The sequence below is a fragment of the Arthrobacter sp. SLBN-53 genome (assembly GCF_006715585.1).
Taxonomy (GTDB): domain Bacteria; phylum Actinomycetota; class Actinomycetes; order Mycobacteriales; family Mycobacteriaceae; genus Mycobacterium; species Mycobacterium neoaurum_A.
On sequence record NZ_VFNN01000001.1, the window covers coordinates 1 to 113654 of the forward strand.

110 protein-coding genes (1 of these 110 running past the window's edge) are annotated in these 113654 nt (G+C 66.9%); 58 read left to right on the top strand and 52 right to left on the bottom strand.

The genetic code is table 11. From position 1 onward, the window contains the following. Positions 1–234: PD-(D/E)XK nuclease family protein (locus tag FBY28_RS00005; protein ID WP_174241503.1), on the bottom strand; the 234-nt coding region annotated here is incomplete at its 3' end. Between the two features lie 186 nt (positions 235–420). Here FBY28_RS00005 and FBY28_RS00010 point away from each other — a divergent pair. Beyond that, complete coding sequence (locus tag FBY28_RS00010; RefSeq protein ID WP_141863407.1) at positions 421–1275, top strand: tRNA (adenine-N1)-methyltransferase; 855 nt, start codon at positions 421–423, stop codon at positions 1273–1275. Here FBY28_RS00010 and lppK read toward each other — a convergent pair. Then, on the bottom strand, positions 1272–1859 hold the full coding sequence (gene lppK, locus FBY28_RS00015) for a lipoprotein LppK (protein ID WP_141863408.1): 588 nt from the start codon (positions 1857–1859) through the stop codon (positions 1272–1274). The two genes, FBY28_RS00010 and lppK, sit on opposite strands and share 4 nt — an antisense overlap. Before the next feature lie 10 nt (positions 1860–1869). Continuing rightward, entirely contained in the window at positions 1870–2364 is a 495-nt protein-coding gene (locus FBY28_RS00020) for an MTB12 family secreted protein (RefSeq protein WP_141863409.1), read from the bottom strand. Between the two features lie 145 nt (positions 2365–2509). On the opposite strand from FBY28_RS00020, the gene arc reads away from it, so the two are divergent. Continuing rightward, positions 2510–4321 (top strand): proteasome ATPase, encoded by a 1812-nt coding sequence (arc, locus tag FBY28_RS00025; protein ID WP_141863410.1) that lies wholly within the window; start codon positions 2510–2512, stop codon positions 4319–4321. Positions 4322–4342: 21 nt separating this feature from the next. Next, complete coding sequence (locus tag FBY28_RS00030) at positions 4343–4984, top strand: hypothetical protein (RefSeq protein WP_141863411.1); 642 nt, start codon at positions 4343–4345, stop codon at positions 4982–4984. Here the strand turns inward: FBY28_RS00030 and FBY28_RS00035 are convergent. Further along, positions 4939–5841, bottom strand: a complete 903-nt coding sequence (locus tag FBY28_RS00035; protein ID WP_141863412.1) for a LysR family transcriptional regulator — start codon at positions 5839–5841, stop codon at positions 4939–4941. The genes FBY28_RS00030 and FBY28_RS00035 overlap by 46 nt on opposite strands. Positions 5842–5912: 71 nt before the next feature. On the opposite strand from FBY28_RS00035, the gene FBY28_RS00040 reads away from it, so the two are divergent. Further along, positions 5913–6851 (top strand): DMT family transporter, encoded by a 939-nt coding sequence (locus FBY28_RS00040; protein ID WP_141863413.1) that lies wholly within the window; start codon positions 5913–5915, stop codon positions 6849–6851. On the opposite strand, the gene FBY28_RS00045 is transcribed toward FBY28_RS00040, so the two are convergent. Together FBY28_RS00045 and FBY28_RS00050 are read right to left on the bottom strand one after the other, a co-directional pair. Continuing rightward, entirely contained in the window at positions 6817–7107 is a 291-nt protein-coding gene (locus FBY28_RS00045) for a DUF732 domain-containing protein (protein WP_019512918.1), read from the bottom strand. The two genes, FBY28_RS00040 and FBY28_RS00045, sit on opposite strands and share 35 nt — an antisense overlap. 120 nt (positions 7108–7227) lie before the next feature. Beyond that, a complete protein-coding gene (locus FBY28_RS00050; protein WP_216847391.1) occupies positions 7228–8397 on the bottom strand; it encodes a hypothetical protein in 1170 nt (389 codons plus the stop codon). Between the two features lie 48 nt (positions 8398–8445). Here FBY28_RS00050 and FBY28_RS00055 point away from each other — a divergent pair, with 48 nt between their 5' ends. Then, complete coding sequence (locus tag FBY28_RS00055) at positions 8446–9849, top strand: sensor histidine kinase (protein ID WP_141863415.1); 1404 nt, start codon at positions 8446–8448, stop codon at positions 9847–9849. Here FBY28_RS00055 and FBY28_RS00060 read toward each other — a convergent pair. Continuing rightward, a complete protein-coding gene (locus tag FBY28_RS00060) occupies positions 9822–10499 on the bottom strand; it encodes a response regulator transcription factor (RefSeq protein ID WP_141863416.1) in 678 nt (225 codons plus the stop codon). The genes FBY28_RS00055 and FBY28_RS00060 overlap by 28 nt on opposite strands. Before the next feature lie 501 nt (positions 10500–11000). Between FBY28_RS00060 and ectA the strand changes: the two genes are divergently transcribed. From ectA to FBY28_RS00135, 15 genes are all read left to right on the top strand, one after another. Then, positions 11001–11561, top strand: a complete 561-nt coding sequence (ectA, locus tag FBY28_RS00065) for a diaminobutyrate acetyltransferase (RefSeq protein WP_141863417.1) — start codon at positions 11001–11003, stop codon at positions 11559–11561. 86 nt (positions 11562–11647) lie between these two features. Beyond that, complete coding sequence (gene ectB / locus FBY28_RS00070; protein ID WP_286178481.1) at positions 11648–12943, top strand: diaminobutyrate--2-oxoglutarate transaminase; 1296 nt, start codon at positions 11648–11650, stop codon at positions 12941–12943. Positions 12944–12980: 37 nt separating this feature from the next. After that, positions 12981–13403, top strand: coding sequence for an ectoine synthase (locus FBY28_RS00075; protein ID WP_141863418.1), 423 nt, complete (start codon positions 12981–12983; stop codon positions 13401–13403). Further along, positions 13400–14305, top strand: coding sequence for an ectoine hydroxylase (gene thpD / locus FBY28_RS00080; protein ID WP_141863419.1), 906 nt, complete (start codon positions 13400–13402; stop codon positions 14303–14305). Before FBY28_RS00075 ends, thpD begins: the two co-directional genes overlap by 4 nt. A gap of 43 nt (positions 14306–14348) precedes the next feature. After that, the gene (dop, locus tag FBY28_RS00085; protein ID WP_141863420.1) at positions 14349–15857 is read left to right on the top strand and encodes a depupylase/deamidase Dop; all 1509 of its coding nucleotides are present in this window, start codon (positions 14349–14351) and stop codon (positions 15855–15857) included. A gap of 84 nt (positions 15858–15941) precedes the next feature. Further along, positions 15942–16136, top strand: a complete 195-nt coding sequence (locus FBY28_RS00090; protein WP_019512928.1) for a ubiquitin-like protein Pup — start codon at positions 15942–15944, stop codon at positions 16134–16136. Further along, positions 16133–16981, top strand: a complete 849-nt coding sequence (prcB, locus tag FBY28_RS00095; protein ID WP_286177568.1) for a proteasome subunit beta — start codon at positions 16133–16135, stop codon at positions 16979–16981. Before FBY28_RS00090 ends, prcB begins: the two co-directional genes overlap by 4 nt. After that, positions 16981–17784: a proteasome subunit alpha gene (prcA, locus tag FBY28_RS00100; protein ID WP_141863421.1), complete on the top strand. Its 804-nt coding sequence runs from the start codon at positions 16981–16983 to the stop codon at positions 17782–17784. Before prcB ends, prcA begins: the two co-directional genes overlap by 1 nt. 102 nt (positions 17785–17886) lie before the next feature. Next, entirely contained in the window at positions 17887–19245 is a 1359-nt protein-coding gene (gene pafA, locus FBY28_RS00105; protein ID WP_141863422.1) for a Pup--protein ligase, read from the top strand. A 51-nt stretch (positions 19246–19296) separates the two neighbouring features. Then, the gene (locus tag FBY28_RS00110; RefSeq protein ID WP_141863423.1) at positions 19297–20301 is read left to right on the top strand and encodes a helix-turn-helix transcriptional regulator; all 1005 of its coding nucleotides are present in this window, start codon (positions 19297–19299) and stop codon (positions 20299–20301) included. Next, positions 20298–21248: a helix-turn-helix transcriptional regulator gene (locus FBY28_RS00115; protein ID WP_141863424.1), complete on the top strand. Its 951-nt coding sequence runs from the start codon at positions 20298–20300 to the stop codon at positions 21246–21248. The genes FBY28_RS00110 and FBY28_RS00115 overlap by 4 nt, the downstream gene beginning before the upstream one ends. Positions 21249–21269: 21 nt before the next feature. Then, positions 21270–21533, top strand: a complete 264-nt coding sequence (tatA, locus tag FBY28_RS00120; RefSeq protein ID WP_286177570.1) for a Sec-independent protein translocase subunit TatA — start codon at positions 21270–21272, stop codon at positions 21531–21533. Between the two features lie 84 nt (positions 21534–21617). Beyond that, positions 21618–22574 (top strand): twin-arginine translocase subunit TatC, encoded by a 957-nt coding sequence (gene tatC / locus FBY28_RS00125; protein WP_141863425.1) that lies wholly within the window; start codon positions 21618–21620, stop codon positions 22572–22574. Next, positions 22558–25302 (top strand): DEAD/DEAH box helicase, encoded by a 2745-nt coding sequence (locus FBY28_RS00130; protein ID WP_141863426.1) that lies wholly within the window; start codon positions 22558–22560, stop codon positions 25300–25302. The genes tatC and FBY28_RS00130 overlap by 17 nt, the downstream gene beginning before the upstream one ends. A gap of 66 nt (positions 25303–25368) precedes the next feature. After that, positions 25369–26106, top strand: a complete 738-nt coding sequence (locus FBY28_RS00135) for a DUF4333 domain-containing protein (protein ID WP_141863427.1) — start codon at positions 25369–25371, stop codon at positions 26104–26106. Positions 26107–26124: 18 nt separating this feature from the next. On the opposite strand, the gene FBY28_RS00140 is transcribed toward FBY28_RS00135, so the two are convergent. After that, entirely contained in the window at positions 26125–27123 is a 999-nt protein-coding gene (locus FBY28_RS00140) for a 5'-3' exonuclease (RefSeq protein ID WP_141863428.1), read from the bottom strand. 17 nt (positions 27124–27140) lie between these two features. Here FBY28_RS00140 and FBY28_RS00145 point away from each other — a divergent pair, with 17 nt between their 5' ends. Next, a complete protein-coding gene (locus tag FBY28_RS00145; RefSeq protein ID WP_141863429.1) occupies positions 27141–28307 on the top strand; it encodes a M24 family metallopeptidase in 1167 nt (388 codons plus the stop codon). A gap of 15 nt (positions 28308–28322) precedes the next feature. Here the strand turns inward: FBY28_RS00145 and FBY28_RS00150 are convergent, their stop codons facing one another. Continuing rightward, entirely contained in the window at positions 28323–28736 is a 414-nt protein-coding gene (locus FBY28_RS00150; protein WP_141863430.1) for a F420-dependent biliverdin reductase, read from the bottom strand. Positions 28737–28771: 35 nt separating this feature from the next. Between FBY28_RS00150 and dprE2 the strand changes: the two genes are divergently transcribed. The 4 genes from dprE2 to FBY28_RS00170 are packed head-to-tail and all read left to right on the top strand — an operon-like array spanning position 28772 to position 32167. Beyond that, on the top strand, positions 28772–29515 hold the full coding sequence (gene dprE2, locus FBY28_RS00155) for a decaprenylphospho-beta-D-erythro-pentofuranosid-2-ulose 2-reductase (RefSeq protein ID WP_141863431.1): 744 nt from the start codon (positions 28772–28774) through the stop codon (positions 29513–29515). After that, positions 29512–30684, top strand: a complete 1173-nt coding sequence (gene cbiE, locus FBY28_RS00160) for a precorrin-6y C5,15-methyltransferase (decarboxylating) subunit CbiE (protein WP_141863432.1) — start codon at positions 29512–29514, stop codon at positions 30682–30684. The genes dprE2 and cbiE overlap by 4 nt, the downstream gene beginning before the upstream one ends. Further along, on the top strand, positions 30669–31442 hold the full coding sequence (gene cobM / locus FBY28_RS00165) for a precorrin-4 C(11)-methyltransferase (protein WP_286177574.1): 774 nt from the start codon (positions 30669–30671) through the stop codon (positions 31440–31442). Before cbiE ends, cobM begins: the two co-directional genes overlap by 16 nt. Then, the gene (locus tag FBY28_RS00170) at positions 31442–32167 is read left to right on the top strand and encodes a cobalt-precorrin-6A reductase (protein ID WP_141863433.1); all 726 of its coding nucleotides are present in this window, start codon (positions 31442–31444) and stop codon (positions 32165–32167) included. Before cobM ends, FBY28_RS00170 begins: the two co-directional genes overlap by 1 nt. On the opposite strand, the gene FBY28_RS00175 is transcribed toward FBY28_RS00170, so the two are convergent. Genes FBY28_RS00175 through FBY28_RS00195 form a run of 5 tightly spaced genes read right to left on the bottom strand, consistent with a single transcriptional unit; the run spans position 32164 to position 37476 of the window. Next, positions 32164–33213 carry a phosphotransferase family protein gene (locus tag FBY28_RS00175; RefSeq protein ID WP_141863434.1) on the bottom strand — a complete coding sequence of 350 codons (1050 nt, stop codon included), beginning with the start codon at positions 33211–33213 and terminating at the stop codon, positions 32164–32166. The two genes, FBY28_RS00170 and FBY28_RS00175, sit on opposite strands and share 4 nt — an antisense overlap. 31 nt (positions 33214–33244) lie before the next feature. Further along, positions 33245–34723, bottom strand: coding sequence for a precorrin-2 C(20)-methyltransferase (locus FBY28_RS00180; protein WP_141863435.1), 1479 nt, complete (start codon positions 34721–34723; stop codon positions 33245–33247). Beyond that, positions 34720–35346: a precorrin-8X methylmutase gene (locus tag FBY28_RS00185; protein WP_030135479.1), complete on the bottom strand. Its 627-nt coding sequence runs from the start codon at positions 35344–35346 to the stop codon at positions 34720–34722. Before FBY28_RS00185 ends, FBY28_RS00180 begins: the two co-directional genes overlap by 4 nt. A gap of 9 nt (positions 35347–35355) precedes the next feature. Next, entirely contained in the window at positions 35356–36489 is a 1134-nt protein-coding gene (gene cobG, locus FBY28_RS00190) for a precorrin-3B synthase (RefSeq protein WP_141863436.1), read from the bottom strand. Positions 36490–36519: 30 nt separating this feature from the next. Then, the gene (locus FBY28_RS00195; protein ID WP_141863437.1) at positions 36520–37476 is read right to left on the bottom strand and encodes a TauD/TfdA dioxygenase family protein; all 957 of its coding nucleotides are present in this window, start codon (positions 37474–37476) and stop codon (positions 36520–36522) included. Positions 37477–37871: 395 nt separating this feature from the next. Between FBY28_RS00195 and cobN the strand changes: the two genes are divergently transcribed. From cobN to FBY28_RS00215, 4 genes are read left to right on the top strand one after another with little or no spacing between them, the layout of a single operon-like run. Beyond that, positions 37872–41474 (top strand): cobaltochelatase subunit CobN, encoded by a 3603-nt coding sequence (gene cobN, locus FBY28_RS00200; RefSeq protein ID WP_174241505.1) that lies wholly within the window; start codon positions 37872–37874, stop codon positions 41472–41474. 51 nt (positions 41475–41525) lie between these two features. Next, positions 41526–41912, top strand: coding sequence for a PPOX class F420-dependent oxidoreductase (locus FBY28_RS00205; RefSeq protein ID WP_141863439.1), 387 nt, complete (start codon positions 41526–41528; stop codon positions 41910–41912). Then, entirely contained in the window at positions 41912–42808 is an 897-nt protein-coding gene (gene purU, locus FBY28_RS00210; protein ID WP_019512953.1) for a formyltetrahydrofolate deformylase, read from the top strand. The genes FBY28_RS00205 and purU overlap by 1 nt, the downstream gene beginning before the upstream one ends. Before the next feature lie 33 nt (positions 42809–42841). After that, a complete protein-coding gene (locus FBY28_RS00215; RefSeq protein ID WP_141863440.1) occupies positions 42842–43228 on the top strand; it encodes a PPOX class F420-dependent oxidoreductase in 387 nt (128 codons plus the stop codon). A 26-nt stretch (positions 43229–43254) separates the two neighbouring features. Here FBY28_RS00215 and FBY28_RS00220 read toward each other — a convergent pair whose 3' ends face one another. Further along, positions 43255–43875 carry a TetR/AcrR family transcriptional regulator gene (locus FBY28_RS00220; RefSeq protein WP_141863441.1) on the bottom strand — a complete coding sequence of 207 codons (621 nt, stop codon included), beginning with the start codon at positions 43873–43875 and terminating at the stop codon, positions 43255–43257. A gap of 114 nt (positions 43876–43989) precedes the next feature. Between FBY28_RS00220 and FBY28_RS00225 the strand changes: the two genes are divergently transcribed. The 5 genes from FBY28_RS00225 (at position 43990) to FBY28_RS00245 (ending at position 49935) form a co-directional block, all read left to right on the top strand. Next, positions 43990–45162, top strand: coding sequence for an aromatic ring-hydroxylating oxygenase subunit alpha (locus tag FBY28_RS00225; protein ID WP_141863442.1), 1173 nt, complete (start codon positions 43990–43992; stop codon positions 45160–45162). A 96-nt stretch (positions 45163–45258) separates the two neighbouring features. Beyond that, entirely contained in the window at positions 45259–45777 is a 519-nt protein-coding gene (locus FBY28_RS00230) for an FxsA family protein (RefSeq protein ID WP_216847392.1), read from the top strand. A gap of 12 nt (positions 45778–45789) precedes the next feature. Further along, the gene (locus FBY28_RS00235; RefSeq protein ID WP_141863443.1) at positions 45790–47388 is read left to right on the top strand and encodes an amidohydrolase; all 1599 of its coding nucleotides are present in this window, start codon (positions 45790–45792) and stop codon (positions 47386–47388) included. After that, positions 47381–49135: an apolipoprotein N-acyltransferase gene (gene lnt / locus FBY28_RS00240; RefSeq protein ID WP_141863444.1), complete on the top strand. Its 1755-nt coding sequence runs from the start codon at positions 47381–47383 to the stop codon at positions 49133–49135. The genes FBY28_RS00235 and lnt overlap by 8 nt, the downstream gene beginning before the upstream one ends. Continuing rightward, positions 49132–49935, top strand: coding sequence for a polyprenol monophosphomannose synthase (locus tag FBY28_RS00245; RefSeq protein WP_023985785.1), 804 nt, complete (start codon positions 49132–49134; stop codon positions 49933–49935). The genes lnt and FBY28_RS00245 overlap by 4 nt, the downstream gene beginning before the upstream one ends. A gap of 63 nt (positions 49936–49998) precedes the next feature. On the opposite strand, the gene FBY28_RS00250 is transcribed toward FBY28_RS00245, so the two are convergent. Further along, entirely contained in the window at positions 49999–50334 is a 336-nt protein-coding gene (locus tag FBY28_RS00250) for an RNA polymerase-binding protein RbpA (RefSeq protein ID WP_030135466.1), read from the bottom strand. Positions 50335–50478: 144 nt separating this feature from the next. On the opposite strand from FBY28_RS00250, the gene FBY28_RS00255 reads away from it, so the two are divergent. Next, complete coding sequence (locus FBY28_RS00255) at positions 50479–50838, top strand: hypothetical protein (RefSeq protein ID WP_045546509.1); 360 nt, start codon at positions 50479–50481, stop codon at positions 50836–50838. 4 nt (positions 50839–50842) lie between these two features. On the opposite strand, the gene FBY28_RS00260 is transcribed toward FBY28_RS00255, so the two are convergent. Next, positions 50843–51559 carry a hypothetical protein gene (locus FBY28_RS00260; RefSeq protein WP_174241506.1) on the bottom strand — a complete coding sequence of 239 codons (717 nt, stop codon included), beginning with the start codon at positions 51557–51559 and terminating at the stop codon, positions 50843–50845. Positions 51560–51636: 77 nt separating this feature from the next. On the opposite strand from FBY28_RS00260, the gene FBY28_RS00265 reads away from it, so the two are divergent. The 4 genes from FBY28_RS00265 to FBY28_RS00280 all read left to right on the top strand — a co-directional run bounded on the left by FBY28_RS00265 (position 51637) and on the right by FBY28_RS00280 (position 57558). Beyond that, a complete protein-coding gene (locus tag FBY28_RS00265) occupies positions 51637–53148 on the top strand; it encodes a carboxylesterase/lipase family protein (RefSeq protein ID WP_141863445.1) in 1512 nt (503 codons plus the stop codon). 52 nt (positions 53149–53200) lie between these two features. Then, positions 53201–55114, top strand: a complete 1914-nt coding sequence (locus tag FBY28_RS00270) for a primary-amine oxidase (protein WP_141863446.1) — start codon at positions 53201–53203, stop codon at positions 55112–55114. Between the two features lie 42 nt (positions 55115–55156). Then, a complete protein-coding gene (locus FBY28_RS00275; protein WP_141863447.1) occupies positions 55157–57148 on the top strand; it encodes a DUF7064 domain-containing protein in 1992 nt (663 codons plus the stop codon). Between the two features lie 98 nt (positions 57149–57246). Continuing rightward, positions 57247–57558 carry a YnfA family protein gene (locus FBY28_RS00280; protein ID WP_524912037.1) on the top strand — a complete coding sequence of 104 codons (312 nt, stop codon included), beginning with the start codon at positions 57247–57249 and terminating at the stop codon, positions 57556–57558. Between the two features lie 10 nt (positions 57559–57568). Here the strand turns inward: FBY28_RS00280 and FBY28_RS00285 are convergent, their stop codons facing one another. Together FBY28_RS00285 and FBY28_RS00290 are read right to left on the bottom strand one after the other, a co-directional pair. Beyond that, positions 57569–58441 carry an SCO6745 family protein gene (locus FBY28_RS00285; protein WP_141863448.1) on the bottom strand — a complete coding sequence of 291 codons (873 nt, stop codon included), beginning with the start codon at positions 58439–58441 and terminating at the stop codon, positions 57569–57571. A 13-nt stretch (positions 58442–58454) separates the two neighbouring features. Beyond that, positions 58455–59174 carry a FadR/GntR family transcriptional regulator gene (locus tag FBY28_RS00290; protein WP_216847394.1) on the bottom strand — a complete coding sequence of 240 codons (720 nt, stop codon included), beginning with the start codon at positions 59172–59174 and terminating at the stop codon, positions 58455–58457. Positions 59175–59298: 124 nt separating this feature from the next. Here FBY28_RS00290 and FBY28_RS00295 point away from each other — a divergent pair, with 124 nt between their 5' ends. Continuing rightward, on the top strand, positions 59299–59799 hold the full coding sequence (locus FBY28_RS00295) for a gluconokinase (protein ID WP_141863449.1): 501 nt from the start codon (positions 59299–59301) through the stop codon (positions 59797–59799). After that, positions 59799–61187 (top strand): GntP family permease, encoded by a 1389-nt coding sequence (locus FBY28_RS00300; RefSeq protein WP_141863450.1) that lies wholly within the window; start codon positions 59799–59801, stop codon positions 61185–61187. Before FBY28_RS00295 ends, FBY28_RS00300 begins: the two co-directional genes overlap by 1 nt. A gap of 54 nt (positions 61188–61241) precedes the next feature. Here FBY28_RS00300 and FBY28_RS00305 read toward each other — a convergent pair whose 3' ends face one another. After that, positions 61242–61712, bottom strand: a complete 471-nt coding sequence (locus FBY28_RS00305) for an RDD family protein (RefSeq protein ID WP_141863451.1) — start codon at positions 61710–61712, stop codon at positions 61242–61244. Positions 61713–61828: 116 nt separating this feature from the next. Between FBY28_RS00305 and FBY28_RS00310 the strand changes: the two genes are divergently transcribed. Continuing rightward, positions 61829–62488, top strand: coding sequence for a nitroreductase family protein (locus tag FBY28_RS00310; RefSeq protein ID WP_141863452.1), 660 nt, complete (start codon positions 61829–61831; stop codon positions 62486–62488). 42 nt (positions 62489–62530) lie between these two features. Further along, positions 62531–63343 (top strand): acyl-CoA thioesterase domain-containing protein, encoded by an 813-nt coding sequence (locus FBY28_RS00315; protein WP_141863453.1) that lies wholly within the window; start codon positions 62531–62533, stop codon positions 63341–63343. A gap of 30 nt (positions 63344–63373) precedes the next feature. On the opposite strand, the gene FBY28_RS00320 is transcribed toward FBY28_RS00315, so the two are convergent. From FBY28_RS00320 to FBY28_RS00335, 4 genes are read right to left on the bottom strand one after another with little or no spacing between them, the layout of a single operon-like run. Further along, positions 63374–64225, bottom strand: a complete 852-nt coding sequence (locus tag FBY28_RS00320) for an ABC transporter permease (RefSeq protein WP_141863454.1) — start codon at positions 64223–64225, stop codon at positions 63374–63376. Next, the gene (locus tag FBY28_RS00325; RefSeq protein WP_141863455.1) at positions 64222–65097 is read right to left on the bottom strand and encodes an ABC transporter permease; all 876 of its coding nucleotides are present in this window, start codon (positions 65095–65097) and stop codon (positions 64222–64224) included. The genes FBY28_RS00320 and FBY28_RS00325 overlap by 4 nt, the downstream gene beginning before the upstream one ends. Before the next feature lie 48 nt (positions 65098–65145). Next, on the bottom strand, positions 65146–66330 hold the full coding sequence (locus FBY28_RS00330) for a polyamine ABC transporter substrate-binding protein (RefSeq protein ID WP_141863456.1): 1185 nt from the start codon (positions 66328–66330) through the stop codon (positions 65146–65148). Positions 66331–66383: 53 nt separating this feature from the next. Continuing rightward, positions 66384–67508 (bottom strand): ABC transporter ATP-binding protein, encoded by a 1125-nt coding sequence (locus tag FBY28_RS00335; RefSeq protein ID WP_216847395.1) that lies wholly within the window; start codon positions 67506–67508, stop codon positions 66384–66386. Between the two features lie 311 nt (positions 67509–67819). Between FBY28_RS00335 and FBY28_RS00340 the strand changes: the two genes are divergently transcribed. Further along, the gene (locus tag FBY28_RS00340) at positions 67820–69229 is read left to right on the top strand and encodes a purine-cytosine permease family protein (RefSeq protein ID WP_141863458.1); all 1410 of its coding nucleotides are present in this window, start codon (positions 67820–67822) and stop codon (positions 69227–69229) included. Here FBY28_RS00340 and FBY28_RS00345 read toward each other — a convergent pair. Further along, positions 69210–70346, bottom strand: coding sequence for an epoxide hydrolase family protein (locus FBY28_RS00345; protein ID WP_286177579.1), 1137 nt, complete (start codon positions 70344–70346; stop codon positions 69210–69212). The genes FBY28_RS00340 and FBY28_RS00345 overlap by 20 nt on opposite strands. Before the next feature lie 44 nt (positions 70347–70390). Then, on the bottom strand, positions 70391–70999 hold the full coding sequence (locus FBY28_RS00350) for a hypothetical protein (protein WP_216847397.1): 609 nt from the start codon (positions 70997–70999) through the stop codon (positions 70391–70393). Between the two features lie 77 nt (positions 71000–71076). Between FBY28_RS00350 and FBY28_RS00355 the strand changes: the two genes are divergently transcribed. Further along, a complete protein-coding gene (locus FBY28_RS00355; RefSeq protein WP_141863459.1) occupies positions 71077–72528 on the top strand; it encodes an LLM class flavin-dependent oxidoreductase in 1452 nt (483 codons plus the stop codon). Between the two features lie 32 nt (positions 72529–72560). Here FBY28_RS00355 and FBY28_RS00360 read toward each other — a convergent pair whose 3' ends face one another. Genes FBY28_RS00360 through FBY28_RS00370 form a run of 3 tightly spaced genes read right to left on the bottom strand, consistent with a single transcriptional unit; the run spans position 72561 to position 74858 of the window. Beyond that, entirely contained in the window at positions 72561–73112 is a 552-nt protein-coding gene (locus FBY28_RS00360; RefSeq protein ID WP_141863460.1) for a YaeQ family protein, read from the bottom strand. Positions 73113–73140: 28 nt separating this feature from the next. Continuing rightward, positions 73141–73851, bottom strand: coding sequence for a methionine ABC transporter permease (locus FBY28_RS00365; protein ID WP_141863461.1), 711 nt, complete (start codon positions 73849–73851; stop codon positions 73141–73143). After that, a complete protein-coding gene (locus FBY28_RS00370) occupies positions 73848–74858 on the bottom strand; it encodes a methionine ABC transporter ATP-binding protein (RefSeq protein WP_141863462.1) in 1011 nt (336 codons plus the stop codon). Before FBY28_RS00370 ends, FBY28_RS00365 begins: the two co-directional genes overlap by 4 nt. Before the next feature lie 138 nt (positions 74859–74996). Between FBY28_RS00370 and FBY28_RS00375 the strand changes: the two genes are divergently transcribed. Continuing rightward, entirely contained in the window at positions 74997–75911 is a 915-nt protein-coding gene (locus FBY28_RS00375) for a MetQ/NlpA family ABC transporter substrate-binding protein (protein ID WP_141863463.1), read from the top strand. Next, positions 75908–77269, top strand: coding sequence for an LLM class flavin-dependent oxidoreductase (locus tag FBY28_RS00380; protein WP_141863464.1), 1362 nt, complete (start codon positions 75908–75910; stop codon positions 77267–77269). Before FBY28_RS00375 ends, FBY28_RS00380 begins: the two co-directional genes overlap by 4 nt. 44 nt (positions 77270–77313) lie before the next feature. On the opposite strand, the gene FBY28_RS00385 is transcribed toward FBY28_RS00380, so the two are convergent. Beyond that, positions 77314–77739 carry a tautomerase family protein gene (locus FBY28_RS00385; RefSeq protein WP_141863465.1) on the bottom strand — a complete coding sequence of 142 codons (426 nt, stop codon included), beginning with the start codon at positions 77737–77739 and terminating at the stop codon, positions 77314–77316. A 27-nt stretch (positions 77740–77766) separates the two neighbouring features. Beyond that, positions 77767–78468: an SDR family oxidoreductase gene (locus FBY28_RS00390; RefSeq protein ID WP_141863466.1), complete on the bottom strand. Its 702-nt coding sequence runs from the start codon at positions 78466–78468 to the stop codon at positions 77767–77769. Between the two features lie 89 nt (positions 78469–78557). Here FBY28_RS00390 and FBY28_RS00395 point away from each other — a divergent pair, with 89 nt between their 5' ends. After that, positions 78558–79040, top strand: coding sequence for a winged helix-turn-helix transcriptional regulator (locus FBY28_RS00395; RefSeq protein WP_174241507.1), 483 nt, complete (start codon positions 78558–78560; stop codon positions 79038–79040). 9 nt (positions 79041–79049) lie between these two features. After that, the gene (locus FBY28_RS00400; protein WP_141863468.1) at positions 79050–80669 is read left to right on the top strand and encodes an HTTM domain-containing protein; all 1620 of its coding nucleotides are present in this window, start codon (positions 79050–79052) and stop codon (positions 80667–80669) included. On the opposite strand, the gene FBY28_RS00405 is transcribed toward FBY28_RS00400, so the two are convergent. From FBY28_RS00405 to FBY28_RS00445, 9 genes are all read right to left on the bottom strand, one after another. Continuing rightward, the gene (locus tag FBY28_RS00405) at positions 80654–81562 is read right to left on the bottom strand and encodes a universal stress protein (protein ID WP_141863469.1); all 909 of its coding nucleotides are present in this window, start codon (positions 81560–81562) and stop codon (positions 80654–80656) included. The genes FBY28_RS00400 and FBY28_RS00405 overlap by 16 nt on opposite strands. An 80-nt stretch (positions 81563–81642) precedes the next feature. Then, positions 81643–83391: a sensor histidine kinase gene (locus FBY28_RS00410; RefSeq protein ID WP_141863470.1), complete on the bottom strand. Its 1749-nt coding sequence runs from the start codon at positions 83389–83391 to the stop codon at positions 81643–81645. Between the two features lie 32 nt (positions 83392–83423). Further along, complete coding sequence (locus tag FBY28_RS00415) at positions 83424–83813, bottom strand: GatB/YqeY domain-containing protein (protein ID WP_216847398.1); 390 nt, start codon at positions 83811–83813, stop codon at positions 83424–83426. A gap of 11 nt (positions 83814–83824) precedes the next feature. Next, the gene (locus FBY28_RS00420) at positions 83825–84865 is read right to left on the bottom strand and encodes a nitronate monooxygenase (RefSeq protein ID WP_216847399.1); all 1041 of its coding nucleotides are present in this window, start codon (positions 84863–84865) and stop codon (positions 83825–83827) included. A 141-nt stretch (positions 84866–85006) separates the two neighbouring features. Then, the gene (locus tag FBY28_RS00425) at positions 85007–85735 is read right to left on the bottom strand and encodes a cutinase family protein (protein WP_216847400.1); all 729 of its coding nucleotides are present in this window, start codon (positions 85733–85735) and stop codon (positions 85007–85009) included. Positions 85736–85860: 125 nt separating this feature from the next. After that, the gene (locus tag FBY28_RS00430) at positions 85861–87519 is read right to left on the bottom strand and encodes an alkaline phosphatase D family protein (protein ID WP_174241508.1); all 1659 of its coding nucleotides are present in this window, start codon (positions 87517–87519) and stop codon (positions 85861–85863) included. Positions 87520–87581: 62 nt separating this feature from the next. Continuing rightward, positions 87582–88679, bottom strand: coding sequence for a PrpF domain-containing protein (locus FBY28_RS00435; protein WP_174241509.1), 1098 nt, complete (start codon positions 88677–88679; stop codon positions 87582–87584). A gap of 226 nt (positions 88680–88905) precedes the next feature. After that, positions 88906–90270 (bottom strand): SLC13 family permease, encoded by a 1365-nt coding sequence (locus FBY28_RS00440; protein WP_141863473.1) that lies wholly within the window; start codon positions 90268–90270, stop codon positions 88906–88908. Positions 90271–90468: 198 nt separating this feature from the next. Then, on the bottom strand, positions 90469–91407 hold the full coding sequence (locus FBY28_RS00445; RefSeq protein WP_030135427.1) for a LysR family transcriptional regulator: 939 nt from the start codon (positions 91405–91407) through the stop codon (positions 90469–90471). A 217-nt stretch (positions 91408–91624) separates the two neighbouring features. Here FBY28_RS00445 and FBY28_RS00450 point away from each other — a divergent pair, with 217 nt between their 5' ends. From FBY28_RS00450 to FBY28_RS00465, 4 genes are all read left to right on the top strand, one after another. Then, a complete protein-coding gene (locus FBY28_RS00450) occupies positions 91625–92740 on the top strand; it encodes an ABC transporter ATP-binding protein (RefSeq protein ID WP_141863474.1) in 1116 nt (371 codons plus the stop codon). Beyond that, a complete protein-coding gene (locus tag FBY28_RS00455) occupies positions 92737–94503 on the top strand; it encodes an ABC transporter permease (RefSeq protein WP_216847401.1) in 1767 nt (588 codons plus the stop codon). Before FBY28_RS00450 ends, FBY28_RS00455 begins: the two co-directional genes overlap by 4 nt. After that, on the top strand, positions 94500–95609 hold the full coding sequence (locus FBY28_RS00460; protein ID WP_141863475.1) for an ABC transporter substrate-binding protein: 1110 nt from the start codon (positions 94500–94502) through the stop codon (positions 95607–95609). The genes FBY28_RS00455 and FBY28_RS00460 overlap by 4 nt, the downstream gene beginning before the upstream one ends. Positions 95610–95778: 169 nt before the next feature. Next, positions 95779–97101, top strand: coding sequence for a sensor domain-containing phosphodiesterase (locus tag FBY28_RS00465; protein ID WP_141863476.1), 1323 nt, complete (start codon positions 95779–95781; stop codon positions 97099–97101). A gap of 6 nt (positions 97102–97107) precedes the next feature. Here the strand turns inward: FBY28_RS00465 and allB are convergent, their stop codons facing one another. After that, entirely contained in the window at positions 97108–98484 is a 1377-nt protein-coding gene (gene allB / locus FBY28_RS00470) for an allantoinase AllB (RefSeq protein ID WP_141863477.1), read from the bottom strand. A 241-nt stretch (positions 98485–98725) separates the two neighbouring features. On the opposite strand from allB, the gene FBY28_RS00475 reads away from it, so the two are divergent. Both FBY28_RS00475 and FBY28_RS00480 read left to right on the top strand, forming a co-directional pair. Next, complete coding sequence (locus FBY28_RS00475) at positions 98726–100234, top strand: NCS1 family nucleobase:cation symporter-1 (RefSeq protein WP_141863478.1); 1509 nt, start codon at positions 98726–98728, stop codon at positions 100232–100234. A 7-nt stretch (positions 100235–100241) separates the two neighbouring features. Continuing rightward, the gene (locus FBY28_RS00480; protein ID WP_141863479.1) at positions 100242–100964 is read left to right on the top strand and encodes an aspartate/glutamate racemase family protein; all 723 of its coding nucleotides are present in this window, start codon (positions 100242–100244) and stop codon (positions 100962–100964) included. Between the two features lie 54 nt (positions 100965–101018). Here the strand turns inward: FBY28_RS00480 and FBY28_RS00485 are convergent, their stop codons facing one another. Together FBY28_RS00485 and FBY28_RS00490 are read right to left on the bottom strand one after the other, a co-directional pair. Continuing rightward, a complete protein-coding gene (locus tag FBY28_RS00485; RefSeq protein WP_141863480.1) occupies positions 101019–101846 on the bottom strand; it encodes a bifunctional allantoicase/(S)-ureidoglycine aminohydrolase in 828 nt (275 codons plus the stop codon). After that, positions 101843–103120, bottom strand: coding sequence for a DUF6986 family protein (locus tag FBY28_RS00490; protein WP_141863481.1), 1278 nt, complete (start codon positions 103118–103120; stop codon positions 101843–101845). Before FBY28_RS00490 ends, FBY28_RS00485 begins: the two co-directional genes overlap by 4 nt. Positions 103121–103311: 191 nt before the next feature. Between FBY28_RS00490 and FBY28_RS00495 the strand changes: the two genes are divergently transcribed. Then, positions 103312–104073: an IclR family transcriptional regulator gene (locus FBY28_RS00495; RefSeq protein WP_141863482.1), complete on the top strand. Its 762-nt coding sequence runs from the start codon at positions 103312–103314 to the stop codon at positions 104071–104073. Positions 104074–104085: 12 nt separating this feature from the next. Here the strand turns inward: FBY28_RS00495 and FBY28_RS00500 are convergent, their stop codons facing one another. The 4 genes from FBY28_RS00500 to FBY28_RS00515 are packed head-to-tail and all read right to left on the bottom strand — an operon-like array spanning position 104086 to position 107391. Continuing rightward, positions 104086–104319 carry a hypothetical protein gene (locus FBY28_RS00500; protein ID WP_141863483.1) on the bottom strand — a complete coding sequence of 78 codons (234 nt, stop codon included), beginning with the start codon at positions 104317–104319 and terminating at the stop codon, positions 104086–104088. A gap of 60 nt (positions 104320–104379) precedes the next feature. Beyond that, positions 104380–105537, bottom strand: a complete 1158-nt coding sequence (locus tag FBY28_RS00505; RefSeq protein ID WP_141863484.1) for a serine hydrolase domain-containing protein — start codon at positions 105535–105537, stop codon at positions 104380–104382. Positions 105538–105567: 30 nt separating this feature from the next. Then, positions 105568–106161, bottom strand: coding sequence for a TetR/AcrR family transcriptional regulator (locus FBY28_RS00510; RefSeq protein ID WP_141863485.1), 594 nt, complete (start codon positions 106159–106161; stop codon positions 105568–105570). 12 nt (positions 106162–106173) lie between these two features. Then, a complete protein-coding gene (locus tag FBY28_RS00515; RefSeq protein ID WP_141869961.1) occupies positions 106174–107391 on the bottom strand; it encodes an MFS transporter in 1218 nt (405 codons plus the stop codon). Positions 107392–107585: 194 nt separating this feature from the next. Here FBY28_RS00515 and FBY28_RS00520 point away from each other — a divergent pair, with 194 nt between their 5' ends. Then, the gene (locus FBY28_RS00520; RefSeq protein ID WP_141863486.1) at positions 107586–107906 is read left to right on the top strand and encodes a hypothetical protein; all 321 of its coding nucleotides are present in this window, start codon (positions 107586–107588) and stop codon (positions 107904–107906) included. A 33-nt stretch (positions 107907–107939) separates the two neighbouring features. Here the strand turns inward: FBY28_RS00520 and FBY28_RS00525 are convergent, their stop codons facing one another. Genes FBY28_RS00525 through FBY28_RS00540 form a run of 4 tightly spaced genes read right to left on the bottom strand, consistent with a single transcriptional unit; the run spans position 107940 to position 112848 of the window. Further along, a complete protein-coding gene (locus FBY28_RS00525) occupies positions 107940–108524 on the bottom strand; it encodes a carbonic anhydrase (RefSeq protein WP_160145444.1) in 585 nt (194 codons plus the stop codon). A 39-nt stretch (positions 108525–108563) separates the two neighbouring features. After that, the gene (locus FBY28_RS00530) at positions 108564–108884 is read right to left on the bottom strand and encodes a P-II family nitrogen regulator (protein WP_141863488.1); all 321 of its coding nucleotides are present in this window, start codon (positions 108882–108884) and stop codon (positions 108564–108566) included. After that, entirely contained in the window at positions 108881–111427 is a 2547-nt protein-coding gene (locus FBY28_RS00535; protein ID WP_141863489.1) for a DUF2309 domain-containing protein, read from the bottom strand. Before FBY28_RS00535 ends, FBY28_RS00530 begins: the two co-directional genes overlap by 4 nt. After that, on the bottom strand, positions 111424–112848 hold the full coding sequence (locus FBY28_RS00540; RefSeq protein WP_141863490.1) for a proton-conducting transporter transmembrane domain-containing protein: 1425 nt from the start codon (positions 112846–112848) through the stop codon (positions 111424–111426). The genes FBY28_RS00535 and FBY28_RS00540 overlap by 4 nt, the downstream gene beginning before the upstream one ends. Before the next feature lie 161 nt (positions 112849–113009). Here FBY28_RS00540 and FBY28_RS00545 point away from each other — a divergent pair, with 161 nt between their 5' ends. Continuing rightward, on the top strand, positions 113010–113366 hold the full coding sequence (locus tag FBY28_RS00545; RefSeq protein WP_141863491.1) for a helix-turn-helix transcriptional regulator: 357 nt from the start codon (positions 113010–113012) through the stop codon (positions 113364–113366). 27 nt (positions 113367–113393) lie between these two features. Here the strand turns inward: FBY28_RS00545 and FBY28_RS00550 are convergent, their stop codons facing one another. After that, positions 113394–113654 carry the 3' end of an alpha/beta hydrolase gene (locus FBY28_RS00550; protein ID WP_141863492.1) on the bottom strand. 636 nt of this gene lie beyond the right edge of the window, so 261 of the gene's 897 nt are visible here — the last part of the coding sequence; the start codon falls outside the window, past its right edge — the gene reads right to left on this strand; the stop codon is at positions 113394–113396.

Below are 113654 nucleotides of genomic sequence, written 5' to 3' on the forward strand. Positions count from 1 at the left end.
GACCAGTGTCAGGGCGGTGTCGTGGTCGCGCTCGGCGGCCGGCAGGGCGTAGAGGTCCTCGAGTGCGGCGTGCACCACCGACCCCCGTAGCTGGGCCGCGGACACCGGCTCGGGCAGGCGGTCGATGGCTCGGAAGCGGTACAACAATGGGCACTGTTTGAAATCGCCGGCGCGCGATGGGGACAACGCAGGGCGCCGAACGGTTGCCGGTCCTGTCGTGGTGGCGACGCTCATGTCCGGAAGCCTATGTCGGGACCCCGACAATCAGCGCATGTCGGGACCCCGACAATCAGCGCATGTCGGGACCCCGACAATCAGCGCATGTCGGGACCCCGACAATCAGCGCATGTCGGGACCCCGACAATCCCTGGCGCAATCCGTCGGCGGCCGCTCGGGACGCGTCTGGCAGGCTAGGGCCCCGTGGCAATCACTGGTCCGTTCGTCGTTGGCGATCGCGTGCAACTCACCGACGCCAAGGGGCGGCACTACACGATGGTGCTCACCCCCGGTGCGGAGTTCCACACGCATCGCGGTGCGATCCCGCACGATGGTGTGATCGGTCTGCCCGAGGGCAGCGTCGTGAAGTCCACCAACGGTGACCCGTTCCTGGTGCTGCGCCCACTGTTGATCGACTATGTGCTCTCGATGCCGCGTGGCGCCCAGGTGATCTACCCCAAGGACGCCGCGCAGATCGTCCACGAGGGCGATATCTTCCCCGGTGCCAGGGTGCTGGAGGCGGGCGCCGGATCGGGTGCGCTGACGTGTTCGCTGCTGCGCGCGGTCGGGCCGGCCGGTCAGGTGATCTCCTACGAGGTCCGCGACGACCATGCCGTGCATGCCATCCGCAATGTCGAGACCTTCTTCGGCGAGCGGCCGGCCAACTGGGATCTGCGCATCGCAGACCTCAACGACTACCCGGCCGGTGATGAGAAGGCCGAGTCCGATCGAGAGGTCGACCGGGTGGTGCTGGACATGCTCGCGCCGTGGGAGGTGCTCGATACGGTCGCCGGCGCCCTGGTGGCCGGCGGAGTGCTCATCGTCTACGTCGCCACCGTCACGCAGCTGTCCCGGACGGTCGAGGCGCTGCGCGAACAGCAGTGCTGGACCGAGCCGCGGTCGTGGGAGACCATGCAGCGCGGCTGGAACGTCGTCGGTCTGGCGGTGCGGCCGCAGCACAACATGCGTGGGCACACGGCGTTCCTGATATCGGCGCGCAAGCTTGCCCCGGGAACCATCACCCCGACGCTGCTCAAACGGCGCAAGCAACAGGTCTAGCGCGGCGGCGTCTGTGGTGCCGGGGGAAGCGGGTTCTGTGCCTGCAACTCGAGCAGTTGATCGGCGGTGTCCCTGGTCAACTGCCAGGCGCCGTCGTGCAGGGTGAACTGCATCGGGAAGGTGAACGGTGCGGCGCCGGGAATGGGATTGGCAGGCGCGACCGTGACTGTGGCCACGACATCCCCTGGATCCCCGGGCCCGCCCGCGCCGTCCGCCCAGCTCAGATCGGCCGCCTGAAAGGTCAGCGGAGCCAGGCCGGCATCGACGGTGGCCTTGGCGAAACGATCGAGGGCCGCGGCGTCCTCCGGGGTGGCGAATTGCACCAGCGCCACCTTCTGCGCACCGGGAATCGAAGGGTCGGCCAGCTTTCCCAATACCTCGGTGAGCGCCTCCGGTGCCGGCAGCGCCGCCGCGGGCGGCTGGAATGGCATCGAGGATGTGCTGGTGGGGGCGGGCGCCGGGGACTGCGCGTCGGGCCCGCCGCCGGGCTGGTCGGCGCATCCGGACAGCAAGAGCGCCGCCACCGAGGTGACGGCGCTCAATGCCTGCTTCGTGGTGAGGGGCGCACCCCCGTTGCGGCGCATTGCCCTACGGTCAGCCGGCCGCCGAGAGCAGCGACAGCGCGGACTGCTTGGTGACCTGCCAGCCGGTGGGGCTGGGCCCTGCGATGAACGTGACCGGCTGGGTGGCGGTGCCGCCGGTGGCCGCGGTCGCGGTGACGTTGGCGGTGGCGACGGGACCGTTGACGTCGATGTCGGCGACGTTGAAGGTCAGCGGGAACTTGCCCTCGCGTGCCGCGTTGCTGTACGCCCGGTCGGCCGCGATGGACTCGAATCGACCGACGCCGCCCTGGATGTAGGGCGCCTTACCGGCGAACGATCCGGGGCTCGCCAGCGCCGTGAGGGTTTGCGTCAACGGCGCGGCCAGATCAGGGGCGGGTGCCTGCGGCAGCGGGGTACCCCACACCACAGGAACGATTGCCGGCGCGTTGCTCGCCGTCACCGACGACACGCCCGCAGCTGCGGCGGTAACCAGAGCGGCTGCTGCGGCACTGGTCACTACGCCGGTAACGAGGGTTTTGATGAGCACAGTGGTCCTTTCCAACGGGCCAAGTAATCAGTGAGGTTAACAGCGTTGCTGGTGTGTCGAATTCCTAGACCGCACACAAAGGCTGAATCGCCGGTAGCGTTGAGATTGTTACTGCGCCAACATTCGGTGCGGGAGGGAGCGCAACATGACTGATTCCGAGCGTTCGGGCTTGTCCGCCGAGGATGCCGCCGAACTGGAGAGGTTGCGCCGCGAAGCTGCGGCACTTCGTGAACAGCTCGAGCAGGCGGTGGGAGCGGGCAGCGGCCTGCGCAGCGCCCGTGACATCCAGCAACTCGAGGCGCGCATCGATTCGTTGGCCGCGCGCAACGCGAAACTGATGGACACCCTCAAGGAGGCCCGTCAGCAGCTGCTCGCGCTGCGCGAGGAGGTCGATCGTCTCGGTCAGCCGCCCAGCGGGTACGGGGTGTTGTTGGCCACACACGAGGACGAGACCGTCGATGTCTTCACCTCCGGTCGCAAGATGCGGCTGACGCTGTCGCCCAATATCGAGGTCGCCGGGCTGAAACAGGGCCAGACGGTTCGTTTGAACGAGGCATTGACCGTCGTGGAGGCAGGCACGTTCGAGGCTGTCGGCGAGATCAGCACCCTGCGGGAGATCCTGGACGACGGACACCGCGCCCTGGTCGTCGGCCACGCCGACGAGGAGCGCATCGTGTGGCTGGCCGAACCGCTGATCGCCGCCGAGTTCCTGCCCGAGGGCGTCGAGGTCGACGAGACCGACCTCGACGACGGGCAGCCACGCAAGCTGCGCCCAGGTGACTCGCTGCTGGTCGACACCAAGGCCGGTTACGCCTTCGAACGCATCCCCAAGGCCGAGGTGGAGGATCTGGTCCTTGAGGAGGTGCCCGATGTCAGCTACGGCGATATCGGCGGCCTGACCCGCCAGATCGAGCAGATCCGCGATGCCGTCGAGCTACCGTTCCTGCACAAGGACCTCTACCGCGAGTACGCGTTGCGGCCGCCCAAGGGTGTGTTGCTCTACGGCCCGCCCGGGTGCGGTAAGACGCTGATCGCCAAGGCCGTCGCCAATTCGCTGGCCAAGAAGATGGCCGAACTGCGTGGCGAGGAGTCCCGCGAGGCCAAGAGCTACTTCCTCAACATCAAGGGTCCGGAGCTGCTCAACAAGTTCGTCGGTGAGACCGAGCGGCACATCCGGTTGATCTTCCAGCGGGCCCGCGAGAAGGCCTCCGAGGGAACCCCGGTGATCGTGTTCTTCGACGAGATGGACTCGATCTTCCGGACCCGTGGCACGGGAGTGAGCTCGGACGTGGAGACCACGGTCGTGCCTCAGCTGCTCTCGGAGATCGACGGTGTCGAGGGCCTGGAGAATGTCATCGTGATCGGCGCCTCCAACCGTGAGGACATGATCGACCCGGCCATCCTGCGGCCCGGCCGCCTCGACGTCAAGATCAAGATCGAACGGCCCGATGCCGAAGCGGCACAAGACATCTTCAGCAAGTACCTCACCGAGGATCTGCCGGTCAACTCCGATGATCTCGACGAGTTCGGCGGTGACCGTGCGCTGACCATCAAGTCGATGATCGAGAAGGTCGTCGACCGGATGTACGCCGAGATCGACGACAACCGATTCCTGGAGGTCACCTATGCCAATGGTGACAAGGAAGTCATGTACTTCAAGGACTTCAACTCCGGTGCCATGATCCAGAACGTCGTGGACCGGGCCAAGAAGTACGCGATCAAGTCGGTGCTGGAGACGGGGTCGAAGGGTCTGCGCATCCAGCACCTGCTCGACTCGATCGTCGACGAGTTCGCCGAGAACGAGGATCTGCCCAACACCACGAATCCGGACGACTGGGCCAGGATCTCGGGGAAGAAGGGCGAGCGGATCGTCTATATCCGCACGCTCGTCACGGGCAAGAGTTCGTCGGCCAGCCGGGCCATCGATACCGAGTCGAATTTGGGCCAGTACCTGTAGATCGCGGTTTAGGATCCTGCGGTGCAGTCAACCGGTGAGGACGTATTCGGCAAGCGCTACGGCGAGGTCTTGTTGGTCGAGGCAGCCGAGGATGGGCTGCAGGCGACGGTATACAACACCTTCGGGGCCAACGATTGTCCGGCGCAGCTATGGGATGCCCTGGACGCCACCGCGATCGCGGCCGAGCATGGTGTGCTCGCCGCGCATCTGAACGGTCCGAGGTACTGGCTGATGAGCCGCATCGAGAAGGCGCCCGGTGAGGCCATGCCGCGCGCCACGTTCGGCGGCCTGGACATGCTGCGCCAGGCGACGGTCAGACTGTCGGCGATGAACCCATCGCCCTACGGCGAGAATCGGGTTGATCGGCGGGCGGTGTTCGTCTTCGACGCCGGACGCCGCGTGTATGAACTTCGCGATCCCGACGGTCGCCGATGGATCATGCAGACCTACAGCCAGACCGTCGACAAGGAACTGGAGATGGCCGATCTCACCGGCCTGGCGGCGCGGTTGTCCCTGCCCGCGGGCTGGGGCTACCACTCGTATGTCCCCGATACGCCGGTCGTCGTCGACACCACCGGAGCCGAGGCCATCGTCACCCAGGACGACCTGGCCAACACCTACTCGCTGGTCGACACGATCCCCGCTGCGATCGCACGGAGCTGAGCAAGCACCAGTGCGATCGCCGGCCGCGACTCGGCGCCGGCGCGGGTGACGGCCTCGATCCGCCTGGCCAGCCGCACATCGCCGATCGGCACGCGGACCAGATCGCGTGCCAGCGTGACGTAGCGGGGCAGCAGGGCAATACCGATCCGGGCGGCGACGAGTTCTTCGGCAACGCGAAAGTCATTCACTCGTTGAATGATTCGCGGGCTTGAGCCGGTCAGGGTGGCCATCGACTTGAACGCATCGTCGACCATGAGGCCGCCCGCCACGCCGACCCAGTCCTGGCCGGCGAGTTCGGAGAGCTCGACCCGCGGCCGCGTTGCCAGCGAGTGCGTCGGCCACAGCAGCACATCGAGCGGTTCGCGCAGGAGCACCGTCGAGCTGAACCTCGGTCCCCATGAGCTCGTGTCGCGGTCGTCACGGTGCACGACGACGACGTCGAACTCCGTGAGCTGCTGGGGTGCATGGGCCGCCGGAACGTCGATATCACGGCCGAGTACCTCGACACCGTGCGCGCCGGCGTCGCCGATCAACGGCGCCAACAACATCGCGGCACCGGACGGGAAGAACGAAACCGTCACCTGACCGCGTGGTGTGCTGCGGTAGCTGTCCATGTCCGCGTGTGCCCGCTCCAGCGCTGCCAGCACGTGATCTGCATGGCCGACAAGTACCCGTCCGGCATCGGTGAGCCGGACGCGGCGGCCCGCAGGCTCGAGCAGGGTGACGCCGGCTTCGCGCTGCAACGTCTTCAACTGCTGGGAGACCGCCGATGGTGTCATCGACAGCACGTCGGCGACCGCGGCGACCGTGCCGTGGTCGGCGAGCTCGCGCAGCATCCGCAACCGATGCAAATCCATGTAGTAATGCTACTTCTAGCGTTAAGAATATGTAGCTGGACTGCATGGTCACGAGCAGCCACGCTGTCCCGGTGACTCGATACCGTGTCGACCTCGCTCTGCTGGCCGTGGCGGCAGTCTGGGGTTCCAGTTACCTGGCCATCAAGGAATCCGCCGTTCCCACAGGGGTGTTCGGCTTCCTGGCGGTGCGCTTCACCCTTGCCGCCGCCGTGCTGGCCGTGCTGATGGCCCGGAGGCTGCGACGCATCACGCGCGCCGAGCTCGTTTCGGGCTCGCTGTTCGGGGTGATCCTTACCGTCATCTGCATCACCGAGACCTACGGTGTGACCCAGACATCGGCGTCCAACGCCGGACTCATCATGGCGCTCACCGTGGTCGTGACTCCGCTGCTGGCACGCGGCGGAACCCCCGCGCCGTTCTACGTGCCCGCGGCAATGGTGGTGCTGGGGTGTGCGCTGCTCACCCAGTCCGGCGGCTTCACCAAGCCAGGGGCCGGTGATGCTCTGATCGCGCTGGCTGCGGTGGTGCGCGCACTCCACATCACGGTGATGGCGCGACGTCGGGGCATCGTCGATCCGGCGGCGGTGACCCTGATCCAGCTGTGCACCGTGTCGGTACTGACCGCGGTACCGGCGGTGCTGCTCGGTCAGTCCGGTGCGGTGCTGGACATGTCGCTGCGCCAGTGGGCCCTGACCGGGTATCTCGCCATCGCCTGCACGGTGTTCGCGTTCGGGCTGCAGGTCTGGGCGGTACGGCGCAGCTCACCGGCCCGGGTGGCCCTGATGCTCGGCACCGAGCCCGTATGGGCGGTCCTGCTCGCGGTCTGTCTCGCGGGGGAGTCGCTGACACCGGTCGGATTGCTGGGCGCGGCAATGGTTCTCGTGGGCACCCAATGGGGGCGCGCGGTTCAGTCCCGACCCGCCGCACCCGCGCCTGCGCCGCTACCCGCGGGCCCGGGCATGCGTTCGCCGATGCTCAGCAGAGGTGGACGATGGCGGTCTTGTAGATGAAGGTGGCGTCTTCGTGGTTGACGTTCTCGTTGGTGTTCTCGTAGATGGCATCGAGCGTGACCTGCATGGGCACCCCGTTGGCCAGGTCCTTGCAAACCGAGTATCCGAGATCCAGAGCGACATCCTGGGAGGTGTCCCCGTATCCGTATTCGGTCAAAGCGGTGAAATAGCCTGCCTCGTCGGCATAGGCAGGCGCGGCGAATGCGAGCCCGGCTGCGAACAAACCAGCGACGGCGGGCAGCACGAATTTTGCCATGATGATCTTCCCTTCATCCCGCGTTGCGCAGTGATCGACACTCACAGGACGTTCGCCGGTGATGCGCAGCGTGGGGATTCTATGTCCGAGTCTGACAGTATGCAGTGCAAACTCGGAGACTCAGCTGGCAGACTCCATGTCCAGGTAGGCGTCACGGCCGGCGAGGCTGACGGCAACGTCGGCGACCAGAGGATCGAAGAAGCGCTCGCGGTACAGCGGATCGACACTCGTGCTCACCGTGAAATACAGGCCCGAGAGCACCGCGACGAACAGCGAGGTGTGCACCACCGTCTGCGGAATCGGAATATGAACCCCGAACCAGGTTCCCGCGCAGGGGGGTTCGCCGACCGCGCAGGTCTGCTCACCGGCCCACAGGACCGTCACTTCGTAGGGGACCGCGATGATACCCAACGCAAGGAAGAAGGCGAACAGGCCCGCGGTGAACAACACCACCTGGATCGCCTGCGACACCACCATCACGGCCACCACGTTGACCTGTTCGGCGCATGACAGTGGTGTGCGGGTGGGCTGGTGGCCGGCGGGCGGGGCCAGCGGGGTCCCGGCAAGCAGGCTTGCCGGATCGGTTTGCCCGGCCCGATCCTCGCGCAGTGCCTTGACCTCGTCGCGAATCGTCGTGACCATGAACAACAGGGCGATCAGAGCCAGGAAACCAATTGTCTGCCAGAGGCGTTGCCGGGTCATGCGGGCCGCGAGCTGCCACAGCTCACCGGTGAAGTAGACCACCACGGTGAGCATCAGCAGCGGCAGTGCACGGCTCATCAGATTGCCGAGCGCACCGAGCTGGACCCAGGCGAAGCGAAATGCCCATGAGGCGATCGACCCGAACCCCAGGTAGGTCAACCAGATCGCGATGAGCGAGATGAGCACGAAGAGCGGAACTTCGGCGGCAGCCGCGGCGGTCACGCCGTTGACGGTCACGGGCATGACGATGACGAAGATCGCCATGACAAGCCAGGCGCCCGACCGGCGCACCACCTCGCCGAGCGCGGTGTCGCGGCGATGCAGCACATACAGCGCGAAGGGGGCGGCCAGCAGAACCACGGCGATGACGCCGAGGCGCAGCGCGTATCCGTAGTTCGGGTCCGCACCGGTGATCTCGGCGAGCAGCATGGTCACCGCCGTCAACGCCCCCACCGAACTGATCATCGGGGCGGAGCGCTCGATCAATGCACGCGATCGCACCCGCCGGGTGAGCACCAGCGGCAAACCCCTGTGCAGGAACCACTCGTGCACCTGCTCGTCGCTTGCTCGTGGGCTGGACTCGGACACCGCCATATTGTGCGGTATCGGTGGCCGATTGTTTGGCACAGTGGACGCATGAGACCCGTGCTGACCCGCCCCGGCGAATGGGGGATCTCGGCACGGTCGGCATTCGTCGCGGCGAGCGTGGTGCTCGGTGCGCTGGCCGTCACCGCGGTCGTGGTGTCCTGGGTGCTCTACCAATCGATGCTCACCGGCGTCGACAATGCCGCGGCCGCGCGCGTGGCCCGGGTGGCCGCAGCGGTCGCAACCGGTGGCCCGGCCGCACTGGATGCCGAACTGTTGTCGACCGATACCAGGATCTTGTCCGTCCAGGTGATCGACGGCCAGTCCACCGTGGTGCGTCGGTCGCCGGGCGCACCGGATACCCCGTTGATACCCATCGACCAGATCGGTCCCGGCCCGTTGATCGGTATGCCAGAACATGATTCGGCAGTGGGTCAGATCCGGTTCAGTGCCCAGTCGGTGGTGGGCCCCGATGGGGATCGGTACACCGTCGTGGTCGGTGAGGGCAGCCGTGTGGTCATCTCCACGGTGGCCACCGTGGTCGGTGCGCTCGCGGTGGCCGCGCCGGTGGTGATCGGAGTCTCCGCCGCGGCAACGTATCTGTTGGTGCGGCGGTCGATGCGATCGGTGGACGATATCCGGTCCCGGGTCGCCGAGATCACCACCTCCGATCTCACCGGCCGGGTCCCGGTGCCCGAGGGGCGCGACGAGATCGCGGCGCTGGCGGTGACGATGAACGAGATGCTCGCGCGGGTGGAGGCCGGCCACGCCGCCCAGCAGCGCTTCGTCGGCGATGCCTCCCATGAGTTGCGCAGTCCGCTGGCGACGATCATCTCGGCTCTTGAGGTGGCCCAGGCGCACCCGGAACTGCTCGACAGCGAGCTCACCGAGCACACTCTCATGCCGGAGGCGCAACGCATGCGCTCGCTGATCGACGACCTGCTGCTCCTGGCCCGCGCCGACGAGCGGGGGTGGAATTTGCGTCGCGATGATGTCGATCTCGACGACCTGGCCGCCGACGCGGTGCGGCGGATGCGTCGTGAGATCGACGGGTCGACCGATGCGGGAGCGCGTATCGAGGTGCGGTCCATCATCGAGCCGGTGCGCGTCAGCGGCGATCCGGCCGCGCTGGCCAGGGTGTTGCGTAACCTCATCGACAACGCCGCGCGTCACGCCGTCACGTCGGTCGAGGTCGAACTGCGCACCACCGGTGACACCGCGGTGCTCAGTATCGGCGACGACGGGCCGGGGATCCCGCCTGCGGACCGGCAACGGGTGTTCGATCGTTTCGTGCGACTGGACGAGGGGCGCTCGCGGGATGCCGGCGGTACCGGCCTCGGGCTGGCCATCGTCGCCGAGATCGTCGCGGCGCACCGCGGCCGGGTGAGCATCGAGGACCGCCCCGGTGGCGGTACCCGCGCGGTGGTTCAGTTGCCGTCGGCGGCCAACCGGTAGCCGACGCCGCGGATGGTCTCGATCGTGCTGGTGCCGAACGGGATGTCGATTTTTCGTCGGACATAACCGATGTAGACCTCGACGACATTGTCCGGACCGTCGTAGTGCGCGTCCCAGACGTTGTGCAGGATATCGGCTTTGGTGACGGCGACGTTCTTGTTGCGCATCAGGTACTCCAGTAGGCCGAACTCGCGTGGGGTGAGCGAGAGCGCCTTGTCGCCGCGCTGCACCGTGCGCCGACCCGGGTCGACCGACAGCGTTCCGGCGGTCAGCACAGGCGGCTGGTGGGGTGCGGCACGCCGAACGAGAGCCTTCAACCGGGCGACCAACACGATGAAGGAGAACGGTTTGGTGAGGTAGTCGTCGGCACCGAGGTCGAAGGCGTCGGTCTGGTCGTACTCACCATCCTTGGCGGTCAGCATCAGCACCGGGGTCCAGACCGACTTGGCGCGCATCCGGCGCAGCACCTCGTAGCCGTTGAGGCCGGGCAGCATGATGTCGAGCACCACGACGTCGAAGTCGTTCTCGGTGGCCTGCCACAGACCGTCGACGCCATTGGCGGCCTCGACGACGACGAACCCCTCGGCCCGCAGACCGATGGCCAGGGTGGAACTCAGCCGAGGTTCGTCCTCGACGATCAGCACTCTCATAGACCTCTATGTCTACCGGCTTGGTGGTCGGCCCGGAATGCGCGGGGCGCACCGGTCGAGCGCGAGGTCGGCGCGTCACGCGTGCACCGGCCCCCACGCCCCGCTGTCAACGATGAGCATGACGGTGTGGCCACGCGTGGCGCGCCGACGGTCTGGCGCGTCACTCGACGTCTCGACCAGCTGCTTTCTGCTTTGGCTGCAGTCGACGATAGCCGTCGGCCGCGGCATGGGCGGCGGAATCGAACACACTGCCGGCCGACACGATCTGTGCACGTGAGCGCGGTCACAGCATCGAAACCAAGGTCACGATTCGGTAACGACACCCTCTGGTGTGCGGCGCTGGGGATTGTCAGGCTTTCCCCAGGTTGAGGTGATGTCACGGTCGACGCTTCGTGGGTGGTGGTGGTTGATCGCCGCGCAGCCTTCTGATTACGTTCATCTCACCGAAGATACGAAACTCCACAATGATCGATAACTGCTCGGTGGTGACTTTTACTGAATATGAACGGCACGACCAAAACCCCTGTCCCGCAAGACGAAAACGGTGAGATTCTGGCGCCCGTGCTGCGCCGGCCGCGCGGTAGCGATGCCATCGCAATCCGGCGCCTGGTCGCCGAAACCGATGTGCTGGACCTCAATTCGACATACGCGTATCTCTTGCTCGCCACCGACTTCGCCGATACCTCGGTCGTCGCCGAGATCGACGGTCGGGTGACCGGCGTCATCACCGGATACCCGCCGCCGAACCGGCGCGGGGTGTTGTTCGTGTGGCAGGTTGCTGTCGCTCCGGCCATGCAGGGCAGGGGAATCGCCGCCGCGATGCTCGACCATCTGGTGCACCGCGTCGGGCGAGACGGTGGTGGCCATCCGCTCATGGTGGAAGCCACCGTCACCCCCGACAACGCGCCGTCGCGGGCGTTCTTCGCGGCATTTGCCCGACGCCACGGTGTGCCGATGGCGGAGCGGCCGCATTTCACCGCGGCGCAACTCGACCCCGATCTGACGCACGCCGACGAACCGCTGCTGCGCATCGGACCCATCGTCGTCCCGCCCACCATCTGATCACGCGCTCTGCTCCCGCAAAACCGCCGCGCGCCAGGCCATCTCGACGAAGATATTTCGATAATCCATTGGAGGATAGTTTCTTGCTGCTCGAACCAACCCTGCTCCACGACGCCTCAACGCTGAGCGAGGCCGATCTTCCCGCGGTGTACGCGTCGGTGGAATCCGAGGTCCGCAGCTACTGTCGGGCCTGGCCGACCACCCTGGCCACGGCCCGTGACTCCTGGGTCACCGATACCGAGGGGCGCACCTTCCTCGACATGTTCGCCGGAGCGGGTGCGCTGAACTACGGACACAACAATCCGATCCTCAAGCGCGCCTTGCTGGACTACCTCGCCGCGGACGGGATCGTGCACTCGCTGGATATCGCGACGACCGCCAAGCAGCAGTTCCTGGAGACCTTCGAGCGCTTGATCCTCACCCCGCGCGGACTCGACTACAAGGTGCAGTTCCCCGGTCCCACCGGTGCGAACTCGGTCGAGGCGGCCTTGAAGCTGGCCAGGAAGGTCACCGGTCGCGAGTCGATCATCAGCTTCACCAATGCCTTTCACGGGATGACCCTCGGCGCACTGTCGGTCACCGGCAACTCGATGAAGCGCGCTGGTGCGGGCATCCCGCTGGTGCATGCCACCCCGATGCCCTATGACAACTATTTCGGCGGCGTCACCGAGGACTTCGGCTGGTTCGGGCGCGTGCTCGACGACTCCGGTAGCGGCCTGAACAGGCCCGCCGCCGTGATCGTCGAGACCGTCCAGGGGGAGGGCGGACTCAACGTGGCGCGCGTGGAATGGCTACGCGCCCTTGCCGACCTCTGTCGAGACCGCGACATACTGCTGATCGTCGACGATGTGCAGATGGGGTGCGGTCGCACCGGGGAGTTCTTCTCCTTCGAGGCGGCGGGCATCGTGCCCGATATCGTCACGCTGTCGAAATCCATCAGCGGTTACGGACTGCCCATGGCGCTGACGTTGTTGCGTCGCGACCTGGATGTGTGGGCGCCCGGTGAACACAACGGCACGTTCCGCGGACACAACCCGGCCTTCGTGACCGCCGACAAGGCACTCGAAACATATTGGTCGGATCAAGAATTCGCCACCGAGACGGGCCTCAAGGGCGCGATGATGCGCGACGGGCTCGACCGTATCGCGGCGAATCACGACGGTGTGTCGGCCCGCGGCCGCGGCATGGCGCAGGGGCTGCGCTTCGAGGAGGCCGAGGCGGCCGGACGAGTCTGCCGGGCAGCCTTCGACCGCGGTGCCTTGATCGAGACCAGCGGGCCGTCCGATGAGGTCGTCAAACTGCTTCCGCCGCTGACCATGTCGCGCAGCGATCTGGAATCCGGTCTGCAGATCCTCGCCGAATCGGTCACCGCCGCCCTCTGAGAAGAATCCACCGCACCCGCAACGAGGAGTTGATCACATGATCGTACGCACCACCGCCGAGATCACCGGCACCGAACGCGATGTGGCAGCAGGCGCCTGGCGATCCAAGCGGATCATCCTGGCCGGCGACGGCGTCGGGTTCTCCTTCCACGAGACCGTCATCGAATCGGACTCGGTCAGCGAGTTCCACTATCAGCACCACGTCGAGGCAGTCTGGGTGATCGAGGGCCGCGGCACCCTGACCAACCTGGAGACCGGGGAGGATCACCACCTGGGACCGGGAACGATGTATCTGCTCGACGGGCACGAACGGCATCGCGTCACCTGCGCTGACCGGCTACGGATGCTCTGCGTGTTCAATCCGCCGGTGACCGGCTCCGAGGTCCACGACGCCACCGGCGCCTACCCGGCGCCGCAGGAGTCGGCCCAGCAGGTCGCCCGGCAGGTGTTGAAGGCATGAGTTCCGCTGTCCTGCATACCCTGCACGACCCGTACCCGAGCAGGCTGGACCACGCGATCTCGCCCATCGAACGCCAGGATCCCACCGTCTGGTGTGACCGGACGGGCGCCTCGGGACCGCTGAGCCCGGACGACCTCGATCGCTTCGACGAGCGCGGCTACCTGGTCCGCCCCGACACCGTCGGCGCCGAGACGGTGGCTCCGCTCGGTAGCGAGATCGACCGGCTGGCCGCCGATCTGGCCGATGACGACCGGGTGATCCGAGAACCGGGTGGCGCCATCCGGTCGATCTTCGCGCCCCATCTGCTGAGCCCGTTGATCGCCGAGGTGGTGCGCTCGGACACTGTCCTACCGGTGGCCCAGCAGCTGTTGGGCGGCGATGTCTACATCCATCAGGCCCGGATCAACCTGATGCCGGGGTTCACCGGTTCCGGTTTCTACTGGCATTCCGATTTCGAGACCTGGCATGCCGAGGACGGCATGCCCCGCATGCGCGCGGTGTCCTGCTCGATCGCGCTGACGCCCAACTATCCCTACAACGGCTCGTTGATGGTGATCCCGGGATCGCACCACACCTTCTATCCCAGCGTGGGCGCCACGCCCGACAACCACCACGAGAAATCGTTGGTGGCCCAGCAGTTCGGTGTTCCCGACTCCGACACCCTGACCAAGGCCGTCGACGCACACGGCATCGACCAGTTCACCGGCGCGGCCGGTAACGCGCTCTGGTTCGACTGCAATCTGCTGCACGGTTCGGGGTCCAATATCACCCCGCTGCCGAGGTCGAATGTGTTCCTGGTGTTCAACTCCGTGGAGAACCGGCTCGCGGCGCCGTACGCCGCACGGCGGTGCAGGCCCGAACACCTGGCCGCGCGCACCGCGACCGCTCCCATCCGCCGGTAGACGCGCCGACGTCGCGACGGGGCACGTCGCCTAGGCTCTGGTCATGCAACGGATTATCGGAACCGAGGTCGAATACGGCATCTCATCGCCGTCGGACCCCACTGCGAATCCGATCCTGACCTCGACCCAGGCGGTGCTGGCCTACGCTGCGGCGGCCGGGTTGCAGCGGGCCAAGCGCACGCGGTGGGACTACGAGGTGGAATCGCCGCTGCGCGATGCCCGCGGCTTCGACCTGTCCCGCGGCTCCGGCCCGGCGCCCATCGTCGACGCCGATGAGGTCGGTGCGGCCAACATGATCCTGACCAACGGTGCCCGGCTCTACGTCGATCACGCCCACCCGGAGTACTCCGCGCCGGAGGTGACCGATCCGCTGGACGCTGTCATCTGGGACAAGGCCGGCGAACGGGTCATGGAGGCGGCGGCGCGTCATGTGGCCAGCGTGCCCGGGGCGGTGAAGCTGCAGCTCTACAAGAACAATGTGGACGGCAAGGGTGCGTCCTACGGCACGCACGAGAACTATCTGATGTCCCGGCAGACGCCGTTCTCCTCGGTCATCGCCGGATTCACCCCGTTCCTGGTGTCCCGTCAGGTCGTCACCGGCTCCGGTCGGGTGGGGATCGGACCCTCCGGTGACGAGCCGGGCTTCCAGCTGTCCCAGCGTGCGGACTACATCGAGGTCGAGGTCGGCCTGGAGACCACACTCAAGCGTGGCATCATCAACACCCGCGACGAGCCACACGCCGACGCGGACAAGTACCGCCGCCTGCACGTCATCATCGGCGACGCGAACCTTGCCGAGACGTCGACCTATCTCAAGGTCGGCACCAGCTCACTGGTTCTCGACCTCATCGAGGAGGGGCCGGCGCACGGTATCGACCTGTCCGATCTCGCGTTGGCCCGGCCGGTGCACGCGGTCCACGTCATCAGCCGTGATCCCTCGCTACGGGCGACGGTCGCACTCGCCGACGGGCGGGAGTTGACAGCGCTTGCGCTGCAACGCATCTACCTCGACCGGGTGGCCAAACTGGTCGAAGCCCGCGAGCCCGACCCGCGGGCCAGCCATGTCATCGACACCTGGGCGCATGTGCTGGACCTGCTGGAGCGCGATCCGATGGAATGCGCCGAGATCCTGGACTGGCCGGCCAAGCTCCGACTGCTCGAAGGATTCCGCAACCGCGAGAACCTGACGTGGTCCGCGCCGCGCCTGCAGCTGGTGGATCTGCAGTATTCCGACGTCCGTCTGGACAAGGGCCTGTACAACCGCCTGGTGGCCCGCGGGTCGATGCAACGGTTGGTCAGCGAGCAACAGGTGCTCGATGCCGTGGACAATCCGCCCACCGACACCAGGGCATACTTCCGCGGCGAATGTCTGCGCCGGTTCGGTGCCGATATCGCGGCGGCCAGCTGGGACTCGGTGATCTTCGACCTCGGTGGGGATTCGCTGGTGCGCATCCCGACTCTGGAGCCGCTGCGCGGCAGCAAGGCGCACGTGGGTGCGCTGCTGGATTCGGTGGACAGCGCCGCCGAACTGGTCGAGCAGCTCACGACGTGACGGCCGGTAACACCGGCTAACCCGAGTAATACCGGTGCCGACCGGTAATGTGAAAGAACCGGACAGAGCAATCAGGAGGCAGCGATGGCTCAGGAGCAGACCAAGCGTGGCGGTGGCGGCGGTGAGGACGATGACGTCGCCGGCGCATCCGCGGCCGGGCAGGAGCGTCGCGAGAAGCTTGCCGAGGACACCGACGATCTGCTCGACGAGATCGACGATGTCCTCGAGGAGAACGCCGAGGATTTCGTGCGTGCCTATGTCCAAAAGGGCGGCCAGTGACGGCGTGGTCGAATAAGCCGGTTCCCACCAGTCTCGACATCACCAATACGCATCTGAACCTGTCGTCGTTCTCGGATTTTCTGAGTCGGCAGGCACCGCAGCTGCTCCCGGGTGGACGTGACGTGCCCGGCGGACCAGGGACCGAGCTGCCGCACGGCACGACGATCGTCGCGCTGAAGTACCCCGGTGGCGTATTGATAGCCGGTGACCGGCGTGCCACCCAGGGCCACATGATCGCCAGCCGCGATGTCCAAAAGGTGCATATCGCCGACGATTACGCGGCCACCGGGATCGCCGGCACGGCGGCCATCGCGGTCGAGTTCGCCCGGCTCTATGCCGTCGAACTGGAGCATTACGAGAAGGTCGAGGGTGTCCCGCTGACCTTCCGCGGCAAGGTGAACCGGCTGGCCACCATGGTGCGTGGCAACTTGGGTGCCGCGCTGCAGGGCTTCGTGGCGCTACCTCTGCTGGTCGCCTTTGACGTGGATGCCATCGATCCGACACACGCCGGGCGCATCGTCTCCTTCGATGCTGCCGGTGGGTGGAACATCGAGGAGGAGGGCTTCCAGTCGGTGGGCTCGGGTTCGCTGTTCGCGAAGTCCTCGATCAAGAAGCTCTACCCGCAGGTCAGCGATGCCGACTCGGCGTTGATGGCCGCTATCGAGGCGCTCTACGACGCCGCCGACGACGATTCGGCCACCGGTGGCCCGGATCTGGTGCGCGGCATCTACCCGACCGCGGTGCTGATCGGCGCCGACGGAGCTGAGGAAGTGACCGAGGCCCGGATCGCCGATCTGGCCCGACAGGTCATCGACAAGAGGACACGCGCGGGCGGTAACGGCTGATGAGTTTTCCCTATTTCATCTCGCCCGAACAGGCGATGCGTGAGCGTTCCGAGCTTGCACGCAAAGGTATTTCACGCGGACGCAGCGTGGTGGTGCTGACCTACGACAGTGGCGTGCTCTTCGTCGCCGAGAACCCGTCCCGCTCACTGCAGAAGGTCAGCGAGCTCTACGACCGGGTCGGGTTCGCCGCTGTCGGCCGGTTCAACGAATTCGACAAGCTGCGGGTGGCTGGCATCCAGTTCGCCGATACCCGCGGCTATGCCTATGACCGGCGCGATGTGACCGGCAGGCAGCTGGCCAACGTCTACGCCCAGGCACTGGGCACCATCTTCACCGAGCAGGCCAAGCCCTTCGAGGTGGAGCTGTGCGTGGCCGAGGTGGCCCATTTCGGTGAGACGAAAGCTCCTGAGCTGTACCGGATCACCTACGACGGATCGATTGCCGACGAACCGCATTTCGTGGTCATGGGCGGCACCACCGAGCCGATCGCCACGGCGCTGGGGGAGTCCTACACCGAGAACGCCACCCTGGCCGATGCCGTCGAGATCGCGGTGAACGCGCTGCGCGCCGGTGGCAACGGGTCCGAACCGCGGGTGTTGGAGCCGTCGACCATGGAGGTCGCCATCCTCGACACCAACCGGCCCCGCCGGGCGTTCCGGCGGATCACCGGTGCGGCGCTGGAGGCGCTGTTGCCCGGCACCGGCGAGCGCAGCGACGGGAAGACCGGCACCGGCGAGCGCAGCGACGGGGACACCAGCACCGGTGAGCCCGGCGAGAGTCAGTCCGAACAGCCGCCGAGCTAGACCGCGGTCGGCTGGTCTCCACGCGGTCGGCAGGCGAACCCACGACGAATACCGGCCAGCCTTGCCCACCGATACCCGGGCGCACCCCGTAAGCTCGATCGTGTGCAGCGACGGATCATGGGAATCGAGACCGAATTCGGCGTGACCTGCACCTTTCATGGTCATCGCCGACTCAGCCCTGACGAGGTGGCACGCTATCTGTTCCGGCGGGTGGTGTCCTGGGGTCGCAGTTCCAACGTCTTTCTCCGCAACGGAGCCCGGCTGTACCTCGATGTCGGGTCGCATCCGGAGTACGCCACCGCCGAGTGTGACAACCTCGCCCAGCTGGTCACCCACGATCGCGCCGGTGAACGGGTGCTCGAGGACCTACTCATCGACGCCGAGCAGCGCTTGGCCGACGAGGGCATCGGCGGCGACATCTACCTGTTCAAGAACAACACCGACTCGGCCGGGAACTCCTACGGCTGCCACGAGAACTATCTGATCGTGCGCGCCGGCGAGTTCTCCCGCATCTCCGATGTGCTCTTGCCTTTCCTGGTGACCCGACAGCTGATCTGCGGCGCAGGCAAGGTGCTGCAGACCCCCAAGTCGGCCACCTTCTGCCTGTCCCAGCGCGCCGAGCACATCTGGGAGGGCGTCTCGAGTGCGACGACCCGTTCCCGGCCCATCATCAACACCCGTGACGAGCCGCATGCCGACGCCGAGAAGTACCGCAGGCTGCATGTGATCGTCGGCGATTCCAATATGAGCGAGTCGACCACCATGCTGAAGGTCGGTACCGCGTCATTGGTGCTGGAGATGATCGAGGCGGGGGTGGCATTCCGCGACTTCTCGCTGGACAACCCGATCCGCGCCATCCGCGAGGTGAGCCACGATCTGACCGGGCGCCGCCCGGTTCGCCTCGCCGGCGGTAGGCAGGCCAGCGCCTTGGACATCCAGCGCGAGTACTACGGCCGTGCGGTGGAGTATCTGCAGACCCGCGAGCCCAATACCCAGATCGAGCAGGTCGTCGATCTGTGGGGCCGACAGCTCGATGCGGTCGAGAGCCAGGACTTCGCCAAGGTCGACACCGAGATCGATTGGGTGATCAAGCGCAAACTGTTCCAGCGCTACCAGGATCGCTACAACATGGAGCTTTCCGATCCGAAGATCGCACAGCTGGACCTTGCGTATCACGACATCAAGCGTGGACGCGGTGTGTTCGACCTGCTGCAGCGCAAGGGGCTGGCGGCACGGATCACCACCGACGAGGACATCGATGCCGCGGTCAACACTCCGCCGCAGACCACCCGCGCCAAGTTGCGTGGCGAATTCATCAGCGCCGCACAGGAAGCGGGCCGCGACTTCACCGTCGACTGGGTGCACCTCAAACTCAACGACCAGGCGCAGCGCACCGTGCTGTGCAAGGACCCGTTCCGGTCTGTCGACGAACGGGTCAAGCGACTCATCGCCAGCATGTGATGGGCACGTCGCGCACGGTCGCGGCGGGCGGTACCCCCTAAGCTGCTTCAGGTGGCGACGTCCAAGGTCGAGAGACTGATGAACCTGGTGATCGCGCTGCTGTCGACCAGTTCGTATCTGACGGCGGAGAAGATCCGCAAGAACGTGGCCGGGTACTCCGACAGCCCGTCGGACGAGGCGTTTTCGCGGATGTTCGAACGGGACAAGAACGAACTGCGTGATCTGGGCATCCCGCTGGAGACCGGCAAGGTGTCGTCCTTCGACGCCACCGAGGGGTACCGGATCAACCGGCAGGCCTACGCGCTGCCGCCGGTCGAGTTGACGGCGGAGGAGTCGGCCGCGGTGGCGGTCGCGACGCAGCTGTGGCAGTCACCGGAGCTGGTCACGGCCACCCAGAGCGCGCTGCTGAAGCTGCGGGCGGCCGGTGTCGACGTGGACTCCGAGGATGTCGGCGTGGCGATCAGCTCGACGGCGACGCTGCCCGGCCTGCGCGGTTCGGAGGAGGCGCTCGGCGTGCTGCTCGCGGCCACGAACGCGGGGCGGGTGGTGCAGTTCGAGCATCGGCAGAGCCGCAACGATCCCTACCGGACCCGCACGCTGGAGCCCTGGGGGGTGGTGACCCATCGTGGCCGCTGGTACGTCGTCGGCCACGACCGGGATCGCGCCGATACCCGGACGTTCCGGTTGTCACGCATCGGGCCCGGCGCCAAGGCCATCGGGCCCGCGGGTGCGGTCACCGTCCCCAATGGGGTGAACCTACGTGAGATCGTGGCGCGGGCGGTCGCCGATGTCCCGACCGGCGAGCGGGCCAGGGTGTGGATCGCGCAGGGCCGGGCCACGGCGCTGCGCAGGCAGGCCACCGCCGCTCGTCCCATGATGTGGCGCGGTCGGCCGGGTGAGGAGATCACCGTCGATATCGGGATGTTCGACCGCCTCGGCCGTGAGATCGCCAGTTACGGCACCGATGCCGTCGCGCTCGACCCGCCCTCGCTGCGCGAGGATGTGCTGGCCCGGCTGCGCGCCCATGCGGGCGCGCCGAGCGGGGAGGCGGTATGACGACGCAGGTCTCCACCCGGCTGGTCCGGCTGCTGAACATGGTCCCGTACTTCAAGGCCAACCCGCGGGTCACCCGCGATGAGGCGGCAGCGGCGCTGGGCGTCACCCGCAAACAGCTCGACGCCGATCTCGAGCAGCTCTGGCTGTGCGGGCTGCCCGGATACGGCCCCGGTGACCTCATCGATTTCGACTTCACCGGCGACACCATCGAGGTGACCTTCGCCGCCGGTGTCGATCACCCGTTGCGGCTGACCTCGACCGAGGCGACCGGCGTGCTGGTTGCTCTGCGTGCCCTGCTCGATGTGCCGGGAATGGTCGACCCCCAAGCGGCCCGCAGCGCCATCGCCAAGATCGAATCGGCGGCCGGCGCGGCAGCCGCGACGGATACTGTCGCCCCCGCCGAACCCGAGAGCGCATCGGCAACGGCGGTCCGGGAGGCGACCCGCGCCGGTCGGGCGCTGCAACTGGAGTACCACTCGGCTTCCCACGACACCGTCTCCAGCCGCACGGTGGATCCGATCCGCGTCGTGCTGATCAGTGATCGCAGCTATCTGGAGGCCTGGTGCCGCAGCGCCGAGGGGGTGCGGCTGTTCCGATTCGACCGCATCGTCTCGGCGCGGGTTCTCGACGAGTCGTCCAGGCCGCCGGCCCCGGCCGTCGCCGCGGGCCCCGACACCGCACTGTTCGACGCCGATCCGGCGCTGCCCTCGGCGACGCTGTTGATCGACAGGTCGGCGGGGTGGATGTTCGACTATTACCCGCTGCGCGTGCTGACCGAGCTTGCCGACGGTGCCTGCGAGGCGGCCATGACCTACGCTTCGCTGGAATGGATGGCACGTTTCGTCCTGGGCTTCGGGTCCGCGGTGCGCGTGCTGAACCCGCCCGAGCTCGCCGACCGGGTTCGCCAGACTGGCGCAGCGGCGGTGCTCGCGTACGAAGACGAGTAGACTCGACCACAATCTCTGGAGGTGTTTGAATTGGGCGGTCTTCAACCGTGGCACTGGCTCATCGTGATTGCAGCGTTCATCCTGCTTTTCGGTGCCAAGAAGCTCCCGGACGCGGCGCGCTCGCTGGGTAAGTCGATGCGCATCTTCAAGTCCGAGATCAAGGAGATGCAGTCGGACGGCGACAAGCCGAGCACCCCGCTGCCCGAGAGCAGCGGCCCGGTCACCCCGGTCAGCTCGGAGCGGGTCGACACCGCCGAGCAGTCCAGCGACAAACGACCGGCCTAGACAGCTGCAGTACGTCCCACCCGCGGCGCGACGTCGCCATGATGTCGCGGGCGGATCTCGCCTGCACCGACGTTAAGGCTGCCCGTGCCGACCCCCGGAATCTTCTCAAGACTCAACCCGCGCAACGGCCGCATGCCGGGGCGCAAGCGCGCCAACCCCGACGGCACCATGTCGCTGGTCGACCATCTCGCCGAGCTGCGTAATCGGCTCCTGATCGCGGTGGTCGCGGTGCTGCTGACCACCATCATCGGCTTCTTCTGGTACTCCCACGGCGTCTTCGGGTTCCACAGCCTGGGTGAATGGCTGCGTGGACCGTACTGTTCGCTGCCCGAATCGGCCCGGGCGACGATTGCCCCGGACGGGCAGTGCCGGCTGCTGGCGACCGGACCCTTCGACCAGTTCATGCTGCGGTTGAAGGTGGCCTTGACCGCAGGCATCGTGCTGGCCTGCCCGGTCTGGCTCTACCAACTCTGGGCGTTCATCACCCCGGGCCTGTACAAGAAGGAACGTCGCTTCGGGATCGCCTTCGTCACCGTCGGCGGTGTGCTGTTCATCGGCGGGGCCGTGCTGGCCTATGTCGTGCTCTCCACCGCGTTGAGCTTCCTGTTGACGGTCGGCAGCGATGTCCAGGTGACGGCGTTGTCCGGTGAGCAGTACTTCGGGTTCCTGATCAACCTGCTGTTGGTGTTCGGGATCAGTTTCGAGTTCCCGCTGCTCATCATCATGCTGAACCTGATAGGCGTCCTTACCTATGCCCGTCTGAAGGAATGGCGGCGCGGTCTGATCTTCGCGCTGTTCGTGTTCGCCGCCTTCGCCACCCCCGGCTCGGATCCGTTCTCGATGTTGGCGCTGGCGTTGGCGCTGTCGCTGCTGCTGGAGTTCGCCATCCAGATCGCCCGCATCCACGACAGGCGCAAGGCCAGGCGGGAAGCGCTGGCCGACGTGCCCGAGGACGAGGCGGCACCCATCCCCGCGGCCGAGCCGATCGACCGGCCCGCACCCGTGTCCGCGCAGACGTTGATCGATGACGACGCCACCTGAGGCGGGGCCGGAGCTGCGGGCCTTCGCCGCGCAGCTCCCGTTCGGTCTCGACGGATTCCAGGTGCGGGGCTGCGCCGCGCTGGAGAGCGGGCACGGGGTTCTGGTGTGTGCCCCCACCGGAGCGGGCAAGACGGTGGTCGGGGAGTTCGCCGTGCACCTGGCGCTCGCCGCGGGCCGCAAATGCTTCTACACCACCCCGATCAAGGCGCTGAGCAACCAGAAACACGCCGATCTGGTGCGTCGATACGGCCCGGAGAAGATCGGTCTGCTGACCGGTGACCAGTCCGTCAACGGTGACGCCCCCGTCGTGGTGATGACCACCGAAGTGTTGCGCAATATGCTCTATGCCAATTCCGATGCCCTGCATGGTCTTTCGCATGTGGTCATGGACGAGGTGCACTTTCTTGCCGACCGGATGCGTGGCGCGGTGTGGGAGGAGGTGATCCTGCACCTTCCGGAGGAGGTGCGGTTGGTCAGCCTGTCGGCCACGGTGAGCAATGCCGAGGAATTCGGTGGCTGGATCCAGACCGTACGCGGCGACACCACGGTGGTTGTCGACGAACACCGCCCGGTGCCGCTGTCCCAGCACATGATGGTGGGTAAGCGGTTGTTCGACCTGTTCGCGGGTTCGGATCACACCCTGGTCGACAAGGATCTGGTCCGCCACATCGCCCACCGGCGCGAAGCCGACCGACTGACCGACTTCTCCCCGCGCGGTCGCGGTCGCGGTCAGGGCAGGCCGACGTTGAACCGGCCGCCGTCCCGGCCTGATGTCATCACCACGCTCGATGCCGAGGGTCTGCTGCCCGCCATCACCTTCGTCTTCTCGCGGGCGGGCTGTGATGCCGCGGTCAAGCAGTGCCTGCGCTCGCCGCTGCGGTTGACCACCGACGAAGACCGCGCCCGGATCGCCGAGGTCATCGACCGGCGCTGCGCCGACCTGAAGGACTCGGATCTGTCGGTGCTCGGATACTACGAATGGCGCGAGGGTCTGTTGCGCGGGCTGGCCGCACATCACGCCGGCATGCTGCCGGTGTTCCGGCACACCGTGGAGGAGCTCTTCACCGCAGGCTTGACCAAGGCGGTCTTCGCCACCGAGACACTGGCGCTGGGCATCAACATGCCGGCCCGCACCGTGGTGCTCGAGCGTTTGGTCAAGTACAACGGCGAGCAGCATGCTCCGTTGACGCCGGGGGAGTACACGCAGTTGACCGGCCGCGCGGGCCGGCGCGGGATCGACGTCGAGGGCCATGCGGTGGTGTTGTGGCATCCCGACAACGCGGCCGCCGACCCCGCCGAGGTGGCCGGGCTGGCCTCGACGCGCACGTTCCCGCTCAAGAGCTCGTTCACGCCCACCTACAACATGACCATCAACCTGGTCGGACAGCTGGGACCCGATCAGGCGCGCAGGCTGTTGGAGCGATCCTTCGCCCAGTTCCAGGCCAATCGGTCGGTCGTCGGCCTGGTGCGCGGGCTGGCGCGCGGGGAGAAGATGCTGACCGACCTGGCCGCCGAGATGGGGGCCCGGCCGGGAAAGAAGACCGAACCGCCGGTGCTCGAGTACGCCCGCCTGCGTGCAGCGATCTCGGCGCGTGAGCGCGCCCAGTCGAGGGCCTCGAGGATGCAGCGTCGTCGCGCCGCCGATGACGCGTTGACCGCGCTGCGGCGCGGCGACATCATCAACATCACCAACGGGCGCCGCGGCGGGCTGGCCGTCGTGCTGGAACCGGCGCACGACGAGGAGGATCCCCGGCCGCTGGTGCTGACCGAGCACCGCTGGGCCGGGCGCATCTCGTCGGCGGATTACTCCGGTGGCTCCGCGCCCCTGGGGTCGATGCAGCTGCCCAAACGTGTCGAGCACCGCCAGCCCAGGGTGCGCCGCGACCTGGCCTCGGCGCTGCTGTCGGCGGCGGCCGGACTCGACGTGCCGAGCCGGCACCGGGCCGGTCGTGGTGAGCCCGATGTCGACCCCGAACTGGTGATGCTGCGCGATCAGCTGCGCAGGCACCCGCTGCACGGTGCCGGCGACCGCGAGGACCAGGTTCGGTTGGCCGAACGCTATCTGCGTATCGAGCGGGACAACGAACAGATCCGCCAGAAGGTCGCGGCTGCCACCAACTCGTTGGCCCGCACCTTCGACAGGATCCTGGTCCTGCTGTGCGAACGCGGTTTCGTCGACCGCACCGGCGACACGCCCAAGGTCACCGAGGACGGCCGGCTGCTGGCGCGGATCTACAGCGAGAGCGACCTTTTGGTGGCCGAGTGTCTACGCCGCGGGGTGTGGGACGGGCTCGGCCCCGCGGAGTTGGCCGGTGTTCTCTCGGCTGTGCAGTTCGAATCCCGCGGCGACGGGTCGGGGCCGCAGGGCATGAGCATCCCGACCGCGAACCTGCGCAAGGCGCTGGCAGCGACCCGACGGCTGTCGGCCGATATCCGCAGTGATGAACAGCGCCAACGCATCACGGCCAGCCGCGAGCCCGACGACGGCTTCGTCGCGGCGATCCACCAGTGGGCCACCACCGGTGATCTGGCCTCCGCACTGGCCGCCTCCGATGTCAACGGCAACGGATCGGTGTTGTCCGCCGGTGATTTCGTGCGGTGGTGCCGGCAGGTGCTCGATCTGCTCGACCAGGTTCGGATCACCGCACCTGAACCGGCCCTGCGGGCATCGGCGAAACGCGCCATCAACGACATTCGACGCGGCGTCGTTGCAGTTGATGCAGGGTAGTGTGACGGCGTGGATCCGCGGCGGCGGGCCACGCAGACCAGTACGAGCTCGGATCAAGGAGACACGATGAGCGGACCGCAGGGATCTGACCCCACGCAGGCGTGGTCGGGTCAGCCGCCGCAGTCCGGCGGAAACCCGCCCTCCGGTGACCAACCCGCCTGGCAGCCGCCTCCCACCCCGGAACAACCCGGCCAGGACGCGCCGGCCTGGGGCCAACCGTCGGCTTACCCGCCACCGCAGGGTTATCCGCAGTATCAGCAGCCCGGGCAGCCCGCTTACGGTCAGCCGCAGCAGTACCCGCAGCCCGATCAGTACGGCCAGCAGCCCACGGGATACGCACCGCAGGGCTACCCGCAGCAGTACGGTCAGCCCTACGGCCAGCAGCCCCAGTACGGGCAGCCCGGCCAGTACGACCCCCAGCAGCAGTACCCGCCCTACGGCCAGCCCGGTTCCGAGGAGGGGTCGAAGAAGTCGCTGGCCGTCATCGGCAGCGTCCTCGGCGGTCTCGCGCTGGTGGTCGTCATCGCCGTGCTGGTGCTCGGATTCTGGAAGCCCGGATTCTTCGTGACCACCACACTGGATGTGGACGCCGCCCAGACCGGCGTGCAGCAGATCCTCACCGACGAGGCCAACGGGTACGGCGCCAAGAACGTCAAGGACGTCACCTGCAACGGCGGTGTCAGCCCCGAGGTGCGCAAGGGTGACACCTTCACCTGCCAGGTCAGTATCGACGGCACCAAGCGCCAGGTGACCGTGACCTTCCAGGACGACAACGGCACCTATGAGGTCGGCCGCCCGAAGTAGTCCTTCGGGCGGGGACGTCTAGGAGGGCAGCTTGTCCAGCGCCTTCTGCAATCGCGCGACCGAGGACTGCACTCCGAACTCCTCGGCCAGCGCGACCACCCGCGCCGGGTCGGCGGCGGCCAGCGGCAGCGCGTCACTGTCCCCGGACAGCGTCACCGGGGCATCGAGGGCCACCCGGACCACGGGCTCGGCGGCAACGATGTAGTCCGAGGCTGCCAGCAGCTTCTTGCGTTGTGCCGTCGGCACACTCGACGACGGATCCGCCGCCGCGGTGATGATGGACTCCAGAGATCCGTGCTGGGCCAACAACGTCGCGGCCGTCTTCTCACCGATACCGGCCACGCCGGGCAATCCGTCGGAGGGGTCACCGCGCAGCAGCGCCAGTTCGGCGTAGGCGGGCCCGGCCCGGTCGACCGGCACGTGATAGGTCTCGGCGACCTCGGCAGGCCCGAACAGCACCGCCTTGGCCAAGCCGCGACCGATATAGAAGACCCGCACCGGCACCGGTTCGTCGCGTACCAGCTGGAGCAGGTCGCGGTCTCCGCTGACCACCACCACCGGGTCCTGCTTCTCGGCGGCGGCCAGCGTGCCAAGCACATCGTCGGCCTCGTATCCCGGGGCACCGGCGGTGGCGATCCCGAACGCGTCGAGCATCGCCATGATCATGTCGACCTGCGGTGTCAGGTCGTCGGGAACCTCCTCGACGTCGGGGGTGCCCGCCGGCAGCGCCTCCTCGACGCGGTGCGCCTTGTACGACGGGATGCGGTCCACTCGCCACTGCGGACGCCAGTCGAGGTCCAGGCACACCACCAGCCGACCAGGCCGGTGCGTGCCGACCAGCGCGGCGATGTTGTCGATGAACCCGCGCAACGCGTTGACCGGGCGTCCGTCCGGGGCGGTGATCGAGGACGGCACCCCGAAGAAGGATCGGAACCACATGCTGGCACCGTCGAGGAGCAGGACGGGGCGATCCCCCTGGGCGAGCGTCGCGGCACGGTGAGATCCGGAATCGGGCATCGCACTAGCCTATGGGTATGGCCACCGCCGGGGACACCGCCCGTTTCAGCACCGATGTCTACGCCCACCGTCTGCGGGAAGCCGCCGCGGGAGCCGCCGCGGCCGGACTCTCCGGTCTGATCATCACGCCCGGCTACGACCTGCGGTATCTGACCGGATCACGGGCGCAGACCTTCGAACGGCTGACCGCGCTGGTACTGCCCGCCGACGGGTCGACGCCCACGGTGATGGTGCCGCGCCTGGAGCTGGCTGCGCTGCGCGAGTCCGCTGTCCCCGAACTCGGTGTGACGGTACGGGACTGGGTCGACGGTGAGGACCCCTACGCGTTGGTGGCCGCGGCTCTCGGGGCGGGCAGTGGGACGGGCGCAGTGACGGGTGACCAACCGGCGACGGCTGTCACCGACTCGATGCCCGCTCTGCACCTGTTGCCGCTGGCCGACATCCTCGGCCGGGTGCCGGTGCTGGCCACCGATGTGTTGCGTCGGCTGCGGATGATCAAGGATGAGAGCGAGATCGAGGCGCTGCGCAAGGCCGGCGCGGCCATCGACCGGGTGCACGCCCGCGTACCGGGTTTCCTGGTGCCCGGTCGGACCGAGGCCGAGGTGGCCGCCGATATCGCCGAAGCCATTGTCGTCGAGGGGCATTCGGAGGTGGCATTCATCATCGTCGGCTCCGGGCCCAACGGTGCCGACCCGCACCACGAATGCTCCGATCGGGTGCTGTGCGCCGGCGATATCGTCGTCGTCGACATCGGCGGGCCGTATGCGCCAGGCTACAATTCCGATTCCACCCGCACCTACAGCCTCGGTGAGCCCGATGCCGAGGTGGCCCGGCAGTACGCGGTGCTGCAGCGCGCGCAGGCCGCCGCGGTCGCCGCGGTGCGTCCGGGCATCAGCGCCGAGTCGGTCGACGCCGTCGCCCGCGATGTGCTGGCCGCCGAGGGCCTTGCCGAGGTGTTCGTGCACCGCACCGGTCACGGCATCGGTCTGTCGGTGCACGAGGAGCCCTACATCGTCACGGGCAACGAGATCACCCTGGAGCCCGGTATGGCGTTTTCGGTGGAGCCCGGCATCTACTTCGCAGGGAAGTGGGGAGCCCGCATCGAGGACATCGTGATCGTCACCGATGACGGGGTCGAGTCGGTGAACAACCGGCCGCACGAGCTCGTCATCGTGCCGGTGTAGTTCCCGGCGCGGTGCTCAGCTCTCGCTGCGATCCAGCAGAGTCGACGAGCCGAGCACCCGTTGGATGTGCACCGTGATGACCACTCGGCGCGGATTGACCCGTGGGGTGCGGTAGCGCTGCGCGTAGCGCAACTCGGCATCCCGGACATCGTCGGGATCACCGCTGACGGTGGCCGTACCCTCCAGCGACAACCAGCGTGCACCGTCGACCTGACTCAGCACGGCGACGCCGCGTTCCTTGGCGTTGACGGCCTTCTGGGATCCCCCGGTGGTGATGACACGCGCCAGATGGGTCGTCGGGTCGAAGGTGAACCCGACCGCCACCACATGCGGTGAGTTGTCGCTTCGCAGGGTGGTCAGCATGGCCAGATGACGCTCGGTCAGGAATGCCAGTGCGTCATTGGTCAGTCGTGTCGTTGCCTTACCCATCGGGGTCCACGCTAGCGCAGGACATAATCACAGCCATGAAGGACACGGGGCTCGTCGTGATTTTCGGCGGGCGCAGCGAGATCGGTCTCGAGATCGCCACGCGATTGGCGCCCGCCAGGACGGTGGTGCTGGCCGCCCGGCGGTCGGCCACCCTGACCGCCGAGGCCGATGCGGTGCGGGCGGCGGGGGCGGCGCAGGTGCACACCGTCGAGTTCGATGCCGACGATCTCGGCTCGCATTCCGACCTCGTCGCATCGTTGGTCGCCGAGCACGGGCCCATCGACGTGGCGGTGCTGGCTTTCGGCATCCTCGGCGATCAACGCCGCGCCGAAAGCGATTCCGCGCACGCGGTGCAGATCGCCCATACCGATTACGTCGCCCAGGTCGGTCTGTTGACCGAACTCGCCACCGCCATGCGCGCGGCCGGTGCGGGGACCATCCTGACCTTTTCCTCGATCGCCGGTGTCCGGGTGCGTCGCGCGAACTACGTCTACGGTTCGGCCAAGGCCGGGCTGGACGGCTTCTGCTCCGGCCTGGCGCAGGCATTGCGCGGTTCGGGAGTCAGGCTGCTGGTCATCCGTCCAGGGTTCGTCATCGGCCGGATGACCGAGGGGATGGCACCGGCACCGTTCTCCAGCACCCCGGCGCAGGTCGCCGATGTCGCGGTCCGCGCGCTGGCCGGCCGGCGCGCGCGGGTCTGGGTGCCCTGGCAGGTGGGCGGTATCGCGGCGGTGTTCCGCCTACTTCCCGGCCCGATCTGGCGGAGGCTGCCACGATGAGCGCGCGCATCGTGGTGGTCGGCATCGGTGCCGATGGGATGGCCGGGCTCTCGCCCGCATCGACGGCCGAGCTGCGCAGCGCCACAGTCGTTTACGGCTCCGTGCGGCAGCTCGACATGCTCGATTCGAGCATCGGCGCCCAACGCAGACAGTGGCCCTCACCCCTGTTGGACGCGTTGCCCACGATGTTCGACGGTCCGGGCACCGTGCACGTGATCGCCTCGGGCGACCCGATGCTGCACGGCATCGGGGCGACGTTGATCCGGGTGTTCGGCACCGATGCCGTCCGAGTTCTGCCCCACGTGTCGTCGGTGACGCTGGCCTGCGCCCGGCTCGGCTGGCCTGTGCACGAGACCGAGGTGATCAGTCTGGTCACCGCGGACCCGGTGACCGCGGTCCGCCGGGGTGGCCAGGCGGTGGTGCTCAGCCGCGACGCAGGCACACCCGCCACGCTGGCCCGGCTGTTGACCGAATCCGGCCGCGGCGACTCCGAATTCACCGTGCTGGAAAATCTCGGCGGCGCGGACGAACGCATCACCCGGAGTACGGCGGGCACCTTCTGCGCGCGGGTCGGCGACCTCAATGTGATCGCCGTGCGTTATCTGCCCGATGTGCGGCGCGCACACGCGCTGCCCGACGAATCGTTCGCCCATGATGGGCAGATCACCAAGCAGTCCATCCGGGCGGTCACGCTGGCCACGCTCGGGCCGCGGCCCGGTGAGCTGCTCTGGGATGTGGGATCGGGATCGGGGAGCGTCGCGGTCGAATGGTGCCGCAGCGCGCCGGGATGCCGGGCGGTGTCCTTCGAACGTGATGCCGACCGACGCAACCGGATCGCGATGAACGCCGGCGCATTCGGGGTGCGGATCGACGTGCGGTCCGCGGCTCCGGAGCCCTTCGGTGACGTGGCACCCCCGGCGGCGGTCTTCGTCGGTGGCGGCGTGACACAGCCAGGACTCATCGAGGCGTGTGTCGACCGATTACCGCGCCAGGGCAGGCTGGTGGTCAATGCCGTCACGGTGGAGTCCGAAGCCGCGCTGGCACAGTGGTACGCACAGAAGGGTGGCGAGTTGCGACGTTTTCAGCACTATCAGGGCGGGCCGGTGGGCGGGTTCACCGCATGGCGCCCGGTCCTGCCGGTCACCCAGTGGGCGTGGGTGAAACCGTGACCGTGTACTTCATCGGGGCCGGCCCAGGGGCGGCCGACCTGATCACTGTGCGCGGGCAGCGGCTGCTCGGCCGGAGCCCGGTATGCCTGTACGCCGGCTCGATCATGCCGCCGGACCTGTTGGCGTTGTGTCCCGCGGGTGCGCGGGTGATCGACACCGGGCCGTTGACGCTGGATCAGATCATCGACGAGATCGCCGCCGCCGACGGTGCGGGCCACGATGTGGCCCGGCTGCATTCGGGCGATCCGTCGCTGTACTCCGCCATGGCCGAACAGTGCCGCAGGCTGGATGCACTCGGCATCGGCTACGAGGTCGTGCCGGGGGTGCCCGCGTTCGCCGCCGCCGCCGCGGCGCTCGGGCGGGAGTTGACGGTGCCCGGGGTGGCGCAGACGGTCACCTTGAGTCGGGTCGCCACGCTGTCGACCGCCATGCCCGAGGGTGAGTCGCTGGCCGCGTTGTCGGCGCCCGGTGCCACCCTGGTGCTCCATCTGGCCGCCGCCCAGGCCGAGACCATCGTCACCGAGCTCACCGGACCCGGCGCCGGGTACACCGCCGAAACGCCATGTGCGGTGGTGGCGTACGCCAGCTGGCCGGCCGAGCAGGTGGTGCGCTGCGCGCTCGGCGAGCTGGCCGAGCAGTTGCGTGCGGCAGGCATCACCAAGACCGCGGTGATCATCGTCGGAGATGTCCTCGGTGCGCAGGGGTTCACCGACAGCTACCTGTACTCGACGGGGCGGCGGCGGGGGAGTCGGCACTAGTGCGGGTTCTGTTGCTCGGTGGGACCGGGGAGGCCAGGGACCTGGCTGCGCGACTGCATCCCGGGATCACGGTCATCAGCTCGTTGGCCGGCCGGGTGCCCGACCCCGCGTTGCCGGTGGGCGAGGTGCGCATCGGCGGATTCGGCGGCGCGGACGGATTGGCCGACTGGCTGACCGCCAACGCCATCACCGCCGTCGTGGACGCCACCCATCCGTTCGCCGCCACCATCACCGCGAATGCCGCGCGCGCCGCGGCACGGGTGGGTGTGCCGCATGTGGTTCTGGCCCGCCCGGCGTGGCCGCACGGTGACGCCATCGTGGTGCCGACCGACACCGCGGCGGCGCAGACGGTGTCCTCGCACGGATACCGGCGGGTGTTCCTGACCACCGGACGGTCGGGGACCGCAGCCTTCCGCGGTGTCGACGCGTGGTTCCTGATCCGCGCGGTCACCCCGCCCGAACCCGAACTGCTTCCAGACCGGCACCGGCTGGTGCTCTCGCGTGGGCCCTACCATCTCGCCGACGAACTGAAGCTGTTGCGCGAGAACGGGATCGATGCGCTGGTCACCAAGAACAGCGGCGGTGCGATGACGCAGGCCAAACTCGATGCCGCCGGGCAGGCGGGAGTGCCGGTGATCATGGTCGACCGCCCGGCCCTGCCCGACGGGGTGGCCAGTGTGCACACCGTCGACGCGGCGGTCGAGTGGGTGCGGAGCCGGCGCTAGATCAGCTCCAGGGTGTCCAGTTCGCGGATGGCGCGGCAGGACCGTTGGGCCATGGCCAACATCATCTCGTCGCCGCGGTCGGTGGTCGTCGCGAAGGCGACCCCGAACGCGATGATCAGCGGTGCCTGCAGCATGCCCAGACGGTAATCACGCCAACAGGTTTCGACGTCGTACTCGGTCACCCCGAGCCCGGTCAGGGCGGCATGGTATTCGGCGACCAGATCCTGCTCGGAGGCCGCGCGCACCTCGGGGTCCAGGCTGGTTCCGGTGAAGTACGCCAGATCGCGGGCGGGCAGTCCCACCGCGAGGGTCTGCCAGTCGACGATCGTCACAGTCGAGCGGGCGGCATCGAAGAGCATGTTGTCCAGTCGGTAGTCGCCGTGCAACAGCCCGAACCTGTGCGGTTCGGTCAGCAGCCACGGCGTCACCATCGACAGCGCCGCCGCCATGGTGGCGCGATCATCGGCGGTCATCCGGTCCCCGAGCCGTTCCAGGGTGGCCTCGGCGGCCATCGTGGCGATATCGCCCATGCCCGCGGCCATCGCGTCGTCGGGCTTGGGCATCGGGATCCCCGGCAACCCCGTCAGCTCGGGATTGCACCAGGTCGGCGCGTGCAGGCCGGCCAGCGCGCGCACCCCCAGCGCGGCCTCGGCCGCACTGCAGCCGGCGATCTGGTCACCCTGTTCGGCCGGTGCCAGATCCGCCAGCAGGAGGACGAAATCGCCGCCGTCGGGGCTGATTTCGCAGTGGTAGTGGCGCGGGACCGGTACCCGTACCCGGTCGGCGATCCCGGTGTAGAACGCATGCTCGGACCGATAGCCCAGGGCCACCCGATCGCGGACGGCATCGTCCTGTGCGGACAACTTGACGGCAAAGGTGTCCGGCAGCTCGGCGGCATCGGCGGCATCGGCGTAGCCCAGTTGCACGCGGTAGGTCGCACCGGTCTGGCCCGTGCCGATCGGGGTGATGTCGACACTGTGGACGGGGGTGCCGAGCACACCGGTCAGCCAGTCCGCCGTCACGTCATCGGGAGTACGCGGGATCACCAGCGAAAACTAGACGTGATGCCAGGGGCTGTCAACGATGCTCGGCCGAGGTCAGCTCCGGGTAGGTGCGCGGGGTGAACACGATGTCACCGTGCACCCGGGTCTGCGAGGATCCGATGATCAGCAGACATCGCATGTCGACCTCATCGGGGTTCAACTCCCCGAGTGTCACCACCCGCACGTTTTCCTGCGGTCCGGCCACATCCCGTCCGATCACCACCGGCGTGTCGGGGGACCGGTGCTCGAGCAGCAGCTCCCGCATGGCGCCGACCTGCCATGTCCGCGTCTTCGACGCCGGGTTGTACACCGCGATGGCCAGATCGGCGGCGGCGGCCGCGCTGATCCGCTTGGCGATGATGTCCCACGGCTTGAGCCGGTCGGACAGCGAGATCACGGCATAGTCGTGTCCGAGCGGCGCACCGACGCGGCTGGCCACCGCGTTGGCCGCGGTCATCGCCGGGATCACCCGGACCGGGACGTCGGGCCAGTGCACGGCCTCCTCCAGGACCGCGGTGGCCATCGCGAAGACGCCGGGGTCTCCCGAGGACACCACCACCACCGAGCGGCCCTGGCTGGCGAGCTCACAGGCCAGCCGAGCCCGCGCGGGCTCGTCGGTGTTGTCGCTGGCGTGTCGGGTCTGTCCGGTGCGGACACCGACCCGGTCCAGATACGGGAAGTAACCGATCAGGTCGGTGGCCGCGGCCAGCTCGCGGCGCGCCTGCGGAGTGATCCAGTCCAGGTCGCCGGGACCGAGTCCCACCACCGCCACGCTGCCGCCGCGGCGCGCCACCGCTGCCTCGCCGGGGAGCATCACGATGGAGAAATAGGGCACCGAGTCCGCATCGACGTCGGCGGCGGCAAGCACCCGCTCCTGATCGGTGCTGGCCCGCTCCACGTAGAAAGCGCGATCGAGGCGGCCGGTTTCCGAGAGTGCCTGCCGCACTTCGGGATAAGACTTACCCAACTTCATGATCACCGCGGCGTCGGTATCGGCCAGTCGGCGGGCCAGCTCGGCGCCGGGCAGGGTTCCCGGCAGGATGGTCAGCACCTCGTCGCCCTGCACCAGCGGCATACCGTTGGCGGCCGAGGCCGCGCTGACCGAGGTGACACCGGGCACGATCACGGCACGGAACTGTTCGGTCAACCGGGTGTGCATGTGCATATAGGAGCTGTAGAACAGCGGATCGCCCTCGGCCAGCAGGGCGACATCGCGACCAGCGCGCAGATGGGCGGCGATGCGCTCGGCCGATTCGGCGTAGAAGTCCTCCATGGCGCCGTCGTAGCCACCGGGATGCTCGGTGGTCTCGGTGGTCACCGGATACACCAGGTGCTCTTCGATCTGCCCCGCACGCAGATAGGGCTCGGCGATCCGGCGGGCGATACTGCGGCCGTGCCTGGCGCTGTGATAGGCCACCACGTCCGCCTCGCCGATCACCCGGGCCGCCTTGACCGTCACCAGCTCGGGGTCACCGGGACCCAATCCCACACCGTAGAGCGTTCCTTGACTCATTCGCGTTCACTCGCAATCGCATTCACCGCTGCCGCCGCCATCGCACTCCCGCCACGACGGCCTGTCACCACCAAATAGTCCATCCCGCGCGGGCGGGCTATCAGCTCATCCTTGGACTGCGCGGACCCGACGAAGCCGACCGGTCCGCCGAGTACCGCCGCCGGGACGGCTGCGCCGTCGTCGAGAAGCTCGAGCAGGCGGAACAGGGCCGTCGGTGCGTTACCGATCGCGAGCACGGCGCCATCGAGGCGATCGGCCCAGATGTCCACGCCCGCGGCCGAGCGTGTGCTGCCCAGCCGCGCCGCCACCTCAGGAGCGCGGGGATCGGCGACCAGCGATATCACCTCGTTGTCGGCGGGCAGGCGAGACCGGGTGATACCGGCCGCCACCATCGACGAGTCGCACAGCACCGGCGCGCCCGCGGCGAGCGCCGCGCTCGCCCTGGCCACGACATCGGGGCTGAAGGCCACGTGATCGGTGACATCGGTCTGCCCGCAGGTGTGGATCAGGCGGACGACAACCCGGGCGACATCATCGGGAAAGCGCGCCAGATCGGCTTCGGCACGGATCGTCGCGAAGGACTCACGGTAGATCTCCGCGGCGTCGCGGATGTATTCGAGCACCCGCTCACCCTACGTGTGACGCGGTCGGTATCCGTCTGCGGAGGCAACCAACACCTGGGCGCCCGCCGGCGCACCGCATCCGCGCTCGCAGCCCACGAAGTGCCGATGGGCGCCCGACGGTGCAGCGGGACCGGAGTTGACCGCGGCGAGCGCATCTGCGCGGACATCGGTCCTGGAGCGCTCACAGCCGGGGCTACCTGCGCAGGCGCTGACGGTCAGCCACGGTGAGGCCTCGTCGAAGACCAGCCCCAGCGGCGCGAGCACCCGAAGCGCGGTGTCTGCGACCTCCTCCCGCAGATCGCAGACCAGAATCGAACGCCACGGCGTCACCACCAGCGGTGCGCTGATGGCCGCCACGAATTCCGCGGTGCGGGCGGGCAGCACGCCGAGGGGCACGACAGCCGCCAGCGTGACGCGTGGATCAGCCCCGGTCTGTTCGATCCAGCCCACCGGGCCGCGGGTGGTATCGCCGACGAGCAGTCGTTGCCCGGGCGGCACCGATACCTGATATCCAGCGGTCAACGCCGAGGGGTTGTCGAGTTCGGCCACCCGCCAACGCTTTCCGCGATCCCGCTGGAATCGCGAGGCGATCTCGATGACGGTGGGTATCGCGTTGCCGGGGGACAGTCGCACACCGGTGTCCGAACCGGCCAGCAACAGTGCGACACCATCGTCGGTGACCTGCAGGCCCACATCGGTGTGCAGTCCGCTGACATCGCCGCGGCCATCGTCGATGGAGAACCAGAACCGGCCGGGCAGCTGGGACAGTGCGGCATCGGCCTGTAACGCGGCGTCGAGTTCGCGGACCCACTCGCGCACATCGGCCAGCCCACCGGACCTGCCGGACAGGGGGGAGGAGACGATGTTGCGGACTCGCTCGTGCGTCGGCGCGGGCAACAGGCCGGCGCCGGCGATGGCATCGGCAACGCGCGCCGTGTCGGTGACCGCGCGGATCTGCATGCTGCCGCGCGACGTGAGCTCCAGCGCACCGTTACCGCATTCGATGGCCAGATGCGCGAGCGTCTCCAGCGCCGCGGCGTCGAGATAGCCGCCGGGCAGCCGCACCCGGACCAGGGCGCCGTCGGCGGCCTGATGCACCTGCAGGGCGCCGGGGCAGGCATCCTGATCGCGGGTTCGGCTCACCCGTCCACCGTACTGCCCGGCGCCCGATGCTCAGCTGGCCAGCGGAACGGGGGCGATCACCGCCGAGTACTTCCCGGCGTCACCGGCGATGACCCGGCTGGACGCGCCGTTGACGTCGACGGGCACATCCCCGGCCAGCGTGACCCGGCTCAGTCGGCGGAACTGGTCGTCATAGTCGGCGACCGCATAGTGTTGTGTCGCCCGGTTGTCCCAGATGGCCAGGTCGCCGGGAGCCCAGTTCCACCGGACGGTGTTCTCCAACTTGGTGATTCGTGCCTGCAGCAGATCGAATAGGGCGGCCGACTCCGTCGCGCCCAGCCCGACCAGTCGCTTGACGAAGTGGCCGAGCAGCAGGACCCGCTCGCCGGTTTCCGGGTGCACGCGCACCACCGGGTGCTCGGTCTCGAAGTACTCGGACTCGAACTCGGCCCGGTGTTCGCGCACGGTATCGGCCAGCACCTCGTGCCGGTAGTCACCGGCCGGGTGGTCGGCGGTGTAGTCATAGCGGTTGGTGTGCACCGCCCAGAGGTTCTCGGCCAGTATTCGCAGCGGTCCCGGCAGCCCGGCGTAGGCGGTGGCCGTATTGGCCCAGACCGTGGTCCCGCCGTAGTCGGGCAGGGTGACGGCCCGCAGCAGCGAGGCCTTCGGGATGCGATCGACGAACGTCACGTCGGTGTGCCAGCTGTTGGCCTTGTCGTAGCGCGAGTCGATGGGCAGCACCCTGGTGCCCCGGGACAACACCGTCGGATGCGCTGCGGTGGTGGTACCCAACCGCTGCGCGAACGCCAGTTGGCCCTCGTCGTCGAGATGGTGCTGGCCGCGGAAGAAGATCACCTTGTGCTCCAGCAGCGCGGTGTTGATGGCCGTGAGGGTGACCGCGTCGAGGTCGTCGGCAAGGTGCACACCGTCCACACGGGCGCCGATGTGCGCGCCGAGCTTGAGGACACGTAGCGGGCGCTGCGGGAGCGATGGGTCGGAAAGTGTCATAGGAGTATTGGGCCAGCTCGACCCAGCGCTGCCCACGGTTTTGCCGATGGCGATCAAAAGGCCGATATGCGCAGCTCAGGGACCCGTAGCCGAGATGATTGTGTGGTGGGTCACATCAAGATCGACGCTGTCGGCTCACGCACAGATCGCACTTTTGCCATTGCCGCGGGGTTACGTTCTCGGTACCAACTGGTACCAGCCGGTACCCCTACCGAAAGGAGGCGACACATGGCGTCATTGATTGCCATCGGACTGGGCGTTGCCCTCGTCGTCGCCGCCATCGCAACTCCCTACCGGGGCTCCTGGTACGCCCGCTGGGGCGGCTGAGAGAGTACCGGGGGAGGAAACACCGGGCGCGCCCCACGCCGGGGGTGCGGTGGGGCAGGATTGAGCGGGTGCCGACCGTACTGCTGCTCTCCACGTCCGATACCGACCTGATCACCGCGCGGGCCAGCGGAGTCCGGTACCGCTGGGCCAACCCCTCCCGGCTGCTGCAGGATGAACTCGACCGGGAGCTGGCCGAGCTGCTGGCGGGCGTCGACATCGTCGTGGTGCGAATCCTCGGCGGCTACCGCGCCTGGCAGGACGGCATCGATGTGCTGGTCGCCAGCGGCGTGCCGACCGTGGTGCTCTCCGGCGAACAGGCACCCGATGCCGAGCTCATGCGATATTCGACGGTGCCGGCGGGGGTCGCACTGGAGGCGCATGTCTACCTGGCGCAGGGCGGGGTCGAGAATCTGCGCGGGCTGCACGCCTTCCTGTCCGACACACTGATGATGACGGGCCAGGGGTTCGACCCACCCGTGCAGATCCCGACCTGGGGCGTCCTGGAACGCACCGGGGCGGCGCGGCCCGACGCTCCCACCGTTGCCGTGCTGTACTACCGGGCCCAGCACCTGGCGGGCAACACCGGCTATATCGATGCACTGTGTGCGGCCATCGAGACGGCCGGCGGCCGGGCGTTGCCGGTGTACTGCGCTTCCCTGCGCACCGCCGAGGCCGATCTGCTGGAACTGCTCGGCACCGCCGACACGCTGATCACCACGGTGCTCGCCGCAGGTGGTGCGACCCCGGCGACCGTCACCGCCGGCGGCGCCGATGACGGCTGGAACGTGGCCCACCTGGCGGCGCTGGACGTCCCGATCCTGCAGGGACTGTGCCTGACGAGCTCGCGTGCCACCTGGTCGGCCAACGACGACGGACTCTCGCCGCTCGATGTCGCGACCCAGGTGGCCGTGCCCGAATTCGACGGGCGCATCATCACCGTGCCGTTCTCGTTCAAGGAGATCGATGACGAGGGCCTGATCACCTACAACGCCGATCCCGAACGGTGCGCCCGGGTGGCAGGCCTTGCCGTGCGCCACGCCCGCCTGCGCCGCATCCCCGCCGCGGAGAAACAGGTCGCCCTGGTCTTCTCGGCCTATCCGACCAAACACGCCAGGATCGGCAACGCCGTGGGGCTGGACACTCCGGCCAGTGCGATCGCGCTGCTGCGTGCGCTGCGTGAACACGGCGTCGACATCGGCGAGGTGCCCGGCGTCGACGCCGGAGATGGTGACGCCCTGATCCACGCGCTGATCGAACGGGGTGGCCAGGACCCCGACTGGCTCACCGAAGAGACGCTGGCGCTCAACCCCATCCGGGTCAGCGCGGCCGAGTACCGGCGTTGGTTTGCGACCCTGCCCAGCGAACTCGCCGACCCCATGGTCGAGCACTGGGGTCCGCCGCCGGGCGAACTGTTCGTCGACCGCACCCACAACCCGGACGGCGATATCGTCATCGCGGCCATGCGCTCGGGCAATGTGGTGATCCTGGTTCAGCCGCCGCGCGGGTTCGGCGAGAACCCGGTGGCGATCTACCATGACCCCGACCTGCCGCCGAGCCACCACTACCTGGCCGCCTACCGCTGGCTCGACGGCCAATTCTCTACCGGACCCTCGTCATTCAAGGCCGATGTGGTCATCCACCTCGGCAAGCACGGCAACCTCGAATGGCTTCCCGGTAAGACGCTGGGGATGAGCAGCGCATGCGGGACCGACGCGGCGCTCGGCGATCTGCCGCTGGTCTACCCGTTCCTGGTCAACGACCCGGGCGAGGGCACCCAGGCCAAGCGGCGGGCGCATGCGACCCTGGTCGACCATCTGATCCCGCCGATGGCGCGCGCCGAAACCTACGGAGATATCGCGCGTCTGGAACAGCTGCTCGACGAGCATTCCAACGTTTCCGCGCTGGACCCGGCCAAGCTGCCTGCCATCCGCCAGCAGATCTGGACCCTGATGCGCGCGGCGAAGATGGATCACGACCTGGGCCTGGAGGATCGGCCCGACGAGGACTCCTTCGACGACATGCTGCTGCACGTCGACGGCTGGTTGTGCGAGATCAAGGACGTCCAGATTCGCGACGGCCTGCACATCCTGGGTCTCGCCCCGGAGGGGGACTCCGAACTGGACCTGGTGTTGGCGATCCTGCGGGCCCGCCAGTTGTTCGGTGGTGAGCAGACCGTGCCCGGCCTGCGCCAGGCACTCGGGCTCGCCGAGGATGGCGCCGACGAACGCCACGCCGTCGATGCCGCCGAGGACGCGGCGCGGCAGTTGGTCGCCGGGCTGCAGAAGACCGGGTGGGATGCCGGCGCCGTCGACGAGCTGACCGACGACCCGGTGGTGGCCCAGATCCTGCGGTTCGCGGCCACCGAGGTGGTACCGCGGTTGCGCGCCACCTCCGGTGAGATCGACGCGGTGCTCAGGGCGATCGACGGCCATTACATCCCGGCGGGACCCTCGGGATCCCCGCTGCGCGGCCTGGTGAACGTGCTGCCCACCGGGCGCAACTTCTACTCGGTCGATCCCAAGGCCGTGCCGTCTCGGCTTGCCTGGGAAACCGGTGTGGCGCTGGCCGATTCACTGGTGGAGCGGTACCGCACCGACCACGGCGAGTGGCCGAAGTCGGTCGGGCTCTCGGTGTGGGGCACCTCGGCCATGCGGACCTCCGGTGACGATATCGCCGAGGTGCTCGCGCTGCTCGGCGTCCGGCCGATCTGGGACGACGCATCACGGCGCGTCGTCGATCTGGAGGTCATCACACCGGCGGAGCTCGGCAGGCCCCGCATCGATGTGACGGTGCGCATCTCGGGATTCTTCCGCGACGCCTTCCCGCATGTGGTGACGATGCTCGACGACGCGGTGGCTCTGGTGGCCGCGCTCGACGAGGACCCGCAGGACAATTACGTGCGCGCCCACGCGCTGGCCGACCTGGCCGAGCACGGTGACCAACGGCGCAGCACGACAAGGATTTTCGGATCCAAGCCGGGAACCTACGGGGCGGGCCTGTTGCAGCTGATCGACAGCCGCAATTGGCGCGACGATGCCGATCTCGCCGAGGTGTACACCGCCTGGGGCGGATTCGCCTACGGCCGCGGCCTCGACGGCGCCCCGGCGTCGGAGGACATGAACCGCGCCTACCGACGGATCGTGGTGGCGGCCAAGAACACCGACACCCGCGAACACGATATCGCCGACTCCGATGACTACTTCCAGTACCACGGCGGCATGATCGCCACCGTACGGTCGCTCACCGGCAAGGACCCGGCGGCCTATATCGGCGACAACACCCGGCCCGACGCCGTGCGCACCCGCACGCTCTCCGAGGAGACCACCCGCGTGTTCCGCGCGCGTGTGGTCAATCCGCGCTGGATCAACGCGATGCGCAGGCATGGTTACAAGGGCGCGTTCGAGATGGCGGCGACCGTCGATTACCTGTTCGGCTACGACGCGACCGCGCATGTGATGTCGGACTGGATGTACGAGCAGCTCAGCCAGACCTACGTGCTGGACGCCGAGAACCGGAAGTTCATGAACGAGTCCAACCCGTGGGCACTGCACGGGATGGCGGAACGCCTGCTGGAGGCGGCGGGCCGGGGCATGTGGGCCCAGCCCGAGACGGCGACCCTCGACGGACTCAAGCAGGTGCTGCTGGAGACCGAGGGTGAGCTGGAAGGCTGAGCGGGCCGACGTCGGGCGGCGCAATCCATACCGCGCACTAGGATTGCGCACATGGCTCTCACCTTCGCCGATGTCGCCAAGGCCGACTATGTGCTGCTGACCACCTTCACCAAGGACGGACGGGGAAAGCCGACCGCGGTCTGGGCGGTGCCCGACGGGGATCGACTGCTGGTGGTGACCCAGGCAGGTTCGTGGAAGGTCAAGCGGATCCGCAACACCCCGCGGGTGACGGTGGCCGTCTGCGACCGTCGTGGCAATCCGAAGAGTGAACCGGTCGAGGCGGTGGCGGCCATCCTGGACGAGGCGGCACTGCGCCGCACCTATGACGGGATCGGGCGGCGCTACGGCATCGTCGGCAAGCTTTTCGGGCTGTTCTCCAAACTCCGTGGCGGGATGAAGAACAATGTCGCGCTGGAGTTGCGCGCGGCCGACTCCTGATGACCTCGAATTATCCGACGGGCACGTCGAAGTCCGCCCGGCACAAGGACATCGGCAGGCTCGTGTTGCGATGTCCGGATCGGGCCGGAATCGTCGCCGCGGTCTCGACCTTTCTCACCGAGGCCGGCGCGAACATCATCTCCCTCGACCAGCATTCCACCGAGGCCGAGGGTGGCACCTTCCTGCAGCGCACCGTGTTCCACCTTCCGGGACTCGCCGCTGCCCGGCCGGAACTGGAGGCCCGGTTCGCCGAGCGGATCGCACCCGAGTTCGATATCGATCACCGGTTCACCGATGCCGCCACCCCCAAGCGGGTGGCCATCTTCGCTTCGACGGCCGACCACTGCCTGCTCGACCTGCTCTGGCGCAATCGTCGCGGTGAACTCGACATGTCGGTGGTCATGGTCATCGCCAATCACCCCGACCTGGCCGACCAGGTGCGCCCGTTCGGGGTGCCCTTCGTCTACATCCCCGCGACGCGTGACACGCGCGCCGAGGCCGAGGCCCGGCAGCTGGAACTGCTCAAGGGCAACGTCGACCTCGTTGTGCTGGCGCGCTATATGCAGATCGTCACGCCCGGGTTCCTGAATCAGATCGGCTGCCCGCTGATCAACATCCACCACTCGTTCCTGCCGGCGTTCATCGGCGCCAACACCTATCGACGGGCCAAGGAGCGCGGTGTGAAATTGGTCGGCGCCACCGCCCACTACGTGACCGAGGACCTCGACGAAGGCCCCATCATCGAGCAGGACGTGGTGCGCGTCGACCACACCCACACCGTCGAGGACCTGGTACGCCTCGGGGCAGATGTCGAGCGCGCGGTGTTGTCCAGGGCGGTGCTGTGGCATTGCCAGGACCGGGTCGTCCGCCACCACGGTGAGACCGTCATCTTCTGAGAATCCGACGTCCCGCCGTGGTGAACTGTTGCCATGGCTCCGACATTCGATGATGTCTACCGCGAGAAATACCTGCTGCTGACCACGTTCACCAAGGACGGCAGGCCCAAGCCCACGCCGGTGTGGGGTGTGCCGCACGAGGGCAAGCTGTTGATCAGCACCGATGACGGATCGTGGAAGACCAAGCGGATCAAGAACACGCCGCGGGTGACCATCCAGAAATGCGGAGTCCTCGGCAAGGTCAAGGGTGAGCCCGTCGAGGCCGTCGCCCGAAACCTCCCGAAATCCGAGACCCGCAGGGTGTTCGACATGGTGACCCGGCGGTACTGGTGGCACGCCTGGTGGTGGATTCCGCAGGCGCTGATCCGCGGCGGGGTGGACAAGGTGCACGCCGCCATCGAGGTCAGCCCGGTGGTCTAGCGTCGCGGTCTATCGGGGCTTGGGTGTCAACGGGCGGGGCTGCGATCCGCACTGGATGCCGCGAGCACGGCGGGGGCGACCCACCGGTGCAGGAATCCGCGAAGCTCGGCGCCGCGCCGGCTCTGGCCCTCGGGATCAAGGATGAACGACTGCAGTACGCGCAGCATGAACTCGATGAGTTCGTCGAAGCTGGCTGCGGTGAAACCCGAAGCGGCCCAGTCGACGTCGAAACGCTCCAGGATCGACCGCCCGAACGCGATCGCCACATCGGCGGTGACGCCCACGGCGAACGCGCTGGCCCGCCCGGGATGCATGACCAGCCCGAGGTACCGATCGTGGGGTAGTTGTTCGAGGGTGTAGGCGATGCCCTCCACGACCGCGACGGTCGGGTCGTCGATCGCGTGCAGATCCGCGGCGAGGCGGTCGAGGAAACCGCCGACGGAGACCAACGCGGTCGCCTGCAGCAGCGAATCCTGGGTCGCGAAATAGCGGTAGACCGTCTGGCGTGTGATTCCCAGGGCAGTCGCGACATCGGAGATGGTGACCGACCCGCGCTCGTCGATGCAGGCGCGGGCGGCGTCGATGATCCGGCGTGCGGCCTCGTCGTCGTCGGCGGGGATGTCACCGCCCCATCCGTGTCTGCGCATGCAGGCATCGTGCCATCCCGACGCGCACAGGAAAGAGCTTCATCGTTGAATCAGAAGTGGAATCAGAAGTGGATCCAGACCATACAAATGATCTCTAATGTATGTTCTGATCTCATGGCCGCATCGAACGGAACGCCGGTGAGCAACCGGGACGAGGAACTGACCCGCCGCGCCCTCGCGCACGCCATCGGCAAGACCACCGATATGGCCGAGCGTGAGCTGCGGGTGCCGCTGCACTACTACCGCGACCCCAAGGTCACCGAGGTCGAGGAGTCTCAGATCTTGCGCAGGGTGCCGCTGGCCATCGTGCCGAGCGCGCAGATCGCAGGCGTCAACGACTATGTCGTGCGGTCCGTGCTCGGCGATTCGCTGCTGGTCACCCGCGACCGGCGCGGCCGCAGCCACGTCTTCCTCAACTACTGCAGGCACCGCGGGGCGATGCCGGCATGCGGGTCGGGCAACGCGTCCCGTTTCGTCTGCCCGTACCACGCCTGGAGCTACCGCAACACCGGCGAACTGTTCGTCGTCCCCGGCCAGGCCGGATTCGATTCGATGGACAAGGCCGACTACGGATTGGTCGAACTGCCCAGCCAGGAGCGGCACGGCTTCATCTGGGCCGTGCTGACCGCGGACGCCGATATCGATGTCGACACCCACCTCGGGACGCTCGGCCCCGAGCTCGAACTGCTGGATTACGCCTCCTACGGCTATCACGGCGAGAAGGAATTCCAATCCCAGGTGTCCTGGAAGGGCGCGCTGGAGGCGTTCGCCGAGGGGTATCACTTCCCGTTCGTGCACGGCGAGAGCGTCATCGGCCAGAACACACTGGCCAACACCGGTGTCTACGACGAGTTCGGTAGGCATCATCGAATCGGCTTCCCGTTCAAATGGATTCGCAACCTCGCCGACGACCCGTCGGGGTCGTGGGATCCGCACATGAACATGGGGGTGATCTACTGGATCTATCCGAACCTGATCCTGGCCAACAGCCCGGTCGGCGTCGAGATCATCGATATGCTGCCCGCCGGTGAACCGACCCGGTGCACCGTGCGGCACAGCTGGATGAGTCGGGTGCCCGCCGAGAACGACGAGATGCGCGCCGCCTACGACCTGATCTTCGAGGGCGTGCACGCGGCCGTGCGGGACGAGGATTTCGTCATGCTCCCGCAGTGCGGTGAGGGTGTTCGCCGCGGACAGCACGATCACATGATCATCGGCCGCAACGAGATCGGTGTGCAGCACATGATCACGGTGTTCGCCGCCGAGCTGGGCATCGCTTTGACCTGATCGCCTTGACCTGACCGGGCCTTGACCTGATCGCCTTGACCTGACCGGACAGTGGCGATCCAGGAACCCGCATGGCACCCCATACGTTGACCGGACATGGCAATGCGGATGTTCCTGATCTACGTCCTGGTCGAACTGGCCGTGGTGGTCGGGCTGGTCTCCGCCATCGGGTTCGGCTGGACGGTGCTGGCGATCATGGTCACCTTCGTGGTCGGCCTGGTGCTGGCCGGCTCCCAGGTCGCCCGCCACCTCGCCCGACTGCAATCCGCGCTGAACTCGCGGTCGGCCTCGGGTGCGCTGGCCACCGACAGCGCACTGGTGGCCCTCGGGGCGGTGCTGGTCGTGATCCCCGGCCTGGCCAGCTCGCTGCTCGGCGCGTTGCTGTTGCTGCCGCCGACCCGCCGCATCGCCCGACCGGTCGCCATCGGGCTTGTCGGTCGCAAGCTCGCCGCGACCCCGGTCGTGACGGTCTACCCGGGCGGTTTCGGCCGCGGGCAGCGGCCCGCTCCCGACTACGTCGAGGGCGAGGTCATCGATGTCGTCGACGTCGACGGATCGCCGTCGATGCGGCCCGATCCGACCGCACTGGAGCATCGGGTCATCCGTAACGATTAACGTGTCACCTTCGTGACGACACTGTTGATCAACGGCCGGGTGCACAGTCCCGCCGCACCCGACGCCACCGCGATCGCCTTCGGTGACGGACCGGACGGTGCGGTGATGTGGCTGGGCGCCGACGACACCGCGCGTGCGGAGTTCCCCGACGCCGAGGTGGTCGATCTGGAGGGCGCCTTCGTCGCCCCGGCCTTCGTCGACAGTCACGTGCACCTGACCGCGACCGGCCTCAGTCTGACCGGGCTGGATCTGAGGCAGGCCACCTCGCGGGCACACTGCCTGTCCCTGCTCGCCGAACACGCCGCCGCGCATCCCGACGGCATCATCTGGGGTTCCGGCTGGGACGAATCGGCCTGGCCCGATCGCACGCCACCGAGCACCGACGAGATCGACGGCATCGTCGGTAACCGGCCCGCCTACCTCAGCCGTGTCGACGTGCACTCCGCGGTGACCTCCAGCGCGCTGCGGTCCGCCGCCACCGACCTCGGTTCGGCCGCGGGCTTCGATCCACAGCGTCCGCTGACCGCCGCCGCCCACCACCTCGTCCGAGCCGCCGCGCGTCAGATGCTGACACCCCGGCAACGGCGCGACGCCCAGCACGCCGCGCTCGACGCGGCCGCCGCGCGCGGCATCGCCGCCGTCCACGAGTGTGGTGGCCCCGATATCGGCGGCCGCGAGGACTGGGATTCGGTGCGCTCACTCGAGCACGGCGTACAGATCACCGGCTACTGGGGTGAGGCGGTGGACAGTGCGGCCGCCGCCCGCGAGCTGATGGCGTCCACCGGCGCCGCGGGGTTGGCGGGCGACCTGTTCGTCGACGGCGCGCTGGGATCGCGCACGGCATGGCTGCACCAGCCCTACACCGATGCCGGTCATACCTGCGGCAATCGCTACCTCGACAGCGACCAGATCGCAGCCCACCTGCATGCCTGCACCGAGGCCGGCATCCCGGCGGGGTTCCACGTCATCGGTGACGCGGCGGTGAGCGCGGTCACCGCCGCGGTGCGGCAGACCGCCGAGCGGTTCGGCGGTCCCGCCGTGGCCCGCTGCGGCCATCGGCTCGAGCATCTGGAGATGGTCACCGCCGAGCAGGCAGCCGACCTCGGGCGCTGGGGGGTGATCGCCAGTGTCCAGCCCGCCTTCGATGCGCTCTGGGGTGGTCCCGAGGGCATGTACGCGCAGCGCCTCGGCGCCGAACGCGCGGCGTTGCTGAATCCGTTCGCGCTGTTAGCATCCCAAGGCGTGCCCCTCGCCTTCGGCTCCGACAGTCCGGTGACTGGCCTGGATCCGTGGGAGACCGTCCGCGCGGCGGTCCGGCACCGCACGCCGGGCAGCGGAATCTCCGCCCGCGCGGCGTTCTCGGCGGCCACCCGCGGAGCATGGCGGGCCGGGGGAGCACGCGACGGTGTCACCGGAACACTGGTTCCGGGTGCCCCCGCCAGCTACGCCATCTGGGAGACGGGCCCACTGGAGATCAGCACCCCCGCCAACGATGCCGCCGCTCGGTGGTCGACCGATCCACGTTCCCGGGTGCCCGCGCTGCCGAATCTGGACGGAGCGCTGCCCCGCTGCCTGCGGACGGTGCATCGAGGCGCGGTGCTGCATGGGTGACGGCGCGCCCGGCCGGTTCGCGCGCTACGCCCACACCGTGCGGCAAGCGCTGACCGCGCGCTGGGCCCGATTGCTGGTATCGGTCGCCGGCGGTGTGTTGCTGTACCTGAGTTTTCCGCCCTTCGGCTGGTGGTGGACCGCGTTCCCGGCGCTGGCACTGCTCGGTTGGGTACTGACCCGAGCCCAGACGACGCGCGCCGGCGGATTCGGCTACGGGCTGTTGTTCGGACTGGCGTTCGCCCTGCCGTTGCTTCCGTGGATAGGGCTTTTCGTCGGTACCGGGCCGTGGCTGGCGCTGGCGCTGTTGGAGGCACTGTTCCCGGCGCTGTTCGGTCTGCTCGCGGTGCTGGTGCGGGGACTGCCCGGTTGGCCGGTGTGGTTCGCCGCGGAGTGGGCCGTCGGGGAGTGGCTCAAATCGACGGTGCCCTTCGGCGGGTTCCCGTGGGGTGTTGTCGGTTTCGGGCAGACCGATGGCCCGTTGCTGCCGCTCGCGCAGGTGGGCGGGGCGCCACTGGTGTCGGTGGCCACCGCGCTCGTGGGGTTCAGCCTCACGGCGCTGACGCTGGAGATCGTGCTCTGGTGGCGTCACAGCCATCCGAACCGCCCCCGGCGCGCCGGGGGCGTCGATGCGGCCCGCCCGGAAGCGGTGCTGCCCGGCATGTGCATCTGCGTGGTGCTGCTGGCCACCGCGCTGGTCTGGCCATCGGTCCGGCAATCCGGTGTCGGCGCGGGTGATCACCCCGCGGTGACAGTGGCCGCGATCCAGGGCAACGTGCCGCGTCTCGGCCTGGACTTCAACGCCCAGCGACGCGCGGTACTGGACAATCACGTGGCCCAGACACTGCGGCTGGCCGATGAGGTGCGTGCCGGCCGGGCACCCCAGCCCATGGTCGTCATCTGGCCGGAGAACTCCTCGGATATCGACCCGCTGCGCAACACCGACGCCTCGGCGGCGATCTCGGAGGCCGCCCGTGCGATCGGGGCCCCGATCCTGGTCGGCACCGTCCTGGCCGCGCCCGATTACACGCCCACCCAGCCGGTGACCACCAACTCGGTACTGGTCTGGGATCAGGACAACGGGCCGCAGGACCGCCACGACAAGCGCATCGTGCAACCCTTCGGTGAGTACCTGCCCTGGCGCGGCTTCTTCCGAAAGTTCTCGTCCTATGCCGACCGCGCCGGCTATTTCGTCCCCGGCACCGACAACGGTGTCGTGCAGGCGGCCGGAATACCGATCGGTGTCGCCACCTGCTGGGAGGTGATCTTCGACCGAGCGGTCCGCGAATCCGTCCTCGGCGGCGCGCAGTTCCTCGCGGTGCCGAGCAACAACGCGACCTTCGACGAGACCATGAGCCGCCAACAATTGGCATTCGCCCGCCTGCGGGCTGTCGAACACGACCGCTATGTGGTCGTCGCGGGAACCACCGGTATCAGTGCCGTGATAGCACCCGACGGCCAGGTGGTGGCACGCACGGAGTGGTTCGAACCCGCGTATCTGGATTCCGTGGTGAAGCTGCGGTCCGATATCACCTTCGCCACCCGCTGGGGTCCGGTGGTGCAGGCGGTGCTGGTGGGCATCGGCCTGGCCGCTGTGCTCGCCGCGATGCTGCATAATCGGAGATTCGCAAGCGGGAGACAGCCCGCTGCCGGCAACACCGGAGACCGACGGCGGGAGGCCGACGTCGACGCGTCCGGGCAGGTGCGGGAGCAATCCGCCCAGAGCAGTGAGGATGAGACGAGAGCATGAGCACGACCGATAACCAGGAGCAGGACTCCGGCTATCCCGCTTCTCCCAGTCGGCGGACGCTGGTGATCATCCCCACCTACAACGAGCGCGAGAACCTGCCGCTGATCGCGGCGAGGGTGCGCGCCGCCACACCGCACGTCCACATCCTCGTCGTCGATGACGGCAGCCCCGACGGCACCGGCCAGCTCGCCGACGAACTGGCCCTGGCCGATCCGGATCGGGTGCACGTGATGCACCGCGTCAGCAAGGACGGACTCGGTGCGGCCTACCTTGCGGGATTCGCCTGGGGCCTCGGCCGTGGATACTCGGTCCTTGTCGAGATGGACGCCGACGGCAGCCACGCACCGGAAGAACTCGGCACGCTGCTGGACGCGGTGGACGCCGGCGCGGACCTGGTTATCGGTTCGCGCTACGTGCCCGGCGGCGCCATCCGCAACTGGCCGCGGCGGCGGTTCGTGCTGTCCAAGACCGCCAACACCTATGCCAGGGTGCTGCTCGGGGTGAACATCAACGACATCACCGCCGGCTACCGCGCCTACCGCCGTGAGGTACTGGAGAAGATCGACCTCTCGGCCGTCGACTCCAAGGGCTACTGCTTCCAGATCGATCTGAGCTGGCGCGCCATCAACGCAGGATTCAAGGTCGTCGAGGTCCCGATCACGTTTACCGAGCGCGAGCTCGGGGTGTCGAAGATGAGCGGATCCAATATCCGCGAGGCGATGGTCAAGGTGGCCGAATGGGGTCTGCGCGGGCGGATCGACCGGGCCCGCGGTGTCACCAGCAAGCCGGCACAGCTTTAGCGGACCGGCGCAGCTCTAGCGGGCCGGCGCAGCTCTAGGGGACTGCGCCGGCCGCGGTGGCTGTCAGCCGCGACGCTTGGTCTTGATGATGTCGAGGCGCTCCTTGAGCAGTTCCTCGAGTTCTTCTACCGAACGGCGCTCCAGCAGCATGTCCCAGTGCGTACGGGGCGGCTTGACCTTCTTGGGCTCCGGAACGTCACCGTCGATCAGGGTGCCTTCCATGCCGTTCTTGCACGGCCAGGTGCCAGGGATCTCCGCGTCATCGGCGAACGGAACCTCGAATTCCTCGCCGTTGTCGGTGCGGTAGCGCGCGACCTGACGCGGTGCCAGGTCGTGGTTGCGATCGGTTTCGTAGCTCACGGCACCGAGGCGGCTGCCCCGCAGGACTCGATCAGCCATCGTCAACTCTCCTTAGACACGCGCAATTGTTCCGCAGGATCAACGCAGCAGATACCCGTTAGGTTCCCCCGCGTCCTCCGACTCGACTGATCAGGATACGGCAGATACTGCGATCACCCGGCCAGGCCGTCTACAGTCGCCCCCGTGACTTCAGCTACGCCGGGCAGTTCGGCCACCCGCAGGCGGGCGCGGCCCCAACCGTGCCGCTGGTGTGGCCGTGAGGTGCCCGACGCCGGGATGGGCCGCCGCCGCCAGTACTGCAGGCAATCCTGTCGCCAGCGGGCCTATGAACAACGCGCGCAGGTCAAGGGCACCTCGGTGGCTCCGGACGCGGTGGTGCTGTCGGCAGAGGAAGCGGCCGATCTGTCCGACCGGCTCTACCAACTGCGATGTGCCGCCGAAGATGTCACCACCGCGGTCGAGGAGGGTGCCACGGCCGCCGAGCTGCTGGCGCTGTGCCAGGACCTGCTCGGGGCGGCGAAGGCCGCCGACGGCTGGCGCTGATCGGTCAGCAGGACAACCGGATACCGATGCCCGGCGGCGGGCGATCCTCGGCAAGGCAACCGAACCCGGTGATGCCATCGGCGGCCATCCGCACCGCCGAACGCTGGGCGTAGTTCACGCACACCAGCGCGGCGGTGTCGGCGCGACACCGCATGTCGCCGAACGTCAACGATTCCCCGACGGGTAGGGCGGCACCCGCGCCGTCCCGGAATGGACCGGGGTCGCCGCGAACCGACCCGATCTCCACCGCCGAGCCGTCGAAGTCGACCCAATCGCCCCGCCACACCGTGATCGCATCGGGTGGTCGCGGCGGCGGATCGTCGAGGTCGACGAGGCACGCCAGGGCCCCGGCTCGATACCCGGAGGTGCTGACGCAGTTGGTGACCGCTGTGGTGAACGCCACCCCGTCGACGGCCGCGGTGACCCCGGCACGGGCCATCGTGGCGTACCGGTCGGCGGGTGCGGCGGTACCCGCTTCGACCCAGCCGATGACCTCGGTGAGGTCGGCCCCGGCCGGAGGAACACCCAGCTTCCTCGACGTGCTGGTCGTCGGCGCGGTCGAGCCGGTGGTCGTCGTCGATGAGGTGGTTCGCGGCGAGGATTGGGCGGATCCTGTGGTCTTCGGTGCGACGGTCAGTGGGGTCCGGCCGGTATCCACGCCGTGACCCGCCGAACACCCCGCCACCAGCACAGATGTCGCCGCCACCAACATCCATCGCATGCGGTCAGGGTAGCTGGCGGCGTGCCGGGGGCCCGCAAGACACGGAATGGACCCGGTTTTTCGATAACGTCGGCATCATGCACCAGCAGACGATCCGGGCCCGCATCAGCACGGGCACCGTCGAAGGCTTCACCAAAGACGGTGTGCACCGCTGGCGGTCCATCCCATATGCGAAGGCCCCGGTGGGCCCGTTGCGATTCCGGGCGCCCGTACCTGCCGACCCCTGGCCAGGGGTGCGGTACTGCCACGGGTTCACCTACTGCGCGCCGCAACAGAAGATGTACACCCTGCTCGGCGTTGGTAAGTACCAGCCGATGAGCGAGGATTGCCTGACGCTGAACGTGGTGGCACCCGAGCATCCGGACAGCGACGAACCGCTGCCGGTGATGTTCTTCATCCACGGCGGCGGTTACATCCTGGGCAGCTCGGCCACACCGATCTACGACGGTGTCGCGCTGGCCAAGCGAGGCTGCGTGTACGTGTCGGTGAACTACCGGCTCGGCCCGCTGGGGTGTCTGGATCTCTCGTCGCTGTCCACCCCGGAACATCCCATCGACGACAATCTCTTCCTGCGCGATCTGGTGCTGGCGCTGCAGTGGGTCCGGGACAACGCCGCGGTGTTCGGCGGCGATCCGGACAACGTGACGATCTTCGGTGAGAGCGCCGGGGCGCACGCCGTCGCAACGCTGATGGCCACACCGGCGGCCGCGGGCCTTTTCCGTCAGGCCATCGCCGAGAGCCCCGCCAGTGGCATGGCGGGCAGTGCCGAGGTGGCTGCGGCGTTCGCCGACGATTACGCGGCCCTGCTCGGTGTACGCCCGTCCGAGGGGGCGGCCGCGGTGATGGCGGCCAAGCCGGCACAGCTGATCGACGCCATGGACCGGTTGATGGTCGACGGGATGAAGGCCATGCGCGGCGCGTTCCCGGTGGGGCCGACGCACGGCACGAAGATGCTTCCGAAGGACCCGGTGGTGGCGATGCGCGACGGTGACGCGCATCAGGTGCCGCTCATCGTGGGTACCAATGCCGACGAGGGCAAGCTGTTCACCCGCTTCCTGCAATTGCTGCCGACCACCGCGCCGGCGATCGAGATGTTGCTCGCCGACAGCGATATCGAGGTCCGCGAGCGGATCACCAGTGCTTATCCCGGTTATCCGAGCCCCTCGGCGTGTGTGCGCTTGGGCGGGGACTTCGCGTTCGGGACCGCGGCCTGGCAGATCGCCGAGGCGCACGGTGCACACTGCCCGACCTACGTCTATCGCTACGACTACGCACCCCGTACCTTTCGGTGGTCCGGTCTCGGAGCGACACATGCCACCGAGCTGTTCGCCGTATTCGACATCTACCGAACGCGTTTCGGGTCGCTGCTGACAGCGGCCGGGGACCGCGCGTCGGCCGCCCGGGTGAGCAGGGATGTCCAGCGGCGATGGGGGGAGTTCAGCCGCTCCGGTAGACCCGGTGAGGGCTGGCCGCGCTATGACGAGGACATGCGGGCCGTTCTGGTGTTCGACCGGCAGACCAGGCTCGAGTACGACCCGCACTCCGGCCGCCGCCAGGCGTGGGAGGGTTTCACACTCGCCGCTCAATAGCGATTGGCGACAACTGCGTGCGCGGCGGCGCCGGGTGTGATTGCGTGTGCCGATGACACATCCGCTTGACCCGCTGGGCCACGACGAATTCAATGCTGTCGCCGCGATCTTGGGGCGCGTTCACGGTGTCGGGGAGGGCTGGCGATTCGCGTCGATCGAGCTGGTCGAACCCGACAAGGCCGAGCTGCGCGATTTCGAAGCCGGGGGAGCGCGACCCGCGCGGCGTGCGCAGGCGGTGTGCCTGAACCGGGCCGCCAACAGCACGCATCGGGCCGTCGTCGCACTCGATGAGGGCCGGGTGGAATCCTTCGACCTCGTTCCCGGCGTGCAGCCGAACTTCACCGTCGACGAGTTCAACGAATGCGACGAGCTGCTGCGCACCAACCCCGATCTGCTCGCGGCGCTGGCCCGCCGGGGCATCCACGACGTCGACCTGGTGTTCTTCGATACCTGGACCTACGGGGAGGCCGTCGCCCCTGCGGAATTCGCAGACCGCCGGCTGGGCTGGTCGGACACCTGGCTCAAGGACGGGCCAGGCATGAACCCGTATGCCCACCTGATCAGCGGTCTGCACTGCGTGATCGACGTCAACGCGATGGAGGTGCTGCGCGTCGAGGACGGCGAGCACATCGAGATCCCGCCGGTGATGGGTGAGTACGCGCCGCGGCACATCCCGGAACGACTTCGCGCAGCACAGCACCGGGAGCCGTTGGCGCCCTTGCACATCACCCAGCCCGACGGACCGTCCTTCAGCCTGGACGGAAACCTGTTGAGGTGGCAGAACTGGTCACTGCGCGTCGGTTTCAACTATCGCGAGGGCATGGTGCTGCACTCGGTGCGCTACCGCGACGGGGACCGCGAACGTTCGGTGGCCCACCGGTTGTCCTTTGCCGAGATGGTGGTTCCCTACCGGGACCCCTCGGCCGATCACTACCGGCGCACGGCATTCGACATCGGCGAGTGGGGGCTGGGTTTCATGACCACCTCGCTGACGCTGGGCTGCGACTGCCTCGGCGAGATCAGATATCTGGACGCGGTCCTGCACAACAGCAAGGGCGAGCCGTACACCATCGACAACGCCATCTGCATCCACGAGGAAGACAATGCGGTGCTGTGGAAGCACGTCGACCACCACGCCGGTGCCGAGGTACGCCGCATGCGCCGGCTGACGGTCTCGTTCCACGTCACCGTCGCCAACTACGAATACCTCGTGTATTGGCGGCTGTATCAGGACGGCAACATCGAATGTGAGGTGCGTGCCACCGGCATCATGGTGACCACGCCGTTGCCCGCCGGCGCGGCCAGCCCCAACGGCACCCTCGTCGACGAGCGCACCTATGCGCCGTTCCACCAGCATTTCCTGGTGGCGCGGCTGGACCTGGACGTCGACGGACCCGACAACACGGTCTACATGTCCGAGTCCTTTGCCGAACCCATCGGTCCGGACAACCCGCACGGGTTGTCGCTGGTGACCCGAAATGTCGCGTTGCGCACCGAGGAGGAAGGCAAGCAGGACGTCGACTTCGGCACCCAGCGCGGCTGGAAGGTCGTCAACACCAATGTCCGCAATGGGCTGGGCACCCATCCTTCGTACAAGCTGGTGCCGACCGGGGCGATACCGGCGATGTTCGACCCGTCGGCTCCGGTGTTGCAGCGGGCCAATGTCATCGGGCACGCATTGTGGGTGACACCCAACCGGGCCGACGAGCGGTGGCCGGCAGGTGAATTCGTCAATCAGTCGGCAATGGACACCGGCCTGGGTGAATGGACCAAGGCGAACCGATCGATCGAGAACACCGATGTGGTGCTGTGGTACGTCTTCGGTATCCACCACATCACCCGGCCGGAGGACTGGCCGGTCATGCCGGTGGACGTCGTGTCGTTCTGGCTGAAGCCGTTCGGTTTCTTCGATCGCAACCCGGCTTTGGATGTGCCCCCGACACCGGCCGAATGCCATCAGAGTTGACACCTGTCATATGTGATCGGGGCCACTGCTAGGTTCAGCTGTGTGCAGAGTCAACTCATCGAGCGCCCGACCGATCTGACCGACGAATGGCTCACCGACGCCCTCGGCGTCGGCACCGTGACCGGACACGAATTCGAGCGCATCGGCACCGGACAGATGAGCGAGTGCTACCGCGTCACGCTGCGCTACGCCGACGGTGTGCGGGGGCCGGCCAGCGTGATACTCAAGGTCGCCGCGGCGGACCCGAACAGCAGGCAGACCGGGCTGGCGCTCGGCCTCTACGAGCGTGAGGTGCGGTTCTACGCGGAGATCGCGCCGGGTCTGATAGGGGATGGGACCGGCCCGTTCGCGCCGTGTCACCACCATGCCTACGACGCCGAAACCGGTGCCTTCGACCTGCTGTTGGGCGACGCGTCCCCGGCGACGGTGGGCGACGAGATCCGGGGCGCAACAGTCGAGCAGGCGATGCTGGCGCTCTCCGAGCTGGGCCGCGTGCACGGCCCGCTGCTCGGTGATGACGGCCTGGCCGGTGCCGAATGGCTCCACCGAGATGCCCCGGTGACGCAGGCGCTGCTGGCCACGCTGTGGGCAGGATTCGCCGAACGGTTCGCCGATCGCATCGACCCGCAGCACCGGATGGTGTGTGAACGTCTGGTCGCCGCCTTCGACGGTTACCTCGCCGACGAGGCATCCACGCTGCAGGGTTTGGTGCACGGCGACTATCGGCTGGACAACATGCTCTTCGGCGGACCGGGTTCCGAGCGTCCGCTGACGGTGGTGGACTGGCAGACCGTCACCAGGGGACCGACGCAGACCGATGTGGCCTACTTCCTGGGTTGCGCACTGCCCAATGATCGACGCCGCGCCCACTACGACGAGCTGCTGCGCGCCTATCACGAGGCGTTGGGCACCGAATCTGCGTTGTCGCTCGACGATGTCCGCGCCGGCGTCCGGCGGTCCAGTTTCTTCGGGGTGATGATGGCCATCGTCTCCTCGATGCTCGTCGAGCGCACCGAGCGCGGTGACGAGATGTTCATGACGATGCTCGACCGGCACTGCACCCATGTGCTGGACACCGGCGCGCTGGACCTGCTTCCCAGCGCAGAGCCGGCCGAACCGCTGCGCCCCGAGCCGGCCGACGAAGGGCCGCACCCACCTTCAGAGGATGCCCTGTGGAGCGAGAGCTGGTACTTCGATTTCGTCGATGCCGCACAGGGATTGGGTGGCTGGGTGCGGTTGGGCCTGATACCCAATCAGCAGACGGCCTGGATTCAGGCGTTCCTGTGCGGACCGGGCCTGCCCACCATCGTGATCGATGACCAGGCTGCCGCCCTGCCCGCCGATCCCGGTGCCGTGCACACCGATCAGGTGACGCTGGAGCTCTCGGCGACCGTGCCGCTGCAGACCTATCGGCTCACCCTGCAAGGACGTGCGCAGGCCTACGACGACCCGGCGGTGCTGTTGCAACCCGGGCACGGTCCCGGGCGTGCGGTGGACATCGCATTCGATCTCGAGTTCACGTCGCTCAGCACGCCCTACCGGTACCGGATCACCCCCCGGTACGAGATCGCCTGCGCGGTATCGGGTTCGGTGTCCGCCGACGGTCGAATCCATGATCTGACCGGTGTGCCCGGCCAGCGGGATCACTCCTGGGGCGTACGGGATTGGTGGACGATGGACTGGGTGTGGAGTGCGGTGCATCTCGACGACGGCACCCACATTCACGGGCTGGATCTGCGGGTGCCCGGCATGGGACCGATCGGCATCGGCTACGTCCAGCGCGAAGGCGAGCCGTTGATCGAGCTCGGCGGTGTGGTCGCCACCGAGGAGTTCGGCGCGGACGATCTGCCGATCTCGACCACCCTGACGCTGTCGCCGACAGGAATCGAGGCGGCGGCCACGATCGTGGGGCAGGCACCGGTGCTGTTGACCGCCGCCGACGGCCGGATCAGCAGGTTCCCGCGAGCCTGGGCGACGGTGCGGACGGCCGATGGCCGCAGCGGCGTCGGCTGGTTGGAGTGGAACCGCAACTGAACCCGGCGAGCGTGCGTGTGTGCGGGGGACACGCCGACGGGCTACCGCATTTCGCGCACGCTCACGGCAGGGTAGTGGCCGTGTTGGTGCTCAAATCGATGGTGTTGTTCGTCCTCGCCGCGGTCCTGGAGATCGGTGGCGCGTGGTTGGTGTGGCAGGGAGTGCGCGAGCATCGCGGCTGGCTGTTCGTCGGCGCGGGGGTGATCGCGCTGGGCGCATACGGTTTTGTCGCGGCGTTCCAACCTGACGCCAACTTCGGGCGGGTACTGGCGGCCTACGGCGGGGTGTTCGTCGCGGGATCGTTGGTGTGGGGCATGGTCGCCGACGGTTTCCGGCCGGATCGCTGGGACATCTCGGGCGCGCTGGTATGCCTGGTCGGGGTCGGCCTGATCATGTACGCGCCGCGCTGACCGATCCGGATCAGTAGGCGTCGTTGTCCAGATCGGCGCGGTCGAGTCCCATCGGCGTCGCGGCGGGGACATCGCCGCCGTCGATCACCAGCCTGGTCAACGGGGTCAGCGCGCGAAACAGCGTGCCGAGGTCGGTCTCGCCGAGGACGTCGAAGGCCGGCAGCGCCAACCGGTCGGTGGCGTCCTCGATCTCGGCCTTGAGATCACGTCCGGCGTCCGTGAGCGCGCCGGTACCGTCAAGCAGACCGCGCGCGGCGAGCCGGTCGATCTGCTCCTGCCAGAGTGCCTCGTCGTAATCGCGGCTGCGTTTGATCATCTCGGCCGGAACCCGGCCCGCCGCCGCGTGCAGCACGTTGGATTCACGGCCGCTGATGCCGAGAACCTGGAGCACTGCAACGTGTCCGTCCCCGCGGTGTTCCCGCAGCAAGGTCGCGGCGTGCCACAACTGGGCCAGCGGTTCCTCCGGCCAGGGCAGTGCCAGGTTCGCCGCGAACAACGGCCGGCCGCCCGGAGTGGCGCTGCGCGCCGCGGCGCCCAGCAGCTCTGCCGCGGTGTCGATCCCTTCTGCCAGGCCATACCTGCGCAGGGCCGCGACCGCGGCGTTCTCCCGGGCGGCCAGGACCGTGTGCGGTGCCGCGATCTCCCAGGCTGCCGGCAGGGCCTTGGCCACCCGGTGTGCGGCGAAGTTGTAGAAGACCGCGGTGACGACCTCGGGGGACACCGGTCCCAACGGGGCGGAGCGGGCGGCGAAGTAACCGCTCCAGAATCCGCGGAAACCGAGACCGTCGAGGGCGGCGCGGGCCTCCGGTGCGAAGTAGGTGACGGCGTGCACGGGTTCGAGACGGTCGAACAGTCGGCGGGCGACGGTCGTGGATCTGCTCACCCTTGAGAGTCAATCACCTCACCGGATCGTCGGCGACGGCCGCACTGGCCTCGTCGATGATGGCGCGCATGGCGCGTTCGGCGCCGTCGGCGTCGCGCAGTCGGATGGCGCGAGCGACCTCGTCGTGCAGCGCGATCGCTTCGGGCTCGGGTGCCGCGGGCATCATGCCGTGGTGGGTGCGCCCGGTGAGGACCTCGGCGACCACCGCGTTGAGCGCCCGGAACATCTCGTTTCCACTGGCTTCCAGAAGTGTCCGGTGAAACACCTTGTCCGCCTGGAGATATGAATCCAAGTCACCGGACCGGCCGTGCATCACCATGTCCGAGACCGCCGCGGCCATGATGCGGCAGTGGTGTGGATCGGCACGCTGGGCGGCCAGCGCGGCGGCGGCGGGTTCGAAGCCACGACGCAACTCCGACAGCGACACCAGCTGTGCGGCTCGATCGCCGGAGTCCAGCCGCCAGCGGATCAACCTGGGATCGAAGACGTTCCAGTGTTCGGGGGACTGGATGGTGATGCCCACCCGGCGCCGGGAGGCGACCATTCCCATGGACTCGAGCACGCGGACGGCCTCGCGCGCCACGCTGCGAGACACGCCGTGCTCGGCGCTGACCCGTTCGAGGTTTATCACCTGTCCGGCGGGGTATGCGCCCGACACCACAGCGGTGCCGAGCGCGGTCAGCACATTCTCGTGCAAAGCGCTGACTGCGCTGACCTTGGACGAGGCAACCACCGATACATCCTGTCATAGGCCCATCGCGGGACATAAGAACGGATTCTTCTCGTTATCTGCTTGCAATAGTCAGACGATTGATGCACCCTATGTGAGGCCAGACACAGCAAGATCGGTAGGGGACATGACGGCACCAATCGTGGTGATGGGCGTTTCGGGATCGGGTAAATCGACGGTCGGCGCCGCACTCGCGCAGCGCCTGCGGGTGCCCTTCGCCGACGCAGACGATTTCCATCCGCCGGCGAACATCGCCAAGATGACCGCCGGTGAGCCCCTCGACGACACCGACCGCCATCCCTGGCTGGAGGCGCTCGGTGACTGGCTGGAAGAGCGGTGCGGCACCGGCGGGGTGATGAGCTGCTCGGCGCTCAAGCATCGTTACCGCGACCAACTGCGCAACCACTGCCCGAGCGTGCGGTTCTTACACCTCAGTGGCACACCGGAGGTCATCGGAGCCCGACAGGCCAGCAGGCCCGGACACTTCATGCCCGCATCGTTGCTGGCCTCCCAGTTCGACACCCTGGAACCACTCACCGCGGATGAGCGCGGCGAGACCATCGACGTCGGCCAGAGCATCGATTCCATCGTCGACGAGTACATTTCCCGCACCGGACTGGAGGCCTGATGAACACCCTGCTGGCGGACGCACCGAAACTCGTCGAACCCGTCGCCTCCACCCCACACCTGATGCTGGCCTTCCTTGCCGGTATCGCGGTCATCGTCGTGCTCATCACCGTGGTGAAGCTGAACCCGTTCCTGGGCCTGATCTTCGGCGCGGTGACGGTCGGGGCGGTGGCCGGCGAGGAATTCGCCACGGTACTGACCTCGTTCTCCAACGGGTTCGGCAAGACCGCGGCCAGTGTCGGCATCCTCATCGCCCTCGGTGCCATGTTCGCCAAACTGCTCGCCGACTCCGGTGGCGCCGACCAGATCGTCGACACCATCATCGGCCGGTCGTCACCGCGCATGTTGCCATGGGCCATGGCCCTGGTCGGCGCGATCATCGGGCTGCCGATGTTCTTCGAGATCGGCCTGGTGCTGCTGATGCCGGTCATCTACCTGGTGGCCCGCCGGTCCGGGCTATCGCTGATCACCGTCGGAATTCCGGCGCTGGCCGGGCTTTCGGCCATGCACGGATTCGTTCCCCCGCACCCCGGCCCGCTGGCGGCCATCGGCTACCTCGGAGCCGACCTCGGTCTGACCCTGGCCCTCGGTGTCGCCGTGGCCATCCCGACGATCGTCGTCGCGGGCCCGCTGTTCGGCAAGCTCGCCGGCAAATGGGTCGTGGTCGGCGCACCGGACACCTTCGACGCCGACGAATCCGCCGATCGCGATCAGCGTCGTCGGCCGTCCTTCGCGGTAACGCTGTTCAGCGTGCTGTTGCCGGTCGTGTTGATGCTGGGTAAGGCGTTGGTGGACATCTTCATCGCCGACGAGGGCCAGTGGTTCCGGCAGATCTTCGACATCCTCGGTACCCCGCTGATCGCACTGTTGATCGCGGTCATCGTCGGGATGGTGACGCTGGGGCGCGGCGGCGGGATGAGCCGGGCCGAGATCACCAAGTGCGTCGAATCCGGGCTGCCGCCGGTTGCCGGCATCATCCTCATCGTGGCCGCCGGCGGCGGCTTCAAGGAGGTGCTGGTCGACACCGGAATCGGTACCGCCCTGAAGAATCTCGCAGAGGGCACCAACATCTCGGTGGTGCTGCTGGCCTGGGGTCTTGCGGTGGCGATCAGGCTTGCCACCGGATCGGCAACGGTTGCCACGATCACCGCATCGTCGTTGATGATCGGATTGATCGAGGGAATGAGCTCGGGCGAGGTGTCTCTGGTGGTGCTGGCGGTCGGCGCAGGTTCGCTGTTCTTCTCGCACGTCAACGACGCCGGCTTCTGGCTGGTGAAGGAGTACTTCAAACTCAGCGTGGGACAGACCATCAAGTCCTGGTCGATCATGGAGACCGTGCTGTCGGTCTGCGGCTTGGCGGTGGTCTTGATCCTCGACCTGTTCATCTGACCCCGGTACGACGAAAGCGCCGGAATCCGAGTGGATTCGGGCGCTTTCGTCTTGTCAGTTCTTGACGACCTGGGTGCCGCCGGCGAGCTCGTCGTGCTTGCCCTGCTTGGTGGCGCTGCTGTTGATGGTCACCGCGATCACCAGGATCGCTATCACGCCGAGCAGCCCGCCGATCAACGGAATGATCGGTAGCAACGTGAAGGCGTTGCGGATGGCCGATTGCCGCAATGTCGGCTTGCCGCCGTCGCCTGCGCCGTGCACGCTCAGGCCGAGCACCTTCTTGCCCGGCGTCCAGCCCTGGGTCACCTCGAAGACGACGTAATAGATGAATGTCAGCAGCCCGGTGAACAGACCGGTCACCCAGATGCTGTCCAGCGAGTCGGTGACGAAGGCCAGCAGAACCGAGACGATGGCGATCAGGATGCCGTCGATGACCCGCGCGAGCCATCGCGCGAGCAGGCCGCCGGGAACGCGACCGGACGCGGCGTAGTTGGTCGATAGGGGGTCGAATCCTCCTGTGGTCATGTCGGTGAACCTACTCGGTTCCGCCCTCGTGTGTGCCGCGCGCGCACATCCGCCGTGTCTGCGCCCGACCGCCGTACTCCGGCCTCCGGTCAGCGAGCGCAGGCTAGGGTGCGCAGATGGCCACAGCGAGCAGTGATATCTGGGAGGTGCTGTCGACGGCGCGGACGATCCGCAGGTTCACCGACGAACCGGTCGACGACACCACCCTGACCCGGTGCTTGGAGGCCGCCAGCTGGGCTCCGTCGACAGCCAACGCCCAGGCCTGGCGGTTCATCGTGTTGCGCTCGCCCGAGCAGCGGGCGGTGGTGGCCGATGCCGCGCGCCACGTTCTGAAGATGACCGAGCCGGTCTACGGGATGACCCGTCCCACCGACCAAGAGACGGACCTGATCGCCCGCAACAACAGGGCGACCTACGAGTTGCACGACCGTGCTGCGGAATTCACCTCGGTCTTGTTCGCGCAGAAGCGTTTTCCGACCGCATCCGAGGTCCTGCTCGGCGGATCGATCTTTCCGGCCATCCAGAACTTCCTGCTCGCCGCGCGGGCCCAGGGACTGGGTGCCTGTCTGACAAGCTGGGCGTCCTACGGCGGCGAGAAGATCCTGCGTGATGCCGTCGGCGTACCCGACGACTGGATGTTGGGTGGGCACGTCGTGGTGGGTTGGCCGAAAGGCCGTCACGGCAGGTTGCGGCGACGTCCACTCGCGCACGCGGTCAACCTGGACCGCTGGGACGAACCGGCCGACCACGTCCTGGCCACGCGGACGACGCCCTGAGCCGCCCGGTGATCGTCGCAGCCCTCGTGCGACGATGCGAAAGTGACCGAACGACCGTTTCATTTCAGCAGGCGTGACCAAGAGGCCTTCGTGCCCACCAGGTATGCGCAGAGCCACTGGGGTGACGACCACCTCAACGGGCCCGCTCTGGTGGGACTGGCGGCCGGGTGCCTGGAAACCCGGTTCGGTGACCCTGATTTCCTGCCCGCCCGCCTGACGGTGGATCTGTTCAAGGCGGCCCGTGGGGTACCCACCGTCGCCAAGCTGGCCATGGTGCGCGACGGCAGGCGCGTGCGCAATTCCGAGTGCGAGCTGATCCAGGACGGCGTCACGGTGGTACGCGCGACGCTGGTCCAGTACCGGCTGTCCGCACCGCCGCACGGCGAGGAGTGGGTGGGCACGGCCGATTTCGAGATGCCCGTCGTGCGCGACGAGGAACGTGGCATCGGGGTGGGCAGCGATGCGCTGGGATGGACCGGTGCTATCGCCGACCACCAGAACACCTCGCGTAAACGGATGCTGAACAGGCCGATCGACGTCGTCGAGGGCGTGCGCAATTCGCCGTTCGTGCGGGCCGCGATGGTCTCGGAAGGGACGAGCCTGGTCACCAACCTCGGCACCGCTGGTGTCGGCTACATCAACGGTGATCTCACCGTGGCGCTGGCACGGTTACCGCGCGACGAGTGGATCGGGGTCCAGGCAGATTCGCATTGGGCCGCCGACGGAATCGCGGTCGGCACCTCGACGCTTTTCGACAGTCACGGGCCGTTCGGCTCCGGCATGGTCACCGCGATCAGCAACGCCGCGGCCCAGATCGACTTCCGCAATGATCGGTTCCCGGAGCGCACCCGCTGATCGTCGGGCGCCGATCGCGCTCGGTGGTGTCTACACCTTGACCTTGCGTCGGTACAGCGTGCCGACGGCCAACAGGATCAAGCTGATCACCAGAATCGCGGTGGCCAGCACGTTGATCTGCGGTGGCACGGCGGCCTTCACTGCGGCGTTGACGTAGAGCGGGTAGGTGACTGTCGACCCACTGACGAAGTAGGTGACGATGAAGTCGTCGAGGGACAGGGCGAACGAGAGCATGCCCGCGGCGACGATGCCGGGCACGATCAGTGGCAGGGTGACCTTGAAGAAGGTCCGCAACGGGCCGGCACCGAGGTCCAACGACGCGTCTTCGAGTGTCCAGTCGAAGCCGCGCACCCGCGCGCGAACGGTCATCGCGATGAAGCTCACCTCGAAGGCGACATGGGCGATCAGGATCGTCGTGTAGCCGGCCGCCCACCCGAGGTCGAGGAACAGCGTCAGCAGTGAGGCGCCCATCACCACCTCGGGGGCGGTAAGCGGCAGGATCACGAAGGTGTCCACCGCTCGATAGCCGCGAAAGCGCTGCCGCACCAACGCGATCGCCAAGAGCGAGCCGAGGACCAGGGCGATCAGGGTGGAGATGAGGGCGATCTCCAGGCTGAGCTTGAGTGCGTCGGTGAGTGCGGGGTACTTGAACGGGTCGAGCCAGTTGTCCAGGGTGAAGCCCTGCCAGGTGTAGTTGAACTTGCCTGCCGGCTTGTTGAACGAGAAGGCCACGATGACCGCGATCGGCAGGAAGAGGTACACCAGCACCAGCCCCGCGACGATCCGCAGGGAGTAGTCGCCCCACTTCGGGCGCGGCCGAACAGCTTTCGGTCGATGCGGGTGGCCGGCCTTGGGTGTCGATGATCGCTGCGCGGCGGTCATACCAGATCCTCCGTTCCCAGCGCCCTCGTGTAGAGAATCACCCCGACCAGGATCAGGCCCATCAGACCCAGACTCAGCGCCGCGGCCGCCGGATAGTCCTTGACGACCAGGAACTGCTTCTGGATAACGTTGCCGATCATCGTGGTCTGGGTACTGCCGAGATAGTCGGCGTTGATGAAGTCACCCACCGCGGGAATGAACACCAGCATGCTGCCGGCCAGCACACCCGGCAGGGACAGCGGCAGGATCACCTTCCGGAAGCTGCGTGTGCCACCGGAATACAGGTCCCGGGACGCCTCGAGCAAGCGCGGATCGATCTTCTCCAGGCTGACATAGAGCGGCAGGATCATGAAGATGATCCAGTTGTAGGTCAGACCACCGATCACTGCCCAGCTGGTCGAGAGCAATCGACCCTCATCCGGCAATAGACCGATCGACCCGAGCGCGCTGACCACCCAGCCCTCGTCGGCCAGGATCGTCTTCCAGGCGATGGTGCGGATCAGGAACGTCACGAAGAACGGCAGGATGACCAGACCGAGGATCAGGTTCTTGAACCGGCCCGCCTTGAACGCGATGACATAGGCCAAGGGGAAGGCCAACAACAGGCACAGCACGGTGGCTGCCGCCGCGTATCCGAAGGACCGCAGGATCGGGTCCTTGTAGAGCGTGAACGCGTCGACGAAGTTGCCGAAATTCCAGTCGAAGGTCAGCGTGGGCAGGTACACCGACCCGCCGGACGAGGACAACGAGGTGCGGGCCAGGGTCACGAACGGCACCACGAAGAAGATGGCGAGATAGGCCAACGCCGGCAAGATCATCAGGTACGGGGCGATCTTGCTGCGCTGCCTGCTGCTGGCGGCGACTCCTGCCATCTATGCTCCTCGCGTCCGCCGTGTCATCGGTTGAGTGTCATGGATTGATCAGCCACCGGTGACCGCGGCGTAGAGGGTGTTGAACTCCTGGGTCTGCTCGTCGGTCAACGCGGCCCACGACTTCAGGTTGGCCTGCACCTCGGGCGACGGGTTGATCAAGGGGTTCTTCGCCGCCGCCGCATCAACCTTCGCCAGTTCGTCGGTCATGTCCGACAGAGCAGGCACGAACTGGGTGAAGGCGACGAGCTTCGCATAGTTGGCCCGGTCGTAGACGTAGTCGATCCAGGCCTCGGCACCCTTCTGGTTCTGGGTGGTGTACGGGATGACCATGGTGTCGATGAACCAGTCGCCGCCGGACTCCGGGACGATGAACTGAAGGTCAGGGTTGTCGGCCTGCAACTGCACGACGTCACCGGAATACGCCTGTGCCACGGCGATATTGCCGGCCGCGAGATCATCGGCGTAGTCGTTGCCGGTGAAGCGGCGGATCTGCCCGCGGTCCTTCTGCTCCCGGACCAGGTCGACGGCCTTGGTGATCGATTCGGTGCTGGGATTCTCCGGCGAGTTGCCTTGGGAGAGCATGATCATCCCGAGGCCGTCCTGCACATCGGAGAACAGGCTGACCCGACCCTTGAAAGCGGGGTCCCACAGGTCGTCGATCGAACGGATGTCGCGCCCGGTGGCGGCCCGGTTGTAGGCCAGGCCCACCATGCCGGTCATGTAGGGGGCGGTGAACTTTCGGCCCGGATCCACCTTGGAGTCCAGCAGATCTTGACGCAGGTTCTTGCGATTGGGAACGCCGGCATCGCTGATCTCGTTGAGCCAGTTCAGTCCCTTGACCCGGGCGGCCATGAACTCGGTCGGTACCACCAGGTCGGCACCGATGTCCTGTTTGCGCGACAGCGGCTCCTTGACCTTGGCGAACCACTGCTCGTTGTCGTTGAAATCCTCTTTGTAGTCCACCGTCAGGGAAGAGGCGGTCTGGAACGCCGCGATGAACCCGTCGGCCATGTACAAGGGCCAGTTGGAGATCCGCAGCGTATCGCTGGATGTCGCACCGGTATCCGACGAACCCGAGGATGAGCTGCCGCTATCGGACCCGCACGCAGCCAGGAACGACGAGCCGAGGATCGCCGCCGCCGCGGTGGCAGCACTGCCACCGATGAACCGCCGCCGGCTGGTGCGGTTGGCCGCCAGTCGGGACAGCAGTCGGGGATCGATCTCGTTGGACATGCTGGGCCTTTCGTCAGGGGGAAGGTCAGGGGAAGGGCGGTGAACGCGCGGGTTCAGGATTCGTCGAGCATTTCTTCGAGATCCTCGGTGGTGGGAATGTCGGCGGCAGGCAGAACCAGGGATGCCTCCGGGGACCAGCTGACGTACACCGCGTCACCGGGGCGCAACATCGGCAGGTCCTGCTCGGGACCGACGTGCGCGACGATGGTCGAGTCGTCGGGTGCCGCGACGGCCAATCGCACCACCGGACCCTGGAACGTCAGATCGCGGACGGTGCCGCGGACGACGGCGAGGTCACCGGTGGGCTCGTCGGTGGACACCCGTACGCGTTCGGGGCGGATCATCAGCGTGGCGTGGCCGCCGGGTTCGATGGCGGTCTCTCCGGGCCGCGACTTCAGTCGGGTGCCGAGCACCTCGATCTCGACGTGGTCTCGGTTGACCCGACCGGTCTGACGCCCTGCCCACAGGTTGGCCTGCCCGATGAATCCGGCCACGAACACCGTGGCCGGACGATCGTAGATATCGGCGGGCGTCCCGATCTGTTCGACGTTTCCCGCGTTCATGACCGCGATGCGGTCACTCATCGTCAGCGCTTCCTCTTGGTCATGGGTGACGTAGATGAAGGTGATCCCGATTTCCCGCTGGATGCGTTTGAGCTCGAACTGCATGGCGTGGCGCAGCTTGAGGTCCAACGCCCCGAGGGGTTCGTCGAGCAGCAGGGCGCTCGGGTAGTTGACCAGCGCACGAGCCAGAGCGACGCGCTGTTGCTGCCCGCCGGAAAGCTGGGCGGGTTTGCGTTTGGCGAAATCGGTGAGCCGGACGATCTCGATGATCTCGTCGACGCGGCGGGCGATCTCACCTTTGCCCTTCTTGTTGCCCTTGGTCTTGTCCAGCTTCATGCTTCGCGGCCCATAGGCGATGTTGTCCCACACGGTCATGTGCGGGAACAGCGCATAGTGCTGGAAGACGGTGTTGACATTGCGCTTGTGCGGCGGAACCGTCGAGACGTCGACGCCCTCGAGTCGGATCGCGCCTTCGGTGGGCGTCTCGAAGCCGGCGATCATGCGAAGCGTCGTGGTCTTGCCGCAGCCCGACGGGCCCAGCATCGAGAAGAACTCGCCGGAGGCGATGGTGAAGTCCGCGTCGGCGACGGCGACGTAGTCGTCGAAACGCTTCACCACATGGTCGATCTCGATGACGGGATCGGCCTTGCGCAGCGTGGCTCCGCCCTCGCCAGTGTCAGGGTCCGCGGCGGTGGTGTCTGTACCGGACAGGACTGGGCCTCCTCAGCATTGCGGTCGGTAGGTCAACAATCGCCCATCACACTGACCTTCGCAAGCGATTCCGCAACGAATTTACATTCCGACAATGGAATCCATAGGTTCTGTGGCGCAGGAGATCAGATTCCGCTGCGCTGATGGGTTGACGGCCATCGGTGTCGGAATCGGGCCGCGGCCTGGTGGCGGACGCGGCGTGGTCGAATACTGCCATGACCGGGAACACCGCGGGGGCCACTCCGACCACGAATCAATCGCTGAACTCGCCCTCGTTCACCGGTCGGTCACCCAGTGGCGTCGGGGATCTGTCGGTGGAGACACACGGCATCGCCCCGGTGGGGCCGGACAAGCGGTACGGTTCACCGGCCCGCCTCTTCACGGTGTGGTTCGCCCCGCAGGTGAATATGACCGGCGTCTTCACCGGGACCTTGGCGATCATGCTCGGCCTCGGTTTCTGGTTGGGTCTGCTGGCGATGGTCATCGGCACCGTGCTCGGCGGTCTGGTGGTGGCCTACCTGTCGACCTGGGGGCCGCGCACCGGCACCGCCCAGCTACCGAGCGCCCGGCTGGCCTTCGGGTCCGGTGTGGCGGTGCCCGCCGCGCTGCAGTGGCTGTCCTCGATCGCCTGGGACGCACTCGTCGGATTGTTCGGTGGCCAGGCACTGGCGCTGCTGCTGGACATCCCGTTCTGGATCGCCGTGCTGATCGTGCTGGCCGTGCAGGGTGCGGTCGGATTCATCGGCTACGAGCTGATCCACCGGCTGCAGGCGGTGCTGACCGTCGTGCTGTTCGCGACCTTCGTGGTCTTCGCGATCAACCTGGTACAGGGACACCAGATCGTCACCCCGACGACGCTGTCGGGTGCCGATCTCGCGGGCGCGTTCGTCATGGAGGTGACCATCGCGCTCAGCCTGACCATTTCCTGGGCCAGCTATGCGGCCGATTTCAGCCGGTACCTACCGGTCGAATCGTCGCGGACGCGGGTGTTCGGTTACACCTTCGCGGGGATGGTGCTCGCCTATGTCTTCGTCCAGGGCATCGGCATCGCCGCGGCCGGTGTCCTCGGCGAGCACACCGCCGAGGGCGTGCGCGATGTCATGGGTGGGGGTGCGTTGGGCGCGGTGGCCCTGCTCGTCATCGCACTGGCTTCGGTGGGATCCGGGGTGATGAACGACTACTCCGGATCACTCGCGCTGCAGACCCTGGGGGTCCGGGTGCGTCGCCCGATCTCGGCGGTATTGGTGACCGTGTGCGCGTTCTTCCTGATCCTGTGGCTGCAGGCGGCCGATACGGCCACTCGGTTCACCGATGTATTGCTGCTGATCGGCTACTGGATCCCGGCTTTCGTGGCGGTCATCGGCATCGACTGGATCCTGCGCACACGGTCGGCGGGCCCTCTCGTCGACGTGGCCGCCGCTCGGACCTCGCGAGGTGACGCGGTTGCCGCGATGGTGGTGTTCGTGGTGTCCTACGCCGCCGCCGTTCCCTTCATGAACACCACGTTGATCGCCGGCCCGGTGGCCACCGCCTGGCACGGTGCCGATATCGCCTACTTCGTCAACTTCGCGGTCGCGGCGGTGCTGTACGGCGGCTACCGGTACGTCAGCCGCGCACGGTCCTGAAGAAGGCGCGGACGTCCTCGACGAGCAGTTCGGGTTGTTCGAACGCGGCGAAATGGCCGCCGCGCGGCATGACGGTCCAGCGGGTGATGTTGTAGTGCGCTTCGCACCACGCCCGCGGTGAGCGCAGGATCTCCTTGGGGAACTCGGCGACTCCGGTGGGCACCCTGACAGGTTCGCGAGCGCCGAACGCGGCGAAGCTCTCCCAGTACAGCCGGGCTGCGGAGGCGCCGGCGCCGCCGATCCAGTACAGCATCACGTTGTCGAGCAGTTCGTCACGACTGAAGACGTTCTCGGGATGGCCGTCGCAATCGCTCCAGGACCAGAACTTCTCCACGATCCAGGCGAGCAGCGCCACCGGTGAGTCGACGAGGCCGTAGCCGATGGTTTGTGGGCGGGTCGACTGTTGCTTGGAGTACCCGGATTCCCACTTCCGGTAGTGCTTCATGGCGGCGAAGGCCCGTTGATCGTCCTCGGACGGGTTGCCCAAGCTGGCCTCGGTCGGCTTGCCGATGGCCATGTTGGTGTGGATCGCGCTGCAGCCCAGCCCGTTTCGTCCGATCTGGGTGGTGACCGCCGCGCCCCAGTCGCCGCCCTGTGCGACGTAGGTCGGGTAGCCGAGCCGCTGCATCAGGGCGTCCCAGGCCAGCGCGATGCGCTCGACGCCCCAGCCGGTACTGGTGGGCTTACCTGAAAATCCGTACCCCGGCAACGACGGGCACACGACATGGAAGGCATCCTCGGCGCGGCCGCCGTGGGCGGTGGGATCGGTCAGCGGTTCGATGATCTTGGCGAATTCGACGACCGATCCGGGCCACCCGTGGGTGATGATCAACGGCAGCGCGTCGGCATGCGGTGAGCGCTGATGGATGAAGTGGATGTCCAGGCCGTCGATGACGGTGCGGAACTGCGTGAAGCGGTTCAGCAACCGTTCGCGCTCTCGCCAGTCGTAGCCGTCGGCCCAGTAGGCGGCGAGGTCGCGGGTGTAGGCCAACGGGATGCCCTGGCTCCAGTCGTCCACGCATTCGGCGTCGGGCCACCGTGTATCGGTCAGACGCCGACGCAAATCCTGCAGGGCCTCGTCGCTGACATCGATCCGGAACGGGTGCACATCGGTCATGCCGGTCATCGTGACACGGCGCGATCAGGACTCAGTGGGCGACATCACTCAGTGGCGACATCGGTGTACACCGGCAGGTAGCCGTCTGCGGAGAAGGTGAATCCTCGTGCACTGGTCTCGCTGCCACAGGAGATACCGGTGCTCTCCTGCACGTTGCAGCGGAATCCCGCGACCATCAGTACCCGTCCGAATGGCAGCGTCGCCGCCGGGCCGGGGACCACGGTGTAGGAGGCCGCATCGGCGCTCACGAACTGGACATCACCGTGTCGGTCGATCAGCACGGTGTTGGGTGCAGTCATCTCGCCGTCGGGTCCGGCGACCTCGTCGGGCGCACCGGTGATCGACAGCGCCGATCCGCCGGTCGGCTGGCAACCTGCCGATGCGTGCGGCATGATCGCGCATTGCCATCGTCCGCTCGGGGTGGTGAAGTGATAGGCCTTCTGTTCCGGCCCGGCAACATAGAACGCGGCGGCATCGGCAAGCTGGTTGTTTGTGCGCGGCTTAGGCAATTCCGGTGTCGGTGAGGCTGTTTGGGCAGGCGTCCAGGGTTCGCCGGTGTCGATCACGGTGGGGGAGCCGCATCCGGCGGCTGCCAGCATCGCACCGCAGGCGACCACCGCCGACCACGCCGCATGGTTGTTCACAGGTGCCACCGGCTCAGGGTACGGCCTTGAGAATCGCACTGAATACAACCGCTGACAGAGCGCGCCACCGCCGACAGGCTGACCAGGTGACACGTGTGATCCGCTTCAACGCCTTCGATATGAACTGCGTCGCCCACCAGTCCCCGGGACTGTGGAAGCACCCCGAGGACCAGTCATGGCGATACAAGGACCTCCGGTACTGGACCGAGCTGGCTACACTGCTGGAGCGTGGCCGCTTCGACGGCCTGTTCCTCGCCGATGTGCTGGGCACCTATGACGTCTACGGCGCGAGCGACGAGGCTGCCGTCCGCCAGGCCGCCCAGGTACCGGTCAACGATCCGTTGCTCCTGGTATCGGCCATGGCGCTGGTCACCGAGAATCTGGGCTTCGGGGTGACAACGGGCACCGGATTCGAGCACCCGTACCCGTTTGCGCGGCGTATCAGCACCCTGGATCACCTCACCGAGGGGCGGGTCGGCTGGAACATCGTCACCGGTTACCTGCCGGCAGCGGCGCGCAACATGGGCCAGACCGACCAGCCCGCACACGACGCCCGCTACGACCATGCCGACGAGTACCTGGAGGTGCTCTACAAGCTCTGGGAAGGTTCCTGGGAGGACGACGCCGTCGTCCGCGACACGGTCAACGGTGTGTTCACCGATCCCGCCAAGGTCCACCACATCGGCCATGACGGAACACATTTCAGCGTTCCGGGTATCCATCTCTGCGAACCGTCGCCGCAGCGCACCCCGGTCATCTTTCAGGCCGGTGCGTCACCGCGTGGTGTGCGCTTCGCCGCCGAGAATGCCGAGGCGATCTTCACCGCGGCGCCCACCAAGGCGATCCTGCGTGAGAACGTGACCACCATCCGCCGCGAGCTGGAACTCGCGGGCCGTGATCCCTACGGGGTGAAGATCTTCAACCTCTCGACCGTCATCACCGCGGCCACCGACGAGGAGGCGCACGCCAAGCACGCCGAGTACCTGTCCTATGCCGATGCAGAGGGTGCGCTGACCTTCATGTCGGGCTGGATGGGCGTGGACCTCGCGCGCTACGGCCTCGACGAACCCGTCGGCAACGTCGACTCCAACGCCATCCTGTCCGCGGTGGCCGCGTTCCAGTCTGCCGATCCGGATGGCCGGGAATGGGCGGTCCGCGATATCGCCGAGTGGGGGAAGATCGGCGGGATCGGTCCTCGTTTCGTGGGATCCGGCGAGCGGGTGGCCGATGCGTTGCAGGAATGGGTGCAGGAGACCGATGTCGACGGGTTCAATCTCGCCTACGCCGTCACCCCGGGTTCGTTCGCCGATTTCATCGACCACGTGGTGCCGGTATTGACCGCCAGAGGCGCCTACCAGAAGGCATATACGCCAGGGACGCTGCGACACAAGCTGCTCGGCCGCGGTGATCGGCTTCCCGACGAGCACCGGGGGGCCGGCTACCGGGTTGGCGGAGCGCAGTCTACGGTCATCGACCGGCCGTCGACGGTGCCGTCGTCATCGGCATCGGTCGCCGCGCAGCCGACCAGGGGCCGGTAGTCGGCACGCGCCTGTCCCATGGGCTGCGGGCGTCACTGCAACGGCACGGGGGTGAAGGTGGCGTCGACAGCGCCCACGGTCATCGTGACCTCACCTTCCATCACCATCACCTGCGCGGCGACCCGCCGCTCGACGGTTTGGGCCAGTTGCTGCACCGATGCGTGCGGAATCTGCACCACCGACAGGTTCGACAGGCCCGCCACCTTGGCCCCCACGGTGCGCCACCAGGTGGCCACGCCGGCGGCGAACGGGAACAGCAGCACCTTGTCGGCCTGGCCGGCCGCCTTACCGAGGACTCGTTCGTCGGGCTGACCGACATTGATCCACTCCAGGATCCGGCCCGTGTAGTCCGCCAGCCGTAGGTCCGGTACGCCGGGGGTGGACAGGCCCGGCCCGAAGGTCAGTTCGCCGTCGATATCGGCGAGTCGGTGTGCGCGTAGCCCGAACGCCAGCAGGCGCACCACCATCCGCTCATCGTTCTCACTGGGGTGGCGTGCCACGGTCAGCGTGTGATCGGCGTAGTAACCGTGATCGACGTCGGAGACGCCGAGTTCGACCTTGAACACCGTTGCGGAAAGGGCCACACCGTAGTGTCCACCACGGCGTGGCCGATCAGTGCACCGAGGCCCGGGCGCGCTGGTGCGGGGTGGTGTGTCGCACCAGCGCGTCGCCGGTGAGTTGCACCACGGCAACGGTGATCACCAGGATGACGATGGTGGCCAGCATGACTCCCTGATCGAAACGCTGGTAGCCGTAGGTGACGGCAACGTAGCCGATCCCGCCGGCACCGATCGTCCCGGCGATCGCCGAGTACTCGATCATCGCGATGATGTTGATGGTCAACCCGCCGATGATGGACGGCACCGCCTCACCGAGTTGTGCGGAGCGGATGACCTGCAGCCGTGAGCCGCCCGAGGCTCGCGCCACCTGTACCACCGCCGGCGGAACCGAGCGCAGCGAGTTCTCCACGATGCGGGTGAAGAAGGCGATACCGGCCAACGACATCGGAACCACCGCGGCGGCGATGCCGATGTTGGTGCCGGTGATGAATCGGGTGACCGGCATGATCGCCGCCATCAGGATCAGGAACGGCAGCGACCGCCCGATGCTGATGACCCAGCTCAGCGTCGTGTGCAGGGATGCATTCTCGAACAGCCCGCCCGGTGCCAGGTTATGGATGAGTGCGCCCAACGGGATACCGACGGCGACCACGATCGACATCACGATGCCGACCATGATCAGGGTGTCCAGCAACGCCGGAAACAGCAGTGCGGGAAGCTCGTTGAGGGGGACCTTCGGACTGGCCAGCAGTGATTCGTTCATGCCACGCCCTCCAGGGTCCGTTCGACATCACTGTCGGTGGTGGCCGACAGGCCGTGCCGGCCCAACACGTCGACGACCTTGTCGCTCACCTCGGCGGGGATGCCCAGGGTCGCGGTGCCGATGGTCACCCCGCCCACCACCTGGACGGATGCGCCGAGCACGGCCAGCGGGACGCCCAGATCGGCGGTGGCCCGGTTGATCCAGTCCGCGGGCACATCGGGCCGGTCGTAGACGACGCGCCAGACATGCTGGTCGGCGTCGGGGGAGCGGGCCACCCCGCTCGGGCGCAGATCGGCGCCGAGCCGAGACTTCGGATCGGTCAAAAGGTCCACGAGGGAGCCGGTTTCGGTGATCCGACCCTGCTCGAGCCGAGCTGCCGAGTCCGCGACCTTGAGCACCGTATCCATTTCGTGGGTGATGAAGACGATCGACAGGTCGAGGTCGTCGCGCAACTCGCGAAGCAGTTCCACCACCGATCGCGTGGTTGCCGGGTCCAGACCTGCGGTGGCCTCATCCGACAGCAGCACCGTCGGACGCAGCGCCAGCGCACGGGCGATGCCGACACGCTGACGTTGCCCGCCCGAGAGCTGGAACGGGTAGTGCTGGGCACGTTGGGAAAGACCGACCCGGTCGAGCAGCTCAGCAACCCGCTGTTTGGATTCGGCCGGGGTGACGCCCAGGTAGTCCAATGGTAGTGAGACGTTCTCGGCCGCGGTCCGGCGCTCCAACAGTCCGGACGATTGGAAGATCGTGCCGATCCGGCGTCGCGCCACCCGCAGCTTGCCCGCCGACAGGGTGGCCAGATCCTCACCGTTGACGACCACGGACCCCGAGCTGGGCGGTGTGAGCAGGTTGATGCATTGCGCGAGCGTGCTTTTCCCGGCGCCGCTAGGACCCACCACGGCGAGAATCTCTCCGGCGCCGACACGGAAGTTGATCCGATCCAGAACCACCGTGCGTTGCTCTCCGTGGCGGTACACCTTGGTCACATCGGTGAGTTCGATCATGGGTGTCCACCGTGCCAGCTGTCCGCGTGATCGGATACCTTTGCGCTCATCATGAGCCTGTGCGGCGAATATCCTTTGCCGCCAGCGTGATCACAAACATTGCCCCGGACTCGGCGGCGTCGCACACTGACGCACACTATGAGCATCGACCAGTCCGAAAGCGCCGCAGCGGATTCGCACGGCTTCACCCTGCAGTCCCGTCGCAAGTGGCCCTACATTGCGGTGGCCGTCGTCGCGCTCATCGCGGTGGCGGTGTATTTCCTCGCGTTCCGAGGCGGCGATGCGAAGTCGGCGAATGAGACGGCCGGCGCCACGTTGGAAGTCGTGTACCTGGATTCCAACCCGGCGGAGAAGCGCATCATCGAGTACATCGGTGAACAGATCGCCCCCGATTACGGGGTGAAGGTCGCGGCCGTCGGACTGGGCGACAGCACACAGATCAACAGCGCCATCAACGACGGCCGCTACGCGGGCACCATCTTCCAGCACCGGCACTGGTTGCAACAGGTGCTCGACGCCAACCCCACCTTCAAGGAGGAGGCCGGCACCGGCCCGTTCTTCCACTGGGTTTTCGGTATCTGGTCGGACAAATACCAGTCCGTCGACGACATCCCGGACGGAGCCTCGGTTTCACTGCTGGCCGACCCGGCGAACAACTCGCAGGGCATCTGGTATCTGGCACAGGCCGGGCTGATAACCCTCCGACCCGATGCCGACATCACGGCCCTGACCCAGAAGGACATCATCGCGAACCCGAAGAATCTGAAGTTCACCCTGCTCGACTTCGGTGCCCAACCGCGGGCGTTGGCCGATCTGGATGCCATCGTGGGATATGCGGAATCGTTTCTGGCCGCCGGTGTTTCGGAGGACAAGCTTATCTTCGCCCCGAAGTCTCCGGACGAGTTCGCCTCGGTTCTCACCGTGGGCAGCAACTACATCGACACCGAGAACATCCAGAACCTGATCAGGGCTTTCAAAGATCCGCGGGTGCAGACCTTCATCGCCGATGATCCCGAGGTGAAGAAGCTGGCGTTGCCCGGCGCACCGGCATGACCGCACGCGAACTGCACCTCGGGGTGAACGTGCTCTCCGACGGGATGCATCCGGCGGCATGGCGGCATCCCTCGGCGGACCCGAACTGGTTCACCGATCCCGCGTACTGGATGGAACTCGCCCGGATCTCCGAACGTGGCACGCTGGATGCGTTGTTCCTTGCCGATACGCCGTCGCTGTCGGTCTCCGGTGATGCGGCGCTCGGTGCGCCCCCGCTGGCACTCGATCCCATCGTGTTGTTGTCGACGCTGGCATCGGTGACCACGCACCTGGGGCTGATCGGTACGGTATCGACGTCGTTCGAAGAACCGTTCACCGTCGCGCGTCGGTTCGCGACGCTGGATCACCTCAGCCGGGGTCGGGTGGCGTGGAACGTCGTGACCACCAGCGATCCCCGGACGTGGCGCAATTTCGGTCGGGTCGGACAGCTCAACACGCAGCCGGATCGTGATGAACGGTACCGGCGCGCAGCCGAATTCGTCGATGTGGTGCGCATCCTGTGGGACTCCTGGGATGACGATGCCGTGCTGGGGGACAAGCGCACCGGAGCCTTCAGCAGGCCCGGATCGATCAACACGATCGGGCACCGCGGCGATTACTTCGACGTCGACGGTCCGTTGACGCTGCCCAGGTCACCACAGGGACACCCGGTGCTGTTCCAGGCCGGCGGCTCGGCGGGCGGGCTGGACCTCGCGGCACGCTACGCCGATGGTGTGTTTGCCGCGCAGGCCTCGTTACCGGACGCGCTGCGCAACGCCGAGGAATTGCGTTCCCGTACCGCTGCGTACGGCCGGCCGCGTGACGCAGTCCGGATCATGCCCGGGCTGTCCTTCGTGCTCGGCGGCACCGAGGCTGAAGCCCACCGGCGCAACGACGAACTCAACGAGCTCGCGGGCGAGCGCCGGCTGGCCCATCTGGCCTGGCAACTGGGGGTGGACGCCGGCGAACTGGACTGGGACAAACCGTTGCCACAGTGGTTGATCGACGGGGCTGAGGCAACCGGCAGCTCGCAGGGCGCCCGCGACATCGTTGTGAATCTGGCCCGCCGGGAGCAGCTCACGGTCCGCCAACTACTCGACCGGGTGATCACCTGGCACCGATTGGTGGTCGGTTCGCCAGAGCAGATCGCCGATACCATCGAGGAGTGGTTCGTCGCGGGTGCGGTCGACGGGTTCAATCTGATGCCCGATGTGTTCCCGTCGGGCCTCGAGTTGTTCGTCGACCACGTGATTCCCATTCTGCGCGACCGCGGACTGTTCCGCCGCGAGTACCGACACGCCACCCTGCGCGGGCATTTGGGGCTGCAACGAGTGCCAGATGCCAGCACCAATCGCAGCCGTGGTCGTGTGCCGGCGTGATGATGGCGTGTCTAGACCTTGAGTGGATGACCCTGAGCGGATGATCAGTACACCGAGGTGGTGTTGGTGCGTGCCCATTCACGTTCGGCGTCCGATCCCGACGACGGTGGAATCAGTCCGTTGATCATCCACAGCTCCTCGCTGGTTTCGTCCACGTGGAATTCCCAGTGCACACCGTCGTGTTTGTCCACGAACGGTTGCAGGATCTCCTTGATCTTGGCGGTGATCCGCCGCCGGCCCGCGGTGTCGGCACTGTGGCGGGCAATGTGTTCGATGACCACGCGGACACCCGCGGGCGATGGTTCGCCGCCGACGTAGAAGTCCTCGGGGCGGGTTTCGTCGAACACCACGACCACATAGAACCTGGGTAATCCGATGGATTCGTAGAGTTCGGTGATGCGGCCCGCGAGCGCACTCTTGTCCTCGGCGGTGAAGGTTCCGGGTGAATGGTGGATAGTCCAGAGCGGCATAACGATTCCTTTGTTTCGGGGTGGGTGTCAGTGCGCGAGATCGAACGCGAGGTCTTCCACCGGACCCGAGAGCTTCGACTTGACGGCGGCGGTCACGTCGTCGACGAGCACCTCCTGCGCGCCCGCTTCCAGGGCGTCGAGCACACGGCAGGCCACGTCGGCGGGCGATGTCTTGGGCAGTGCGATATCGGCCACCATCTCGGTATCGATGAAACCGACGTGGACGCCCAGCACCTGGGTCTGTTGCCCGCGAAGTTCGACGCGCAGCGAGTTCGTCAGCGACCAGATCGCGGCCTTGGAGGCGCCGTAGGCCCCGCTGCCTGCCAGCCACGACAAGACGGAATGGACATTGACCACCGCGCCGCCCCCGTTGCGGGCCAAGGCCGGCGCCAGTGTCCGGACAACGCGCAGCGGACCGAAGGCGTTGATGTCGAAAGTCGTGGCGATATCGTCGAAGTCACCGGTCAGCAGCGATCCGGGCAGCAGAATTCCCGCGTTGTTGATCACGATGTCGACGTCGGCGGCCACCGTTTCCAGCGCGGCGACCGAGGCGTCGTCGCGCACCTCGAGCGCGAGACCGATGACACCCGCGCGCGGGTCTGCGTACTGCTCGCGTGCGGTCGAGTACACCTTCGAGGCCCCGCGCGTGAGCAACTCGTCCACCAGCGCCGAACCGAGACCGCGCCGGCCGCCGGTCACCAGAACCACCTTGCCGTCGATCGCCACCATGGCGCACCTCCCTTTCTGAATAACGATTACGTTACCCAGACCGTAGACGCACTACCTGAGTAATGCAAGTGTTAGTTAAAATGGAGTCCATGGTGATGACCTTCGAGGACCGACTCCGCGACCGCAGCCGCTGGACCATCGGTGACAACTGCTCGGTGGTGAAGGTTCTCGACCTGCTCAACACCAAGACGGCGTTTCTGGCGATCCGTGAATGCTTCTACGGCACTACGCGATTCGAGGACTTCGTTGAACGGATCGGCGCGTCGGCCCCGGCCGTCTCCCGGGCGCTGCGGCAGCTTGAGAGCGCCGGTGTGATCACAAGGGTGCCGTATCGAGAGCCCGGGCAGCGCGCCCGTGACGAGTACCGCCTCACCGAGGCGGGGGAGGACCTGCTGCCGGTACTGCTCTCGATCGTCCAATGGGGTGATACCCACCTGCAGGAGAACGGACCGCCGTTCACCTTCCGTGATGAGGCGGGACGCCCGCTCGCGGTGCGCGTGACGCCGGCCGACGGTGAGCCGCCGATCAGTGCCGATGACATCGAGATCCATTACAACGGCGGCCGCGGTTAGGCTGCTCGGGTGCAGGTCGCCGCGCGGTGCAGATTCCCGTCGCTTCGCTCGCCAAGGGGCCCGTTCTCGGTGTTCGCGACGTTCTACACCGTCGCGATGGTCCTGGAGTTCTCAGAGCGCTGGCCCACACCCTGGTTCACCGGTGCATTCCTGACCGCGGCGACGATCGCCGTCGCCACCGGGATGACCCGGATCGCCTTCCTGGGCTTGTTGGTCGCGGCCACCGGTTACGTCGCCTTCTTCCAGTTCCCCGAGGTGGCCAATCACGTCAACCTCATGATCTGCCTGAACATCGCGATGATCGGAGTCCTGTCGGTCTCGCTGCTCCGGCGAGGGCGCAGCGCCGATGATGACGCCGATGTTGACTATGCCGTGATCGCACCGGTTCTTCGGATGAGCCTGATGCTGATCTATGCGTTGGCCGGCTTCCACAAACTCAACAGCGACTACTTCGACACCGCCGCATCCTGTGCGGCCGGCATCCTCACTTCGGTCATCCACGCGCTGCGGACCGACCTACTCGGCATCCCGGTCGTCGTGCCGATCGCCCTCGGCGCGGTGTTCCTGGGCTACCGGCTGGTGCGCCGAGGAAGGTTCGGCGGAGCCGGGAACCGACTTTTCACCGCAGTGACCGCGGCCGTGGGACTGGCCGGACTCGCGATGGTCGCCGTCGTCGTGTTCTACACACACCTGGACCCCCTGCTCACCGCCATCGGACTCACCGCGGCCATCGCTGTCCTCGGCTGGGAGCTGGTGGGCGGACTGCTGCTGGCGGTGCCGCGGCTGCAAGCGGCCATCGTGGCGTTCGCCTTGACCATGCACGCCGCCCTTGCGCTCATCGGCTTCGTCGATTTCGGGTCCATGGCGGCGGCGTTGCTCTTCGCCTTCCTGCCCGCCTCCTACCGGCAGGTACTTATCGACGGCGCCATCCGTTCACGCGGGCGCACGCTGTCACGCATCGGCGTCTACGTCGGTATCGCCATCGCGATAGCACTGCTTTCGGGAGCCAACGCGCACCTCGACCGAATTTCCCACTGGACACTGATCTCGGGCATGGCGTTCGACGCGGCGGTCCTCATCGTCATCTGGCCGATCCTGGTCACCGTCTTCTCACCTTCGCCGCGTCCCGAGTGGGGCGGCGTGCGCATCATCGACGCGCGCACGCCGGTAGTGCTGTACCTGGTGCCCGCTGCACTGATCGGCATCGCGCTGACGCCCTACCTCGGGTTACGGACCGCGGGCAACTTCTCCATGTTCAGTAACCTGCGCACCGAGGGAGAGCGCTCCAATCATCTTCTACTGGGCGGCAATCCACTCAAGATATGGGGGTATCAGGACGATATCGTCTGGATCATCGATATCGATGATCGCTACGGTGACGTCATCCACCACTACGATGCGGGGGCGCGGGGCTATGCGCTTCCGGTCGTGGAATTCCGAAAGTGGATCAACGAATGGGACGAAGCGGGATACCGCGTTCCGCTCACCTATGACTACCGCGGGATTCGGTACACCACCGACGATATCGTGACCGATCCGATCTGGCGCACACCGAATCGAACCCTGCCGATGGTGCTCTTGGACTTCCGGGTGATCCAGCCGGGAGAACCCAACTACTGCCGCTGGTGATCGGCACCACGCACCACGATGACCGGCACTGTAGACAATTGCGCGACCGTCGAAGCGACCGAGCCCAGCACCAGTCCGACGAATCCGCCCCGTCCGCGGCTACCGACGACGACCAACTGGGCGTTGCGCGCTTCCTCGGTGATCCAGTGGGCGGGTCGGTCCTGTACCAACCGGACCTGCACGCGGACATCGGGGAAACGCCGCTGCCAGTCGGCGAGCCGATCGGCCAACGCGGACCGCGCCTGATCCTCGAAGATCTGCCAGTCGGTGCCGTAGAGCGGAAGCAAGCCGACATCGCTCCACGCGTGTACCGCGATCAGCTCCACGCCGCGCAACGCGGCCTCCTCGAAGGCAAGCTCGGTGGCCGCATCCGATGACGTCGATCCGTCGACGCCGAGGACTACGGGCGCGCTGGGGTCTGCCGCGTCGCCGGGGTGCACGACAACCACCGGGCAACGCGCATGGTGGAGCAAACCGGCCGCCACCGAACCGAGCGGCAACCGGGAGTGACCACCGGTGCCCCTGTTACCGACCACCAGCAACAACGCCTGCCGGGAAGCCTCGGCCAGCGTGCCGACAACCGGGGAGGGGCGGCTCTCTGTGCGCACACCGGGGGCATGGGTGCCGCCCACCGCGGCGGCGAAGGTCTGCACGGCGTGCCCGAGTATGTCGTGGGACGAATCCTCTTGAGCCTTGGCAATTGTCGATGCGTCATTCGGTGTCGACCAGGTGGCGATGACCGGAGCCGAAACACTCATCAGGGTCACCGGCACGGCGCGCCGCACTGCCTCGGCCGCAGCCCAGGCGACCGCGGCATCCGAACCGGGTGACCCGTCGACAGCGACCACGATGCCGAGATCGTGTTGCGGGCTGGACTCTTCCGGACTGGGCATGGTGTCGTTCCTCCTTGATCGACCACCATCCACCGTAGTCGCTGGCGAAGGCCTCGCGCAGGGACTTAGGTCCTCGCGGCCTACGGCAGCGGGGCGGACCACCGCAGTACCGTGCCGCCCTGCGGACCGCCCCCGATGTCGAACGCGCCTGCCATCTCCTCGGCACGATGCCGCAGGTTGCCCAGCCCGCTTTCGGTCAGCGCGGCGGTGGCGATACCGCATCCGTCATCGGTGACGGTGATGCTCAGGTCGTCGTCGACGCGTACGACAACAGTCAGTTCGGTTGCACCGGAATGCCGTATCGCGTTGCTGACCGCCTCTCGCACCACGGCCTCGGCGTGCTCGGCCAGCTCGGCGTCGACCACCGAGAGCGGTCCGACGAACTGCACTCTGATACGCATGGTGTCCGATCCGAACTGGTCCACCGCATCCTGCAACCGCTGCCGCAGTCGGGTCGAGCCGGCATGTGCGCCATGCAGGTCGAAGATGGCGGTGCGGATCTCCTGGATGACCTCCTGCAGATCATCGACCGATGACGAGAGGCGTTGTCGCACTTCATCGGACTGGGCGCGGGCGGTTGTACCCTGCAGGGAGAGGCCGACCGCGAAGAGACGTTGGATGACATGGTCGTGCAGATCTCGGGCTATCCGGTCGCGATCGGCCAGCACATCGAGCTCCCGCATCCGCCGCTGAGTCATTGCCAACTGCCATGCCAGTGCGGCCTGCCCGGCGAAAGAGGCCGCCATATCGAGTTGTTCGACCGTGAAAGGCCGCGCCTCGGCGCCGCGCACGGCGACCAGGACACCGGCCACCGCGCCGGTCGCCCCGAGCGGGACGACCAGCGCGGGACCGGGTTTCGGCAGTATCGACGAGGCGAGCTCGAGGTTGTCGCAACGGTGGGGGACCCGATCGAGCAGCGTTCGTCCGACGATATTGTCCGCCAGCGGAATTGCCGGCAACGCGTCGATATCGGCCGCGGTCGGGCCGGCGACCTCGGTGATCACCATCTCGGTCGCCTCGTCCGGGTCACCAACTGCGACAGCGGTGAAGGCCGCGTCGGCAGCCGTGAGCGTACGGGCCAGTTCGGCGATGCGTCGAAATGCCTGCGCGGGATCGGTCCCCGACAGCAATTCGGTCGCGATATCGCGGGTTGCCTCGATCCAGGATTGGCTGGCTCGGGCCTGCTCGTACAGCCGCGCATTGTCGATGGCGATACCGGCTGCGGCGGCGAGCGCCTGGGCCAGCACCTCATCGTCTTCGCTGAACGGGCCACCGGAGTTCTTCTCGGTGAGGTAGAGGTTGCCGAACACCTCGTCGCGGATTCGCACTGGCACCCCGAGGAAGCTGCGCATCGGCGGATGATTCGCCGGGAAACCGACCGATGCCGGATGGTCGGTGATGTTGTCCAACCTGATCGGGGCGGGCTGGTCGATCAACAGCCCGAGCACGCCGCGCCCCTGCGGCAGCCTGCCGATCATGGCACGGGTGTCCTCGTCGATACCCTCATAGACGAACTCGACCAGATCGTGTCCCTCGTCGTCGCGGCCGCGCACACCGAGCGCGCCGTAGCGGGCATCCATCAGTTCGATCGCCGTGTGCACGATGGTGCGCAACGTGACATCGAGGTCCAGCCCGGAGGTGACCGCGAGCATTGCTTCGACCAAGCCGTCCACCCGATTGCCGCTCTCGACGATCTGCTCCACCCGGTCCTGGACCTCGCCGAGCAGTTCACGCAGTCGCAGGTGGGACAGTGTCTCGCGCAACGGCACCCCGCCCTGGCGCTCGGCTCGCGCCGCGCGGACGCCGTCGGCCGCATCCCGGTCGGTCACCGGTTCATTGTGCCATCGGCGAAGTAGTGCGGTTACGCTTCCACGTACTTACTCAGCGCAGCCGCCTGGCGTCGCAGTTGTTCAGCTGCCTCGGGACGGTTGAGCGCGCCGTAACGGTCCGCTTCGGTGAGGTACTCGGCCACGAGATCGCCGATCACAGCGCGGACATCGGCGCTCGTGAGGTCGCGTCGGGACACCTCGCTGGATCCCAGACCTGTTGTGGCACCGGCGATCACGGACTCCGGGCCGGCAGGGCTGCGCGCGCCGGTGCGGTGTGGGGTGTTGACCGCTTCGGCATTGTCGATGGCCGCCAGACCCGCGCGCAGCGCCGCCACCGTTTCGGCGGCGCGCGCCTTCATCGCCGTGCTGAGGTCCGCGCGCATCGCGTCACGCAGCACCATGGCGGCGTGGGTGTCATTCACCGTGCGCAACCTCAGCCGTTGCGAGCCAACCCCGCCAGGATCGTCGCGGTGGATTCATCACGGACACGACGGTACCCGGTCCCTGCCCACAGGTGAACGAGGTCGTCGACGCCGGCGGCCGCGGCAGCCTTGCGCAGGGGACTGGTCAGGTGGTGAATCGCCGGATACCCCAACGGCGCGCGGGCCTCGAACCGATCGATGAAAGCATTGCGCAGCCCCCGGGCGGGCCGCCCGGTGAACGCACGCGTCAGCACGGTGTCGCTGCGCGCCGGATCGATCAGTGCGGCCTTGTGGGTGGGCGACGCGGCGCTCTCGTCGGCGCGCAGCAGCACGGTACCCACCGCCGCCGCCACCGCCCCGGCGTCGAGCACCTGCGATACCGCCTCGGCGCTCGCCAGCCCGCCGGCCGCGATCACCGGGATGTCCACCGCGGCGCTCACCTCGGTCACCAGATCGGTCACCGCGACGCCGGCGGGCAGCCGGTCGGGGGTGAAGGTGCCCGAGTGTCCGCCCGCGGCGCCGGCCTGCGCCACCACCAGATCGGCCCCCGCCGCGGCGGCAGCGGTCGCCTCGACCGAACTCGTCACCGTCTGAACCACGATGGTGCCCACCTTCTGCAGCCTGGCGATGACATCGCCACCGGGGAGACCGAAGGTGAAGCTGACCACCGGGACCGGATCGATCAGCAGCAGGTCGATCTTGGCGCCGAACGCGTCGTCATCCTCGATCGGGTCCGAAGGCAACTCGAGCTCGAACCGGTCTGCCACCTCCTGGACCAGGTGTGCGTACTGCCGGTACGACGCGGCATCGATGGGGACCGGGTTCGGTGCGAAAATGTTGACGCCGAACGGGATCGACGCCTTTCGCACCGCGGCGATCTCCGTGAGCAGCACCTGCGGGGTCTTGTAGCCGGCAGCCAGAAATCCCAGGCCACCGGCGTCGGCCGCGGCGATCACCATCGCCGCGGTGGTGGCGCCCCCGGCCATCGGTGCGGCAACCAGCGGGATGTCGAGCCCGAGTGGGTCACGGGCGGCCTTGGTGCGTGCGGTCATCGTCATTCCTCCGGTGCGGAGTTCTGGGTCTTCGTCTGCAGTCGATTCTGCGTGTCCGCCCCGTCCCGGTACAGGACACGCTGGCTCTCAGCCGCAAGGCCCAGCCTCGCACCCCACGCACCCGCGGCCCGGGCCGCCACCTCAGGCCGGGACCGCCAACCTACCGACAGTGAAGGCCGCGGCCTGATCGGCCATGCCGTTGACGGCGTACTGCTGATGCGGCGCACTGGATCCGGACGGCGGTGAACCCGCGCACACGGTGTCGCCGGGAGCACAGAGCTCAAGCGCCTTGGCGGTGTAGGCGGGCCCGACGTCGATCACCGGGGTTCCGTACTTCACCGCCGACCAACCGGAGGGCATCCCGAACAAGACCACCGCCGCCACGTTGTCGATGACGTCATTGGGCAGCGGCGGCGGACCGGCCACCCCGGCGGGCACCACACCCGAGGTGGACAGTGCCGTCACGACCGCACCCTGCGAGTAGCCACCGAGCACCATCCGGGTGTTCGGGCACACCGAGGTGACACCGCGGACATGGTCGGTCTCATCGCGAACGCCATCGACGACATTCTGCGTGAACAGGGCGCCGCCGGTGAAGTTGTTGCTGGCCGGATAGTTGACGGCATGAACCCCGACCGTCCGCGGAAAGGCCTGGGCGCGAAGTGAATCGACGAAACGCTGCCCCACACCGCCGACGCCGGGTGGCTCGGCTGTGCCCCTGGCGAAGACCACGCCGATATCGGGACAGGGCTGCGGCTGCGACGCCGCCGTGGGAATCAGGACCGGTAGCGCGGCCAGCGCCAGTCCGCTTGCCGCCACCGTCCGGGCGAGCACTCGCAACCCCTGCAGAGCCCGTGAAGCTTCAGCCAATTCCTACCCCCAGAGACGCTCGTACCCAGACTGTGACAGACCCCCGGCTCGTGTGCCGTCATTTCCGTCGACACCGCCACCGCCGTAGTCATCGAGAGCCTCCGCCGCTGCGTTACAGCGCCTGGTCAGTCGGTCAGGCCGATGCTGCTCACCGCACTCAGCCCACCCTCATCGTCGGGCTGTTCGAACACCACGCCGGCGTGTCGCTCCGTGATCTCAAGGGTTGCGATCGTGTTCCCGAACAACGGCCCGCTCAGGTTGCGCCAGGACATCGGCAGATCAGGTGCACCGTGCCTGCGCGCCCAGCGGCGGGCGCGTCGAGCAACCCAGGACGACCAGCCCAACCGGAACACCGGCTTGACGTAGAACGGCACGTAGTTGTGCACGGGGGAGCAGACCAGTTGGTGCACTCGGGCTTCATGGTCGTCGGGTTCATCAGAGTCGTCGGGGACATCGGGTCTTCCCCCGAACCGGGCCCGGGCGGCGTAGGAATGGTGCACATCACCGGACAGCACGCTGACGGTCGCCGGCCCTCGCGGTGCATGGCCCGCCGCCGCCTCGATCAGCTCGCTGAACCGTAGGAAGGATGTCGAGAACGCGGGCCAATGTTCGAAATCCGCGGCCTGCCGGATCTTCTCGGCGATCACGCCACGAATCCCCGATCGGTCGGCGGCGATCTCGTTCACGGTTTGCATATCGCCGATCGCAGGCGGCAGCAACCACGGCAGTGAGGTCGCCAGGATCAGATGGTCCAACGACTCCAGATCGTCGTTCACGTGACGTTGCACCCAGCCGAACTCACGGTCACCCAACATCTTGCGGCTGCCGTCGTCCAAGATGCGCGCGTTGCGTGAATCGACCATCAACAGCCGACTGCAGCCCAGATCCCAGCGGAAGCTGAAGCGCAGGCCCTTCTCACCGTCGACTTCGCGGTCGGCCCGGTCGGCAAGATCGGCAAGCAGCGGCCACCGATCACCGCCGGCCGACAGGATCTGCTGGTAGTCGACGTCCTCGTCCAGCTGTTGGGGACTGAGATTGCCGATGTGCTGATACACCCAGTAGGACGCCAGTCCCGCGCGGATCCGATCGCGCCACCACGGCTTCTTGTTGACCGCCACCCGCCATGCCGCCGAGGTGTTCCAATCATCACGGATATCGTGGTCATCGAAGATCATCGCGGTGGGCAGAGTCGACATCACCCAGCGGATCTCGGGATCGCCCCAGGTGTGGCGGTAGAGACCCACGTATTCGTCGAAGCTGACCACCTCGTCGGGCGGCCGCTTCCTGTTGGTGCGACGTCCGGTGAGCCGTTGGCGCGCAGCGGGTGTGAGCTCATCGGCGTACACCTGGTCGCCGAGCAGGATCAGCACATCGGGCCAGCGCTCGGATGGCTGGGTGGTCATCCGCTCCGCGTAGCAGTCCAGCGCGTCGCGGCCGAGCTTGGCGTCGATCCTGTCGTCACCGGTCTTGGGATAGCGACAGGAGCCGAAGATCACCCGCAGCCGCTCCGCGGTCGCCGGCCCGCGCGTGCGGATGACACTGGGCGGGAACCGCGAATCCTGCTCCGGCCAGACCTGCTCCCCGTCGAGGTGCACCTGGTACTCGGTGGTGCTGTCGGGCGTGAGTCCCTGCACCGCCACCAGCGCGTAATGGTGGCCCTGCACCTCGAACGTGCGGGCGGCGGAACCCAGCACGGTGACCTCGGCGGGTGCGTCAGTCTGCACCCACACCATCGCTGTGGTTTGTCCCACGTGGCGCAGGACGGGGCCGAGCAGGAGAGTCACCGAGACAGCCTATGGGCTGATGCCGCGGGTTCGCCTCGATTCGGCGCCGCCGACCCCCCGGGTCAGGCTCCGATCGGTTGGCGGGCCGCCTCGGAGACGAAGAGTTCGGCCGAGGCGATCCGCCGCGCGGCGCGGTGCAGCGTCACCGTCGCCAGCCTGCCGTCCGGCGAGTACCCGAGGTCGACGGGTAGCACGCCGGCGGCCGTCCCGATCCGCAGCGGTGCTCCCTCGTGCAGTTTCAGTCCGGAGAGCACGCCATCGCGCACCGTGGCCGCGGCAGCGACAGCGACGGCCGATGTCAGACCGATCGCGGGGTGCGGGGCAAGCATGGACAGCATCCGCACCGAGACGTCATAGGTTTCGGCGCCGATAACGGCACCGGCAGTCGTGCGGTAATCCTTTGCCGCGCCGACGATCCCGACCTTGGGAATGGAGTTGCTCACCGGATCGCCGAACCGGCGCAGCCCCATCTGCAATGACGCGTTCGCGCGCAGTTCCATCAACAGAGTTGTCTGGTGGGCGAATTCGGCGTTGCTCTCGGTGCCGTCAAGTCTCAGATCTGAGGCATCGAACAGCGCTGCGGGGGCGCCGGTACTGACCAGGGTCGCGCGGTAGGTGCGGTCACCTGCGTCGACGGCGTCCACGGCACGGCCGGTGGGCAGAACCGGTACCGCGTCGAGACCGGTGAAGGAGAGTCCGACCGGCACGCCCAGCGCGGTGGTGCCCGGCACCGCGGCCGTGCCTTCGGTGGGTACCTTTCCACCCGGAGTGGCGATGGTCGCTGTCAGGACGGCGCCCGAGACCTGGTGTCGCAACCGCACCGCGGTCACCTCGTCGCCGACCGGTACCAGCCCCGACTGCAGTGCATAGAGCCCGATCGCGGTGGCGCAGTTCCCGCAATTGCTGGCCCATTCGACCCTGCGGTCGGCGATGGCGATCTGGGCGAATTGGTAGTCGATGTCGATGTCGGGGTGGCTGGACCGGCGCACGATCGCCGCTTTGGATGTCGTCGAGCTACCACCCCCGACGCCGTCGAGCTGGCGGGGGTCACCCGAGCCGAACGCGGACGTCAGCAGCGCGTCGAGCCCGCCGGCCCGCTCGACGATCGGGTCGACATCGACGGCGTTGAACAGCCAGCACTTGCTGGTTCCGCCGCGCATCCATGTACCTCGTAGCACGAGCATGAGTCTCGGTACCTTTCCACGCTGGGGGCTCACCGGCGGTTCTGGTCGGAGGCGACCGACGCCGGATGGGCAACCCTCCACCATCGATTCTCGACGGCGACAGGGTGAAGGACAATCTCGGATAATTAGATAGGGATCTACTTTTACTAAAGTTGTGTGGCCGAGCCGGCTGGACGCCGCACCAACCCGCTACCCGCAGTGGTCAGGCAAAGCCGGGAACCAGGACCAACAGCACCCAGCACAGGGCGGGGGCGACGGCGACCACGATGCCGGCGTTGAGCAGCAGCTGTCGGTAGAAGCGGGGCCGGTCGATGCCTTGGGCGTTGGCAAGGACCAGGGCGCCGTTGGTCGAAAACGGCGACACGTCGACGACGGTGGCAGCGATCGCCAGCGCAGCCACGACCCCGACCACCGGCAGGGTGCCCATCTGCAGCAGGGGGAGTGCCAACGGGATGATCGCGGCCAACAATGCCGTCGACGAGGCGAACGCCGATGTCACGCCGATGACGTAGCAGAGCACCAGTGCCACCAGCAGCGGGGCGCCCACCGTGATGGCCATCTGGGCCAGGTGATCGATGGTGCCGACCTCTTCGACGATCGCTATATAGGTCACCATCCCGGCGACCAGTAGGACGGTCGGCCAGCTGATGCCGGCGATGGCCTCACTCTGCTTGGTCAGATCGGTGAATGCCAGTACCGCCCCTGCCGCGATCGCCACGAAGCTGATCGGCATGTGCAGGACGAGGACCAGCACCAACACGGTGGCGATCAGAAACAGGGTCAGTTTCTGCACCCCGGTAACGGAGGGCTGGACCACCATGGCGGCCTCGGTATGTGCCGGACGGGTCAGAACTCCCACACCGCCGGCAGGCTCACGCGCCGGTCCCGCCACGTACCCGGCACCGCCGAGATCGTCCGGCGCCGTCGGCTGCGAACCGAGCGCGGTGTACTCGAGGTTGCGGACGCGGGACAAGGCCGCATACCCGACGATGGTGAGCACCGAGAGCAGCAGGTTGATGGCGTAGCTCGCGAGGAAGAGCAGCCAGGGGTTGACGGTCAGGCCGCTCTTCTCGACCAGGTCGACCACGAGCACGCCGGATACCGAGATCGGAGAGAAGGCGCCGGCGTGCGCGCCGTTGATGGTCATGATGCCCATCACCAACGGGCTCATCTTCGTGCGCGCGGCAAACGTCATGGCGGCCGGCACGATCAGCGCGACGGCCGCCGGGCTGAAGGTGCCCAGCGCGGTCAGTACCGATGCGCAGAGGAAGAACACCCAGGGCACCACGGTCACGCGCCCGCGCACGCCGCGGATACATGCGTTGACCAGCAGGTCGATGGTTCCGTTCTGTTTGGCCATGCCGAAGAAGTAGGTAACGCCGATGATCGTCAGGACGATCGAGCTGGGGAACTCGGCGAGGATCTCTTTGTCGTCATAGCCGAGGAGGAAGGCTCCGACGGCGAATGCGCCGATGAAGCCCAGGATGCCGATGTTGATGGGGCAGAGCGTGGCGATGACGAACATCGCGACGAGCGCGATCAGCGGCAGAATCTCTACATAACTCATGGGCGTTCTCTCAGTTCCGGGCGCGGCGTCGTCGCCGTGGCGGCGCCGAACGTCTGCGACGGCGGCCCGGTCGGTCGGGACCGTGCTGCGTCACACACGACGATTCTTCATTACCCAGATCACACTAGGAATGGAGTTCGTTCACCACAATCGATGATTACTGGACCCGTGCGTAGAAAAACTTAATGCTGTCCGTCCTCAGTTCGGCCGGATGCGACGGACCGCGGGGGTCGTCTTGCCATCGTGTTTGTAGGCGACCTCTTCGAATGTGTCGACCAGGGTGGCCTCGGCGGGGGTCAAACGGTGTTCGGACAGATGGGCCAGCAGGATCCGACGTGACGGCGCACCCCGCAGGGGGATGACCTTGACATCCTCGCGGAGGTTGGACAGCGCCAATCGGGGTGCCATCGACACCCCGAGGTCGACGGCGACCATCGCTTGGGCCTCCTGATAATCATTGGCGGCGAAGGCGACAGTGGGAGTGAAACCTGCATTCTGGCAGGCCTTTTCGAGCGCGGCGCCGACTGGGTGATGATCTTCCCTGGTGATCCACTGCTCATCGGCGAGCTCGGCCATGTCCAGATACTCGCGATGGGCCAGGCGGTGATTGACCGAGACCACCAGCGTCGGTGGATCCACCAACAGTTCTCGTACGACCAGTTCGCGGTCGGTCACCGGTGCCCACTCGTAATCCCACAGCAATGACAGTTCGACCTCGCCGTTGTCGAGCATGCCGCGCAGGGCCGCGAATCGGGAACTGCGCACCGTGAGCTTCACGGCCGGATGTCTGGCCTTGTACAGCTTGACAACCTGCGGCAGCAGACTCGATCCGACAGTGGGAAAGGTGCCGAGTCGGACGGTGCCGGATCGCAGACCGGCGATCTCGTCGAGCTCGCTGCGGGCAGCCTGCAGCTGGGTTTCGATCCGCTCGGCACGCCGCGCCAGCGCCGCACCCGCCTCGGTCAGCCGCACACCCCGGGCATGGCGTTCCAGCAGTGGCTGACCGGCCTCGGCCTCCAGCTTCGCGATCTGCTGGGAAATCGCCGAGGTGGTGTAGCTCAGGCGGTTGGCGGCGGCCGTCAACGAGCCGGCCCGCACCACGTCGACCAGCAACAACAACCGGCGAGGATCGAGCATCCCAGCTCCGTTCAGTTCACCTAAAGGGTAATCAATATTTTCGTGATTGTACTCGACCCTGATGTGAGCCACGCTGAACTCCTAGCCGGGACGTGAGCGGCATCACCCTCCGGCATTTCGGTAGCGAGGAGAAATCGCCATGTCCAGTCTGTGCCTCGCGGAATCGACACCCGCCTACGACATGTCCGCAAACCGCCCCGACAACTAAAGGGAAATCATGAAAGTCACCATCGAGAACCTGACGTTGGCCTATCACGGCAACACCGTGGTCAAAGATCTGGACCTGGAGATCGCCGATGGCGAATCCTTGGTGCTGCTGGGCCAATCGGGTTGCGGCAAGACCAGCACCATGCGCTGCGTTGCAGGGCTGGAGACACCTGGTATCGGCCGCATCAGCATCGGTGACCGCGTCGTGCACGACAGCACGACGGGACGATCTGTTCCGCCGCACAAGCGCAACGTCGGGATGGTCTTCCAGTCCTACGCGGTGTGGCCGCATCGCACGGTGGCGCAGAACGTCGGATTCGCGCTGAAGATGCAGAAGGTCGCGAAAAGCGAACTGGTGCAACGCGTCGACGAGGCGTTGGATCTGGTCGGGCTGGGCCATTTGGCCGACCGCGGCGCCAGCCAGCTTTCCGGCGGCCAGATGCAGCGGGTGGCGCTGGCACGCAGCCTGGTCATGCGTCCCAGCGTGCTGATGCTCGACGAACCGCTGTCCAACCTCGACGCGCGGTTGCGGGAGCGGTTGCGGATGGAACTTCGCGAGCTGCAATTGCGGCTCGGGCTGACCACGGTCTACGTCACACACGACCAGGTCGAGGCGTTCGCCCTCGCCGACCGCATCGCGTTGATGCAGCAGGGGCGCATCGTCCAGATCGGCTCCCCGGAACAGATCTACAAGAGTCCATCGTGTGCGTCGATCGCCGAATTCCTCGGCATCGGAAATATTTTCGGCGTCACCGCTGCACCCGGTGAGCTGGACTGCACGCTGACCGAACATCCCGCCATCTCGGTCGTCGTCGACTCGGCACGCCGGTTCGACGGCCCCGCGATCGTCTGCCTGCGCCCGGAAGATCTGCTGGTCACCGGCCCCGCCGAACCGGCACCCGCCGGCCAGCACTGGCTCGGTCGCGTCGAGGTCGCCAGCTACCAGGGCGCGTCGATTCGCTACCGGGTCACCCTGGACAACGGACCCGAGATCGAGGCGGTCGCCACGGGTAACGGCAGCCCGGTCCTCGGTATCGGCGAACCGGCCGTGGTGACCGCGCGACCCGGTGCGGCCCAGCTATTGGTCGACGACCGCACCGAGACCCCATCGGCGGTGCCGGCATGAGCGCGCCGACCACCAACCGACCGCACGCCACGACAGCCCCGGCGGGGCTCCGCGGCGCCGAGCCCCGCCGCCGGAAACGGTCGGCGCGCCGTTCGCTGCCGGTGCTGGTGCAGCTCGCCGTCCTCACGGTCATCGTCCTGTGCCCGATGTTCTTCATCCTTGCCGGTGCCTTCAGCGCGAATACCGAGCGGGACAATCTCTTCGACTTCGGTCGCTTCACGCTCGACAATTTCGCGGTGCTGGGGTCGGGAACCGCGCGGACGGCCCTGCTGAACTCGGCGGCCGTCGGGGTCGGGTCCTCGGTGGTCGCCCTGGTGATCGGCTGCCTGCTCGCCTTCCTGGCCGCCCGCACCGACATCCCGGGCCGCAAACTCATCTACGGCATCGCGATCATGCCGCTGTTCCTGCCGGCCCTGGTCGGCGCACTGGCGTGGGCGCTGCTGGCCGGTCCGGCGACCGGCTATCTCAACCTTGCCTTCGGTGCCATCGGTCTTCCACACCTGATGGACATCTACAGCTTCACCGGGATGATCTTCGTCCTGGGCCTCTACTACGCGCCGTATCCGTTCCTGATGGTCCATTCGGCGCTGTCGCTGATGAACCCGGATCTGGAGGATGCGGCCAGCCTGCACGGTGCACCGGTACGGAAGATGCTGCGGGAGATCACGTTTCCCCTGGTGATGCCCGCCGTGCTCGGCTCGGCCATCCTGGTCTTCGCGCTCACCGTAGAGAACTTCCCGGTTGCCCAGGTGATCGGCGTGCCGGGGGGCGTGGACACCTTGCCCACCCTGATCTACCGGCTGATGAACGCATCCCCGGCCCGCTCGAACGATGCCGCTGCGGTGGCCGTCGTGCTGACCGTGCTGCTGGTCGTCGTGGTGGCGATGCAACAGCGTGCCATGGGCGGCAAGGAGTTCACGACCGTCAGCGGTAAAGGCGTGCGGGCGCGGCAGGTATCTCTTCGACGCTGGCGGCTGCCCGCGGCGGTGTTCGCGTGGAGCTATTTCGTCTTGGCCGTACTGCTGCCCGTCGGCGCCTTGATCATCGCTGCCATGCAGACCAGTCCGTATGTCGCCGATCTCGGTCAGCTCGCCCGCCCGGGCGCGCTGTCGCTGTGGAACATGGGCCAGACCCTGCAGAGCACCGAGTTCCACCAGGTTGTCGTCAACAGTGTGGTGGTCGGGGTGGCCACCGCTGCGATCGGTACCGCGCTGTGCTTCGCGTTGGCGTACACGCGCTATCGGACTCAGGCACCGGGCCGCAAACTGCTGGAGTACGTGGCGATGCTGCCGCTGGCGGTCCCGGCGATCGTGTTGGGCCTTGGTCTGTTGTGGACGTGGCTGGCACTTCCGGTGCCCGTGTACGGCACGCTGGCGGTGCTGGTCATCGCGTTCGTGGCGGTGTTCCTGCCGCAGGGCTATCGGGGGGTTTCCGCCTCGATCATCCAGTTGGACAAGGACCTCGAGGACAGCGCCGTGATGCTCGGCGCGCGTCGGCATCGCGCCATCACCTTCGTCACCGCGCCGCTGCTGCGGGTGGGCCTTTCCTCGACCTTCCTCCTGCTGATGATGCTGGCCATGCGCGAGCTGACCGCGGCGCTGTTCCTGTTCACCTCCGATACCCGGTTGTTGTCCATCGCGATCTTCGACGCCTATGACAACGGGTCATTTCAGTCGGCGGCGGAGCTCAGCCTGCTCTACTGCGCCGTCATCGGTGTGCTCGCCGTCCTGGCGCGCCGCTTCGGATCCAAGGAGATCTCATGAGATCGATCACCCGCATCGTCGTCGGACTCGTCTCCGCGACAACGGTATTGGCCGCCTGTGCACCGCCCCCGCCCGCGCCGGACCTGACCAGGCCGGCCGAGTCGGTCTCGCGCGATTCGGCGTTGGTGATCGACGGTGAGCAGATCGCCGATCCGGATCTCTGGGCGGCTGCTCAAAAGGATGGTCAGATCACCCTGTACAGCGGGTGGACGGCTGACAGCGAGGCCGCATTGCTCGCTCAGTTCGAGGCGGACACCGGCCTTGACGTGAAATTGATCCGACTCACTCCGAATCGCCTGTACGAGCGGATCGTTGCCGAGTACGGTGCCGGCAAGTTCAATGCCGATGTGGTGCGCATCTCCGATGCAGGCTTTGTCTCTGGGCTGAGCCGACGCGGTGTGTTCCAGCCGTACACGCCACCCACCGCGACAAATCTGCGCCAAGACGTCGTGTTCGATGATGGTAACTACTACCGCACGTTCAACCCGATCTATACGTTCGGCTACAACACAGCGCTGGTGGATCCGGCTGACGCGCCGACGAGTTGGAAGGATCTTCTCAAGGACCGCTGGACAGGCAAGCTCGGCATCGCCCAAGCCGGTGCCGGTGGCAGCGCTCTGGCGCTGACCCGATTCCAGCGTGATGTGCTCGGCGATGAGTATCTGCGCGAGTATGCCGGGGAAACAAGGGTGTTCGATTCCCTCGGCGCCGAGCTGGACAGCCTGGCCCGCGGGGAGATCGACGCGGGCACCGTGGTGGTCAGCAGCGTGAACATCGCCGCCAACGAGAACGCCCCGGTCACCTTCGTGGTCCCCGAGGAGGGGGTTACCGCCTACGACTACTACACCGGGATGGCCTCGACCGCGACACACCTGGCCGCGGCGAAGGTGTTCCTGAACTGGAATCTGTCCCAGCGCGGCCAGAACGTGTTGCGCGACATCGGCGAATACTCCGTCCGCGACGACGTGGCGGCGCCCAATGTGCGCGGTGTCCAGCTACCGGATTTCGATGATCCGCGCGTGCACCGCATCACCCAGGCAGAGGCGACCGGGTGGTCCGCGCAGGATCAGCGGGCGTGGAATGCCATCTTCGGATACAACGAATAGAACGGCGGCGAGTCGCCGCAGTTTTGCTCCTGAGCAGGTCCCCAGCCCGTAGTGTGAAAACCCGGGTCCGCCGCGTGGGCGGACCCGGGCAGAGCTGATCGCGACGCCACCTGTTCTGGGGGGTGAGAGGTTTCACGATGCGTGTCCGGCGGATAGACGGATCGGGCAGGTGGCAGCTTCCTGCCGGGCACCGAATCGCGCCATGCGCAACCTGATCGCGGCGATCAATGCGTCGATCGATCCGGCGGCATTGACTCGCCGGATCACCGAACAGATGTGCTTGTTCACCCCGAAAGCCGATGGCGCGGCCGTCAGCATCCTGGCGCCCAGCGACGAGTTCGTCGTGGTGTCGGCCTTTGGGGTCGTGGAATCGCTACTCGGCTTGCGACTGCCGGTCGCGGGGACGTTCCAGGGCTTGGCGGTGGCCACCGGACGACCACAGCTCAGTGACGACGCACCCAACGATCCCGCCGTGAACGCCGAGGTTCGCGCCATCGGAGCGCGGCTGGAATTGCGCACCCTCGCCGTCTTTCCGCTGCGTCATCGCGATACCGCCATCGGTGCCTTGTCGATGACCTCCACACAACCGGGCCGATTCGACGAGCGCGATATCGCGGCGATGGCCGCGGCGAGCACATTCATCTCGGGGTTGATCAGCGCCCATACCGAGCTCTCGGCGCTGCTGGACGCGTTTCTGGTGGACCCGAACTTGCCGGACGACTCCACCACGCAGTTCCTGGCCTCGGTGTTGCTTCCCGATATGGCGCGCGAGGATCGACTGCATCAGCGACTGGACGCCGTGCTGGCCGATCCGGCCAACCTGGACATCGTGTTCCAGCCGATCGTGGATCTGAACACCGGGGACGTCACCGGCTTCGAAGGATTGTGCCGATTCCCGACCGACGGCGAGTTGAGCCCGAAACAGTGGTTCGATTGCGCGCGCCGTCTCGGCCGGAGCCTGAGTTTGGAACTGGCGGCGCTGCGACGCCTGCTGGTCAACGCCGAGGATCTTCCGCCGACATCGTTCGTGGCCGCCAATCTGAGTCCGGTGACGGCGATGAATCCTGCGGTGCAAGAGCTCCTGATCTCGGTGCAGCGGCCGCTCGTGGTGGAGATCACCGAGCACGAGCCATTCCCGGACGACCTCGCCGAAGCGCTGAAACCGTTGCGCGAAGCAGGGATCCGCCTAGCCATCGACGATGCCGGAGCGGGTTTTGCGAGCTTCAACCAGTTGCTGCGCCTCCGTCCGGACATCATCAAGATCGACGGTGATCTCACCTCGGGCATCGCCACCGACCCGGTACGGCGTGCGCTGGCATCGTCGATCGTGCGGCTGGGCAATGAACTGAATGCCGTGACGGTCTCCGAAGCGGTCGAGGACCCCCAGCAGTTGGGCACCCTTCGCGATCTCGGTGTGGACCTTGGCCAGGGGTATCTGTTCGGGCGTCCGGTCGCCTACCGTGCCGGCGAACCCGTGACGAAGTCCGGTTGACGTGTGCTAGACGCCGCCACGGCGCAGCATCCGGCCATGGGGGTTCGTGAAGTCGATCTTCTTGCCGCGCAGCCAGGTGCTCGTGACGACCCCGGCGAGTGCCCGCCCGTCGTAGGGACTGACCGGATTCTTGTGGTGCAGTTTGTGGACGTCGACAACCTGGGCGGAGTCCGGTTCGAAGATGGCGAAGTCGGCGTCGTAACCGAGCGCGATCTTGCCCTTGGTGTTCAGTCCCGCCAATGCGGCGGGTTTGGCGGCCATCCAGTCCAGGACCTGGGTCAGCTCGATACCGCGGCGCTTGGCCTCGGTCCAGATGAGCGACAGGCCGAGCTGCAGCGAGGCGACCCCACCCCACGCGATACCGAAATCGCCGTTCTCGACGTCCTTCAGATCGATCGTCGAGGGCGAATGGTCGGAGACGATGCAGTCGATCGTGCCGTCGAGCAGCCCCTGCCACAGCAGTTCACGATTCGACGCCTCGCGGATCGGCGGGCAGCACTTGAAGGCCGTCGCGCCGTTCGGGATCTCCTCGGCCAGCAATGTCAGATAGTGAGGGCAGGTCTCCACGGTGATCTTGACGCCGTCCCGCTTCGCTGTCGCGAGCATCGGCAGCGCGTCGGAGGAGGACAGATGCAGGATATGGGCGCGGACCCCGGTCCAGCGGGCGCGTTCGATCACCTCGGCGATCGCGACGTTCTCGGCGCCACGGGGACGGGAGGCGAGGAACCTTTCGTACTTGTTGCCCTCGGCAGACGGGGCGCGATCGATGGCGCGGGAGTCTTCGGCGTGCACGATCATCATGGAGTCGAAACCGGCCAGCACGGCCATGTCCTTTTCCATCTCATCGGCGTCGAGGTGGGGGAACTCGTCGACACCCGAGTGCAGCAGGAAACATTTGAAGCCGAAGACACCGTCGTCGTGCAGACCCCGCAGGTCGTCGGTGTTACCGGGGATTGCGCCACCCCAGAATCCGACGTCGATGTGGGTCTTTCCCGCTGCCGCCGCCCGCTTGGCGTTGAGGGCCTCTACATTGACCGTCGGCGGAATCGAGTTCAGCGGCATGTCGATCAAGGTGGTCACGCCACCGGCCGCGGCGGCGCGGGTCGCGGAGTCGAAGCCCTCCCACTCGGTGCGACCCGGCTCGTTGACGTGCACGTGGGTATCGACCAGGCCGGGGATCATCACCTGCTCGTCGGTCAGTTCGATGATCTCGGTGGCGGTGAGGCCGCTGCCCAGCGGTTCGATCGCGACGATACGGCCGTCGCGGATACCGATCTCGCGCGCCACGATGCCCGCGGTCGTCAGGGTGCGTTCACCACGGACCACCAGGTCGTATTCGGGTCGATCCGAGGGTGGGGGCGTGTCGTCAGCGATCGAAGTCATCGGCAGCTCTCCGTAGCGAGGAACATACGTCCTCGATCAAATTCCTCATTGTGGAAGTAAGGCTCCATCGTAGTGCGAGGTTAGATGTGAGCGCCGACACAGTCAATTGCGACTGAAGGCTTGACACACGGTGTCCACATACGCGTTACTTATGAAATCCGTGGAATCTTTTTTCCGCACAGTGGAATTTCTGGCGGCGACGTCCCAGGCGTCGGCGCTCCTACCGTGACAGGCGTATCCCATGAGCACAGAGTCCACCGGCCTCCTCGGCGACTCCGATCGCAATGATGCGGCAGCACTCGCCGATGTGAGTCCGCAGCTGTACAACGCCGATCTCGCACCCACCAAACGTGCCGGCCGACGCTGGGGTGCGTACAACATCTTCACCCTGTGGGCCAACGACGTGCACAGTCTGGGCAACTACTCGTTCGCCATCGGGCTGTTCGCCCTCGGCCTGGGCGGGTGGCAGATCCTGCTGGCGCTCGGCCTCGGCGGGATGTTCCTGTTCCTGCTTCTCAATCTGTCCGGGTTCATGGGGGAGAAGACCGGCGTCCCGTTCCCGGTGATGAGCCGCATCGCCTTCGGTATCCGTGGCGCGCAGATCCCCGCCTTGATCCGCGGTGCGGTGGCGATCGCCTGGTTCGGCATCCAGACCTATCTGGCCTCGGTGGTGTTGCGCATCATGATCATCGCGCTCGCGCCGTCGGCGGCGACATTGGACTCGAACAGCTTCCTGGGACTGTCGACGCTGGGCTGGATCTCGTTCGTCTCCTTGTGGGTGATCCAGGTGATCATCGTCAGTTACGGCATGGAGATGATCCGCAAGTACGAGGCGTTCGCCGGCCCGGTCATCCTGTTCACCATGATTGCGCTGGCGATCTGGATGATCAGTAACGCCGGCTGGAGCATTGCATGGTCGACACCCGATTCGCTGACCGGCGTCGACATGTGGTTGAAGATCATCGGCGGTGCGAGCCTGTGGGTCGCGATCTACGGCACGTTCGTGCTCAACTTCTGCGATTTCACCCGAAACGCGACATCAAAACGCGCCATCGTGCGCGGCAACTTCTGGGGCATCCCGTTGAACATGCTGGTGTTCGGCGGCATCGTTATCACGCTTGCCGGTGCACAGTTCCGCATCGACGGACGCATCATCGAAGCGCCGGCCGATATCGTCCAGGAGGTGCCGAACACGCTGCTGCTGGTGCTCGCGGCGCTCGCGTTGCTGATCCTCACCATCGCTGTCAACCTCATGGCGAACTTCGTCGCACCGATCTATGCGCTGAACAACCTTTTCCCCGAGCACCTCAACTTCCGCCGCGCGGCGTTCATCTCGGCGGTCATCGGCCTGGTGATCCTGCCGTGGAACCTGTACAACTCGCCTGCGGTCATCAACTACTTCCTGGGCGGTCTCGGCGCCATCCTCGGCCCCCTGTTCGGCATCATCATGGTCGACTACTGGCTGGTGCGCCGATCGAAGATCAACGTGCTGGCCCTGTTCACCGTCGATGCGGCCGGCGAGTATCACTATGCGAAGGGCGTGAACATGCGTGCCGTTGCCGCCCTTGGCATCACGGCGGTCGCCGCGCTGCTGATGGCCTTCGTCCCGGCGTTCAAGATCGTCTCGGAGTTCTCCTGGTTCATCGGGGCCGGGCTCGGCGCGATCGTCTACTGGATGCTCGCGGACCGTCGCGGCCCCTTCAACGATGTGTCCGGAGAGCCCATCGCCGTGACCAGCACGCACCACTAGGGACCTCATGAGAATTCTGGTTGCCAACGTCAACACGACCGTCTCGATGACCGAGGCGATCGCGGAGTCCGCGCGCGGTGTCGCCTCGCCGGGCACCGAGATCATCGGCATCACACCCCGTTTCGGCGCCGACTCGTGCGAGGGAAACTTCGAGAGTTACCTCGCCGCCATCGCCGTGATGGACGCGATCACTTCGTATGCTGAGCCGTTCGACGCGGTGATCCAGGCCGGCTACGGCGAGCACGGCCGAGAGGGTCTGCAGGAGTTGCTCGACGTGCCGGTCGTCGACATCACCGAGGCTGCGGCGTCGACGGCGATGTATCTGGGCCACAAGTACTCGGTGGTCACCACGCTCGACCGCACGGTGCCGCTGATCGAAGACCGCCTGAAACTGGCCGGCCTCGACGCCCGATGCGCTTCGGTGCGGGCATCGGGCCTCGGTGTGCTGGAACTGGAATCAGACCCCGAGCGTGCCGTGCAGGCGATCGTTTCGCAGGCGCGCGAGGCCGTCGAGAAGGATCATGCCGAGGTGATCTGCCTCGGCTGCGGCGGTATGGCCGAATTGGAGGCCAAGGTGTCGGCCGCCACCGGTGTGCCGATCGTCGATGGCGTCCGCTCGGCGGTGACCATCGCCGAAGGGCTGGTCCGGATGGGACTGTCCACCTCGAAGGTGCGTACCTATGCCACTCCGCGGCAGAAGAAGGTCATCGGCTGGCCATTCCAGTTGTAGGCCAAGAACTCTCAGACGACACCGGGCACCCATCGGGTGCCCGGTGTCGTTTCGTCAGAGCATGATCTGGCGGTTGACGTCCTTGTACAACAGGTAGCGGAAATTCGACGGACCGCCGGCGTAGCACGCCTGCGGGCAGAAGGCGCGCAGCGAGAGGAAGTCGCCTTCCTGAACTTCCACCCAGTCTCCGTTGAGGTGGTATACGGCCTTGCCTTCGAGCATCAGCAGCCCGTGCTCCATCACATGGGTTTCGGCGAATGGAATGCTCGCGCCAGGCTCGAACGTCACGATGTTGACGTGCATGTCGTAGGCGAGGTCTTGCGGGTCGAGCATGCGGGTCGTGCGCCATTTCCCATCGGTTCCCGGCATCGCCGACGGTTCGATATCCCGCTCGTTGCCGAACTTCACCGACGGCGTGTGGCCCTCGATCACCTCATAGCGCTTGCGAATCCACACGAACGTCGCATCGGCATCCCCGGCGTTGCGGGCCGACCAGTCGGTTCCGGCAGGCAGGTAGGCAAAGCCGCCCTCCGACAGTGTCTGTGACTGCCCCGCCGCGTCGACCGACAGTGCCCCCGAGGTGACGAAAAGGAAGCTCTGGACCTCCGGTTGCGGTTCTGGTCGCTGTGCGCCGCCGCCGGGCTTCACTTCGACGATCGCCTGGAAGTACGTCGTCGCGCCACCGGCCACGGGTCGATTGATGATCCACGCGCGGGTGTCCGTCCACTCCGGGAACACCGAGGTGACGATGTCGGAGAGAACCCCGCGGGGGATGACGGTGTACGCCTCGGTGACGATGGCCCGATCGGTCAACAGGTCGGTCTGCGGTGGCAGTCCGCCACGAGGCGTGTAGTAGGACGCTGCGGTTACTGGTCGGGTCATGGGGTGCTCCTGATTGTGCGGCCGAGCGCGATGTCACGCACGGTGGACGTCGAAAGGTCGGTGGCGGTCTCGATCTCGTCGCCGGTGAGCGCGCCGCATACGCTGCCGCGATGGATCACACTCGCCAGCGCTCGAGCGGTGGCCGGCTCATCCATGACCGTGGAGTCGAGTCGGTGGACGTAGTTGCGCAGGCGCGTCGCGGCGGGGGCGAAGGCGCGGCGGTAGAACGCGTAGGTCGAGAGGTACCGGGTGACGAGTTGGGCGGGGTGCATGTCCCAGCCCTGATAGATGCCCCGTTCGAGATGTCGGCGGACCAGGCGTGCGTGCAGGGTCCAGGCCATCGCGATGTTGTCGGGGTCGCCGACGGGCAGGATGTTGGTGGAGCCGTCGGACATGTGGACACCGGTTCCGGCGACGGCGAGTTGCATGACGTTCTTGGCATGGTCGGCCGCCGGATGCTCCATCGACTGATAGGCGGCGGCGATGCCGAGGGACGCCGAGTAGTCATAGGTGCCGTAGTGCAACGAGCTGACGCGCCCCTGTCCTGCGTGGATGAATTGGGCGACCGGTGCGCGACCGTCGGCGCCGAGGATAGCCTGCGGTGTTTCGACCTGCACCTCGAAGCGGATGCGGCCCGCGGGAAGTCCGTTGGCCGCCTCGAGGGCGCGCGCCACCACCACCATCGTCTCGACCTGATCTACCGAGGTCACCTTGGGCAGGGTCAGGGCCACACCGTCGGGCAGCCCGCCGGATTCGACGAGCCCGCTGACGAACATGTCGAGCGTCCGCAATCCGCGGGCCCGGGTGCCGGCTTCGAGGCACTTGAAGCGGATACCGACGAACGGCGTCGAGCTGCCTGCGTCGATCGCGCTGCGCACTGCCTCCAGGGCACGTTCGACATCGGCATCTTCGGTGGCGTCGTCGAACGTGCCGTAGCCGTCCTCGAAGTCGATGCGAAGGTCCTCGATCGGTTCGGTGCGAAGCTTGTGGTCCACCAGCGCGGCCAGCGTGTCGGGCGCACAGTCGGTTCCTTCGTCGGCTCCGACCAGTGCCGCCACCGCGTCGAGTCCGCCGGCCGAGCCGGCCGCGGCCAGTGCAGCGGTCCCCCAATCGGTGGGCGTCGTGGCCGTGTACCGATTGGCGGGGACATAGACGGTGTGCACCGGCTGCCGACGGCCGTCGTCACCGGGATAGCAGGCGGCCAGGTGCGCGTCGGCGGCCGCCAGCCGAAGGTCGACGTCGGCCAGCACCGCATCGTCGAGGCGTCGTGTCACAGGTGTTCCTTCCGGGCCGCCGCTGAAATGCGTGGAAATACCGATCAGACTGAAATTCCACAATGTGGAGTTTAGCGTGGAACCGGTCGAACCGCGAAGAAGTCACAGATGAGCCCGACGAGATTCCGTATTGCGGAATCATTTCATCGGATGTTGGATGAAACGCACATCATCTACCGAAAGTGGGTCGCATGACGGAACGGTCAGGCGGGGTCCAATCGGTGGAACGCGCCTTCGAATTGATGGAGTTGATCGGGCGCGCGGGAGGGGAGTGCTCGCTCACCGAGTTGTCCTCGGAGTCGCCATTGCCACCGCCCACGATTCACCGCCTGTTGCGCACACTGGTCAACCTGGGCTATGTGCGGCAGCTGCCCAACCGTCGCTATGCGTTGGGGCCGAGACTGATTCGGCTCGGTGAGGTCGCCAACCGCCAGTTGGGTGCGGTGGCCATGCCGGTACTGCAGACGCTGGTCGACGAACTGTCGGAAACTGCGAGCCTGGCCGTACTCGACGGCGACATGGTGATCTACACCGGTCAGGTGCTGCCGTCGGCGCTGATGCGCAACGGCACCGAGGTGGGCAAGCGCGTCGGCCTGCATACCTCGGGTGTCGGCAAAGCCGTCCTCGGCGGACTGGAGGACGCGCGCATCCTGAAACTTGTCACCCAGTCCGGGCTCCCGGCGCCGACTGAGAACAGTGCCTCGACTCTTTCGGCGGTATTTGCCAAGGTCGAGCGTGTTCGCGCCGATGGTTACGCGATCGATGACGAGGAATGCGAAATGGGGATGCGATCGGTAGCGATGGCGGTTCCCGGCGCACCCACACCTATGGCGATAGGCATCTCCGGCCCCGTCACGCGCATGCACAAGGACGCCATCACGCGGGCTGTGCCTGCGCTGAAGAAAGCGACCGGAGTGATCTCCGAGGCGCTGATCGGATCGCGGGAACTGTAGGTCCGGTCGGGGTCAGAGCACACCCAGCGGACGACAGACGTTGGACAGGGCGTTCCAGTACTGACCCGGCGCGCAATTCTCCGCCGGACGCGGTGTCTGGCAGGTGTTCGTGATGGGGTCCCAGAATTGTCCGTTGACGCAGTTCAGCGGTTCAGCGGCAGCGGACCCGGCGGCGAACAGCGACGCCGCGGCAATCGGCGCTGCGGCGAGGACGGCGATGGGCGAACGGCCGAGTATGTTTCGCATGGATTGATCTTGCCCCACGCCGCGGGTCTTGAAACGCGGATACTCGTACCTGCGGGATGGTCAGAGTGCGTCATACACGGCCGCGACGAGCCGATGGGCGCGACGATCCCCGGCCAGCCAGTCTCGACGCATGTTGGGAACGAAGGCGAAAGCCACCCGGTGCTCGGGATCTGCCATTCCGACCGAACCACCTGCGCCAGGATGCCCGAAAGCGGTTCGCCGCGCAGGTTCGGGCATCACGAAATTCTGCGACGGAAGCATGTATCCGAGCCCGAAGGCGCTTTCCAGTCCCAGCACGTGGTCACGGCCGCGGACCCGTTCGGCGATCGCCTCGCGCAACAGCCCGCCTGCGACCAAGCTGCCGTCGACGAGGTCGGCATAGAACACCGCCATTGCGCGCGCGGTGGTGACCAGCCCGGCCGCGGGCCAGCCTCCCGCCAGCACCTCGGGATCATGGAATGACGGAACGGGGTTCGATGCTGCGCGGACGAAGAGTGACTCGGGATCGGCGATCGCCGCGGCCATCTCGGCGACGGTGCGCTCGGGTATCGGCGGCGCATGCGCCACACTCCACACGCGTTGCCCGGGCGGTGGCGAACTCATCCTGGCAATATCGGACGGGGCCGCCGCGGCTGCGCCGATGTGGAGCTGTTCGTTGATGTGCCGCCGGGTGAAATCGCCCACGGTCATACCGGTGTGACGACGGACGAATTCGCCGACCAGCCATCCGAATGTCAAAGCGTGATAACCGTGTTCGGTGCCGAGCGGCCATATCGGATACTGGTGCGCCAACAGGGTGGCCATCGCGGCGGGATCCGCGGCTTCGGCCGCCGATACCGGGCGCTCCAACACCGGCAGCCCGGCCCGATGGGTCATCAGGTCGGCCAGGGTGACCTCGCGTTTGCCGCACTGCGCGAACTCGGGCCACCACGAACACACGGGCTCCTCGAATCCGCCGCCACGCTGCTGGGCGACCATCAGCGCCGCGGTCGCCGTCACCCCCTTCGTGCAGGAGAAGGTGGGACACACGGTGTCGCGTGTCCATGGTCGCCCGGTCCTGCGATCGGCGATGCCGCCCCACAGGTCCACTACGGCGCGGCCGTCGACATACACGGCCACCGCGGCACCGAGGTCGTCACCGTCGGCCACACCGGCTTCGAAGAGCGTCTTCACCTCAGCGAATGCCGGGTCGGCGTAGCCCTCTGTGATAGTGGCCATACATCGGAGTAGACCACGTTTCCCGGCGAATCAAGATCGGTATCGATCGACGAACCGCGATGCCCTTTCCCGCAACTGTGCCTTCGTCGGCGCCGCCGCACCGGTGAGGATCGGAAAGACGATCGGTCCCAGGAGTTCGGCGGTCAGTTCCTCGTCCACAGCGGGAGCCGGATCGTCGCTGTCGAGCACATGTGCGACCACCGGCATGGCACTGCGGACCAGGACATCGTTCCCACGCAGCAATGCGGCGACAGCGTTGTCGTGCTGTGCTTCTCCCAGCAACGCCCGGTAGGCGGCGCCGGCGACGGATCGCGTCAGAAAGTGCACCACAGCGGCGAGGTAGTTCGACACCACAGCGACCGAGTTGGCGGTGAGCGGCACCGCCAACTCGGTCGCTGCGTCCTGCGCGCACGCTTCGTTCAGGATCTCGGCCTTGGTCGACCACCAGCGGTAGACGGTCTGACGACCGACGCCGGCCCGCTCGGCGATGCCCTTCATCGTCAGCGCCGCGTATCCCTGTTCGACCAGCATGTCGTCGACCGCATTCAGGATCGCCCGGCGGGCACTCTCGCTGCGCGGCCTGCCGAGTGCGGGCTGCTGCATGCGGTTCGACGTCTCGGGCATGTCTCGATCTTCTCAGTTGCCGGTGCCCTCGGTCGCTCGACCGCTGCGCATCACCATCAGCTCTGCGATGACCACCACCACCGGGAGAACGGACACCAACCCGGCGAACACGACCCCGGCGGTGATGAGATCGGTCGCCCGGGCCAGTGCGCCGACACCGATCGCGGGCACCGCCAGCATCGTGTAAAGCCCGGCAAAGAAGGCCGATGACACCCCGCCGCGTTGCGCGACATCGGTTCGTTCGACGGTCATCGCGAGTCCGGCCAACAGACACATCCCGGCACCGATACCCACAGTGGCCGCGGCCGCAAGAAGCGCGGGAAGTGACCCGGTCGTCAACGCGAGCACGATCAGGCCCGCGGCCACCACCATCCCCAGGCATCCGACGATCTGCGCGCGGGCGGTCGCAAGCCGCCGTCCCCACAGCTGACCGCCTGCCATGCCTGCGAAGGCGACGAAGACGACGCCGCCGGCGACGGCGTGGCTGTGCACGTGCAGGTGGCCCGCCAAGAGTAGGCCGCTCACCGCGGTCAGCACACCGGTGACGGCGAACCCTGAGCCCGCTGCCAGCACCGCCCGCACGAATGCACCGCGGATGGCGGCGGGAACATGAAGGCGCTGACGCCATCCGGACGTGGTGTTCGTGCGTGGCGCCGAGGGCAGCCCGTACGCCAGGGCGAGAAGGGCAGCCGCCGACAGCACCAGATGGGCCACATAGGGCGCACTCAACGCGGAGGTGCTCAGGTCGGCGATGACGCCTGACAGCAGGGTGCCCAGCGCAAGACCACCGGTGTTCGCCGCGACCGCGATGGTCCCCGCCACGGATCGACGCTGGAGCCCGAAGAGGTCGATGATGGCTGCCGTTCCCGCGCCGCTCATCAGGCCCGCCCCGATCCCGGAGACCACCCGCGCAAGGATCAGCAGCGGCAGCGACGGCGGCAACAGGAAAAGCACCGCACTTACCGCCGCAAATGCCACCGCGGCAAGGAGGACCGGTTTGCGGCCGACAAGGTCGGACAGTCTGCCGAACAGCAGCAGGGTAGCGACGACACCGATCGCATAGACCGCGAAGAGCCCCGTCACCGTCAACGCCGTGAACGTCAACTCACTGGCATAAATCGGATACAGCGGCGTCGGGAGTGTGGTACCCATCATCGTCACGGAAAAAGCAAACCCCGTGGCATATAACGCTTTTGGTGAGACCCGGCTTGGTGCCGCCAGGCCGTCCATGTCGGTTCTCGACACGATAGTCCTTTCGCGATCAATATCATTAACGAGGCATGTTGCCTCGTTAATGACATTAGCACTATCGAGTCACGGTGTCTCGATTTACTGGCCGGACCCGGGCGCTGCCTTCGTCGGGCTTGTGCCAGGCTGGACCCGCAAGCCCCTAGCAACAGTTCGCCGTCGACGGGAGGAGCCGCATGGTGCTGAGACGTCACAGCGCGCTGAATCTGTTGTGGACACTGCCGCTCGCCACGGCCCTGTCCGCCGGTCCGCTCTACTGGGGCACGCTGGCCGTATGCGGTGTGAGCGGTTGCAGCGGAGGTGGCTTCGGGCCCTCATACAGCCCGGATCATCATTGGATCATCGCGTTTGTCGTGGTCGGCCTCCTGTATGCGACGGCGATCATTGCGGTGCCGTGGGGGCGGTTCGGCCTCCGACTCGTGATCGGACTGGCCGTAGGCATCATGGTCGCGGGCTATCTGATCGTCCACGCCTGGACCATGAAGTACCGACCGTGAAGTACCCGCTCGTCTGACAGCGCGGACTCGTGCTCAGATGCGCTCCAGGACGGAATCGTCGGTCCGCACCGCACCGAGGGTTGCATGCACCGTGATGTCATGGGTGCCGGGGGAGACCGTGGCGCAGACGATCCCCACCTCATGGCGATCGATCTTGTGAGCGAGAGCAGGTGAGCGCTGCACCAAGGACGTTGCGGTGTCGATGATGTGGGCCGAGGTCACCGAGGCCACACAATCGGCTGCCGCGCCTCGACGCACCACCGACAGCAGCGCGTTCTCCACCGCACTGCGCATCGCGCCGTCCGGCAGTTGCGCGTTCTTCCACGCCTGCAGTGCGGCCCGCATGGCGGGACAGTCGTCATGGCCGAGGACCACCACCAGGGCGACCCCGAGTGCGTCGACCGCGTACTCGATGCTTGCCAGCACGCTGGTGTCGACCGTGTGGCCCCACGTGCTGATGTCGACGAGTGATCCGGCAGATTGCCCGAACACGGTCTCGCTGCTGATGCCGGCGTCGGCACAACGGAACACTGCTGCCACGGGCCCCTCGACGGGCCACGGCCGACCGGCCCGTAGCCCTCGCCAGATCGTCGTCGCGTCGGTCGTGTTAATACTCACGTCATTGCTCATCTCGGTCATTCCTCTCGTGGTGGTTGTTCAGCTGAAGTACTCGGGGCGGCTGACGTAGGTCTCGGTCACGAACAGCACGCCGGGCGAGGCATCGAGGAGCCGGCGCAGTCCGGCGAGCAGTGCCTCGACCTTGTCGTCGGGCACCACGGTGATGATCAGTTCGAGCGTCGCCTGTTGGTTGAACAGCAGACGGCCCTGGTGATAGCCGTGGTGGCCGAGGCCGGATACACCGGACACACTGGTGAAGCCGGTCGCACCGACCCCGGTGATCACGTCGCGCACGGCGGACGCATCTTGACCGGAGACCACAACCTCGACTTTTGTCATCCGGGTGAGGGCGGTGGTCATCGAATCATCTCCTTGTCGAAAGTGTTTGTCGGAAGCGCGTTGTCATACCAGTCCCGCCAGCCGTTGCGGGTCCGGCGGTGCCAGCTGTGGTGGGCATGCTCGCGCGCGGCGATGCTCACCCAGTCGTTGTCGAACAGTTGCTTCAGTAGCGGGTTGCGGTCGATGACCGTGTCGATGCGGGCCAAGGGTGCCTGGACGACGGCGAGCAACCGTTGCGGTTCGTGTATCAGTCGGTCACCGAACCGGACCGACTGCCGTGGCAGCCCCAAGCGCAGGTCGCCGACATGTCCAGCCAGCACCCCGGCGTCGCCGACGACGTTGTGGATCGTCTTGCTGCCCGCTCCGAAGGTGTCGGGGGCCACAGTGGAGAAGTAGTACTGGCAGTTGATCCACTGCGCCACCACCAAGGGAGCGGTCATGATGTTCTCCAGCGCTGTTCCGTCGGCGTCGACGTCGGCCTCGTAGGAGTGCAGAAATACCCTGCGCGCCAGATCGATTCCGGCGGTGACCGCCCGTGGGGCAATGATGAAGGCGGAGTTGTTGGCCAGCCCCCATTCGGGATACACCTGCGCCCAGTCCAGCGAACGCTTGGCCACGTGGCGGGTAGCCCTGGCAGATGAGCGCCGCCGGGGCGCGCCCGGCAGTCCGGCGCACCGCTCATCGGCAAGAGCCGCGCCGGCGTGCGCGAGATGTGTGGTGAGCCGGTCGATATCGGCACGGTATCCAGCCGGGATCAGATGCTGGTCGAGCACCGTGACGCGGTCGGTGGTGGTGTCGTGCACCGCTGCAATGGCGAGGGTGTCATCGGGTATGGCGATTCCCGATGTGTGCAGCTCGGCACGAACCGCGGGATCGTTGAGGATAAGCGCGGCGGTGCGCGCGTTCGGGCCGCCGCCCTGCCCGCCGCAGGCTCCACAATCCAGCGACGCCTGATAGGGGTTGTTCTCGGTGGTGCTGTGATGACCGCAGAGCACCAACAGCCGTGCGAAACCGCCGGTCAGTCCTATCGATTGGAACAGGGCCTGCGCGAAGAGCACCCGCTCGGACAACGGCATACCGCTGATCGCCAGCACGGTGGGCGGCGTCGGTGCAATCCACTCCCGCAGCCGTTTTCGGATCGAGCCGCTGGCGGCCGGGGCGGCGGTTTTGGCCGCGGCAAGGGGACCGGCGAGGAAACCGGCCGCTTCGGCGAGGGTGAAAGACCCGGTATACGAGTGTTTTGCGGTGTGAAAGGACGATTCGGCCGCGGCAAGGCCGGTGGCTCCGACCACGTGCCGACGCGCATCGCCTGCGGGAATTTCGGATACCTGGTGACTGGGCGAGATCAGCACCGGGCAAAGGTCCATCGGATCACCGCCGAGCAGGCCGGTGAAACGGATGGGGACAGCGAAGAAGCCGGCGAAGCCGAATGTCTGATAGCCGCCATGGCTCTCCAGATGCCTGCGCAACCCTTCCGAACGGGTGTCGATGCACGTGACCACCTGCGCATGTACGGGCGCGGGAGTGCGGGCGTCGGCATCGGCATCGGCCAGTGCGCTCAGCAGCTGATCCTGGTAGTGGCCTTCGAAAGCCTGCTGCCACAGCATCTCCCGGGCGCCTACCGGTATCGTGGCCAGTACCCTGGCCACGGTCGCCTGTTCGGCCTCGTCGACCGTCCCTGCGTGCCAGACCGTCAGCAGATGCTCCGCGCGCTCGCGCGCGGTGGGCGTCGGCGAGCGCGGTGCGTCGGTCATCGGTGTTCTCGGGGCGTCCTGCACCAATGCGGCCTCCAGGGACAACCGGACGGCCAGATACTGCAGCAGGTCGATGCCCGCCGCACGGTCGGCGCCCCACTGGATATGGGCCGCCCATCCCGGCAGCCGGGTCAGATGCGCCTGCAGATAGACGACGCGATCCTCATCGCCGATACGCAGAACCTCGAGCGCCTCCAGTACGGCGTCGTCGGGCCGTTCCGGTGCCGCGTGCAGCTTCCGCCGTGCCGCGCGGGGCAGGCTCCGGTCGTGCCGCACCGATGCCCGCCAGGCGTTGTAGAACCCCTCCGCGCGATCCGGCATGGACCAGCTACCGCCGCCGAGAAAGGCGGCACACCAGGTGGCGGCGTGCGCGTCGATATCCGCGGCGAGCTCACCAGAGATCCGCTCGGCCCGAGTGGTGAAGCGGCGCTGCGGTTCTGGGGCGCCTTGGCCGTGTAGCAGGTCGGCTCGCAGGATGTCGATGGCAGCGACAACGCGCCCGGCGAGCCGGATGTCCGGCTCGTCCGCGAGATTGGGGTACCGCCTGAGCAGTACGGCGTCGAGGTCGGCGTCGGTGATCCGGCCCTGCCGGTACAGTGCCCGAAAGACGTTCTCTGGCAGGGTTCCCCGCATGCCGAACACGTCGCTCGCGCGCCGGATGGCCTGTTCGAAGGGCATCGTCTGCAGACCGGCCAGCGGATTGACCGCGATGAAGGTGCCGAGTGGGTAATGGGTGGGCAGTGCCCGTGCGGCCAGCCGGATGTCACTGCGGAGCTGGGCCCGTCGCGTGGCGAGATCAGTGGATGTCATCGGTGTGCTCCTGTCGGGTGAAGGGTTCCTGCGCTGATCGCGTGTGTGTAGAGGGCGCGCTGCAATCCGCGCGCCGGGCGCCAGGTCCGCGCGGCCGCCAGGCTGCCGAGCATCGCGAGTCCGGCGGCGAACACCGCCCAGACCGCCAGCGGTGATGCCGTCGACGCCGGTAGAGCGGGCCCCAGATATCTGCTGACCATGCTGATCATCGCCACGTAGCCGACCGCTGCGGGGAACAGCACCGCCGCGGCGCCGAGCACACCGTGCGCGGTGGGTTGCCTGCGCAGCCAACCCCACGTGGCGGCGGCGGCGGCCAGCCAGGCGAATACCAGCAGCGCGAGTTCGGCGGCATGACCTTCCTGCCAGCTCGGTACCAGCGCGACCCCGGTGCTCAACGCGCTCAGCGGAAGCAACGAAGCAGCCGCCGCGACACCCCACGTGGCGTGTCGGGAGATCCGCACCGGGGTTGAGAGCAGGTGGTGTCGTCGGTGCCGGGCGATCGCAGTGCCGGACGACAGGAACAGGGTGGCTTTGTAGAACCCGTGTCCGATCAGGTGGATCACCGCCGCAGCCCAGAGGCCCAGCCCACAGGTGAGCATCATGAAACCCATCTGGGCCATCGTCGAGTAAGTAAGCGCTCCCTTGATATCCGGCCTCGCCAGCATCATCAGAACGCCGTAGGCCATGGATGCGACGCCGGCGGCGATGATGATCCCCGCGGCCAGTGGGGTCGAGAAGGCGGCCAGTTTGACAAGCAGGACTCCGCCGCCGTTGACCACCCCGGCATGCAGAAGAGCCGACACCGGTGTGGGCGCCGCGAGTGTGGCGGGCAGCCAGCGGTGAAAGGGTATCTGCGCCGTGCGGGAGAGTGCGGCAACGGCGATCAGTATCGCGATCGCGGGTGCGAATACCTCGGCGTCGAGATGATGCAGTCCGACCGCGACCCACAGCGCACCGTCTCCGAGGGCGAACGCCAACGCGGTGCGGCGAACACCGTCGCGTGCGGCGGGAAGCTCTCGGTAGGTGGCCAACAGCAGGCACAGTGCGAGCCCGACCGAGGTCCAACCGACGGCCAGGGTAACCAGCGTGGTGGCCGTCGCCATCAGCATCGACGCCACCGTGAGAAGCGCTGCGCCGCAAGTGAACCAGTGTGACCGCCGGTCGCCGGCAAGGTAGCGCACGGAGTATCCCTGTGCGATGGCGCTCACTCCGAAGATCAGCAACAGCAGTGCTGCTGCCAGGCGGTCGGGTGCTGATACCACTCCCACGATCGCGACCAGCGCACCGACGACGGTCACCGATGTGCCCACGCGTGCAACGGCAACCGGTATGCGTCGGCCGACGGTGGCGGCCAGTGCGGCCACAGCCAGCAGCGCGATGATCAGTACCAATAGAGGTGGCTTCGAGGCGAGCTCCAACATGCGAAGGAAATTACGTGTATTCAGTCTCGCGTGTCAAGGTTCGTAATAAGACCGCGACTTGCGTCCCTCCGGTCGCGAGTCGCCTTCAGCAGGGGATATGGGCCGACACGAAACATGCCGATTACCGAAGTGCGTTACACGAATCACATATGATTTCCCGGATGCCTGCGTCCCGGAAGAGCACAGAGAAGGTGGCGGCCCCGCGCAAGGCGCCCGCCCGCGCCGCCGCGCAACCCGCGGTGGCACCCCCGCGTACCTGGACATTTCTGACCAACCACGCACATGTGCTGCTGTGCCTGGCGCAGGGGGAGTCGCTGACGGCGCGGGAACTGAGCGTGCTGATCGGCATCACCGAGCGCTCTGTGCAGGCAATCCTCGCCGATCTGATCGCCGACGGCTATCTGAAGAAGTCGAAGGTCGGGCGGCGTAATCGCTATACCGTCAATCGGACCGGTCGCCTGCGTCACCCGCTGGAATCGGCGCACAGCGTGGGTCAGCTGATCGACGCCCTCAGCTGAATCCTGCGCGGAGGGTGTTGGTCGCCGTCACCGGTCGGCCAGCGCCGTCTTGACGAAGGACACAATCCGGCGCCTGGCCTCTTCGGCTTCCGGGACCGGTAGCAGGATGAAACCGTGGAATCCACCCGCCACTTCCACGAGCGTGGTGTCGACACCGGCGGTGCGCATACGGTCAGCGGCACTGCGTGAATCATCGAGCAGACAATCGTGGGTTCCGACGATGATGAGTGTGGTCGGAAAGCCCGCAAAAGAACCGTGCAGCGGTGAGATCAGGGGCGTCGTCAGCGG

What these genes read in the sequence shown, in the direction of transcription:
- arc (WP_141863410.1), top strand. Translation starts at nt 2,510, where the DNA reads ATGACTGATTCCGAGCGTTCGGGCTTGTCCGCCGAGGATGCCGCCGAA.
- FBY28_RS00520 (WP_141863486.1), top strand. Translation starts at nt 107,586, where the DNA reads ATGGTGCTGAGACGTCACAGCGCGCTGAATCTGTTGTGGACACTGCCG.
- FBY28_RS00215 (WP_141863440.1), top strand. Translation starts at nt 42,842, where the DNA reads ATGGCTCCGACATTCGATGATGTCTACCGCGAGAAATACCTGCTGCTG.
- FBY28_RS00090 (WP_019512928.1), top strand. Translation starts at nt 15,942, where the DNA reads ATGGCTCAGGAGCAGACCAAGCGTGGCGGTGGCGGCGGTGAGGACGAT.
- FBY28_RS00310 (WP_141863452.1), top strand. Translation starts at nt 61,829, where the DNA reads ATGGCCACAGCGAGCAGTGATATCTGGGAGGTGCTGTCGACGGCGCGG.
- FBY28_RS00270 (WP_141863446.1), top strand. Translation starts at nt 53,201, where the DNA reads ATGACACATCCGCTTGACCCGCTGGGCCACGACGAATTCAATGCTGTC.
- FBY28_RS00500 (WP_141863483.1), bottom strand. Translation starts at nt 104,319, where the DNA reads ATGCGAAACATACTCGGCCGTTCGCCCATCGCCGTCCTCGCCGCAGCG.
- FBY28_RS00300 (WP_141863450.1), top strand. Translation starts at nt 59,799, where the DNA reads ATGAACACCCTGCTGGCGGACGCACCGAAACTCGTCGAACCCGTCGCC.
- FBY28_RS00435 (WP_174241509.1), bottom strand. Translation starts at nt 88,679, where the DNA reads ATGCGCGGCGGAACCAGCAAGTGCTGGCTGTTCAACGCCGTCGATGTC.
- ectA (WP_141863417.1), top strand. Translation starts at nt 11,001, where the DNA reads ATGAACGGCACGACCAAAACCCCTGTCCCGCAAGACGAAAACGGTGAG.
- FBY28_RS00390 (WP_141863466.1), bottom strand. Translation starts at nt 78,468, where the DNA reads ATGGTGGCGATCGACGGCAAGGTGGTTCTGGTGACCGGCGGCCGGCGC.
- FBY28_RS00540 (WP_141863490.1), bottom strand. Translation starts at nt 112,848, where the DNA reads ATGTTGGAGCTCGCCTCGAAGCCACCTCTATTGGTACTGATCATCGCG.
- FBY28_RS00060 (WP_141863416.1), bottom strand. Translation starts at nt 10,499, where the DNA reads ATGAGAGTGCTGATCGTCGAGGACGAACCTCGGCTGAGTTCCACCCTG.
- FBY28_RS00485 (WP_141863480.1), bottom strand. Translation starts at nt 101,846, where the DNA reads ATGACCCGACCAGTAACCGCAGCGTCCTACTACACGCCTCGTGGCGGA.
- FBY28_RS00380 (WP_141863464.1), top strand. Translation starts at nt 75,908, where the DNA reads ATGACCGCACGCGAACTGCACCTCGGGGTGAACGTGCTCTCCGACGGG.
- FBY28_RS00535 (WP_141863489.1), bottom strand. Translation starts at nt 111,427, where the DNA reads ATGACATCCACTGATCTCGCCACGCGACGGGCCCAGCTCCGCAGTGAC.
- FBY28_RS00505 (WP_141863484.1), bottom strand. Translation starts at nt 105,537, where the DNA reads ATGGCCACTATCACAGAGGGCTACGCCGACCCGGCATTCGCTGAGGTG.
- FBY28_RS00145 (WP_141863429.1), top strand. Translation starts at nt 27,141, where the DNA reads ATGGCCACCGCCGGGGACACCGCCCGTTTCAGCACCGATGTCTACGCC.
- thpD (WP_141863419.1), top strand. Translation starts at nt 13,400, where the DNA reads ATGAGTTCCGCTGTCCTGCATACCCTGCACGACCCGTACCCGAGCAGG.
- FBY28_RS00345 (WP_286177579.1), bottom strand. Translation starts at nt 70,346, where the DNA reads ATGACCGATGTGCACCCGTTCCGGATCGATGTCAGCGACGAGGCCCTG.
- FBY28_RS00045 (WP_019512918.1), bottom strand. Translation starts at nt 7,107, where the DNA reads ATGGCAAAATTCGTGCTGCCCGCCGTCGCTGGTTTGTTCGCAGCCGGG.
- FBY28_RS00055 (WP_141863415.1), top strand. Translation starts at nt 8,446, where the DNA reads ATGAGACCCGTGCTGACCCGCCCCGGCGAATGGGGGATCTCGGCACGG.
- FBY28_RS00420 (WP_216847399.1), bottom strand. Translation starts at nt 84,865, where the DNA reads ATGACCGCACGCACCAAGGCCGCCCGTGACCCACTCGGGCTCGACATC.
- FBY28_RS00515 (WP_141869961.1), bottom strand. Translation starts at nt 107,391, where the DNA reads ATGGACGGCCTGGCGGCACCAAGCCGGGTCTCACCAAAAGCGTTATAT.
- FBY28_RS00260 (WP_174241506.1), bottom strand. Translation starts at nt 51,559, where the DNA reads ATGCGATGGATGTTGGTGGCGGCGACATCTGTGCTGGTGGCGGGGTGT.
- FBY28_RS00250 (WP_030135466.1), bottom strand. Translation starts at nt 50,334, where the DNA reads ATGGCTGATCGAGTCCTGCGGGGCAGCCGCCTCGGTGCCGTGAGCTAC.
- FBY28_RS00450 (WP_141863474.1), top strand. Translation starts at nt 91,625, where the DNA reads ATGAAAGTCACCATCGAGAACCTGACGTTGGCCTATCACGGCAACACC.
- purU (WP_019512953.1), top strand. Translation starts at nt 41,912, where the DNA reads ATGACCTCGAATTATCCGACGGGCACGTCGAAGTCCGCCCGGCACAAG.
- FBY28_RS00115 (WP_141863424.1), top strand. Translation starts at nt 20,298, where the DNA reads ATGACGACGCAGGTCTCCACCCGGCTGGTCCGGCTGCTGAACATGGTC.
- FBY28_RS00295 (WP_141863449.1), top strand. Translation starts at nt 59,299, where the DNA reads ATGACGGCACCAATCGTGGTGATGGGCGTTTCGGGATCGGGTAAATCG.
- FBY28_RS00265 (WP_141863445.1), top strand. Translation starts at nt 51,637, where the DNA reads ATGCACCAGCAGACGATCCGGGCCCGCATCAGCACGGGCACCGTCGAA.
- FBY28_RS00135 (WP_141863427.1), top strand. Translation starts at nt 25,369, where the DNA reads ATGAGCGGACCGCAGGGATCTGACCCCACGCAGGCGTGGTCGGGTCAG.
- FBY28_RS00305 (WP_141863451.1), bottom strand. Translation starts at nt 61,712, where the DNA reads ATGACCACAGGAGGATTCGACCCCCTATCGACCAACTACGCCGCGTCC.
- FBY28_RS00140 (WP_141863428.1), bottom strand. Translation starts at nt 27,123, where the DNA reads ATGCCCGATTCCGGATCTCACCGTGCCGCGACGCTCGCCCAGGGGGAT.
- FBY28_RS00205 (WP_141863439.1), top strand. Translation starts at nt 41,526, where the DNA reads ATGGCTCTCACCTTCGCCGATGTCGCCAAGGCCGACTATGTGCTGCTG.
- FBY28_RS00545 (WP_141863491.1), top strand. Translation starts at nt 113,010, where the DNA reads ATGCCTGCGTCCCGGAAGAGCACAGAGAAGGTGGCGGCCCCGCGCAAG.
- FBY28_RS00195 (WP_141863437.1), bottom strand. Translation starts at nt 37,476, where the DNA reads ATGACACTTTCCGACCCATCGCTCCCGCAGCGCCCGCTACGTGTCCTC.
- FBY28_RS00245 (WP_023985785.1), top strand. Translation starts at nt 49,132, where the DNA reads ATGAGCACGACCGATAACCAGGAGCAGGACTCCGGCTATCCCGCTTCT.
- FBY28_RS00225 (WP_141863442.1), top strand. Translation starts at nt 43,990, where the DNA reads ATGGCCGCATCGAACGGAACGCCGGTGAGCAACCGGGACGAGGAACTG.
- dop (WP_141863420.1), top strand. Translation starts at nt 14,349, where the DNA reads ATGCAACGGATTATCGGAACCGAGGTCGAATACGGCATCTCATCGCCG.
- FBY28_RS00495 (WP_141863482.1), top strand. Translation starts at nt 103,312, where the DNA reads ATGACGGAACGGTCAGGCGGGGTCCAATCGGTGGAACGCGCCTTCGAA.
- FBY28_RS00130 (WP_141863426.1), top strand. Translation starts at nt 22,558, where the DNA reads ATGACGACGCCACCTGAGGCGGGGCCGGAGCTGCGGGCCTTCGCCGCG.
- FBY28_RS00075 (WP_141863418.1), top strand. Translation starts at nt 12,981, where the DNA reads ATGATCGTACGCACCACCGCCGAGATCACCGGCACCGAACGCGATGTG.
- FBY28_RS00445 (WP_030135427.1), bottom strand. Translation starts at nt 91,407, where the DNA reads ATGCTCGATCCTCGCCGGTTGTTGTTGCTGGTCGACGTGGTGCGGGCC.
- lnt (WP_141863444.1), top strand. Translation starts at nt 47,381, where the DNA reads ATGGGTGACGGCGCGCCCGGCCGGTTCGCGCGCTACGCCCACACCGTG.
- FBY28_RS00330 (WP_141863456.1), bottom strand. Translation starts at nt 66,330, where the DNA reads ATGTCCAACGAGATCGATCCCCGACTGCTGTCCCGACTGGCGGCCAAC.
- FBY28_RS00530 (WP_141863488.1), bottom strand. Translation starts at nt 108,884, where the DNA reads ATGACCACCGCCCTCACCCGGATGACAAAAGTCGAGGTTGTGGTCTCC.
- FBY28_RS00370 (WP_141863462.1), bottom strand. Translation starts at nt 74,858, where the DNA reads ATGATCGAACTCACCGATGTGACCAAGGTGTACCGCCACGGAGAGCAA.
- cbiE (WP_141863432.1), top strand. Translation starts at nt 29,512, where the DNA reads ATGAGCGCGCGCATCGTGGTGGTCGGCATCGGTGCCGATGGGATGGCC.
- FBY28_RS00340 (WP_141863458.1), top strand. Translation starts at nt 67,820, where the DNA reads ATGACCGGGAACACCGCGGGGGCCACTCCGACCACGAATCAATCGCTG.
- FBY28_RS00180 (WP_141863435.1), bottom strand. Translation starts at nt 34,723, where the DNA reads ATGAGTCAAGGAACGCTCTACGGTGTGGGATTGGGTCCCGGTGACCCC.
- lppK (WP_141863408.1), bottom strand. Translation starts at nt 1,859, where the DNA reads ATGCGCCGCAACGGGGGTGCGCCCCTCACCACGAAGCAGGCATTGAGC.
- FBY28_RS00320 (WP_141863454.1), bottom strand. Translation starts at nt 64,225, where the DNA reads ATGACCGCCGCGCAGCGATCATCGACACCCAAGGCCGGCCACCCGCAT.
- FBY28_RS00035 (WP_141863412.1), bottom strand. Translation starts at nt 5,841, where the DNA reads ATGGATTTGCATCGGTTGCGGATGCTGCGCGAGCTCGCCGACCACGGC.
- FBY28_RS00475 (WP_141863478.1), top strand. Translation starts at nt 98,726, where the DNA reads ATGAGCACAGAGTCCACCGGCCTCCTCGGCGACTCCGATCGCAATGAT.
- prcA (WP_141863421.1), top strand. Translation starts at nt 16,981, where the DNA reads ATGAGTTTTCCCTATTTCATCTCGCCCGAACAGGCGATGCGTGAGCGT.
- FBY28_RS00230 (WP_216847392.1), top strand. Translation starts at nt 45,259, where the DNA reads ATGGCAATGCGGATGTTCCTGATCTACGTCCTGGTCGAACTGGCCGTG.
- FBY28_RS00460 (WP_141863475.1), top strand. Translation starts at nt 94,500, where the DNA reads ATGAGATCGATCACCCGCATCGTCGTCGGACTCGTCTCCGCGACAACG.
- FBY28_RS00150 (WP_141863430.1), bottom strand. Translation starts at nt 28,736, where the DNA reads ATGGGTAAGGCAACGACACGACTGACCAATGACGCACTGGCATTCCTG.
- FBY28_RS00280 (WP_524912037.1), top strand. Translation starts at nt 57,247, where the DNA reads ATGGTGTTGTTCGTCCTCGCCGCGGTCCTGGAGATCGGTGGCGCGTGG.
- FBY28_RS00480 (WP_141863479.1), top strand. Translation starts at nt 100,242, where the DNA reads ATGAGAATTCTGGTTGCCAACGTCAACACGACCGTCTCGATGACCGAG.
- FBY28_RS00510 (WP_141863485.1), bottom strand. Translation starts at nt 106,161, where the DNA reads ATGCCCGAGACGTCGAACCGCATGCAGCAGCCCGCACTCGGCAGGCCG.
- FBY28_RS00385 (WP_141863465.1), bottom strand. Translation starts at nt 77,739, where the DNA reads ATGCCGCTCTGGACTATCCACCATTCACCCGGAACCTTCACCGCCGAG.
- FBY28_RS00405 (WP_141863469.1), bottom strand. Translation starts at nt 81,562, where the DNA reads ATGCCCAGTCCGGAAGAGTCCAGCCCGCAACACGATCTCGGCATCGTG.
- dprE2 (WP_141863431.1), top strand. Translation starts at nt 28,772, where the DNA reads ATGAAGGACACGGGGCTCGTCGTGATTTTCGGCGGGCGCAGCGAGATC.
- FBY28_RS00440 (WP_141863473.1), bottom strand. Translation starts at nt 90,270, where the DNA reads ATGAGTTATGTAGAGATTCTGCCGCTGATCGCGCTCGTCGCGATGTTC.
- FBY28_RS00375 (WP_141863463.1), top strand. Translation starts at nt 74,997, where the DNA reads ATGAGCATCGACCAGTCCGAAAGCGCCGCAGCGGATTCGCACGGCTTC.
- FBY28_RS00395 (WP_174241507.1), top strand. Translation starts at nt 78,558, where the DNA reads ATGGTGATGACCTTCGAGGACCGACTCCGCGACCGCAGCCGCTGGACC.
- FBY28_RS00325 (WP_141863455.1), bottom strand. Translation starts at nt 65,097, where the DNA reads ATGGCAGGAGTCGCCGCCAGCAGCAGGCAGCGCAGCAAGATCGCCCCG.
- FBY28_RS00220 (WP_141863441.1), bottom strand. Translation starts at nt 43,875, where the DNA reads ATGCGCAGACACGGATGGGGCGGTGACATCCCCGCCGACGACGACGAG.
- FBY28_RS00455 (WP_216847401.1), top strand. Translation starts at nt 92,737, where the DNA reads ATGAGCGCGCCGACCACCAACCGACCGCACGCCACGACAGCCCCGGCG.
- FBY28_RS00365 (WP_141863461.1), bottom strand. Translation starts at nt 73,851, where the DNA reads ATGAACGAATCACTGCTGGCCAGTCCGAAGGTCCCCCTCAACGAGCTT.
- allB (WP_141863477.1), bottom strand. Translation starts at nt 98,484, where the DNA reads ATGACTTCGATCGCTGACGACACGCCCCCACCCTCGGATCGACCCGAA.